At 67.2% G+C, this 106,827-nt stretch carries 122 protein-coding genes, 3 tRNA genes and 5 pseudogenes; 56 read left to right on the plus strand and 74 right to left on the minus strand.

Translation table 11 applies throughout. The features are described 5' to 3' along the window. Positions 1-7 precede the first annotated feature (7 nt). Positions 8-81, minus strand: a tRNA-Ile gene (locus ACP99_RS01695). Positions 82-198: 117 nt separating this feature from the next. Beyond that, positions 199-684, minus strand: coding sequence for an FxsA family protein (locus tag ACP99_RS01700; RefSeq protein WP_049984941.1), 486 nt, complete (start codon positions 682-684; stop codon positions 199-201). A gap of 301 nt (positions 685-985) precedes the next feature. Here ACP99_RS01700 and ACP99_RS01705 point away from each other — a divergent pair, with 301 nt between their 5' ends. Then, complete coding sequence (locus ACP99_RS01705) at positions 986-2,683, plus strand: DUF255 domain-containing protein (protein ID WP_049984942.1); 1,698 nt, start codon at positions 986-988, stop codon at positions 2,681-2,683. A 76-nt stretch (positions 2,684-2,759) separates the two neighbouring features. Next, positions 2,760-3,584 carry a TrmB family transcriptional regulator gene (locus ACP99_RS01710; RefSeq protein ID WP_049984943.1) on the plus strand — a complete coding sequence of 275 codons (825 nt, stop codon included), beginning with the start codon at positions 2,760-2,762 and terminating at the stop codon, positions 3,582-3,584. Positions 3,585-3,595: 11 nt separating this feature from the next. Here ACP99_RS01710 and mptA read toward each other — a convergent pair whose 3' ends face one another. The 5 genes from mptA to ACP99_RS01735 form a co-directional block, all read right to left on the minus strand. Then, positions 3,596-4,528, minus strand: coding sequence for a GTP cyclohydrolase MptA (gene mptA / locus ACP99_RS01715; RefSeq protein ID WP_049984944.1), 933 nt, complete (start codon positions 4,526-4,528; stop codon positions 3,596-3,598). 123 nt (positions 4,529-4,651) lie between these two features. Then, positions 4,652-5,044 carry a DUF7124 domain-containing protein gene (locus ACP99_RS01720; protein WP_049985179.1) on the minus strand — a complete coding sequence of 131 codons (393 nt, stop codon included), beginning with the start codon at positions 5,042-5,044 and terminating at the stop codon, positions 4,652-4,654. Between the two features lie 137 nt (positions 5,045-5,181). After that, positions 5,182-5,412 carry a hypothetical protein gene (locus ACP99_RS01725; RefSeq protein WP_231554196.1) on the minus strand — a complete coding sequence of 77 codons (231 nt, stop codon included), beginning with the start codon at positions 5,410-5,412 and terminating at the stop codon, positions 5,182-5,184. Between the two features lie 153 nt (positions 5,413-5,565). Continuing rightward, positions 5,566-6,810 (minus strand): NAD(P)/FAD-dependent oxidoreductase, encoded by a 1,245-nt coding sequence (locus tag ACP99_RS01730; RefSeq protein ID WP_049984946.1) that lies wholly within the window; start codon positions 6,808-6,810, stop codon positions 5,566-5,568. A gap of 142 nt (positions 6,811-6,952) precedes the next feature. Then, positions 6,953-7,777: an NAD(+)/NADH kinase gene (locus ACP99_RS01735; protein ID WP_049985180.1), complete on the minus strand. Its 825-nt coding sequence runs from the start codon at positions 7,775-7,777 to the stop codon at positions 6,953-6,955. A gap of 172 nt (positions 7,778-7,949) precedes the next feature. Between ACP99_RS01735 and ACP99_RS01740 the strand changes: the two genes are divergently transcribed. Continuing rightward, the gene (locus ACP99_RS01740) at positions 7,950-9,095 is read left to right on the plus strand and encodes a KaiC domain-containing protein (protein ID WP_049984947.1); all 1,146 of its coding nucleotides are present in this window, start codon (positions 7,950-7,952) and stop codon (positions 9,093-9,095) included. 42 nt (positions 9,096-9,137) lie between these two features. Here the strand turns inward: ACP99_RS01740 and phoU are convergent, their stop codons facing one another. The 5 genes from phoU to ACP99_RS01765 form a co-directional block, all read right to left on the minus strand. Then, positions 9,138-9,815, minus strand: a complete 678-nt coding sequence (gene phoU / locus ACP99_RS01745) for a phosphate signaling complex protein PhoU (protein WP_049984948.1) — start codon at positions 9,813-9,815, stop codon at positions 9,138-9,140. Between the two features lie 105 nt (positions 9,816-9,920). After that, complete coding sequence (pstB, locus tag ACP99_RS01750) at positions 9,921-10,814, minus strand: phosphate ABC transporter ATP-binding protein PstB (protein WP_345775632.1); 894 nt, start codon at positions 10,812-10,814, stop codon at positions 9,921-9,923. After that, positions 10,811-12,466 carry a phosphate ABC transporter permease PstA gene (gene pstA / locus ACP99_RS01755; RefSeq protein WP_049984950.1) on the minus strand — a complete coding sequence of 552 codons (1,656 nt, stop codon included), beginning with the start codon at positions 12,464-12,466 and terminating at the stop codon, positions 10,811-10,813. The genes pstB and pstA overlap by 4 nt, the downstream gene beginning before the upstream one ends. Position 12,467: 1 nt before the next feature. Then, positions 12,468-13,427 carry a phosphate ABC transporter permease subunit PstC gene (gene pstC, locus ACP99_RS01760; RefSeq protein WP_049984951.1) on the minus strand — a complete coding sequence of 320 codons (960 nt, stop codon included), beginning with the start codon at positions 13,425-13,427 and terminating at the stop codon, positions 12,468-12,470. A gap of 57 nt (positions 13,428-13,484) precedes the next feature. After that, positions 13,485-14,546, minus strand: coding sequence for a PstS family phosphate ABC transporter substrate-binding protein (locus ACP99_RS01765; protein ID WP_049984952.1), 1,062 nt, complete (start codon positions 14,544-14,546; stop codon positions 13,485-13,487). A gap of 353 nt (positions 14,547-14,899) precedes the next feature. Between ACP99_RS01765 and ACP99_RS01770 the strand changes: the two genes are divergently transcribed. Next, positions 14,900-15,901 carry a phosphate signaling complex PhoU family protein gene (locus tag ACP99_RS01770; RefSeq protein WP_049984953.1) on the plus strand — a complete coding sequence of 334 codons (1,002 nt, stop codon included), beginning with the start codon at positions 14,900-14,902 and terminating at the stop codon, positions 15,899-15,901. 22 nt (positions 15,902-15,923) lie between these two features. Here ACP99_RS01770 and ACP99_RS01775 read toward each other — a convergent pair whose 3' ends face one another. After that, a complete protein-coding gene (locus tag ACP99_RS01775) occupies positions 15,924-16,298 on the minus strand; it encodes a 30S ribosomal protein S8e (RefSeq protein ID WP_049985181.1) in 375 nt (124 codons plus the stop codon). Positions 16,299-16,669: 371 nt separating this feature from the next. On the opposite strand from ACP99_RS01775, the gene ACP99_RS01780 reads away from it, so the two are divergent. Beyond that, on the plus strand, positions 16,670-17,182 hold the full coding sequence (locus ACP99_RS01780) for a DUF5813 family protein (protein WP_049984954.1): 513 nt from the start codon (positions 16,670-16,672) through the stop codon (positions 17,180-17,182). A gap of 14 nt (positions 17,183-17,196) precedes the next feature. Here ACP99_RS01780 and ACP99_RS01785 read toward each other — a convergent pair whose 3' ends face one another. After that, complete coding sequence (locus ACP99_RS01785; RefSeq protein WP_049984955.1) at positions 17,197-17,427, minus strand: Lrp/AsnC ligand binding domain-containing protein; 231 nt, start codon at positions 17,425-17,427, stop codon at positions 17,197-17,199. Next, positions 17,427-18,110 carry a potassium channel family protein gene (locus ACP99_RS01790; protein ID WP_049984956.1) on the minus strand — a complete coding sequence of 228 codons (684 nt, stop codon included), beginning with the start codon at positions 18,108-18,110 and terminating at the stop codon, positions 17,427-17,429. Before ACP99_RS01790 ends, ACP99_RS01785 begins: the two co-directional genes overlap by 1 nt. Positions 18,111-18,244: 134 nt before the next feature. Between ACP99_RS01790 and ACP99_RS01795 the strand changes: the two genes are divergently transcribed. Both ACP99_RS01795 and ACP99_RS01800 read left to right on the plus strand, forming a co-directional pair. After that, positions 18,245-18,475: an Lrp/AsnC family transcriptional regulator gene (locus tag ACP99_RS01795; RefSeq protein WP_049984957.1), complete on the plus strand. Its 231-nt coding sequence runs from the start codon at positions 18,245-18,247 to the stop codon at positions 18,473-18,475. A 95-nt stretch (positions 18,476-18,570) separates the two neighbouring features. Next, a complete protein-coding gene (locus ACP99_RS01800) occupies positions 18,571-18,891 on the plus strand; it encodes a hypothetical protein (RefSeq protein ID WP_049984958.1) in 321 nt (106 codons plus the stop codon). Positions 18,892-18,947: 56 nt separating this feature from the next. Here ACP99_RS01800 and tmk read toward each other — a convergent pair whose 3' ends face one another. The 4 genes from tmk to ACP99_RS01820 are packed head-to-tail and all read right to left on the minus strand — an operon-like array spanning position 18,948 to position 22,419. Beyond that, on the minus strand, positions 18,948-19,547 hold the full coding sequence (gene tmk / locus ACP99_RS01805; RefSeq protein WP_049984959.1) for a dTMP kinase: 600 nt from the start codon (positions 19,545-19,547) through the stop codon (positions 18,948-18,950). A 46-nt stretch (positions 19,548-19,593) separates the two neighbouring features. After that, positions 19,594-20,574: a metal ABC transporter permease gene (locus ACP99_RS01810; protein WP_081927040.1), complete on the minus strand. Its 981-nt coding sequence runs from the start codon at positions 20,572-20,574 to the stop codon at positions 19,594-19,596. Between the two features lie 49 nt (positions 20,575-20,623). Further along, positions 20,624-21,361, minus strand: coding sequence for a metal ABC transporter ATP-binding protein (locus ACP99_RS01815; protein WP_049984960.1), 738 nt, complete (start codon positions 21,359-21,361; stop codon positions 20,624-20,626). Continuing rightward, the gene (locus tag ACP99_RS01820; protein ID WP_049984961.1) at positions 21,358-22,419 is read right to left on the minus strand and encodes a metal ABC transporter substrate-binding protein; all 1,062 of its coding nucleotides are present in this window, start codon (positions 22,417-22,419) and stop codon (positions 21,358-21,360) included. The genes ACP99_RS01815 and ACP99_RS01820 overlap by 4 nt, the downstream gene beginning before the upstream one ends. Before the next feature lie 133 nt (positions 22,420-22,552). Here ACP99_RS01820 and ACP99_RS01825 point away from each other — a divergent pair. The 5 genes and pseudogenes from ACP99_RS01825 (at position 22,553) to cofG (ending at position 27,741) form a co-directional block, all read left to right on the plus strand. Next, positions 22,553-23,478, plus strand: a pseudogene (locus tag ACP99_RS01825) (complex I NDUFA9 subunit family protein). A gap of 230 nt (positions 23,479-23,708) precedes the next feature. Then, a complete protein-coding gene (locus tag ACP99_RS01830) occupies positions 23,709-24,890 on the plus strand; it encodes a tubulin/FtsZ family protein (RefSeq protein WP_081927042.1) in 1,182 nt (393 codons plus the stop codon). Next, a complete protein-coding gene (locus ACP99_RS01835) occupies positions 24,859-25,644 on the plus strand; it encodes a hypothetical protein (RefSeq protein WP_049984963.1) in 786 nt (261 codons plus the stop codon). Before ACP99_RS01830 ends, ACP99_RS01835 begins: the two co-directional genes overlap by 32 nt. A 21-nt stretch (positions 25,645-25,665) precedes the next feature. Beyond that, positions 25,666-26,349 (plus strand): 2-phospho-L-lactate guanylyltransferase, encoded by a 684-nt coding sequence (cofC, locus tag ACP99_RS01840; protein WP_049984964.1) that lies wholly within the window; start codon positions 25,666-25,668, stop codon positions 26,347-26,349. A gap of 225 nt (positions 26,350-26,574) precedes the next feature. Then, on the plus strand, positions 26,575-27,741 hold the full coding sequence (cofG, locus tag ACP99_RS01845; RefSeq protein ID WP_049984965.1) for a 7,8-didemethyl-8-hydroxy-5-deazariboflavin synthase subunit CofG: 1,167 nt from the start codon (positions 26,575-26,577) through the stop codon (positions 27,739-27,741). Between the two features lie 27 nt (positions 27,742-27,768). Here the strand turns inward: cofG and ACP99_RS01850 are convergent, their stop codons facing one another. Continuing rightward, positions 27,769-28,317 (minus strand): hypothetical protein, encoded by a 549-nt coding sequence (locus tag ACP99_RS01850; protein WP_049984966.1) that lies wholly within the window; start codon positions 28,315-28,317, stop codon positions 27,769-27,771. A 79-nt stretch (positions 28,318-28,396) separates the two neighbouring features. Further along, positions 28,397-29,794 (minus strand): 7,8-didemethyl-8-hydroxy-5-deazariboflavin synthase subunit CofH, encoded by a 1,398-nt coding sequence (cofH, locus tag ACP99_RS01855; RefSeq protein ID WP_049984967.1) that lies wholly within the window; start codon positions 29,792-29,794, stop codon positions 28,397-28,399. 180 nt (positions 29,795-29,974) lie between these two features. Between cofH and ACP99_RS01860 the strand changes: the two genes are divergently transcribed. The 4 genes from ACP99_RS01860 (at position 29,975) to ACP99_RS01875 (ending at position 32,636) form a co-directional block, all read left to right on the plus strand. Further along, entirely contained in the window at positions 29,975-31,024 is a 1,050-nt protein-coding gene (locus tag ACP99_RS01860) for a phosphoribosylaminoimidazolesuccinocarboxamide synthase (RefSeq protein WP_049984968.1), read from the plus strand. Positions 31,025-31,108: 84 nt separating this feature from the next. Further along, positions 31,109-31,360: a phosphoribosylformylglycinamidine synthase subunit PurS gene (gene purS / locus ACP99_RS01865; RefSeq protein WP_049984969.1), complete on the plus strand. Its 252-nt coding sequence runs from the start codon at positions 31,109-31,111 to the stop codon at positions 31,358-31,360. Then, complete coding sequence (gene purQ, locus ACP99_RS01870) at positions 31,360-32,037, plus strand: phosphoribosylformylglycinamidine synthase I (RefSeq protein WP_049984970.1); 678 nt, start codon at positions 31,360-31,362, stop codon at positions 32,035-32,037. Before purS ends, purQ begins: the two co-directional genes overlap by 1 nt. Before the next feature lie 86 nt (positions 32,038-32,123). Then, entirely contained in the window at positions 32,124-32,636 is a 513-nt protein-coding gene (locus tag ACP99_RS01875) for a TspO/MBR family protein (protein WP_049984971.1), read from the plus strand. 9 nt (positions 32,637-32,645) lie between these two features. On the opposite strand, the pseudogene ACP99_RS01880 reads toward ACP99_RS01875, so the two are convergent. Next, positions 32,646-33,742 (minus strand): annotated as a pseudogene (locus tag ACP99_RS01880) (archaeosine biosynthesis radical SAM protein RaSEA). Positions 33,743-33,912: 170 nt separating this feature from the next. Here ACP99_RS01880 and ACP99_RS01885 point away from each other — a divergent pair. Beyond that, on the plus strand, positions 33,913-35,850 hold the full coding sequence (locus ACP99_RS01885) for an aldehyde ferredoxin oxidoreductase family protein (RefSeq protein WP_049984972.1): 1,938 nt from the start codon (positions 33,913-33,915) through the stop codon (positions 35,848-35,850). Between the two features lie 68 nt (positions 35,851-35,918). Here ACP99_RS01885 and ACP99_RS01890 read toward each other — a convergent pair whose 3' ends face one another. After that, positions 35,919-36,827 carry an MBL fold metallo-hydrolase gene (locus ACP99_RS01890; protein ID WP_049984973.1) on the minus strand — a complete coding sequence of 303 codons (909 nt, stop codon included), beginning with the start codon at positions 36,825-36,827 and terminating at the stop codon, positions 35,919-35,921. A gap of 79 nt (positions 36,828-36,906) precedes the next feature. Here ACP99_RS01890 and ACP99_RS01895 point away from each other — a divergent pair, with 79 nt between their 5' ends. From ACP99_RS01895 to ACP99_RS01930, 8 genes are all read left to right on the plus strand, one after another. After that, entirely contained in the window at positions 36,907-37,305 is a 399-nt protein-coding gene (locus tag ACP99_RS01895) for a DUF5778 family protein (RefSeq protein ID WP_049984974.1), read from the plus strand. Positions 37,306-37,418: 113 nt separating this feature from the next. Beyond that, complete coding sequence (locus ACP99_RS01900; protein ID WP_049984975.1) at positions 37,419-38,342, plus strand: methyl-accepting chemotaxis protein; 924 nt, start codon at positions 37,419-37,421, stop codon at positions 38,340-38,342. A gap of 47 nt (positions 38,343-38,389) precedes the next feature. After that, positions 38,390-39,460 (plus strand): siroheme decarboxylase subunit beta, encoded by a 1,071-nt coding sequence (gene ahbB / locus ACP99_RS01905; protein WP_049984976.1) that lies wholly within the window; start codon positions 38,390-38,392, stop codon positions 39,458-39,460. A gap of 28 nt (positions 39,461-39,488) precedes the next feature. After that, the gene (locus tag ACP99_RS01910; RefSeq protein ID WP_049984977.1) at positions 39,489-40,253 is read left to right on the plus strand and encodes a precorrin-2 dehydrogenase/sirohydrochlorin ferrochelatase family protein; all 765 of its coding nucleotides are present in this window, start codon (positions 39,489-39,491) and stop codon (positions 40,251-40,253) included. Next, positions 40,238-41,611: a glutamyl-tRNA reductase gene (hemA, locus tag ACP99_RS01915; RefSeq protein ID WP_049984978.1), complete on the plus strand. Its 1,374-nt coding sequence runs from the start codon at positions 40,238-40,240 to the stop codon at positions 41,609-41,611. The genes ACP99_RS01910 and hemA overlap by 16 nt, the downstream gene beginning before the upstream one ends. A gap of 80 nt (positions 41,612-41,691) precedes the next feature. Next, the gene (locus tag ACP99_RS01920) at positions 41,692-41,967 is read left to right on the plus strand and encodes a 4a-hydroxytetrahydrobiopterin dehydratase (RefSeq protein WP_049984979.1); all 276 of its coding nucleotides are present in this window, start codon (positions 41,692-41,694) and stop codon (positions 41,965-41,967) included. A gap of 11 nt (positions 41,968-41,978) precedes the next feature. Then, positions 41,979-42,350 carry an LWR-salt protein gene (gene lwrS / locus ACP99_RS01925; protein WP_049984980.1) on the plus strand — a complete coding sequence of 124 codons (372 nt, stop codon included), beginning with the start codon at positions 41,979-41,981 and terminating at the stop codon, positions 42,348-42,350. A 75-nt stretch (positions 42,351-42,425) separates the two neighbouring features. Next, entirely contained in the window at positions 42,426-43,133 is a 708-nt protein-coding gene (locus ACP99_RS01930) for an HAD family hydrolase (RefSeq protein WP_049984981.1), read from the plus strand. Between the two features lie 50 nt (positions 43,134-43,183). Here ACP99_RS01930 and ACP99_RS01935 read toward each other — a convergent pair whose 3' ends face one another. Both ACP99_RS01935 and ACP99_RS01940 read right to left on the minus strand, forming a co-directional pair. Then, on the minus strand, positions 43,184-45,106 hold the full coding sequence (locus tag ACP99_RS01935) for a molybdopterin biosynthesis protein (RefSeq protein WP_197052329.1): 1,923 nt from the start codon (positions 45,104-45,106) through the stop codon (positions 43,184-43,186). Further along, positions 45,103-46,407 carry a molybdopterin molybdotransferase MoeA gene (locus tag ACP99_RS01940; RefSeq protein ID WP_049984983.1) on the minus strand — a complete coding sequence of 435 codons (1,305 nt, stop codon included), beginning with the start codon at positions 46,405-46,407 and terminating at the stop codon, positions 45,103-45,105. Before ACP99_RS01940 ends, ACP99_RS01935 begins: the two co-directional genes overlap by 4 nt. Before the next feature lie 282 nt (positions 46,408-46,689). Here ACP99_RS01940 and ACP99_RS01945 point away from each other — a divergent pair, with 282 nt between their 5' ends. The 9 genes from ACP99_RS01945 (at position 46,690) to ACP99_RS01985 (ending at position 53,764) form a co-directional block, all read left to right on the plus strand. Continuing rightward, positions 46,690-47,058: an Hsp20/alpha crystallin family protein gene (locus ACP99_RS01945; RefSeq protein ID WP_049984984.1), complete on the plus strand. Its 369-nt coding sequence runs from the start codon at positions 46,690-46,692 to the stop codon at positions 47,056-47,058. Positions 47,059-47,065: 7 nt separating this feature from the next. Then, entirely contained in the window at positions 47,066-48,748 is a 1,683-nt protein-coding gene (locus tag ACP99_RS01950) for an ABC1 kinase family protein (protein WP_049984985.1), read from the plus strand. Positions 48,749-48,880: 132 nt separating this feature from the next. Continuing rightward, positions 48,881-49,348: a DUF5518 domain-containing protein gene (locus ACP99_RS20340; protein WP_197052330.1), complete on the plus strand. Its 468-nt coding sequence runs from the start codon at positions 48,881-48,883 to the stop codon at positions 49,346-49,348. A gap of 129 nt (positions 49,349-49,477) precedes the next feature. Beyond that, the gene (locus ACP99_RS01960; RefSeq protein WP_049984986.1) at positions 49,478-49,852 is read left to right on the plus strand and encodes a translation initiation factor IF-5A; all 375 of its coding nucleotides are present in this window, start codon (positions 49,478-49,480) and stop codon (positions 49,850-49,852) included. 6 nt (positions 49,853-49,858) lie between these two features. After that, positions 49,859-50,686, plus strand: a complete 828-nt coding sequence (gene speB, locus ACP99_RS01965) for an agmatinase (protein WP_049984987.1) — start codon at positions 49,859-49,861, stop codon at positions 50,684-50,686. A 36-nt stretch (positions 50,687-50,722) separates the two neighbouring features. Next, on the plus strand, positions 50,723-51,493 hold the full coding sequence (locus tag ACP99_RS01970; protein WP_049984988.1) for a Nif3-like dinuclear metal center hexameric protein: 771 nt from the start codon (positions 50,723-50,725) through the stop codon (positions 51,491-51,493). 80 nt (positions 51,494-51,573) lie between these two features. Further along, positions 51,574-52,692 carry a deoxyhypusine synthase gene (locus ACP99_RS01975; protein ID WP_081927044.1) on the plus strand — a complete coding sequence of 373 codons (1,119 nt, stop codon included), beginning with the start codon at positions 51,574-51,576 and terminating at the stop codon, positions 52,690-52,692. 122 nt (positions 52,693-52,814) lie between these two features. Beyond that, entirely contained in the window at positions 52,815-53,054 is a 240-nt protein-coding gene (locus tag ACP99_RS01980) for a hypothetical protein (RefSeq protein WP_049984989.1), read from the plus strand. A gap of 101 nt (positions 53,055-53,155) precedes the next feature. Next, complete coding sequence (locus tag ACP99_RS01985) at positions 53,156-53,764, plus strand: translation initiation factor IF-2 subunit beta (protein WP_049984990.1); 609 nt, start codon at positions 53,156-53,158, stop codon at positions 53,762-53,764. Between the two features lie 15 nt (positions 53,765-53,779). Here the strand turns inward: ACP99_RS01985 and ACP99_RS01990 are convergent, their stop codons facing one another. Next, on the minus strand, positions 53,780-54,082 hold the full coding sequence (locus tag ACP99_RS01990; protein ID WP_049984991.1) for a hypothetical protein: 303 nt from the start codon (positions 54,080-54,082) through the stop codon (positions 53,780-53,782). 450 nt (positions 54,083-54,532) lie between these two features. On the opposite strand from ACP99_RS01990, the gene ACP99_RS01995 reads away from it, so the two are divergent. After that, positions 54,533-54,745, plus strand: coding sequence for a hypothetical protein (locus tag ACP99_RS01995; protein WP_049984992.1), 213 nt, complete (start codon positions 54,533-54,535; stop codon positions 54,743-54,745). Here ACP99_RS01995 and ACP99_RS02000 read toward each other — a convergent pair. From ACP99_RS02000 to ACP99_RS02020, 5 genes are all read right to left on the minus strand, one after another. Then, entirely contained in the window at positions 54,742-55,119 is a 378-nt protein-coding gene (locus ACP99_RS02000; protein WP_049984993.1) for a hypothetical protein, read from the minus strand. The two genes, ACP99_RS01995 and ACP99_RS02000, sit on opposite strands and share 4 nt — an antisense overlap. After that, positions 55,112-55,333 (minus strand): hypothetical protein, encoded by a 222-nt coding sequence (locus ACP99_RS02005; RefSeq protein ID WP_049984994.1) that lies wholly within the window; start codon positions 55,331-55,333, stop codon positions 55,112-55,114. Before ACP99_RS02005 ends, ACP99_RS02000 begins: the two co-directional genes overlap by 8 nt. 234 nt (positions 55,334-55,567) lie before the next feature. Next, a complete protein-coding gene (locus ACP99_RS02010; RefSeq protein WP_197052337.1) occupies positions 55,568-56,380 on the minus strand; it encodes a bacteriorhodopsin in 813 nt (270 codons plus the stop codon). A gap of 537 nt (positions 56,381-56,917) precedes the next feature. Further along, on the minus strand, positions 56,918-57,151 hold the full coding sequence (locus ACP99_RS02015) for a DUF1328 domain-containing protein (protein WP_049984996.1): 234 nt from the start codon (positions 57,149-57,151) through the stop codon (positions 56,918-56,920). 218 nt (positions 57,152-57,369) lie between these two features. Further along, positions 57,370-58,653, minus strand: a complete 1,284-nt coding sequence (locus ACP99_RS02020; protein ID WP_049984997.1) for a DUF389 domain-containing protein — start codon at positions 58,651-58,653, stop codon at positions 57,370-57,372. Positions 58,654-58,891: 238 nt separating this feature from the next. Between ACP99_RS02020 and ACP99_RS02025 the strand changes: the two genes are divergently transcribed. Beyond that, positions 58,892-60,250 (plus strand): hemolysin family protein, encoded by a 1,359-nt coding sequence (locus tag ACP99_RS02025; RefSeq protein WP_049984998.1) that lies wholly within the window; start codon positions 58,892-58,894, stop codon positions 60,248-60,250. A gap of 45 nt (positions 60,251-60,295) precedes the next feature. Further along, positions 60,296-61,686 (plus strand): annotated as a pseudogene (locus ACP99_RS21475) (FAD-binding oxidoreductase). Positions 61,687-61,759: 73 nt separating this feature from the next. Here ACP99_RS21475 and ACP99_RS02035 read toward each other — a convergent pair. Beyond that, positions 61,760-62,932, minus strand: a complete 1,173-nt coding sequence (locus ACP99_RS02035) for an inorganic phosphate transporter (protein WP_049984999.1) — start codon at positions 62,930-62,932, stop codon at positions 61,760-61,762. Between the two features lie 249 nt (positions 62,933-63,181). Between ACP99_RS02035 and ACP99_RS02040 the strand changes: the two genes are divergently transcribed. Together ACP99_RS02040 and ACP99_RS02045 are read left to right on the plus strand one after the other, a co-directional pair. After that, positions 63,182-63,745 carry a hypothetical protein gene (locus ACP99_RS02040; RefSeq protein WP_049985000.1) on the plus strand — a complete coding sequence of 188 codons (564 nt, stop codon included), beginning with the start codon at positions 63,182-63,184 and terminating at the stop codon, positions 63,743-63,745. Between the two features lie 136 nt (positions 63,746-63,881). After that, on the plus strand, positions 63,882-65,027 hold the full coding sequence (locus ACP99_RS02045; RefSeq protein WP_049985001.1) for a cobalamin-independent methionine synthase II family protein: 1,146 nt from the start codon (positions 63,882-63,884) through the stop codon (positions 65,025-65,027). 109 nt (positions 65,028-65,136) lie between these two features. On the opposite strand, the gene ACP99_RS02050 is transcribed toward ACP99_RS02045, so the two are convergent. Both ACP99_RS02050 and ACP99_RS02055 read right to left on the minus strand, forming a co-directional pair. Beyond that, complete coding sequence (locus tag ACP99_RS02050; RefSeq protein WP_049985002.1) at positions 65,137-65,499, minus strand: hypothetical protein; 363 nt, start codon at positions 65,497-65,499, stop codon at positions 65,137-65,139. A gap of 128 nt (positions 65,500-65,627) precedes the next feature. Beyond that, complete coding sequence (locus ACP99_RS02055; RefSeq protein ID WP_049985003.1) at positions 65,628-66,263, minus strand: DUF7509 family protein; 636 nt, start codon at positions 66,261-66,263, stop codon at positions 65,628-65,630. Positions 66,264-66,361: 98 nt separating this feature from the next. Here ACP99_RS02055 and ACP99_RS02060 point away from each other — a divergent pair, with 98 nt between their 5' ends. Then, a complete protein-coding gene (locus tag ACP99_RS02060) occupies positions 66,362-66,775 on the plus strand; it encodes an ArsR/SmtB family transcription factor (protein ID WP_049985004.1) in 414 nt (137 codons plus the stop codon). Between the two features lie 410 nt (positions 66,776-67,185). Here the strand turns inward: ACP99_RS02060 and ACP99_RS02070 are convergent. The 3 genes from ACP99_RS02070 to ACP99_RS02080 all read right to left on the minus strand — a co-directional run bounded on the left by ACP99_RS02070 (position 67,186) and on the right by ACP99_RS02080 (position 68,133). Further along, a tRNA-Val gene (locus tag ACP99_RS02070) sits at positions 67,186-67,260 on the minus strand. Positions 67,261-67,357: 97 nt separating this feature from the next. Next, on the minus strand, positions 67,358-67,891 hold the full coding sequence (locus ACP99_RS02075; RefSeq protein WP_049985006.1) for a cob(I)yrinic acid a,c-diamide adenosyltransferase: 534 nt from the start codon (positions 67,889-67,891) through the stop codon (positions 67,358-67,360). Continuing rightward, positions 67,888-68,133, minus strand: a complete 246-nt coding sequence (locus tag ACP99_RS02080; RefSeq protein WP_049985007.1) for a glutaredoxin family protein — start codon at positions 68,131-68,133, stop codon at positions 67,888-67,890. The genes ACP99_RS02075 and ACP99_RS02080 overlap by 4 nt, the downstream gene beginning before the upstream one ends. A 105-nt stretch (positions 68,134-68,238) precedes the next feature. On the opposite strand from ACP99_RS02080, the gene ACP99_RS02085 reads away from it, so the two are divergent. Beyond that, complete coding sequence (locus ACP99_RS02085) at positions 68,239-68,424, plus strand: zinc finger HIT domain-containing protein (RefSeq protein ID WP_049985008.1); 186 nt, start codon at positions 68,239-68,241, stop codon at positions 68,422-68,424. A gap of 36 nt (positions 68,425-68,460) precedes the next feature. Here the strand turns inward: ACP99_RS02085 and pyrF are convergent, their stop codons facing one another. Next, positions 68,461-69,267 (minus strand): orotidine-5'-phosphate decarboxylase, encoded by an 807-nt coding sequence (gene pyrF / locus ACP99_RS02090; RefSeq protein WP_049985009.1) that lies wholly within the window; start codon positions 69,265-69,267, stop codon positions 68,461-68,463. A 113-nt stretch (positions 69,268-69,380) separates the two neighbouring features. Between pyrF and hmgA the strand changes: the two genes are divergently transcribed. Next, on the plus strand, positions 69,381-70,592 hold the full coding sequence (hmgA, locus tag ACP99_RS02095; RefSeq protein WP_049985010.1) for a hydroxymethylglutaryl-CoA reductase (NADPH): 1,212 nt from the start codon (positions 69,381-69,383) through the stop codon (positions 70,590-70,592). A 9-nt stretch (positions 70,593-70,601) separates the two neighbouring features. On the opposite strand, the gene ACP99_RS02100 is transcribed toward hmgA, so the two are convergent. Together ACP99_RS02100 and ACP99_RS02105 are read right to left on the minus strand one after the other, a co-directional pair. Then, the gene (locus ACP99_RS02100; protein WP_049985011.1) at positions 70,602-70,988 is read right to left on the minus strand and encodes a hypothetical protein; all 387 of its coding nucleotides are present in this window, start codon (positions 70,986-70,988) and stop codon (positions 70,602-70,604) included. A gap of 6 nt (positions 70,989-70,994) precedes the next feature. Then, positions 70,995-71,534: a DUF5817 domain-containing protein gene (locus tag ACP99_RS02105; RefSeq protein ID WP_049985012.1), complete on the minus strand. Its 540-nt coding sequence runs from the start codon at positions 71,532-71,534 to the stop codon at positions 70,995-70,997. A 129-nt stretch (positions 71,535-71,663) separates the two neighbouring features. On the opposite strand from ACP99_RS02105, the gene ACP99_RS02110 reads away from it, so the two are divergent. Beyond that, the gene (locus ACP99_RS02110; protein ID WP_049985013.1) at positions 71,664-73,394 is read left to right on the plus strand and encodes a hypothetical protein; all 1,731 of its coding nucleotides are present in this window, start codon (positions 71,664-71,666) and stop codon (positions 73,392-73,394) included. A 145-nt stretch (positions 73,395-73,539) separates the two neighbouring features. Then, entirely contained in the window at positions 73,540-74,646 is a 1,107-nt protein-coding gene (locus ACP99_RS02115; protein WP_049985014.1) for a thiamine ABC transporter substrate-binding protein, read from the plus strand. Positions 74,647-74,657: 11 nt separating this feature from the next. Here ACP99_RS02115 and ACP99_RS02120 read toward each other — a convergent pair whose 3' ends face one another. The 3 genes from ACP99_RS02120 to ACP99_RS02130 all read right to left on the minus strand — a co-directional run bounded on the left by ACP99_RS02120 (position 74,658) and on the right by ACP99_RS02130 (position 77,433). Continuing rightward, a complete protein-coding gene (locus ACP99_RS02120; protein ID WP_049985015.1) occupies positions 74,658-74,972 on the minus strand; it encodes a thiamine-binding protein in 315 nt (104 codons plus the stop codon). A gap of 162 nt (positions 74,973-75,134) precedes the next feature. Then, a complete protein-coding gene (gene icd / locus ACP99_RS02125; RefSeq protein ID WP_049985016.1) occupies positions 75,135-76,397 on the minus strand; it encodes an isocitrate dehydrogenase (NADP(+)) in 1,263 nt (420 codons plus the stop codon). Positions 76,398-76,572: 175 nt separating this feature from the next. Further along, positions 76,573-77,433, minus strand: coding sequence for a hypothetical protein (locus ACP99_RS02130; protein WP_049985017.1), 861 nt, complete (start codon positions 77,431-77,433; stop codon positions 76,573-76,575). A gap of 140 nt (positions 77,434-77,573) precedes the next feature. Between ACP99_RS02130 and ACP99_RS02135 the strand changes: the two genes are divergently transcribed. Further along, entirely contained in the window at positions 77,574-78,230 is a 657-nt protein-coding gene (locus ACP99_RS02135; protein WP_049985018.1) for a DsbA family protein, read from the plus strand. Between the two features lie 12 nt (positions 78,231-78,242). On the opposite strand, the gene ACP99_RS02140 is transcribed toward ACP99_RS02135, so the two are convergent. Further along, positions 78,243-78,698, minus strand: coding sequence for a winged helix-turn-helix transcriptional regulator (locus ACP99_RS02140; RefSeq protein ID WP_049985019.1), 456 nt, complete (start codon positions 78,696-78,698; stop codon positions 78,243-78,245). Positions 78,699-78,746: 48 nt separating this feature from the next. Here ACP99_RS02140 and ACP99_RS02145 point away from each other — a divergent pair, with 48 nt between their 5' ends. From ACP99_RS02145 to ACP99_RS02165, 5 genes and pseudogenes are all read left to right on the plus strand, one after another. Continuing rightward, a complete protein-coding gene (locus ACP99_RS02145; protein WP_049985183.1) occupies positions 78,747-79,748 on the plus strand; it encodes a ring-cleaving dioxygenase in 1,002 nt (333 codons plus the stop codon). Then, positions 79,745-80,392, plus strand: a complete 648-nt coding sequence (locus ACP99_RS02150) for an alpha/beta hydrolase (RefSeq protein WP_049985020.1) — start codon at positions 79,745-79,747, stop codon at positions 80,390-80,392. The genes ACP99_RS02145 and ACP99_RS02150 overlap by 4 nt, the downstream gene beginning before the upstream one ends. 66 nt (positions 80,393-80,458) lie before the next feature. Next, a complete protein-coding gene (map, locus tag ACP99_RS02155; RefSeq protein ID WP_049985021.1) occupies positions 80,459-81,349 on the plus strand; it encodes a type II methionyl aminopeptidase in 891 nt (296 codons plus the stop codon). Between the two features lie 11 nt (positions 81,350-81,360). Beyond that, positions 81,361-81,951 carry an HIT family protein gene (locus ACP99_RS02160; RefSeq protein WP_049985022.1) on the plus strand — a complete coding sequence of 197 codons (591 nt, stop codon included), beginning with the start codon at positions 81,361-81,363 and terminating at the stop codon, positions 81,949-81,951. 461 nt (positions 81,952-82,412) lie between these two features. Beyond that, positions 82,413-83,431 (plus strand): annotated as a pseudogene (locus tag ACP99_RS02165) (cation diffusion facilitator family transporter). Between the two features lie 27 nt (positions 83,432-83,458). Here the strand turns inward: ACP99_RS02165 and ACP99_RS02170 are convergent. Beyond that, positions 83,459-84,712: a tRNA (N(6)-L-threonylcarbamoyladenosine(37)-C(2))-methylthiotransferase gene (locus ACP99_RS02170; RefSeq protein ID WP_049985023.1), complete on the minus strand. Its 1,254-nt coding sequence runs from the start codon at positions 84,710-84,712 to the stop codon at positions 83,459-83,461. Between the two features lie 215 nt (positions 84,713-84,927). On the opposite strand from ACP99_RS02170, the gene ACP99_RS02175 reads away from it, so the two are divergent. Then, entirely contained in the window at positions 84,928-86,118 is a 1,191-nt protein-coding gene (locus ACP99_RS02175; protein ID WP_049985024.1) for an ABC transporter substrate-binding protein, read from the plus strand. A gap of 125 nt (positions 86,119-86,243) precedes the next feature. On the opposite strand, the gene ACP99_RS02180 is transcribed toward ACP99_RS02175, so the two are convergent. The 26 genes and pseudogenes from ACP99_RS02180 to ACP99_RS02305 form a co-directional block, all read right to left on the minus strand. Further along, a complete protein-coding gene (locus tag ACP99_RS02180) occupies positions 86,244-87,089 on the minus strand; it encodes a formate/nitrite transporter family protein (RefSeq protein WP_049985025.1) in 846 nt (281 codons plus the stop codon). A gap of 126 nt (positions 87,090-87,215) precedes the next feature. Beyond that, a complete protein-coding gene (secY, locus tag ACP99_RS02185; RefSeq protein ID WP_049985026.1) occupies positions 87,216-88,685 on the minus strand; it encodes a preprotein translocase subunit SecY in 1,470 nt (489 codons plus the stop codon). A gap of 3 nt (positions 88,686-88,688) precedes the next feature. Beyond that, positions 88,689-89,192, minus strand: coding sequence for an uL15m family ribosomal protein (locus ACP99_RS02190; RefSeq protein WP_049985027.1), 504 nt, complete (start codon positions 89,190-89,192; stop codon positions 88,689-88,691). Next, positions 89,189-89,653, minus strand: a complete 465-nt coding sequence (locus tag ACP99_RS02195; RefSeq protein ID WP_049985028.1) for a 50S ribosomal protein L30 — start codon at positions 89,651-89,653, stop codon at positions 89,189-89,191. The genes ACP99_RS02190 and ACP99_RS02195 overlap by 4 nt, the downstream gene beginning before the upstream one ends. After that, positions 89,653-90,306, minus strand: coding sequence for a 30S ribosomal protein S5 (locus ACP99_RS02200; RefSeq protein WP_049985029.1), 654 nt, complete (start codon positions 90,304-90,306; stop codon positions 89,653-89,655). The genes ACP99_RS02195 and ACP99_RS02200 overlap by 1 nt, the downstream gene beginning before the upstream one ends. Further along, positions 90,303-90,857, minus strand: a complete 555-nt coding sequence (locus ACP99_RS02205) for a 50S ribosomal protein L18 (protein ID WP_049985030.1) — start codon at positions 90,855-90,857, stop codon at positions 90,303-90,305. Before ACP99_RS02205 ends, ACP99_RS02200 begins: the two co-directional genes overlap by 4 nt. Continuing rightward, entirely contained in the window at positions 90,857-91,312 is a 456-nt protein-coding gene (locus ACP99_RS02210) for a 50S ribosomal protein L19e (protein ID WP_049985031.1), read from the minus strand. Before ACP99_RS02210 ends, ACP99_RS02205 begins: the two co-directional genes overlap by 1 nt. Continuing rightward, a complete protein-coding gene (locus ACP99_RS02215; protein ID WP_049985032.1) occupies positions 91,309-92,013 on the minus strand; it encodes a 50S ribosomal protein L32e in 705 nt (234 codons plus the stop codon). Before ACP99_RS02215 ends, ACP99_RS02210 begins: the two co-directional genes overlap by 4 nt. Position 92,014: 1 nt before the next feature. After that, positions 92,015-92,551 carry a 50S ribosomal protein L6 gene (locus ACP99_RS02220; protein ID WP_049985033.1) on the minus strand — a complete coding sequence of 179 codons (537 nt, stop codon included), beginning with the start codon at positions 92,549-92,551 and terminating at the stop codon, positions 92,015-92,017. A 4-nt stretch (positions 92,552-92,555) separates the two neighbouring features. Beyond that, positions 92,556-92,948, minus strand: coding sequence for a 30S ribosomal protein S8 (locus ACP99_RS02225; protein ID WP_049985034.1), 393 nt, complete (start codon positions 92,946-92,948; stop codon positions 92,556-92,558). A 2-nt stretch (positions 92,949-92,950) separates the two neighbouring features. Further along, positions 92,951-93,127: a 30S ribosomal protein S14 gene (locus ACP99_RS02230; RefSeq protein ID WP_049985035.1), complete on the minus strand. Its 177-nt coding sequence runs from the start codon at positions 93,125-93,127 to the stop codon at positions 92,951-92,953. After that, positions 93,124-93,642, minus strand: coding sequence for a 50S ribosomal protein L5 (locus ACP99_RS02235; RefSeq protein ID WP_049985036.1), 519 nt, complete (start codon positions 93,640-93,642; stop codon positions 93,124-93,126). The genes ACP99_RS02230 and ACP99_RS02235 overlap by 4 nt, the downstream gene beginning before the upstream one ends. Further along, entirely contained in the window at positions 93,639-94,400 is a 762-nt protein-coding gene (locus ACP99_RS02240; protein ID WP_049985037.1) for a 30S ribosomal protein S4e, read from the minus strand. The genes ACP99_RS02235 and ACP99_RS02240 overlap by 4 nt, the downstream gene beginning before the upstream one ends. Beyond that, positions 94,397-94,759 (minus strand): 50S ribosomal protein L24, encoded by a 363-nt coding sequence (rplX, locus tag ACP99_RS02245; protein ID WP_049985038.1) that lies wholly within the window; start codon positions 94,757-94,759, stop codon positions 94,397-94,399. Before rplX ends, ACP99_RS02240 begins: the two co-directional genes overlap by 4 nt. Positions 94,760-94,763: 4 nt before the next feature. Next, positions 94,764-95,162: a 50S ribosomal protein L14 gene (locus tag ACP99_RS02250; protein ID WP_049985039.1), complete on the minus strand. Its 399-nt coding sequence runs from the start codon at positions 95,160-95,162 to the stop codon at positions 94,764-94,766. Next, entirely contained in the window at positions 95,162-95,488 is a 327-nt protein-coding gene (locus tag ACP99_RS02255) for a 30S ribosomal protein S17 (protein ID WP_049985040.1), read from the minus strand. Before ACP99_RS02255 ends, ACP99_RS02250 begins: the two co-directional genes overlap by 1 nt. Continuing rightward, a complete protein-coding gene (locus ACP99_RS02260; RefSeq protein WP_049985041.1) occupies positions 95,479-95,988 on the minus strand; it encodes a ribonuclease P protein component 1 in 510 nt (169 codons plus the stop codon). Before ACP99_RS02260 ends, ACP99_RS02255 begins: the two co-directional genes overlap by 10 nt. A 7-nt stretch (positions 95,989-95,995) precedes the next feature. Next, a complete protein-coding gene (rpmC, locus tag ACP99_RS02265) occupies positions 95,996-96,205 on the minus strand; it encodes a 50S ribosomal protein L29 (protein WP_049985042.1) in 210 nt (69 codons plus the stop codon). Beyond that, positions 96,205-97,161, minus strand: coding sequence for a 30S ribosomal protein S3 (locus ACP99_RS02270; protein ID WP_049985043.1), 957 nt, complete (start codon positions 97,159-97,161; stop codon positions 96,205-96,207). The genes rpmC and ACP99_RS02270 overlap by 1 nt, the downstream gene beginning before the upstream one ends. Next, a complete protein-coding gene (locus ACP99_RS02275) occupies positions 97,161-97,631 on the minus strand; it encodes a 50S ribosomal protein L22 (protein WP_049985044.1) in 471 nt (156 codons plus the stop codon). Before ACP99_RS02275 ends, ACP99_RS02270 begins: the two co-directional genes overlap by 1 nt. Positions 97,632-97,634: 3 nt before the next feature. Further along, complete coding sequence (locus ACP99_RS02280; RefSeq protein WP_049985045.1) at positions 97,635-98,057, minus strand: 30S ribosomal protein S19; 423 nt, start codon at positions 98,055-98,057, stop codon at positions 97,635-97,637. Further along, positions 98,054-98,790 (minus strand): annotated as a pseudogene (locus ACP99_RS02285) (50S ribosomal protein L2). Before ACP99_RS02285 ends, ACP99_RS02280 begins: the two are co-directional and overlap by 4 nt. Before the next feature lie 2 nt (positions 98,791-98,792). Continuing rightward, positions 98,793-99,047, minus strand: a complete 255-nt coding sequence (locus ACP99_RS02290) for a 50S ribosomal protein L23 (RefSeq protein ID WP_049985046.1) — start codon at positions 99,045-99,047, stop codon at positions 98,793-98,795. Beyond that, on the minus strand, positions 99,044-99,790 hold the full coding sequence (rpl4p, locus tag ACP99_RS02295) for a 50S ribosomal protein L4 (protein WP_049985047.1): 747 nt from the start codon (positions 99,788-99,790) through the stop codon (positions 99,044-99,046). Before rpl4p ends, ACP99_RS02290 begins: the two co-directional genes overlap by 4 nt. Positions 99,791-99,793: 3 nt before the next feature. Beyond that, a complete protein-coding gene (locus ACP99_RS02300) occupies positions 99,794-100,810 on the minus strand; it encodes a 50S ribosomal protein L3 (RefSeq protein ID WP_049985048.1) in 1,017 nt (338 codons plus the stop codon). A gap of 4 nt (positions 100,811-100,814) precedes the next feature. Then, a complete protein-coding gene (locus ACP99_RS02305; RefSeq protein WP_049985049.1) occupies positions 100,815-101,648 on the minus strand; it encodes a putative RNA uridine N3 methyltransferase in 834 nt (277 codons plus the stop codon). 232 nt (positions 101,649-101,880) lie between these two features. Between ACP99_RS02305 and ACP99_RS02310 the strand changes: the two genes are divergently transcribed. Next, positions 101,881-101,951: transfer RNA gene (locus ACP99_RS02310), tRNA-Gly, on the plus strand. An 88-nt stretch (positions 101,952-102,039) separates the two neighbouring features. On the opposite strand, the gene ACP99_RS02315 is transcribed toward ACP99_RS02310, so the two are convergent. Both ACP99_RS02315 and ACP99_RS02320 read right to left on the minus strand, forming a co-directional pair. After that, positions 102,040-102,723 carry a DUF1405 domain-containing protein gene (locus tag ACP99_RS02315; protein WP_049985050.1) on the minus strand — a complete coding sequence of 228 codons (684 nt, stop codon included), beginning with the start codon at positions 102,721-102,723 and terminating at the stop codon, positions 102,040-102,042. 193 nt (positions 102,724-102,916) lie between these two features. Next, complete coding sequence (locus tag ACP99_RS02320; RefSeq protein WP_049985051.1) at positions 102,917-103,651, minus strand: YIP1 family protein; 735 nt, start codon at positions 103,649-103,651, stop codon at positions 102,917-102,919. A 167-nt stretch (positions 103,652-103,818) separates the two neighbouring features. On the opposite strand from ACP99_RS02320, the gene ACP99_RS02325 reads away from it, so the two are divergent. The 4 genes from ACP99_RS02325 to ACP99_RS02340 all read left to right on the plus strand — a co-directional run bounded on the left by ACP99_RS02325 (position 103,819) and on the right by ACP99_RS02340 (position 106,419). Then, complete coding sequence (locus ACP99_RS02325; RefSeq protein ID WP_081927051.1) at positions 103,819-104,997, plus strand: AI-2E family transporter; 1,179 nt, start codon at positions 103,819-103,821, stop codon at positions 104,995-104,997. A 33-nt stretch (positions 104,998-105,030) separates the two neighbouring features. Further along, a complete protein-coding gene (locus ACP99_RS02330; RefSeq protein ID WP_049985052.1) occupies positions 105,031-105,342 on the plus strand; it encodes an MTH1187 family thiamine-binding protein in 312 nt (103 codons plus the stop codon). Between the two features lie 201 nt (positions 105,343-105,543). Beyond that, entirely contained in the window at positions 105,544-105,978 is a 435-nt protein-coding gene (locus tag ACP99_RS02335) for a type IV pilin (RefSeq protein WP_049985053.1), read from the plus strand. A gap of 6 nt (positions 105,979-105,984) precedes the next feature. Further along, positions 105,985-106,419, plus strand: coding sequence for a type IV pilin (locus tag ACP99_RS02340; protein WP_049985054.1), 435 nt, complete (start codon positions 105,985-105,987; stop codon positions 106,417-106,419). A gap of 159 nt (positions 106,420-106,578) precedes the next feature. Here ACP99_RS02340 and ACP99_RS02345 read toward each other — a convergent pair whose 3' ends face one another. Further along, positions 106,579-106,767, minus strand: a complete 189-nt coding sequence (locus ACP99_RS02345) for a hypothetical protein (RefSeq protein WP_049985055.1) — start codon at positions 106,765-106,767, stop codon at positions 106,579-106,581. Positions 106,768-106,827 lie beyond the last annotated feature (60 nt).

A 106,827-nucleotide genomic window follows, 5' to 3' on the forward strand; every position in this document is an offset into this window, starting at 1 on the left:
TGGAAGGTGGGCCAACGCGGATTTGAACCGCGGACCTCCCGGTTATCAGCCGAGCGCTCAACCTGACTGAGCTATTGGCCCAGGTGAGCGCATCTATCCGTTGTTCGATGAGTAGTTTAAGGGTTTCCTTTCGGCCGCAGTTGGGTACGCAGTGCCGGGGTTCGACTCGGGAGACGGCGGCTCGGAGGCCGCATGCGCTCAGGAGTTATCGTCGCCGGAGCGGCCGTACTCCTCGGGGTCGAGGTTGATCACGTCGTCGTCGCCGGGGAAGCCGCCGACCCAGACGTTACCGGAGACGAAGCCGCCGGTCTGGCGGTCCAGATAGGGGCGGACCACGTAGCGCTTCAGCACCTCGCGGATCGGGTAGCGGGTCACCGGCAGCGCGAGAGCGAACCCGAGGACGTCGGTGACGATCCCGGGCGTGAGGAGGAACGCCCCGGCGGCGATCAGCAGACCGCCGTCGAGCAGTTCGTTCGTGGGTGCCTCGCCCGTCGCGGCCTTCCGCTGGAGCTTCGCCAGCGTGTGTCGTCCCTCCGCGCGGACGAGGAGCATCCCGAGCAGCCCGGTGAGGACCACCAGGAGGACCGTCGGCACGAAGCCGATCGCCTGCGCGACCGGGAGCAACAGCAGCGTGTCGGCCAGCGGGATCGCGAGCAGGATGGCGATGACCCAGCGCGTTCGCATATCCCCTCGTTTGGGACCGCCGTTCATAGCCCTTGTGTCGCAGCGATACCGTTTGCGATGTGCGCTGGTCCGAAGTGGCACCTTACTCGGAGCAATGAGCAACGTGGAAGCCCCCGGCCGCTTCCGTTCCCGATGGACGCGACGCGTCCATCGACGTCCCACTCGTTCCACTCGCAGGGTTCCCACCCACGGAGGTTGTGAAGTCGCAACCGCGTATCGAAAGCCGATCCGCCATCGACCGAAGTCGTCCGTGCTCGCCACGCCTCGAAGGGCTTACCCGCGGTCGCGTCCGAGCGCAGGTATGACCGACGATCGGACGCACGTCGAGTGGCGCGAGTGGGGCCCCGCGCCCTTCGAGGAGGCCCGCGCGGCCGACAGACCCGTGCTCCTCGCGCTCACCGCGACGTGGTGCGACAGCTGTCACGAGATGGACGCCGAGACGTACGCCGAGCCGCGGATCGCCGCCAACGTCAACGACGGATTCGTGCCGGTCCGCGTCGACGTCGACCGCCACCCGCGCGTCCGCGAACGCTACAATATGGGCGGGTTCCCCTCGACCGTCTTCTGCACGCCGTCGGGGAAGGTAATCACCGGCGCGACGTACCTCGCGCCGGAGGGGATGCGACAGGTGCTCAACTCCGTCCGCGACGTCTGGACCGACCGCGGCGAGGACGCCGGACGGATCCCGCGAGCGCTCGCGGGGAATCCGACGCCCGCGGGGCCCGTCGACGACCGGATCGAATCCCACCTGGCGGGGCAACTCGACGAGAAGTGGGACCCGCGTTTCGCCGGCTGGGGCACCGACGCGAAGTTCCCGCTGCCACGCACCATCGAGTTCGCGCTCAAGCGCGCCCGCGAGCAGGCGGTCGAGACGCTCGGCGTGATCGGCGAGTCTCTCTACGACGCCGAGGAGGGGGGATTCTACCGATACGCCGAAGGCCGCGACTGGACCGACCCGCACACCGAGAAGGTACTCGACGCCAACGCGGCACTCGTCCGCGCGTTCGCGAACGGCTATCTTTACACCGGCGACGAGTCGCTGCTCGATCCCGCGTTCGGGACGCAGGAGTTCCTGATCGACCGACTCTGGAACGGCGCGGCCTTCGGTGGCAGCGTCGCCCCCGCCGGAGACGAGACCGACGCCGAAGGCGACGTTCCCGACGGCGAATCGTCGTTCGGTCCCCGCCGCGATCTGACGGCCTACGCGGGCGGGAACGCGTTGGCCGCGGACGCGCTCTTGACGCTCGCGTCGTACACCGACGACGAGACCGCCCGAGAGTACGCGGCACGCGTCCTCGAGGCACTCGAAGCGAGCCACGTCGCCGAGGACGGGACGGTCGCGCACGTCGATTCCGGCGAACCGAAGCTTCTCCTCGAAGATCACGCGCGCGTCGTCGCCGCGTTCACGCGGGGGCGACAGGTCCTCGGCCCCGACGCGCTCGCCGCCGAACGGGGGCCGCTGGCGGTCGCGCGGGCCGTCGCCGACCGCGCGATCGACGCCCTGCAGGAACCCGACGGCGCGTTCCGCGACGGCCCCGAGGAGGGCGTCGGCCTCCTCGACGAACCGCTGCGGCCGCTCGACGGCGGGGTCGAGATGGCGGAGGCCCTGCTCGATCTCGCCGCCGTCTGCGACGCGGTGGGGACCGACGGTAGCGACGGGGACGCGTCATCGACGCCCGCCGACTACACCGACGCGGCGCACGCGGGGATCGCGGCGTTCGCGGGCGCGTGGGATCGGATCGGGATTCAGGTCGCCGGCTACGGCTCGGTGGCCGCGCGGCTGACCCGCCCGGATCTCGTCGTGGCAGTCGGCGAGTCGGCGGGGAGCGACCTCCACCGCGCGGCGCTCCGCGTCGCCGACCACGAGGCCGCCGTCGTGCCCGACGCGCCCGACGTCGACGACGGGTTCGCGGTCGCGTCCCGCGGCGACGAGCGGCGGGAGGCCACCACGCCCGACGAACTGCTGGACGCGGTCGCCGCGCTCACGAGCGGCGAGTGAGGGGAGAGGTTCGAAGAGAGCGTCGTCGCTCGTAAACCGTCGATTCGTTTTTATTTGTGGGGCTGCAGCGTGAGGTATGGCGAGCCTCAGGGATCTCGGGCTGTCGGAGTACGAAGCGCGTGCGTATCGGTCGCTGCTCAGAACCGGACCGACAACGGCGAAGGAGTTGTCCCGTGCGAGCGACGTCCCCATGGGTCGGATCTACGACGTGCTGAACAGCCTCGAACAGCACAGCCTCGTCAGGAGCCAGGCGGCGAGCCGTCCGAAGAAGTACGTCGCCGTCGAGCCGGACACGGCGCTCGATCGGCTGTTGGAGAGCAAGCGGCGGGAACTCGAAGAGAAAGTCGAGCAGTACGAGGGCGTCGTCGACGAGCTCACGGCCGAGTTAGAGACCGCAGAGCCGGTCCAGAGCCAGTTCTGGACCGCGGCCGTCGGCGCCGAGGAGTGGGTGGAGCTCCTCGTCGAACGCCTCGCGGCGGCGGAAGACTCGCTGGTCGTCGTTTCGGGGGACATCTCACCGCAGTTCGACCTCGGTGCGATCGGCGAGCGGGTGACCGAGGAACTCGCCGCCGCCTTAGACCGCGGCGTCGACGTCTCCGTGTTGATGTCGCCGGAGCTCGTGTCGTCGCTCCCCCCGACCGTCGGCGAGCGCTACTCCGACACGCTCGCGGATCACCCCTCCTTCTCGGTCCGGACCGCGTCGGACCTCTCGGGGACGTTCGAGCTCATCGACGACGTCGAAGTCTGCATCGAGGTGCCGAACCCCCTCGACCCGGGGCAGGCGTTCGCGATGATCGATCTGAAAGACCCCGAGTTCGCCGCCGACGTCAGAGAACTGTTCGACCCGCGCTGGGAGTCCGCGGAGCCGCTGTCGCTGTCGGCGCTCGCAGCCGAAAAGTAGACCTGCGAGAGTTACTCGTCGCCGTTCAACTCCGTGCGGAGCTGTTCGAGCGTGACCTCGCGCTCGGCGTGGGCGTTGTGCTGGTGGATCGACTCGTCGTTCGACTGCTTCATGTGGACGACGGTGTCGTCGCCGAGGTGACCGAACTCGTCGACGACCTGCTCGGCCATCGAGCGGACGCAGTCCTCGACGAACTTCGCGTCGGCGTGGGCGTGATACGTCATGTAGTCCTCGTCGGGGCGCTTCGCGAGGTTGTAGATCCGCGCGGACATCGAGTCGCGGGCGACTTCGACGATGTCCATCAGGTCGACGTCGGGCGAGCCTTCCGTCGTGATCGTCAGCGTCGCGTGGCCGCGCTGGGAGTGTCCGGGCTGGGGGACCTGCTGGAGGAACTCCTCGATGGTCTCGTCGTCGACCGCGAGATCCCGAAGGACGTCGCGTGCGCGGGAGGCCGACATCCCCTGCGAACACGGACAGACCGTCATTCCGACGACCTCCGCACCGATCTCTTCGCGGGTCCCCTCCTCGGTCGCCGTCGCGCTGGCGACGATCTTGATCGTGCTCTGGGTCGGGAGTTCGCTCGCGGGCGTGTCCTCGCGGACGACGAAGTCGGCGGTCATCCGGACCTCGGCCGTCGAGGTGTACTCGTGCTTCGCGAGCAGGCGCTCGGCGACGTCGCCGCAGAGGTCCTCGACTCGGTAAGCCGGCTCGGCGACCGCCGATTCGAGCGTCTCGTCGATGACCTGCATATTCCGGCTCATATCGATGCCCTTGCGGCCGCTGGGCAGGTCGACGAACACCTCGAACTCCGCGGTCAGAATCAGCGGGCGCTTGCCGTCGCGGGCGAGTTTGACGAGTTTGTCGACGCCTGTAACACCGACCTGACTCAACCCGACGGAGACGTCCGGCTCGCTCGCCTGCACGTCGGGAAGTTGGTGACTCATTGTCACTCGGGAAGGACGGAGTTCGATTAACGCTTTCGTTAGCCGAAGGCTGGGAAGGCGGCCGTTCGTGGGGTCCCGTGGTCGTTATCGACCGTGGGTCGGGGAAGCGACAGCGACCGCCGATCAGGGCCAGTCGTCGCGCCCGCTCGACGCGAAGTGATCCTCGGGATCCGTGTCGCCGGCGATCGTCCACCCCGCGGCCTCCGCGGCCTGTTCGAGCGGGAGGTACTCCCAGCCCGCCGCCTCGGCGATGTCCTCGTCCTCTTCGGTCGTGCCGACGAAGACGTGCCGGTCGGTGTCGAACTGCCGCTTGACGTTCTCCAAACTGTCCTGCACCCCGCGGGGGCCGGAGAAGAAGTCCTGCCGGATGCGGTGTTTCCGCGTGAAGTTCGTGACGACGTACGTGGGCTTGTCGCTCAGGACGCCGACGTACTCGGTCCACTGCCGGGCGTCGCTGAACACCGCGTTCGGGTCCGCGAGCGCCTGCAGCGCCGACAGCTCGAACGCCAGCGTCATATCGGCGTCGCCGCCCGGACCGCCTGAAGACGAGGGCTCCTCGCTCATACCCGACTCTATCGGCTAGCCGCCGAAAACTGCATCGGTCCGGAGAAGTCCCACGTCTCGGAGGTGCGCCCGCGCCCGAGGGCCGGTGCCTACACGACGCGGTAGTACTCGGTGAACTTGATCACGTCGCCGGGGGAAAGGTCGCTCGAGGCGATGCCGCGCGTCGAGCCGTCGACGGCGTCGAGGAACATTCGATGGGCCTCCGCCGAGAGCTGATCGAGGTCGCGGACGCGGTCGCCCGCGCTCAGTTCGGTCGGGTCACACTCCACGAGAGCTCGTGGCCCCCCGTGTCGACCCGAGTTGCTAACCGATCGTGACATACGATACCAAACAACACATTCGATCATAAAGATTGGGGCGAACGGCTGGAAATCGAGAGACCGTGAGAGCGAAGAAGGAGATCGAAACGCGACCGCGGGTCGAACTATAGCGGGCGAGGACGGAGCCACCGGTGTCGGAGTCGGCCTACGAAGCTACTCGGCGGGCGTCTCTTCGAGTTCGAGGTCGTCGATCTCGAAGCTCTGCTGCATCAGCACGTCCTTCTGATCGGAGACGACCCGCCGCTCGCGCATCAGCTGTTTGTACTTCGTCTGCGGGGACAGGTCGCCGATGAGGACGCCGCCGACGATGCGACCGTCCTTGAACGCCAGCCGCCGCCACTCTGTGTCGGAGTACTTCGCCTCGGCCTCGTCGTCACCGAGGGTCGGGTGGCCGAAGGAGAGGAACGGGAAGTCGAAGTGCGTGATCGAGTACGAGGAGACCCACTCGAAGGGCTCGGAGCCGTAGTCGACCATATTCTGCGCGGCGATCGAGCCCTGCTCCTTCGCGGAGCCCCACGCGCCGTTCTGGGCACGCTCGCCGAGGATGAGGTCGTCGAATTCGGTGATGTCGCCCGCCGCGAAGACGTCGTCGTGGTTCGTCCGCATGTACTCGTCGACGACGATCCCCGTGTCCGTCTCGATCGGGGTGTCCTGCAGGATCTCGGTGTTGAAGTTCAGGCCGATCGCGATGCCGACGAAGTCGGCGTCGTACTCGTCGCCGTTGGGATCGACCGCGGTCGTCACGCGGCCGTCGTCGTCGGTCACGAAGTGATCGACGCCGGAGTCGAACACCGGCTCGACGTCCCGCTCGCGGAGCGCGTCGTGGATGATCTCCGCGCCCTCCTTCGAGAGCGCGTAGCGCCACCAGCGGTTCCCGCGCATCAGGTACTTGCCCTCGACGTCCTGGGCGGCGGTGATCGCCGCGAGGTCGATGCCGAGCAGTCCCGCGCCGACGACGACGGAGCTGTCGGCCTCCTCGATGTGTGACTTGATCGACCGCGCGTCCTGGAACGTCCAGAAGTGGTGGACGCCCTCGGCGTCGGAGTTGTCGACGGGGAGCTGCGTCGGCGTCCCGCCCATCGAGAGCAGGAGCTTGTCCCACGCGATCTCCTCGCCCTCGTGCGTCTCGACGGTGTGTCCGTCGACGTCGACGTCGACGACGAGCGTGTTGAGTCGGAGGTCGATGTCCCGCTCGTCGTACCACGATTCGTCGTGGATCGAGATCGGGGCCTCCGGGAGTTTCCCCTTGGCGAACTCCTTGATCAGGATCCGGTTGTAGAGGGCCTCACCCTCGTCCGTGATGACGGTGATGTCGGCGTCGGGCTCCTCCTCGCGGAGGGTCTCGGCGGCGGAACTGCCGGCGACACCGTCGCCGATGATCACGTACGACTGAGTCATATGCAGGCGGTTCGGCTTCGGGGTTAATGTGGATTGCTATCCGCTCGGCGGGACGTTTGGCAACGTTTGCCGCGGTTTTCGCATAGAAGTGTGAAGGATGCCCACTTATCGACGGTTCCGGTGGACGGAGACGGACCGTTCGTCACTCGAGTTTCCCGAGTGCCTCGAAGAAATCCGAGGCGGGGCCCGCCATCAGGACCGGCTGATCGGCGGTTTCGACGGTCACCTCTGCGGGGGGGTCGATCCGCTCTCTGATCCGTCCGTCGACGACGACGACGGCCTCCTCGGTGTCGCTGACTGAGACCGAAACCGCGGCGTCGCGGTCGACGACCAGCGGCGGCATCCCGTCGCTGGCGGCCATCTCGGTGACGATCAGCCCGGAGACGCCCGGGTGGACCAGCGGCCCGTCCTCGCTGAGGTTGTACGCGGTGCTACCCGTCGGCGTCGCGATCAGGACGCCGTCGGCGTGCCCGCTCGCGTAGGGAGACCCGTCGACCGAGACGTCGACCGACGCGCCGCCGCCGTGGCCGCGGTGAGAGCCTTGCACCACGATTTCGTTGACCGCAGGTGGGAGCGTCCAGCCCTCGCCACGGGCTTCGAGCCGCGGCATCGACCGCGTCGGAAGCTCGGCGTCCTCGCGGAACCGCGTCACTTCGGCCATCACCGCGTCGACCGCGTCTTCGGGCTTGACGGCGTTGAGAAAGCCGACCTCCCCGAGGTTCACCCCGAGAATGGGCGTCGCTCCCGCACCGTGGGCGGCGAAGAGGAACGTGCCGTCCCCGCCGATGCTCACGACGAGGTCCGCGGCGTCGAACTCGTCGACGTCGCGCCCGGGAACGCCGAGTTCGGCGGCCGTCGCCGCGTCGATCCACACCGTGACACCCGCTTCGACCAACTGTTCGCGGATCTCGTCGGCCAGCGCGGCCGTCCGTTCGTTTCCCCACTGCGCGACGATGGCCACCTTCATCTCCACCGCTGCGTTCGACGCGACGTCAAAAAAGGGCTCCGTCACGGCGCGCTCGGGCAACATTGATAGCCGCGCCGGCCGACGTGCGAACGACCGCGATGCACCGGAGCCACGAACGCGTCGGACGACCGCACCGACCGAACGGCGTCACCGCGCCCGGAGGAGCGCCGCCGTGAGCGACGAGGACGACTGGTTCGAGCAGGCGATCCGCGAGGACGAGGAGGACGAGCAGCGGCCGAACGACGACGAGAGGGGCCCGGACGACGACAGTACAGATCCGGAGAGCATCCAGGGGAAGCCAGCGGGAGAGGAGTCCGAAGCGGAGGTGAGCCCGGACAGCGACGACGAATCCGGCGTCGAAGCCGGGGTCGAAGCCGGTGAGCCCGAACCGGACAGCGACGGGGACGGAGCGAGCCCGTTCGACCGGGACTTCGCGGACGCGTTCGAGAACGCGCCGTCGCCGGAGGGCGGCGGGGTTCCGGGAGCGAACGGCCCGTCACCGGCGAGCGGAACCGGTTTCGACGGCTCACAGCCCGGAGCCGGCGAGCCACAGGCGGAGTTCGACGCCCAGCAGGGCGGCTTCGAGGAGGCGACGTTCGACGAGGAGTCCTTCGAATCGGATCTCGAACGGCTCGACATCGGCGTCGAGGGCCTCGACAACATGATCCTCGGCGGCGTCCCCCGCCGATCGCTGATGGTCGCGATCGGATCCGCGGGGACCGGCAAGACCACCTTCGGCCTGCAGTTTCTGAACCACGGCCTCGAGAACGGGGAGGCGGCCGTCTACATCACGCTCGAGGAGAGCTACGACCGGATCCTCGCGACGGCGGCCGAGAAGGGATGGGACTTCGAGGGCTACGTCGACGACGACCGACTGGCCATCGTCGACATCGATCCCGTGGAGATGGCCAACAGCTTAGACAGCATCCAGAACGACCTCCCCGAGCTGATCGAGGAGTTCGGCGCGGACCGCCTGGTCTTGGACTCCGTCTCGCTGCTGGAGATGATGTACGAGCACACGCCGAAGCGACGCAGCCAGGTGTTCGGGTTCACCCGCGCGCTGAAACGGGCCGGGATCACGACGCTTCTGACCTCCGAGGCCAACGAGGAGAACGCCTTCGCCTCGCGGTTCGGGATCGTCGAGTACCTCGCCGACGCCGTGTTCGTCCTCCAGTACGTCCGCGGGACCGACTTCCGCGAGACCCGACTCGCCATCGAGATCCAGAAGATCCGCGATGCGAACCACTCGCGGGCGACGAAGCCCTACGAACTCACCGAGTCCGGAATCTCGGTGTACCGGCAGGCCAACCTCTTTTGACGGTCGGCGACGGAACGGCGTGAAAAGTGCGGCTCGCGGGCCTCAGTACAGCAGGCTCGCGTCGTCTTCGATCATGTACAGCGACCGCGCGGCGATGTTGACCGCGTGATCGCCGACGCGTTCGAGGTCCCGGACCGTGAGCAGGAGTCGGGAGATGTCCTGGAGGTACGCCTCCGCGTCGGCGTCGTCCTCGCCGAACGGGTCGTGTTCGATGAGGTCGCGAACGACGGTCGAACTCGCCGCCTCGCACATCGCGTCGAGGTCGTCGTCCCGCTCGGCGACCGCGTGGCACGCCTCCGGGTCCTCGTTCGCGTAGGCGGCCATCGCCGCTTCGAGCATATCGAGCGTCTCCGCGCCGATCTGCTGGACGTCGACCTCGGGGAAGACGTCGCGGTCGGCGTCCATCGCGTACTGCGCGAGGTTCACCGCGAGGTCGCCGATGCGTTCGAGGTCGGTGATGATCTTGAACGACGCCGCGATGAAGCGGAGGTCGGAGGCGACGGGCTGCTGGAGCGCGATGAGATCGACGCACTCGCCCTCTAAGTCGAGGTACATCTGGTTCACCTCGTCGTCGCCGGAGACGACTTCCTCGGCCGTCGATCGGTCCTTCTGTTCGAGCGCGTCGAGCCCCAGTCGAAGCCGCTCGGCGACGACCTCGCTCATGTAGAGGACGTCCTCGCGGAGGTTCGAGAGGGACTCTTGGTACTCTTGTCTGGGCATAGTTAGCGAATCACGTGAAGTCGGTTAATACTGTCGCGGCGGCGACCCCGCCGGAGCGATGCGGTCCGCGCTCCCCGACCGAACGGTGCGTCTCTCACCCACGGATCACCCGAACTTCCCGGTGATGTAGTCCTCGACGCGCTGGCTCTCGGGGTTCTCGAAGATCTTCTGGGTGTCGTCGAACTCGACGAGTTCCCCGCCGGTGAGGAACACCGCGGTCTGATCGGAGATGCGCGCGGCCTGCTGCATATTGTGCGTCACGATGACGACCGTGTACTCCTGGGCGAGTTCCTCGATGAGGTCCTCGATCTGGGAGGTCGCGACCGGGTCCAGCGCCGACGCCGGCTCGTCCATCAACAGGACCTCCGGATCGGGTGCGATCGCTCGGGCGATGCAGAGCCGCTGTTGCTGCCCGCCGGAGAGCTCCAAACCCGACTCGTCGAGTTGGTCTTTCACCTCCTCCCACAGCGCCGCGCGCTTGAGCGACTCCTCGACGATCTCGTCGTAGTCGCCGCCTTTGTCCTGGATCTTCAACCCGTACGTGACGTTCTCGCGGATCGATTTCGGGAACGGGTTCGGCTTCTGGAACACCATCCCGACCCGGCGGCGCAGCGCCACCGGGTCGACGTCGTCGTCGTAGACGTTCTTCCCGCGGAGGTAGAGGTCACCCTCGACGCGCGCGCTGTCGATCAGGTCGTTCATCCGGTTGATACACCGGAGGAACGTCGACTTCCCGCAGCCCGAGGGTCCCACCATCGCGGTGACGCTCTTCTCGGGGATGTCCATCGAGATGTTCTGCAGCGCCTGGTCGTCGCCGTACCAGACGTTGATGTCCCTCGCGCTGACGACGGTGTCGCGGTCGAAGGACGCCCCCGTCCGTTCGACGCTCTCGCTGACGTCCGTCTGGATCAGCATCTCGTCGTCGGTCGGATCCGGCGACCCCGCGTCGCCGGTTCGCTGTTCGTCTCGGTTCTGCTCGCTCATTGAGTTCTGACTCATCCTGTTCGTTCAAACTTGTTCCGGAGCACGATCGCGACCGAGTTCATCGCCAGTAGGACGGCGAGAAGCACTACGACACCCGCGGGGACCGCTTTCGTGTAGAAGTCCTCGCTCGCGAAGAGCCCGGACCACGCGTACACCTGCAGCGGCATCGCGCTCACCTTCGAGCCGAGCGTGTCCGGGAGGTTGAACACGACGTTCGGCGCGCCGATCATGATGAGCGGCGCGGTCTCGCCGATCGCGCGGCCGAGCGCGAGGATGGTTCCCGTGAGGATCCCCGGGAACGCCTCCGGGAGCACGACGTTCTTGACCGTCTGCCAGCGCGTCGCACCCATCCCGTAGGACGCCTGCCGCATGTCCGAGGGGACCGAACGGATCGCCTCCCGCGAGGAGATGATGACGATGGGGAGGATCAAGAGCGCGAGCGTCGCGCCGCCGACGAGGACCGTCCCCGCGGACTGCCCGAGGTACGTCACGAAGACGCCCAGCCCCAGCAGTCCGTAGACCACCGACGGAACGCCCGCCAGGTTCGAGATGTTGACGTCGACGAAACGGGTCAGCGCGTTGTCGGGGGCGTACTCCTCCAGGTACACGGCCGCGCCGACGCCGAGCGGGAACGACAGCGCCGCGACGGTCGCCATCAGGAGGATCGACCCGCCGATCGCCGGGTACAGCCCCGCGTTCTCGGCGGTCCCGCTGTGAGCGCTCGTCAGGAATCCCCAGTCGACCCACGACGCCGGCCCGGCGAACCCGAGTGCGTCGACCGCGAGCGCGCCGACGAGCGCGCCCCCGACGACCGTCGCCGCGAAGACCAGTCCGAGCGGCGAGCCCTCCTCCGCGAACCCGCCGCGCCAGGCGTACGCACCAGTCGGCACGAACGCGACCGCGGTGACGACGACCGCCGGGACGGCCCCGAGGCCGACAGCCGGACCGAGCGCCCCCGCGACGAGCGTCGCCGCGAAGGCCGCGGTCGCAGCGTAGAGGCCGGTCGTCCTGTCGCCGATACCCGCGGCGTACGCGCCGACCGCCGCCGCGGATCCCCCGCCGACGACGGCGGCGATCATCATCCAGTCGACGGGGATGACCGGAATCGACTGGATCGCTCCGACGAGGCTCGGGACGACCTGCGGGACGCCGAGGGCCCCGCCGACAGGCCCGGGGAGGCCGAACAGCGAGAGGTAAAACAGCGCCGTCGTCGCGGCCAGTCGCGGCGTGAACGAGATCCGGTGGGCCTGCCCGGTGAGCAGCACCGAGAGGCCGACGGGGACCGCGATCCCGATCGCGTACGCCAGCGCGACCAGCGGCGGGACGACGTCGATGACGAGGAGCGCGACGCCCCCGCTGAACATCAGCGAGACGACGAGCATCCCGACGAGCAGCGTGCCGAAGTTGAACGCCTCGCTGTCGCGCCGGCGGACCGTCCAGCCGACGGCGGCGCTCGGGACGACGAGCGCGAGGAGGAAGACGAGATACCAGCCCGGATCGGCCGTCAGCGGGCGGATCGCGTCGTTGGCGACGTACAGCAGGAGGACGCCCAGCATCACGATGCCGAACATCGTCGCCGCCAGCAGCAGGTACCGGAAGACGGTGCCGACCGTGCGGCTGACCTGTCCGAAGCCCTCGATCTCGCCGGAGTCGGATGTCGTCGCCATCTCAGTACTCCTCCCGGTACCGCTGCGCGACGAAGTCGCTGATGACGTTCATAATCAGAGTGATGACGAAGAGCACGAGCCCGATGGCGAACAGGCTGCGGTAGGCGAGCCCCCCGCCGGTGATGTCGCCGAGGAGCAACTGCACCATCGCGGCCGTCATCGGGAGCGATCCCTCGAGGAACGACGCGGGGTTGAGCGGGTTGAGGAACTGCGCGCGCGACCCCGCGGCGATCGTCACGGCCATCGTCTCACCGATCGCCCGCGAGAGCGCGAGGATGAACGAGGAGAAGATCCCCGACAGCGCCGCCGGGACGACGATGCCGGTCGCGACGTCGAACTTCGTCGCGCCCATCCCGTAGCCCGCCTGTCTGAGCTCGTCGGGCACCGCCGACATCGCGTCCTCGCTGATGGAGGCGACCATCGGGATGATCATCACGCCGACGACGACGCTCGCAGACAGCATATTGAACGTCCCGATGCTCGGGAAGACGACCGAGAGCGCGGGCGTGATGTAGATGAGCGCGAAGAACCCGTAGACGACCGTCGGGACGCCGGCGAGAATTTCGAGGGCCGGCTTCAGCACCGACCGCGCTCGCTTGCTCGCGTACTCGCTCAGGTAGATCGCCGTCGCGACGCCGAGCGGGATCGCGATGACCGCCGATCCGAGCGTGATCATCACCGTCGCCGACACGAGCGTGAGGACGCCGAACTCCCCGCTGTTGATCTGCCACGTCGTCCCCGTGAGGAAGTCGACCAGCGAGGCGGTCTCGCCGGTGACGCCCATCAGCGGTGCGGTGATCGTGAAGAACTTCGCGGCCTCGGTCACCAGGAGGACGACGATGCTGATCGTCGTCACGATGGAGAGGCCCGCACACAGGAAGAAGAACGTCCGCGTCAGCAACTCGCGCGGCGAGTTCTCCGTCTGTTTCGAGATGTCCGTCGCCAGATCGTCCGTGCTCATAACATAAATGGAATGTGAACGTGTGTGGTCCGAGAGCGGTGCTCCCGTCAGATCGGCTCAGTCGGAGCCGCCCGCGGCCTCGTCGATCCGGCCGAGCATCTCCTCGCGCTCGTCCTCGCTGAGCGGGACGTAGCCGACCTCGTCGGCGACGATCGCCTCGTCCGTCGAGTTCTCGATCCAGAAGCGGGCGAACTCACCTATGTGCTCTTCCTGGAGGGCAGCGACCTTCGGGTACGTGAAAAGCGGCCGCGAGAGCGGAGTGTACTCGCCCGAGAGCGCGGTGTCGAGCGACGGCTCGACGTACTCGTCGTCCCCGTCGCTGATCGACACGGCCTGTACCGTGTCCTGGTTCTGGCTGTAGTACGCGAAGCCCAGATAGCCCATCGCGAACTCCGAACCGCTCACGCCCTGGATGATCGTCCGGTCCTGCTCTGTCGGCGAGTAGTCCTGGCGGTGCTCGCCCTCCTCGCCGATGATCGTCTCGTTGAAGTAGTCGTACGTCCCCGACGCGTCGGAGGGACCGTACAGTTCCAGCGGCTCGTCGGGCCACTCGGAGTTCACGTCGGCCCACGTCTCCGGAGCCGACTCCGCCGACCAGATCGCCTCTAACTCCTCGACGGTGAGGCCCTCGCCGATGAAACTGTTGTCGTTGTTGACGATCACCGTCAGCGCGTCGGTGGCGACCTTGAGTTCGACGGGTTCGACGTCGTTGTCCGCGCACTGCTCTTCCTCCTCGGGCTGGATCGGCCGCGAGGCGTTGTTGAAATCGGTCTGTCCGGTGCAGAAGTAGTTCGCGAATCCGCCACCGGATCCCGTCGACTGGAGGCTGATGCTGACGCCGCTGTGCTGCTCCTCGAAGCGCTCGCCCATCGCCGTCGCGAGCGGAAACACCGTCGAGGAGCCGGCGATGTCGATGTCGCCCGAGAGCGTCTGCGAGCCGCCGTCTCCGGATCCGTCCGAACTATCACCGTCGGAATCGGCCGCCGTCGGTTCGGCGGTAGCGTCACCGCCCGTATTCTGCTGCGTGCAGCCAGCCAGACCAGCGGCCCCTAGGCCGCCGACGGCGGTGAGCAGTTTCCGGCGTGAAACACGACTATTGCGCTCGGGTTCGCGCGTCATCACTTCGCCGTAGCCGTAGATAAAATAAAACCGCTGCTAATATGACTATATAGAAAAAATAGTATTCCATACGCACCAGTAGACCGAGCGTCCGTGGGTCCGCATACGGCGTGAAACTTGGTTACAGCGGACGAGAACCCGATCCGAGATCGTGGTAGAACACACTACGCGCATCCGAGTACACTGTTATCGTCAGTTCGACGCCAACTCCGAACCCCGGGTCGGGGGGACCCCGACAGGGGACCGCTCCGTATTCGCTCCCGCGGCCCCCGTACCCAGTATCACACCCATCCACTACAGAGCAACTATATAGAAAAGAGTACTTTTATATTCGACTGATCGCTACGCACCCTATGGTCGAAACGCGGAAGGTGCAGGTCACGGGCGGGTCGACGTTCACGGTGTCGATTCCGAAAGACTGGGCGACGGAAAACGACGTTTCGGCGGGGAGCGTCGTGGAGTTCTACCCGGAGGGCGACTCGCTGTTCTTGGCCCCGACGAACGGCGAGGAGCGGACGGAGGGGACGCTGGACGTGACCGACCTCTCGGGCGACGAACTCACGCGCGCGGTCATGACGATGTACGTCAGCGGCTTCGACATCATCACCCTCGAGGGATCGCGGATCACGACCGACCAGCGGCGGACGATCAGGCAGGCCACGCAGAGTCTCGTCGGACTGGAAGTCCTAGAGGAGACGCGCGATACGGTCGTCATCCGGGACCTCCTCGACTCCGCGGAGCTGTCGATCCACACCGCCGTCCGTCGGATGCGGCTGATCTCGCTGTCGATGCTCGAAGACGCCGTCGACGCGCTCGCGGAACTCGACACCGACATGGCGCGGGACGTGATCCAGCGCGACGACGACGTCGACCGGCTGTGGATGGTGGTCTCCCGCATCTTCCGCGCGACGCTGCGAACCCCGAAGGCCGCCGAGGAACTCGGGCTGCCCCGGGAGGTCTGCTTCGATTACCAGTCGGCCGCGCGGCAGCTCGAACGCGTCGCCGACCACGCGACGAAGATCGCGCACCTGACGCTCGAGTTCGAGAAGCCGATCCCCGAGGACGTCGTCGACGCCCTCGACGAACTCCACGCGGAGGCCAGATCGATCATCGACGACGGGATGCAGGCGCTCTTGGCCGACGACAGCGACGAGGCGACCCGGCTGGCGAACGAGGCGCGCGAGTCCGTCCAGGTGATCGACGAGCGGGCCCGGAAGATCGACGAACTGCTCCGCGACCTCGATCCGGCCCGCGCACAGCTCCTGGGGCTGATCGTCGACTCGGTGTCGCGGAGCGCGGACTACGGCGGGAACATCGCCGAAACCGCACTGCAGAAAGCTGCGCCGACGCCGTAGGGCGTCCGCGCGAAGAGCGGCGTTACTCCTCGAGGAGAACGGCGTTGACCTGGCCGCTCTGGCCGGGTCGGGACGTCACGCGGGCGCGGCCCTCGCTCGTCTCGATGATGGCGCCCTTCGTGATGATGTTCCGGCGGACGTAGTTGACGTTCGCGGGGTTCTCGACGACGTTCTCGATCGTCGCCTCGGTGACCTCGCCGTCGGTGGCGACCTGCGCGGTGTTCGCCGAGAGCGCGCGGACCTTCTCGTTGTTGCCGCGGGAGTCGATGATCTGGAACCGGGGCTCGCCGACGGTGGTCTCGGCGGGCTGGCGACCCAGCTGGTGTCGGGTCTTCTTGTGCGAGCGCCGGCGTCGACCGCCGGTGCGCTTCCGCTTGGAACGTCCTTGGTCCTGCATACGGAACACCTGTCCGGGCGAGTACTTCAATGACTCGAATCGACGTTCGAGACCGCTCACGCCGACGAAGCACGGCACGCCTGCGGATCGACGCCGCCGACGCTCTCCGTCGTGGATCGCGGAAAAGGGAGCAGCCGTCCGGGAACGGCCCGGACGGCCGCTACCGCCCTGAATTGGTCCCCGCTGACGCTTCGGCCCTCCAGACGAAGCGTCACTTTGGCGATTGGCAGGGATCCACTTAAACGTGCCGCACTCGGAGCGAATTTCCGGTCCTCGCCGCCGTACCCGGCGGGTCGCCCGCGATCGCACCGTCCCCGCTGCGAGACGTTTTAGTCGCCCGAGCCCCTCCGTGCGACAATGAGTGAGTGCAGATGAGCGGATCCGACGCGGTCGAACGCGCCCGGCGCGCCGCCGACGCCGAAGAGGAACTCGAGGAGACGGCGGCGGGGGAGTACGCGATCACGACGACCGTCTTCGACGCGACGGTCTCGGTGGCGAGCGACGGGGCGGAATCGACCTTCGACGTCACCGTCCGCGTGCCGATGCTCGATTCGGTGACCGCCGACCGGGTCGCACCGGTCGTCGAGGACGGCTGGTTCGACACGTTCGCGCTCCGGATGGCGGACGTTGACGGCGCGCTCCGCGGCGGCGACGAGACCGACGTCGACGTCGAACGCGAGGGCGACGAGGCCGTCGTCCGCGTCGAACTCGCGGACCTCGACGCGACGCGCGGGGCCGCGGACGCGGTGGCCGTCGCCGAGTACGCCGAGGGGACGTACGTCGAGGGGATCATTCCCGGATACGAGTACACGGAACCGGTGACGCACCTGATCCAGCAGGCGACCGACGCCGCCGGCGGCAGTCAGGGCGGCACGCCGCTGTAGCCGTTCCGAAAGAATCAGTCCATCGCGATGTACGTCTGCGTGTTCTCGATGCCGGGCATCTCGTGGATCGCCGTGGCGATCTCCTTGACGTCCTCGGGGCCGTCGACGGTGACTTTCACGATGTAGTCGACGTCGCCGGCGACGACGCTGACGCTGTCGAGCCCGTCGTCGAGCGCGAGCATGTCCGACTTCAGGCGGTCGACGTCGCCGGTGGACGCCTTGACCATCACGTAGGCGGTGACCATCAGGCGACACCCCCCTCGGGAGCGAGCCGCTCGCCGACGATCAACTGCCTGACCTCCTCGAGGACCTCGAAGTCCGAGAGCACCGCGAGGCGGTCGCCGACCTCCAGCGAGTCGTCGGCGAGCGGCAGCCCCATCGGCTTATCGGCCTTGCCGAACGCGACGATCCGCGAGTTGGCGGGGAGGGCGACCTCTTCGATCGTGTACCCGCGCATCGGCGACTGTTCGGTGACGGTCATCAACACGACCTGGAGGTTCTGTGCGACGTCCGCGATGGCGCGGATCGACCCGCCGAGCAGCGCGTTCTTCGCGCCGATCGCGCCCAGCCGTTCGGGGTAGACGACCTCGTCGACCTCGTCGGCGTACTTCTCGTAGACCTCCTCTCGATAGTCCTCGTCGACGCGGAGAACCGTCCACGTCCGGTAGTGCTTGGCGATCGAACACCCCGCGAAGTTGGTGTTCAGGTCGCTCGTGAGCGCGCCGAACCCGTCGGCCGCCTCGATACCGGCGTCCAACAGCACGTCCTCCAGCGACCCGTCGCCCTCGACGACCTCGAAGCCGTCGTCGCGGGCGTGCTCGGCCCGATCCCGGTCCCGTTCGACGAGCGTGATCTGGTGTCCCTCCTCTCTGAGAACGCGGGCGGTCCGGAGTCCGACCCGCCCGGCACCAATGATAACAAACCGCATACGGTTCCCTACGCCGTCTCCCGTCAATAATGTTTCTCCGAGCGCCCCACTCCGCCCGGCGTCGTTCGACGACCGTCGTCGCCGCACGCGCGGCGGCACAAACGCTTTGAGACGGTACCACGTACCGTGGTAGTATGGTACACGCGTTCATTATGGTGAAGACCGGCCCGGGGACGTCCGAGCAGATCGTCGAATCGATCCGCGGGCTCGCGAACGTCGCGGAGGCCCACATCGTCGCGGGCGCGTACGACATCATCGTCGAGGCGGACGCGGAGGCGGTCTACGAGATTCTGAACGCCGCCTCGAACGAGATTCAGGGCCTGACCGGCGTTACCGAGACGAAGACGTACATCGCGATGGAGTGAGGCCGGTCGTCCGCCTCCGCGGGGGGCCGCGTCCGACGAGCGTCGGCGTCTCCCGAAGCCGAATCCGTAAAGTCGGCCGCGCACCTACCGCCTGTATGGTGTCCGTCGTCGGGCTCGTCCTGTTCGCAGCAGTACTCGCGGCCCACACGCTGTTCGCGGCGGTGTTGACCCGCTTCTTCCGCCTGCGGTTGAACACGCAGTGGGGGTACGTGATCTACTCGTTCACCGTCACCCCGGTCGTCCTGCTCGTGACGACGCTCGTCTTCTTCGGCATCTTCCCCATCGGCGCGGGGTTGAACCTCGGTGCGACTGCCCTGCTCGGCGCGGCTGTCGGCCTCCCGCTCGCGCTCGGGTTCACCATCGATACGCTGTACGTCCCGTCGCCCGAAGAGATGGACCTCCCCCAGCAGCGCTGAAAGGGGATCGGTGTCGAAGCGAGTAGGGAGCAGGGTTACCGGCCCCGCGAGCGGCGTTACTGACGCTCCAGCAGGTCCTCGAAACCGGATCGCACGTCGTCGAGAACGTCCTCGAGCGGCTGCCCCGCGTCGACGCGGACGAACCGCTCGGGATCGGCGTCGATGAGTCGCTCGTAGTTCTCGCGGACCCGTTCGAGGTATGCCGCGCGCTCGAACTTGTTGGTCGCGCCCGCGCGTTCGGCTGCCGTCTCGGGGTCGACGTCGAGGTAAATCGTCCCGTCGGGCGGGTGCGTGAACGCCTCGTGGACCTCTTGGATGTACGTCAGCGGATCTCGCCCGCCGGCGAGGTACGACTCCGAGAGCGACGCGGCCTGGTAGGCGTACCGGGAGTCGGTGTACCGGTCGGTCACGACGAGAGAGCCCTCCGACAGCGCCGGTCGGACGACCCGCGAGAGGTGGTCGGCGTGATCGGCCGTGAACAAGAAGAGTTCGGCGAGGGGGTCGGCGTCGTCGTCGCCCATCGACCGGGCGACGGCGTCGCCGTACCACGAGTCGGTCGGCTCGCGGGTGAACACCGCGTCCGGGTACTCCGCTCGCAACGCCTCCCACGCGGTGCTTTTGCCGCTGCCGTCCAGTCCCTCCAGCGTGAGCAGCATACGTCGAGGTGGCGGCGAGCAGCGTTAAAACTCCTCGGAGTCGGAATCAGTCGTCGCGAGTCGCTCGGTCAACCCGCCGGTGAGCCGCCCACGATCCGGTTCGCGACAGCGCGTACACCCCGATCGCGACGAGGACGATCGTTCCGCCCGCGGCGACGTCGAACCAGTACGAAAGGGTCACGCCGAGGACCGTCGCGAGCAGTCCCGCCGCGACCGCGGCGACGATCGATCGCGGGAAGCCGCGGACGGGGGCCGCAGCCGCGACCGGGATCACGAGCATCGCGGCGACGAGGATGACGCCCATAATCTGCATCGCCGCGACGACGACGACGGCCGTCAGCACCGCGATCAGCTGCGAGTAGCGCGTCACGTCGAGACCGACGGCGCGCGCGCCCACCTCGTCGAACGTGACGTAGACGAGCGGGCGGTACGCGACCGCGACGACCGCGCTCACGACGACGCTCATCGCCAGCAAGACGGCGGCGTTGGCCCGTGTGACCGTCGCGAGCGACCCGAAGAGGTACGCGTTGATGCCGACGGCGATCCCCCCGTCGGTCGCGGTCACGAGCACGCTCCCGACGGCGAACGAGCCGGTCAGGACGATCGCGAGCGACGTGTCGCGGTACGCCCCGGCGTAGTCGATGAGCGCCTGCACCGCCAGCGCGGCGGCGGCGGCCACGACGAGGGCGGTGAGAAGCGGGGAGACCGTCACGGGGAGTACGGCGTTCACGAACAGCCCGGCCGCCACCCCCGCGAACGCCGAGTGCGCCAGCGTGTCGCCGATCATCGCCATCTCGCGGTGGACCAAGAAGCTCCCGACGAGCGGCCCGATGATCGCGACGCAGACCGCCGCAAGGTACGCGCGCTGCATGAACGGGAGCGCGAGGATCTCGAACCCGGTCAGCGCCGCGAGCAGGTCGAACGCCGTTCCCCAGAGGTCGTCGAGGATCACGTCGGTCGCGGCGTCGACGAGGCCGATCCCGGAACTGGCGAACCCGACGGCAGCGGGCGTCTGTGTCGCGATCATACGGAACTCCGCCTGTCTCTCGTCATCGGTGGTCGTGGCTGGTGATTCATCAGTGGTCGTGCTGAACGACGTGCTGTCTCTCCCCGTAGGCTGCCGCGAGGGCGTCGGTCTCGACGAACGCCTCCGGGCTGCCGTGGAAGTACAACTCCCGGTTGAGGCAGGCGACCTCGGTCGCGTGGGTCGTGACGACGCCGATGTCGTGCTCGATGAGGACGACGGTCAGGCCCTCGTCGTTCAGTTCGTGCAGGAGGTCGTAGAACGACTCCCGGGACTCGGCGTCGACGCCGGTCGTCGGCTCGTCGAGCGCCAGCAGATCGGCCTCGCCGGCCAGCGCACGCGCGATGAACACCCGTTGTCGCTGTCCGCCAGAGAGGCGGCCGACGCGGCGGTCCGCGAGGTCAGCGATCCCGACGCGCTCCATCGCGTTCGCGACCGCCCGGCGGTCGTCCTCGGAGAACCGGCCGAGGAGTCGGTGCGGATAGCGCCCCATCCGAACGACCTCGGCAACCGTGATCGGCATCTCCCCGTTGGCACTCCCGACGTCCTGCGGGACGTAGCCGATCCGCTCGCCGTGCGGGAAGTCGGTCGCCGGCTCGCCGAACAGCGAGACCGAGCCGCTATCGGGGCGTCGGAGCCCGATCAACAGCTCCAGAAGCGTCGTCTTCCCCGACCCGTTGGGCCCGACGAGCCCCAGGAACGCGCCCTCCTCGACCGTGAGTGAGACGTTCTCTAAGACCGGCTCGTCGCCGTAGGCGAACGTGACGTCCCGGGCTTCGATGGCGTTCATTCGTCCGTCAACGCCCGTTCGATCGTGGGGAGGTTCACGTTTCGCATCACGTCCACGTACCCCCACCCCTCCGCCTCCCACTCGTCGGTCAGCCCCGGCATCGACGTGAGGGGGAGGACCCCCTCGGCGTCGGTCTCCTCGACGAGTTGCTCGGCCGCGCGCTGTGACTCCAACGGGTCCGCACAGATGTACCGCAGGCCGTGCCGGTCGATCACCGCCTGCGCCCGCTCGATGTCCCGCGCCGTCGGCTGGTCGTCCGGCGAAACGTCGGTGAGCGCCTCGATCCCGACGCCGTACCGGTCGCCGAAGTACCGCAGCGAGTTGTGTCCGGCGACCAACAGCACGTCGCGTTCGGCGTCTGAAACCGCTGACTCGACGCGTCCGTGGAGGTCGTCCAGTTCGGCTCGGAACGACGCCGCGTTCGACTCGTACGCGTCGGCGTGGTCGGCGTCGAACTCGGTCAACGCGTCGCGAACGACGCGCACCGAGTCGGCGAGGCGGAGCGGGTCCATCCAGAAGTGCGGATCCATCGCAGCGCCATCTTCGCCCTCGTGGTCGTCCGCGTGGCCGTCGTCGGGGTCGTCATCCGCGTGCGTTTCCTCGTGGTCGTGATCTTCGGCGTGGGCTTCGTCCTCGTGATCGTCCGCGCCGTGATCGTGACCGCCGTCCGCAGCGAGCAGGTCGACTCCGGAACTGGCGTCGACTGTCCGTACGCCCGCGTCGTCGGCTTCGAGGTCGACGAGGATGTCGTCGACCCACGGCTGGAAGCCCTCCATCCCGTGGACGAGAAGCGACGCCTCGGAGATGGCTTCGCGGACGCGCGGGCCGGGTTCCCAGCCGTGACCGTGCTGTCCGATCGGAACGAGCAGGTCGGTACTCGCGGCGTCGCCCGCGACCGTGCGAGCGACGTCACCGAACACGAAGAACGACGACTGGACGGTCGGTTCGTCGGCGGTGTTCGATCCGGTACCGGAGGTCCCGCCGACGCAACCGGCGACTGTTCCGAGCGTTGCCATCCCCGCCGCCGATGCGAGCAGTCGGCGTCTGGTCGTCTTCATCTGTTTAATAATATGGTGCCTAGATATAATAAATTTACCATCGTAGATGCGAGTATGATAATAATTCGCACCGGCCGGTCGTGTGACGGAATCGGCAGTTACCTTTACGGCAAAACGGAGAGATATCACGGGTATGAAAGTACTCGTGGTCGGCGGCAGCGGATTCATCGGAAGCACGCTCTGCCGAGAGCTGAAGAGTCGGGGACACGAGGTGACAGCCCTCTCACGGAGTCCGAGCAGCGAGGACCTCCCGAAAGGCGTGAACAAGGTGATGGGCAACGTCACCGACTACGACTCCATCCGCGGTGCGTTCGAGGGGATGGACGCCGTCTACAACCTCGTGGCGCTCTCGCCGCTGTTCAAACCGAGCGGCGGCGACAAGATGCACGACCAGATCCACAGAAAGGGGACCGAACACGTCGTCCGCGCGGCCGAGAAGCACGAGGTCGGCCGCCTCGTCCAGATGAGCGCGCTCGGTGCCGACCCCGACGGACAGACAGCGTACATCCGATCGAAGGGCGAAGCGAGGAGATCGTCACCGAGTCCGTCCTCGATTACACGATCTTCCGACCGTCGGTCGTCTTCGGCGACGGCGGCGAGTTCGTCTCGTTCACGAAACTGCTCGCGCCGCCGTACGTCAGCGCCCTCCCCGGCGGCGGGAAGACGCGCTTCCAGCCGATCTGGGTTGGCGACCTCGTGCCGATACTCGCCGACGCGATAGAGGACGAGAAACACGTCGGCCAGATCTACGAGATCGGCGGTCCCGACAAGCTCACGCTCGCGGAGATCGCGCGGCTGATCCACGAGTCCGACGGGCGGTCTACGACCGTGGTCCCGGTCCCGATGGGCCTCGCGAAGATCGGCCTCAGTATCGGCGATCTGGTCCCGGGGTTCCCGATGGGCAAAGACCAGTACCGATCGCTGCAGTTCGACAACGTCACCGACGACAACGACGTCGGTGCGTTCGGCGTGAGCGTCGGAGAACTCACCACGCTGAAGGCGTACCTGAACGGTCGCTCCGGTGAACCCAGCGAACCGGCTACGGCGACCGCCGAGTGAGGAGCCCCTCCGCTCTCTGTATACCGAGCGGCGGAACCGGGCGCGCCTAAATATAAATCCTGAGAAATAGGTGCTTAGGTCACACTGACGGAGTTGTAACGACCGATTAACATCCCGTCGCAGTCTGCCGATTTCCGGGATATTGCGATCCTACCGCGGATTTCACACCATCACAAGGTTTATGTCCGCGTTTGCACTGGGTTACACGCAATGGCGAGGGGACCGGACAAATGAAGCTTGCAATGATCGGTTTCGGGCAGGCCGGGGGAAAGATCGTCGACAAGTTCGTCGAATACGACAAGCGCCACAACTCGGGGATCGTCCGCGCGGCGGTCGCCGTCAACACCGCGAAAGCCGACCTGATGGGACTGGAACACATCCCGAAGGACCAGCGGGTGCTCATCGGGCAGTCGCGGGTGAAGGGCCACGGTGTCGGCGCTGACAACGAACTCGGCGCAGAAGTCGCCGAGGAGGACATCGACGAAGTCCAGGGTGCGATCGACAGCATCCCGGTCCACGAGATCGACGCCTTCCTCGTCGTCGCCGGCCTCGGCGGCGGCACCGGCAGCGGCGGTTCGCCCGTGCTCGCGAAACACCTCCAGCGGATCTACACGGAACCGGTCTACGGCTTGGGGGTCCTGCCCGGCAGCGACGAGGGCGGAATCTACACCCTCAACGCCGCTCGATCGTTCCAGACGTTCGTCCGCGAGGTCGACAACCTGCTCGTCTTCGACAACGACGCCTGGCGGAAGACCGGCGAGTCCGTGCAGGGCGGCTACGACGAGATCAACGAGGAGATCGTCACCCGCTTCGGCGTCCTCTTCGGTGCCGGCGAGATCGGTCAGGGCGGCGAGGTCGCAGAGAGCGTCGTCGACTCCTCGGAGATCATCAACACGCTCGCCGGCGGCGGCGTCTCTACCGTCGGCTACGCGTCCGAAACCGTCGAGAACGACTCCTCCGGCGGCGGGCTGCTCTCGCGGATCACCGGCAGCAAAGAGGAGGACGAACTCGACACTGCCCACACCACCAACCGGATCACCTCGCTGGTTCGGAAGGCCGCGCTCGGTCGGCTCACGCTCCCCTGTGAGATCGAAGGGACCGAGCGCGCCCTGCTCGTGATGGCCGGTCCCTCCCAGCACCTCAACCGGAAGGGAATAGAGCGCGGTCGCAAGTGGATCGAAGAGCAGACCGGAAGTATGGAAGTCCGCGGCGGTGACTACCCGATTCGGGACTCCGGCAAAGTCGCGTCCGTCATTCTCCTCTCCGGCGTGACGAACGTCCCCCGGATCAAGGAGTTACAGCAGGTCGCGATCGAGGCGCAGGACAACATCGACGACATCCGAGAGGAGAGCGAAGACAATCTGGAGAACCTCATCAACGATGACGAAGACGAGCTGGAGTCGCTTTTCTAGACTCGCGCTGGCCTGTCTCTTCGTCCTCTCCGTCGCAACGGTCCCGGTCGCCGCCGTCTCGGTCGGCGACTCGGCCGTCCCCAGCGACGAGGAGGTCGGCACGGAGGTCACCGCAACAGCCACGCTGACCGAGTTGTATCAGAACCCCTCGCTGGAGTCGTGGACGCTCGCGGGGAGCACCGAACTGACCGAAGTGACGTGGACCGTCGAGTACTACGACCAGACCGGTGCGAAGGTCGATCAGCAGTCCTTCGACGGGCAGTCGTTCTCCGGCGCGCAGGTGAACGCTGACGACGGCACGAGCCGGGTCGAAGTCCGGGTCACCGGGACGGTCCCCGAGGTCGGCGATTACACGTACGATCCCGCCCAGTCGTTCACCGTGATGGGGCTCGAACAGACCCGTGAGGGCGGTTCGACGAACGAGATCGAGACGTGGACGGCGACCCACTACACCGAGGAGAGCCGCGAGGCTCGCGACGCGATCGACGAGGCGTCCACCGCCGTCGAGGAAGTCGACGACGACGAGGCCGAACGCCGGCTTCAGAACGCGATCGAGGCCTACGACGGCGAGGAGTTCAACCTCGCGGCCGACCTCGCCGGACAGGCGCAAGAGCGCGCCGAGCAGACACGGCAGTCGAACCAGCGGATGCAGCTCGCGCTCTACGGCGTGGGCGGACTCGTCGTGATCGGCCTGCTCGTCGGTGGGTTCCTCTACTGGCGCTCCCAGCAGTCGGGCCACGACAAGCTCGGCTGATCGCCGACGACCCGTTTTCCGATGCGCGTTCTCGTTCCGTACGCGACCCGCGATCCGAAGAGCCGACTCTCCCCGGTGCTCACCGACCGCGAGCGGCGGGAGTTCGCGCTGGCGATGCTCTGTGACGTCGTCGACGCCGTTCGAGCCGTCGGCTACGAGGCCGAACTGCTCGTGCCCGAACGAGTAGACCCCGCGAGCGACGTCAACGGGGAAACGCAGTCGACGGCGGCCGCCGTCGAGGACGCCGCCGACGTCCTCGGTGCGCTCCCGCAGGTAGTCGACGATCGGCCGCTGAGCGTCGCGGTGAACGCCGCGCTTGACGGCGGAGACGCGCCCGAACAGGCGGTCGTGATGGCAGACCTCGCGCTCGCGACGCCGACGGCTCTCCGGCGACTGTTCGGCGTCGGCGGCGACGTCGCGGTCGCCCCCGGCCGCGGCGGCGGGACCAACGCGCTCGTCGTCCGCGACCCCGATTTCTCGGTCGACTACCACGGCGCGTCCTACCGCGACCACCGCCGGATCGCGGCGGCGGCGGGGCTCTCGGTGGGCGTCGTCGACTCGATGCGGCTGGCGACGGACGTCGACGACCCCGCGGACCTCGCGGAGGTGCTACTCCACGGCGACGGGCGGGCGGCGGCGTGGCTCGTCGACGCCGGCTTCTCGATCGACGCCGACGACGGGCGGGTCGGCGTCGAACGCGTCTGAGCGTGCGGACGGCGGGCGGCTCGCTCGGACCGATGGCGAACAGCTGGCACTCGCGCGCGACGGAGTTCCGTCGCACCGTCCCGCGCCGACGTGCCAGACAACCGCGGCCCGACGCGGGGTTTCGTCTACCTCACAGCGCGGGTGGCCGCGCGTTCGGATATAAACGCTCGGCGAAGTGGCCGGAAGCCGACTGTTTTTGTGCGTCGGTTTCGAAGTCCGGCCAGGATGGTCCTCGCCGACGGCGTCGACGTCGACATCGACGAAGCCGACGTCGAGCGGTTGCGTTCAGTGACGCCCGCGGACGTCTCCGCGGCGGACGAACTCACCTTCTCGCGGAACGTGTTCGTCCCGCTGACGACCGCCTGCCGGTACACCTGCACGTACTGCACCTACTACGACGCGCCCGGCGAGGCGACGCTCCTCTCGCCGGAGGAGGTCCGCGAGCGACTCCGCGTCGGTGCCGACGCCGGCTGCACCGAGGCCCTGTTCACGTTCGGGGACGAGCCCGACGAGCGCTACGCGGAGATCCACGAACGGCTGGCGGAGTGGGGCTACGACGACATCCTCGCGTACCTCCGGGAGTGCTGTGAGATCGCGCTAGAGGAGGGACTGCTCCCGCACTCGAACCCGGGTGATTTGACCGAGAGCGAGTTCGAGCGGCTCGCGCCGGTCAACGCCAGTATGGGCGTGATGCTGGAGACGACCGCGGACGTGCGGGCGCACTCGGGGGCGCGGCGGAAGACGCCCGCCCAGCGGATCGAGACGATCCGGGCGGCCGGGCGAGTCGGCGTGCCGTTCACGACCGGAATCCTGGTCGGCATCGGCGAGACGTGGCGCGACCGCGCCGAGAGCCTGCTCGCGATCGCCGCGCTCCACGAGCGCTACGACCACGTCCAGGAGGTGATCGTCCAGAACGTCGTGCCGAACGACCGCTCGGACTTCGAGCGCCCCTCGGTCGCGACGATGCGCCGAGTCGTCGCGATGGCGCGCGCTGCGCTCCCGGAGAGCGTGTCCGTGCAGGTGCCGCCGAACCTCTCGCCGACCCGGGAGCTGTTGGACTGCGGCGTCGACGACCTCGGCGGCGTCTCGCCGGTCACGGACGACTACATCAACCCGGCGTACGAGTGGCCGGCGCTCGGGGAGTTGACGGAACTGGCTGACGACGCCGAGGTGCCGCTGTACGAGCGCCTCCCGGTGTACGATCGATACCTCCCGAAATGTCTGCGCCGGGACGACTTCGCGGGGCGTCCGGCGGCGGGGACGTGGCTCGGGCGGCCGGTCAGGCGGGCGCTCGACGATCCGGGCGTCCACGGGCGTCGGTACCGCGGCGTCGCGCAGCGAGACGGGCCGCTCGACGTCGAATCGCCGCGAACAGCCGAGGCCGACGACTGACTCCGTCGACGGACGCACCGACAGCGGTCAGATGCCGAGCCAGTCCGGGACGCGTTTTCTGAAGAGCGTGTAGGCGGCCGCGATGACGACACCGCCGACTACGAGTCCGCGGAGCCAGCCGTCGAAAGTCGCGGCTGCGGGGACCGCAAGAACGACCGTGAGCAGGAGGTCCTCGGGCGCGCCGTCGTAGCGGACGAGGTAGCGCGGCCGCAGCCAGCGGCGACGAGGGTGCAGGTAGACCGCCCGATCGGACGTCCGCTCCCACGGCCTGAGTTCCTCTCCCGCACCGAACCAGTCCGAGATCGAGTGAAGCCCGGCCGCGAGGAAGCCGAGGGCGATAGCGACCGTCAGCGGACCCGGTGCGGCGACGGCGAAGACGCCGGTGAAGACGCCGAGCACGGAGTAGTAGACCGGAAAGTGCAGCGTCTTGCGGTGGACGCCAATAAAGAGGTCGACGTCGGGGAGGATCCCGCCGAGGACCGCCCCGACCGCGGCGGGGAGCGCGAGCGCGGGCGCGGCCGCCGCCACCGGGACGGCGAGCAGGAGTCCCGAGGCGACGTGCGTGGTGACCATCATCGGTGGAAGGAACGAACGCGACGGACTTGAGGCTGCGGGCGCACCGCGTGGAAGCCCGCGGTGTCGAGGTCCGAAGACGCTAGTCGTCGGCGTAGGCTGGACCCGTCCGCTCGCCTCCTGGGCGGTCGAGCAGCGGCGACCCGTCCGCACGCGGGCCGAGCCGCGGCCCGTGAACCGCGGCGTCGACGTCGATCGGCCGCCGCGTCCGGTAGTCCGTCGAGCGCTCGACGGGGCGTCGACCGATCGCCGAGACCATCTCGACGTACTCGGAAAACGAGCGGAACTCGCCGTAGGAGCCGCCCGCCCGCGTCGTGATCTCCTCGGAGAGGATCGTCCCCATAAAGTCGTTCGCGCCGCAGTTGAGCAGTTTCAGGCCCTTCGCGTTGCCGTACTTCACCCACGAAGACTGGACGTTCTCGACGTTGTCGAGAAAGAGCCGGGCGACGGCGACGAGCAGTTCATCCTCGGCGTCCGTCGCGCCGCCGGCGACGACGCCGCGCTCGAACAGCGGCGTGTTCTCGTGGACGAACGACAGCGGGACGAACTCGGTGATCGCCCCGGTCCGGTCCTGGAGGTCGCGGAGCACCTTCAGGTGGTGCACGCGGTGGGCCTCGTTCTCGACGTGGCCGTACATCATCGTCGAGGTGACGTCGAGGCCGGCGTCGACCGCGCCCTCGATCGCCGCGACCCACTCGTCGGTGGAGATCTTCCCCGGACAGATGACCTCTCGGACCTCCTCGACGAGAATCTCCGCGGCGGTGCCGGGCGCGGAGTCGAGCCCCGCCGACCGGAGCGTCCGGTACACGTCCTCGTAAGACCACTCCGTCCCGCGGCGGGCGTGCTGGGCCTCCTCCGGCGTCATCGAGTGCAGGTGGACGCCGCCGACAGACATCGCGCGCAGCTGCTCGACGTACGTTCCCGGATCGGTCTCGTACGCCTCCGGCGGTTTGTAATCGACCGTGCTTGCGGGATCCTCGTGGGCCGCGAGGATCTCGCGGTGCTCCGCGTCCAGCGCGAACGCCGGGTGCAGTCCCGACACCGACGTCACCTCGTAGATCCCCATATCGAGCGCGTCCTCGACGATCGCGCGCGACTCCGCCGGGGTCTTGGTGAAACCGGCGTGTTCGCCGTCGTAGTCGGCCTCGAACTGGTGGGCGGTGTCCTTGAAGTTGCAGAACAGACAGCCGGTGTTGCACGCGGTCGTGACGTTGTTGTTCAGGTTCGCGACGAACGTCACGTCCTCGCCGACGACCGCCGCGCGCCGCCTGTCGGCCGCTTCGAGGACCTGCTCCTTGCGGACCGGGTCGATCTCCGCCCGCTCGGTGCCCGTGGTGATGAGTTCGACCCCGTCGTCGACCGAGAGGCGCTCGCCCGACCGGGCCTTCGCCAGCGCGTTCTCGAACGACTGGTCCGTCTCCGGGACGATCTCGAAGTCGAAGCCGGACGAGTCGTTCCCCGTTGGCGCTGGCTCGCGCATACTCGGTAGGGGAGGGCGGTGCCCAAAAAACTGGGCCCCTCGGCGACGCTGGTCGGCCGCGGGCGGGATCGATCGGCGGCCGCAGAGATATCCGAGAACGTGAATAGGTCGTGTCGATCTCGTTCGGAAGTGCGCACGAGAGTGGAAGGATTCTTGTGCGCTCCCGCGCCAGTTCGGCGTATGACGAGCGTCAAGGAGTTCCGCGTCGAGTCGGAGCCGACCGCGACGGACCTCGGCCGCGGCCGGTTCGTCTTCACCGACCAGTACTCCGTCTTCGACTGGGGGGAGATGCCCGATCACGTCCCGAAGAAGGGTGCCTCGCTCTGTACGATGGGCGCGTACAACTTCGAGTTGCTGGCCGAGCACGGCGTCCCGACGCACTACGCGGGCGTGTACGACGCGGCTGGGAACGGCCCCGTCGCGCTTGGCGAGTGCGAGGAACCGCCGACCGAGATGGCGATCGAACTCACGCAGGTCCCGGACCTGCCGTTCCTCGGCGACGGCGAGTACGACTACGACGCCTACCACGACGCCGCGGGCGAGAACTACCTGATCCCGCTGGAGGTCGTCTTTCGGAACACGGTCCCGATCGGGTCGAGCCTCCGCTCTCGCGCGTCGCCGGCCGACTACGGCGTCGACGTCGACGGGGCCGACCTCGACGCCCACGGGTGGCCCGACGAGGTCGTCGACCTCCCCGAACCCGTCGTCGAGTTCTCCACGAAGTACGAGGAGCAGGACCGGTATCTCTCCCGCGCGGAGGCCGACCGCATCGCGGGGGTCGCCGAACTCGACGCCCTGGAGTCGGTCGCGCTCGCGGTGAACGACGTGCTCAACCGCCGCGCCGAGGAGCGGGGCTTCGTCCACGAGGACGGCAAGATCGAGTGTCTCTACCACGGCGGCGAGATCAGCGTCGCCGACGTCGTCGGCACGTTCGACGAGAACCGCTTCTCCTACGAGGGCCAGGAGCTCTCGAAGGAGGTCGTCCGCCAGTACTACAAGCGGACCGACCCCGAGTGGGTCGCGGCCGTCTCCGAGGCGAAATCGAGCGCCCGCGAGGAAGGCATCGCCGACTGGAAGACGCTCTGTGAGCACTCGCCGGAGCCGCTCCCGGCGGACGTCCTCGAGGGCGTCTCGAACCTCTACGCGTCGGGGACGAACGCCTACACGGGGAGGGAGTGGTTCGACGCCCCGGCGATCGAGGACGCGGTCGACGCCGTTCGGGACCTGTAGCGTCCCGCCTCCCCGACCACCACGTTCGTGTATATCCGAATCACTCCAAAACGTCTTTTACACACGACCGCGCACTACCAAGCGATGACGACGTACACCGCGACGGTGACGGTTCGCCTCAAGCGGGGCGTGTTGGACCCCGAAGCCGAGACGACGAAGCGCGCGCTCGAACGCCTCGGCTTCGAGCTGTCGGCCCTCCGCTCGGCCGACCAGTTCGAGATCGACCTCGACGCCGACTCCGCCTCGGCGGCGGCAGACCGCGCCGACGAGATGGCCGAGCGCCTGCTCGCGAACCCGACGATCCACGACTACGACGTCGAGGTGGACGAAGCCTGATGACGGTCGCAGTGGTCCAATTCGGCGGCTCGAACTGCGACCGCGACGCCGTCCGCGCGCTCGGACACGTCGGGGTCGACGCCGAGCGCGTCTGGCACGAGGACGGCCTGCCCGCCGACGTCGACGGCGTCGTCCTCCCCGGCGGCTTCTCCTACGGCGACTACCTCCGGGCGGGCGCGATGGCCGCGCACTCCCCGATTATGAACGAGGTTCGCGACGCCGCCGAGGATGGGACTCCGGTACTCGGCGTCTGCAACGGCGCGCAGATCGGCTGCGAATCGAAGCTGACGCCCGGCGCGTTCACGACGAACGCCAGCGCGCGCTTCCAGTGTGAGTCGGTCCACCTCCGCGTCGAGAACGCGGACACGCCCTGGACCGCCGCCTACGACGCCGGCGACGTGATAGAGATCCCGATCGCCCACGGCGAGGGCCGCTTCGAGATCGGCGAGGAGCGCTACGAGGAACTCGTCGCCGACGATCGGATCGTCTTCCGCTACTGCGACGCCGCCGGGAACATAACTGAAAAGGCGAACCCCAACGGCTCCCGCGGCAACGTCGCCGGCATCCTCGGCGAGTGCGAAACCGTCGCCGTGATGATGCCGCACCCCGAGCGCGCGACGCTCCCGGATCTCGGCCGGAGCGTCGACGGGCAGGGGGTCCTGTCGGCGTTCGTCTGAGCGGGCCGGCAGTCGTCGCTCCGGTGGCGACGCGGGGGGCGAGTCGTCGCCGGACCAATTATGTCGGCGGCGACGGACATTCCACTATGGCGTCCCTCCAGACGAAACTCCGCCGACTGCCCGGAGAGCGACCGCTCCTCGCGCTCGCGCTCTCGATTCTGGTCGTCGAGGTCGTCGGCGCGTCGGGGTCGATCTTCACCGTCCAGGGGCTCGGCGAGTGGTACGACTCGCTCGTCCGGCCCGCCGTCGCGCCGCCGAACTGGGTGTTCGGGCCCGTCTGGACCACGCTGTTCGCGCTGATGGGCACGGGGCTGTGGCTCGTCTGGAAGCGCGCGGGCGACGCGCCGAGAGCGGTCCGCCTCGCCGTCGCCGTCTTCGCCGTCCACTTCCTCTTCAATCTGGGCTGGTCGGCCGCGTTCTTCGGGCTGCGCGAGATCGGTCTGGGTCTCGCGGTCATCGCCGTCCTCTGGGTACTGATCGTCGCGACGATGTGGGTGTTCGCCCGCGTGGACCGGCGCGCGGCGCTGTTGCTGGTGCCGTATCTCCTGTGGGTAACCTTCGCGGCCTACCTCAACTACCGCTTTTGGGTGCTGAACTGAGAGACCGGGTTACCGGACCAGCGGCATCCCGTAGCTCGTCTCCGCCTCGACGACGTACTCCCAAGTGTCCTCGCAGTCGCAGGAGACCTGCGAGAACACCGAGGGGTCCTGCCGCTTGTCGAATCCTTGATCGCCTTCTGCACTCTGTCGTCGCACTCGCCACAGTTGTGCGGGCCGCGGTCGGAGCCGTGGCCGACGGGGTCGGAGACGACGATGGCGTCGACGTCGGCCGTCTGTTCGAGCACCTCGGCGACCGACCAGAGCCACGGCGGGCGGTAGCCGCCGCGGAAGAACAGTTCGTCGACCATCGTGTACCGCTGGACGTTCGTCGGGTTCATCGAGACGGTGTGACAGCCGTCGACCGCGGCGCACTTCCGAACTGAGGAGATCATGTCCTCGATCGCCTCCGACTCCGAGAGGAACGGCGGCTTCATCAGGAGGTACGCCTTCACGCCCGCCGAGACCCCGTCGGCGTCGATGTCGGCGTCGCGGGCCTCCGCGCAGGCGGCCTCGAAGTCGGCGAAGTCGAAGTACTTGTTCACGCAGTCGTGACGGACGCGGTCGGTCGCGGTTTCGAGGCCGATCGCGACGTCGGTGGAGAGGCCGACGTCGGTGAACTCGGCGATCTTCTCGCGGTCGACGAAGTCCGGCAGCGACTCGACGACGATCCGCTCGCGGTCGGCGAACGTCTCCGCGATGGCGCGTCTCGTCTCCGCGCCGACCTCGCGCTCGTCGAGGAACGACCCGGAGGTGTAGATCTTGATCAGGTCTGCGGGTTCCTCGGCGTTCTCCGCCTCGTGTTCCAGACAGACGTCGATCTGGTCCATCAGGGCGTCGTGGGCGACGCTGCCGCCCTCGACGCTCTCGGCGACGTAGCCGCACATCGTGCACCCGCCGGCCCGCGCCCACCGGCAGCCGCCCGTGTTGAGGATGATCGTCAGCGACGTGACGACGCCGTCGGGCGTGTTGTCCTCGTCGAGCCAGACCCGCGTCGGCTCGTGCGGATCGTAGTGTTTTTCCTTTTCGCTACGGATCTCCCGCATCACCTGGTTGTGGGCGTCCATCCCCTTCCCGCGCTCGTAGACCTCGGGGCTCGATTGACTCATTGGAGTCCGGTACTCGGCGGGCCGGTAAATCTCCGTCGTCTGTGCGACATCGCCAGTGGTGTCCGACCGCAGGCGACACGAAGTCCGAACGGTGGAGTAACCGGTTTCGATTACTCGGGAGCGGTAACGACTAACAGATTACGGGCCCTACTAATTAATGGACATTAACTATGAGTAATTTGGGAGGATTCAACGACCACGTCGCCCGCATCGACCTCACGAGCGGCGACGTCGGCTACGAGGGAATCGACGAAGAGGACGCGCGCAAGTACATCGGCGGGCGCGGCCTCGGCGTGAAGTACGTGTTCGATCAGGGCCCCGACGTGGACCCGGAGGGGCCCGAGAACCTGCTCGCGCTGATGACCGGCCCGCTCACGGGGACGCAAGCGCCGATGAGCGGTCGGATCGCCGTCTGTACGAAATCGCCGCTTACCGGCACCGTGACCGACTCTCACCACGGCGGGTGGTCCGGCGCTCGACTCAAGTGGTCGGGCTTCGACGGCCTGCTCTTCGAGGGGCAGGCCGACGAACCGGTCTACGCCTACATCGAAGACGGCGAGGTGGAACTCCGTGACGCCTCGGAGATGTGGGGTCTGGGCGTCCACGACACGATGGAGAAGATCGAGGCCGACCACGACGGCCAGTTCGGCAAGAACCTCTCGGCGATGGCGATCGGGCCGGGCGGCGAGAACGGGACGAAGTTCGCCTGCATCATGAACGAGGACGACCGCGCCTCGGGCCGGGGCGGCACCGGCTGCGTGATGGGGTCGAAGAACCTGAAGGCCGTCGTTATCAAGTCTGGCACGAAGATGCCCAAGCCCGAGAAGCCGGAGACGTTCACCGAGGGCTACCAGCAGGCGATGCAGCTCATCACCGAGTCCGACGTCACCGCGCCGAACGAGGGCGGGCTGTCGATGTACGGCACGAACGTCCTGATGAACCTCACCGAGGAGCTAGACGGGCTGCCGACCAGAAACGGGCGGTACACCTCGACGCACTCGGAGGCCGAGGCGGACCCCAGCGAACCGAACATCGACTCGGAGAACGTCTCCGGGGAGAACGTCCGCGAGAACATCCTCGTCGACGAGCCGACGTGTCACTCCTGCCCGGTCGCCTGCAAGAAGGAGACCGAGGTCACCTACGAGCGGAAGGGCGAGGAGCTGAACGTCCGCGGCGAGTCCTACGAGTACGAGTCCGCGTACGCGCTGGGTCCGAACTCGATGAACGACGACCGCGACAGCATCGCCGTGATGATCAACATGTGCAACGACCTCGGGATCGACACCATCGAGGCCGGAAACATGCTCGCGATGGGGATGGAGATGACCGAGCAGGGCAAGCTCGACGACCTCGGCGACGGGGTCGAGTGGGGCGACGTCGAACACATGATGGACCTCCTCGAGGAGATGGCCCACCACTCCTCGGACCTCGGGAAGCTCCTCGCGAAGGGCCCCCGCCGCGTCGCCGACGAGCGCGACGCCCACGACAACTCGCTGGCCGTCAAGGGCCAGACGATCGCCGCCTACGACCCCCGCGCGATGAAGGGGATGGGCATCGGCTACGCGACCTCGAACCGCGGCGCGTGTCACCTCCGCGGGTACACGCCGTCGGCGGAGATCCTCGGCATCCCCGAGAAGGTCGACCCGACCGAGTGGGAGGGTAAGGGCGAGCTCTGTGCGCTCTTCCAGGACCTCCACGCCATCTCGGACTCCTTCGACATCTGCAAGTTCAACGCCTTCGCGGAGGGCATCGACGAGTACGTCGCCCAGTACAACGGGATGACCGGCCGCGACGTCACCGAGGACGAGCTGATGGAGGCGGGCGACCGCATCTACACGCTCGAGCGCTACTACAACAACCTCGTCGGCTTCGACGGCGACGACGACTCGCTGCCGGGCCGGTTCGTCGAGGGCGAGGAGGCGATCCCCGGCCAGGGCGCGGCCGAGGGCGAACTCTGTGAGCTCGACAAGATGAAAGAGGAGTACTACGAGCGCCGCCAGTGGGTCGACGGCGTCGTCCCCGACGAGCGCCTCGAAGAACTGGAGATCGACGTCGGACCCGGCACGGGCGTCTCCCGCGGCGACAGCCCGGCACCGGCCGACGACTGATCGCGGTTTCGGCGGACTGACGAGCGACCAACGGGCGGGATCGAACCACGCGAACCCGTTTTTTCCGGCTACTCCGACCGCTTGTCGAGCGCCGCGAGCACCCCGCGAACGTTCAACTCCTCCTCGGCGCGGGCCTTCCGCTCGCCCCACACGGGCACCATCTCGGTGTGTTCCCGGAAGTGCTCGATGACGGCCTCGTCGTCCTCGAGTTCGTCGCGCTTCTGTCGCACGGACTCGAACCACTCGACGAGCGTCCGTTTGTAGTCCGCCATCAGTTCCGGCTCGTACTCTCGCGGGCCGAAGTGACCGAAGCAGAGCGTCGCGGGGGCGAGTTCGTCGATCCGCCGAACGTCCTGGAGGCACTGTTCCAGATCGAACTGCGGCGGCGGCGTCGTCGGGTTCACCACGTCGCGGTCCGGGACGTAGATCCCCGCGGCGTCCCCGGTGAAGCACAGGTCGGCCGTGGCGTCGTGGAAGACCATCTGGTGGGGCGCGTGTCCCGGTGCTTCGACGGTCGAAAGCCGCCGGTCGCCGAGGTCGATCTCGTCGCCGTCTGTGAGCTCCTGAATCCGGTCTTCGGGTACGGGCTTCGGGTCGGCGTAGAACTCCCACATGTCGCCGACCGCCTCCTTGGTCCCCGCGACGAGGCGCTCGGGGTCGACCAGGTGAGGCGCGCCGATCTCGTGGGTCCACACGGTCGCGTTCGGACACGCTTCGGCGAGGTAGCCCGCGCCCCCCGCGTGATCCAAGTGCACGTGCGTCACAAGAACGTGCCCGACCGCCGCTCGGTCGATATCGAGTTCGTCGAGCGCCTCCAAGAGGTACTCGCGGTTGCGGCCGAGCCCGGTGTCGACGAACGTGGGCTCGTCCGCGTCGATGAGATAGACCGAGCCGTACTGCGGGACCCCGTGCGCGCCGACGTCGACGTAGTAGACGTCGTCGGCGTCGTCGACGGAGAACAGGTCGCCGATTGCCATAGTGGATCGGCGATCCGCGACGAAAAAAGCGTTCCGTCGGAATCGCCACCCGTTTATTCCGCGCCGCCGACTCACGGGTATGAGCGAGACGATCGACGACGACCTCTATCAGCGCACCCTCGCACTCATCGAACCCGGCGAGATCGAACTCGTCGGGGCGATCGTGCACACCGACCTCGGCGGGCAGGAGGACTTAGAGATGCACGAACTCACCGTCGAGATCAACGACGTCCTCACCGCCCACGCCGAGAAGGGCGAGACGTACATCTACGCCGGCAACGACACCGACGAGTTCGCCTCGAACCAGTTCCAGGGGCTCACACTGGAGGACGAGTCGTTCGTCTGGGAGTGCCAGCAACTGCTGCGCGAGGGGACGTTCGACCTCGTCTTCTACTACGAGGCCGGCCCCGAGCAGGCGGCGCTCGTCGACGAACTGGAGGCCCTCGACCACATCGATCGCGTGACGCCCGTCCCCTGACCAGCGTCCCGACTCTCGGCTCCGAAACGGCGGCTACCGACCGGTATCCCGCGTATCAAACCTAATACTCGCGGGGTCGCACTTATTTCGGTGGCCAGCCAGCGTGTTCGTAGATGTCAACACAGCACACACGAGAGGCGGCCCGGGATACGCAGGACACGGTCGACGTCGCGCAATCGCAGGGGGACGACGACATCGAAGAGGCGGCGCACGCGCTCGTCGAACTCCACAGCGCGTCCGACGACATCGCCACGCGGACGGAGGGCATCGCGACGCTCGCGCGCGAACAGGCCGAGGGGATGGACGAGGTCCAGAGCGAGGTGGCCGACATGAGCGCGGCCGTCGAGGAGATCGCCTCCTCCGCCGAGGAGGTCGCGAGCGAGAGCGAACAGGTGAACCAACTCGCCTCCGAGGGGCGCGCCTCCGCCCGCGACACCCGGAACGCGATGCAACGGATCGACGCCGCCTCCACCGAGGTCGGCGGACGCGTCCGCCGCATCGACGACAGCGTCTCGGAGATCGACGAGATGGTCGCGGTGATCAACAACATCGCCGACCAGACCAACCTGCTCGCGCTGAACGCCTCCATCGAGGCCGCGCGGGCGGGCGAGGCCGGGGCGGGGTTCGCCGTCGTCGCCGAGGAGATCAAGGCGCTGGCGGAGAAGTCCCAGCGACAGGCGACCGAGATCGAGGAGTTGGTCGATCGGGTGCAGGCCAACACCGAACAGGCCGTCGACGGGCTGGCGGACAACGAGGAGGCCGTCGAAGACGGCATCGACGAGGTGGAGTCGACCCTGTCGCGGCTGGAAGACATCGACGACTCCATCGAGGAGTTAAACGGCGGCGTCGAGGAAGTCGCGTACGCGACCGACGAGCAGGCCGCCAGCACCGAGGAGATCGCCTCAATGGTTGATCAGACCGCCGCCAACGCCGAGAGCATCAGCGACGACACCGACGCGATCAGCGCCGCCGTCGAGGAGCAGGCCGCGATGGTCTCGGAGGTCAATGACGGCTTCCAAGCATTCCTCGAGGAGTGAGACTCCCGTTCGAGACGCTTATCCTTCCGGCACCCTCACGATAGCGTATGAGCGAGGCAGACGCTGCGGGACCGGAGCTTTCGGCCCTGGACCGGGCCGTCATCAACGCCTTCCAGGGGGGATTTCCCGTCGTCGAACGGCCGTTCGAACCGGCCGCGGCCGCGCTGCGCGAGCGCGGCGTCGACGTGACCGCCGGGGAACTGCTCGAACGGGTCCGCGAACTCGACGAGTCGGGGACGCTGAGTCGGTTCGGCGCGCTGGTGAACGCCGAGGAGATCGGCGGCACGGCGACGCTGGTCGCGATCCACGCCCCCGAGGACCGGTTCGAGGAGGTCGCCGAGGCGGTCAACGGTCACCGGGAGGTCGCGCACAACTACGAGCGCGAACACCCCTACCTGAATATGTGGTTCGTCGTCAGCGTCGCCGACGAGGACCGCGTCGCGGAGGTGCTCGCCGAGATCGAAGCCGAGACCGGCGAGGAGACGTACAACATGCCCAAACGGCGGGAGTTCCGCGTCGAGGCGAAGTTCCTCGTCGACGGCCCCATCCCCGAGGGCGACGTCGACCTCTCGGATCTCGGTCCCGACGTGACGCCGACGGACCGGCGTGCGCTGACGCCCGAGGAACGTGACCTCGTCGTCGAGATCCAGGGCGGGCTTCCGATCAGCGAGACCCCATACGCGGACGTCGCCGACGCGATCGACGCCGACACCGCGTGGGTCGTCGAGACGATCAAGCGCTTCGAGCGCGAGGGGAAGGTCCGACGGGTCGGCGTCGTCCCGAACCACTACGCGCTCGGGTACACGGAGAACGGGATGACCGTCTGGAACGTCCCCGACGAGGTCGTCGAGGAGGTCGGTCCCGCGGTCGCGTCACTTCCCTTCGTTACACACTGCTATCGGCGACCGCGCCACGGAGACGTGTGGCCGTACAACTTCTTCGCGATGACGCACGGGCGCTCGGAGGCGGAGAGCGACCGCCGGATCGAGCAGGTGCGCGAGACGATGGCCGAGTACTGGGACGTCGCCGACGACGACTGGGACTCGCTGTTCTCGACGCAGATCCTGAAGAAGACCGGAATCAGACTGGAAGAGCGCGCCGCGGCGAACACCGAGTGACCCGAGCGAATCCGGGAGCCAGAGCACGATGATCCCGCTGTACCACGACTTCACCGACCGGACCGTGCTGATCTTCGGCGGCGGCCCCGTCGGCGCGCGGAAGGCCCGCCGATTCGCCGCGGAGGCGCGCGTCGTCGTCGTCAGCCCCGACTTCGGCGAGCGCGACTTCGGCGGTGAGAGATCCGACGCCGACGTCGAACTGGTGCGTGCGCGACCGAGGCCGGAAGACGTCGCCGCCTGGCTCGACCGGACCGACCCGGCGCTCGTCGTGGCCGCGACCGACGACGGCGATGTGAACGAGGCGGTCGCGGTCGCGGGTCGCGACCGCGGAGTGCTCGTGAACCGGGCGGATCGGAGCGCCGCGTCCGGTGGTTCCGACGAGGGCGAATCGACCGACGGCGATGGGGCGGCTGACGACGGTAGATCGACAGACAGCGATGACCGATCGGACGACCGAGCGGCGGACGTCGTCGTCCCGGCGACCGTCGCCGACGGGGACGTTCGGGTCGCCATCTCGACCGGCGGGCGGAGCCCCGCGCTGGCGAAGTACCTGCGCGAGCGGATCGAATCCGAGATCGAGGGGGCCGAGGAGATGGCGGCGTTGACCGCGGAGCTTCGGGCCGAACTGCGGGACGCAGAGGTCGATCCGTCGGCGCGTCGTGATGCGATACGGGCGGTCGTTCGAGACCCGCTGGTTTGGAAGACTTTACGTACGGGGGCGTCCAATCCCCGTCGAGAGGCGACACGCGTGATACGGAACACGATCGGGGGTGACCGATGGACGCGGGAGTGATCTGTGGGTCCCGTGTGTCGCACGAGCGAGCCTGCGTCGAGGACATCGAAGACGCCGCTGGCGAGGACGTCCGCGCCGTCATCGAGACGCTGCTCGACGCCGACGGCGTCAGCGAGGCGTTCGCAATCCAGACGTGCAACCGCGCGGAGGCGTACGTCGTCGCCGACGGCGTCGACCTCGGGAAGCGGGCGCTCGAACGCGTCCACGGGTCCGCACGCGAGGAGGCACGCGTCGAGATGGGACACGAGGAGAGCCTCCGGCACCTGATCAGAGTCGCCGCGGGGCTCGAGTCGCTCGTCCTCGGCGAGGACCAGATCCTCGGGCAGTTCAAGCGCGCGATCGACGTCGCGCGGAACGCCGGCGCGCTCGGTCCGACGTTCGAGACCGGTCTCACGAAGGCCGTCCACGTCGGCGAGCGCGCGCGGACGGAGACGGCGATCAACGAGGGCGCGACGTCGATCGGCTCGGCCGCCGCGCGCCTCGCGGAGACGGAAGTGGACCTCGACGGCGAGACGGCGCTCGTCGTCGGGGCCGGCGAGATGGGCAAACTCGCCGCGGAGGCGTTGGCCGACGCGGGGGTCGCCGAACTCGTCGTCGCGAACCGGACGATTCCGCACGCCGAGCACGTCGCGAAGAGCGTCGACGTGCCCGCGCGGGCGGTGGGTCTCGACGCGGTGACCGAGGCCGTCTCGGACGCCGGCGTCGTCGTCACCGCGACGAGCACCTCGGAGTACCTGCTGGGGTCCGACGACGTCGACGACGCCGGCGAGACGCTCGTGATCGACCTCGCGCAGCCGCGCGACGTCCACCCGGAGGCGGCGACCGTCGACGAGGTCGTCGTCCACGACATCGACGCCCTCGAGTCGGTCACAGAGCAGACGAGGGCCGCCCGCGAGAGCGCCGCCGAGGAGGTCGAAGCGATGATCGACGCGGAGTTCGACCGGTTGCTCGACGCCTACAAGCGGCGGCAGGCGGACGCGGCGATCAGCACGATGTACGAGGCCGCAGAGCAGGTGAAAGCCCGCGAGGTCGACACCGCGCTCACCCGGCTGGAATCCCAGGGCGAGCTGACCGACGAGCAGCGCGAGACCGTCGAGGCGATGGCGGACGCGCTCGTCGGCCAGTTGCTCTCGGTGCCGACGAAGAGCCTCCGGGACGCCGCGATCGAGGACGACTGGTCGACGATCCAGACCGCGATGGCGCTTTTCGACCCCGACTTCGGCTCGTCGCGCTCGTCGGTCTCGGGCCAGCGCGAATCCGCCCCGGCGAACGCGGAGGCGGGCTCCGAGGCGGACGCGCCGGAACGCTCCGAGGGGGACGTGCCGCAGTACGTGCTCGAAAGCGTCTCCGACGACTGAGCGCCGCCCGGCCCTCGGTGGGCGGTCTGCGGCCCCGAGTCGGGAGAAACGTTATCCGCCCAGCGGGAGACGTAGTCGGTATGGCCGAACTACTCGACGACGAGGACATCGAAACGCAGCTCCCCGACGGCTGGGAGCGCGACGGCGACGAGATCGCGCGGACGTACGCGTTCGACGACTACCTCGCCGGGATCGCCTTCGTGACGCAGGTGGGCGAAGTCGCCGAAGAGGAGTTCCACCACCCCGAGATCCGCGTGGGATACGAGGAGGTCGAAGTGCGGCTCACCAGCCACGAGGAGGGCGGCATCACCGAGAAGGACATCCGGCTGGCGAACCTCTTCGATGCCGAGTACTGACGCGTCCGACGATGGACGCCGCCTACGTCTTCCGCGTGACCGTCCGCTTCGGCCCCGCCCCGGGCGTCACGGTCTCGCCGGAGACGGTCGAGACGGTCGTCGAGGTCGCCGCCGACCCGCCGGGCGAGGGCGAGTGGCTGTTCTTCCGCGACGCGCTCTGGCGCGGGAACGTCGCCGACGAGCGCCACGCCCGCGAACTCGCGGAGTCGTGGCTGTCTGTGCCCGTCGACGACGTACAGTTCAGCGAACTGCGACTCGATCCGGCCTACCGCGAGGCGCTGGCGGAGGCGATCGAGTCGACGCCGGCGGCGTTCGACGGCGACGACCCGCGCGACGTCCTGCACCGACATCTCGGGTCCAGCATCCGGGTCGTCGAGGAGTGAGGTGACGGGTCGGCGAGGGCGGGGAGAGTCGAACCGACGAAATGCACTTACGGCGGAGCGACGTAGTCACCGCCGATGACCGCCGACGCCGACCCACTCGATTACGACTTCTGGCTGTTCGACCTCGACGGGACGCTCGTCGACGCCGAGTGGTCCTACACCCGCGAGGTGTTCGACCGCGTCGGCGACCGGCTGGGCCGGGAGTTCACCGACCGGGAGGCCGAAGTCCTCTGGCACGGACTCGGCGGCGCGCGGGACCCGCAACTCCGCGCGTGGGGGATCGACCCCGACACGTTCTGGCCGGTCTTCCACGACGTCGAGGACCCGGCCGCCCGCGCGGAGGCGACGTACCTCCACGACGACGCCGCGGCGCTCGTCGCCGACCTCCTCGCCGCGGACGTGCCGATCGGCGTCGTGACCCACTGTCAGGAGTTCCTCGCGGAGCCGGTCGTCGAGCACCTCGACGTCGGCGACTGGTTCGACTCGTTCGTCTCCTGCACCACGGACCTCGGCTGGAAACCCGACCCCGCGCCCGTCTATCACGCGATCGAGCGGCTCGGGCGGGACCCCGACAGCCCCGGTCGCGGCGTCCTCGCCGGAGACGGCGCGAGCGACGTCGGCGCGGCGTGGAACGCCGGGCTCGACGGGATCCACGTCGAGCGACACCCGCCGGAGCGCCGCGGGCGCTGCGTCCTCGCGGACCACCGCGTCGGCTCGTTCGACGAGCTCTCGGTGACCGCTCGCGGTCGCGACGTCGCCGCCGACGGCGGCTACGAGCGGTAGTCGGGGCGAACGGGCGGCTGTGAACGCGTGAAAAACAGGCGACAGAGCCCTCAGTCGGACTCGTATCCCGCTAGCGACGCGAAGACGTCGTCGGCGGCCGCCAGCCGCGACCGAAGCTCCTCGACGCCCGGTTTCTCGGTTCGGGCCGGATTGGCGCGGACGCGAACCGACTCGGTCCCGAGCGGGACGAACCCGAGGCCGAGCCGGTCAGCCGTCGCGCGGAGCCCGAGTCCGGCGTCGGCGTCGCCGCGGGCGACGGCGCGTGCGGGGCTCTCGACGCCCTTCGTGCTGACCTCGTAGCCGCGGATCGACTCGGTGACCTCCCGTCGGGAGCCGTCGCTCTCGCCGCGCGCGTCGACGAGGTCGTCGACGGCGGCGTCGAGGCTCGCGCGGAGGCCGGCGTCGCGGTTGCGGTTGACGAACGCGAGGTCGCGGTCGACGAGGTCCGCGAGTCCCTCGATCTCTGCGGGATTGTCGTCCGCCACGACGAGCCCCCACTCGCGCGTCCAGCCGCCGAGGTCGACGCTCTCGACGTCGCGCTCGACCGGGCCGGCGACGACCGCGACGTCGGGGACGCCGCCGCCGAGGCGTCGGAGCCCCTCGCGGCTCCCGACCGGGAGGAAGCGCGGCCGTTCGAGCCGGTCGAGCAGCCGCGAGAGCGCCGGGTCCGCCTCGCCGACGGCGAACAGCGTGGGCGCGAGCACGTCCGGCGAGAACAGTTGCACGTCGACGGTCTCGCCCGCGGCGAGGTACTCCGTGTCGGGGTCGACCGCGACGACCCCGTCGGCCTCGACGAGCGACGTCGTCGCGCCCGATCCCTTGTCGACGGGGTAGACGAGCGTCTCGCCCGCCTCGTCGGTGACGAGCCCGACCGGCATCAGTCGGAGCCGCCCCTCCGCGTAGCGCTCGCGGAGGGCCATCTTCCCGCGGACGGTCGCGGTCTGCGGTTCCGGGAGCCCCGCGGCGTCGCGGATGACGGGCGCGACGAACGTCTGGAAGATCGTGAGCGCCGAGACCGGGTAGCCCGGGAGGCCGACGTAGGCGCTCTCGCCGACTTCGCCGACGAGCATCGGCTTGCCGGGCTTGACCGCGACGCCGTGAAGTAAGAGGTCGCCGCGCTCCTCGATGACGTCGTAGATGACGTCGACCGCCGAGGCCGACGTCGACCCCGAGGAGAGCACGAGATCGCACTCGGCGGCCGCCTCGACGAGCAGCCGCTCCATCTCGTCGTAGTCGTCGCCCGCGTGGGGGTAGAGCGTCGCCTCCCCGCCGGCCTCCTCGACGCCCGCGGCGATCGTGTAGCTGTTGACGTCGTAGATCTGGCCGCGCTCGCTGTGGAGTTCCTCGCCCGGACGGACGAGTTCGTCGCCCGTCGAGACGATGCCGACCGTGGGCTTCCCGCGGACGGGGACCTCGTCGACGCCGAGCGCCGAGAGGAGGCCGACGTCGCGCGCCGTCAGCCGCGTGCCGGGGCCGAGCGCCCGCGCGCCGGCGGCGATGTCGGAGCCGGCCACCATCACGTTGTCGCCGGGGGCGACGGCCTTCCGGACGGCCACAGCCGACGGCTCCCCGTCGGGATCGCCGTCGGAGCGTCGCTCCGCGGTCTGCTCGACCATCACGACGGCGTCCGCGCCGTCGGGCATCACCGCGCCGGTGGAGATCTCGGCGGCCTCTCCCTCGCCGACGACGACGTCGGGTTCGACACCCGCGTGGACGGCACCGACGAGATCGAGTTCGACTGGGTCGGCCTCGTCCGCCCCGAAGGTGTCGCGGCCGCGGACGGCGTACCCGTCCATCGTCGCGCGGTCGAACCCCGGCACGTCGAGGCCGGCGTCGAGTCGCTCGGCGAGCACGCGACCGCGGGCCTCGTCGAGCGGGACGGATTCGGGCTCGGGGTCGAGGTTCAGCGACTCGATCGTCTCGTGGGCGACCGCGGGGTCGACGAGGTCGTGGAACTCTCTGCGGTCGCTCACGGCGACCACTCCCAGTGTTCCACAGTCACGGTCTCGCCCTCGTCGTAGCCCTCTCGGCCCTCAGGCACGGCGACCCAGCCGTCCGCCAGCGCCACGGAGGAGAGGACGCCCGAGCCGGACGCGCGCGTCGGCGTCGCGGTCGCGGCGTCTCCATCGTCGGCGTCCTCTCCCGCGTCGTCCTCCAGCCGAACCCGCGCGAACGTCCGCACGCCGGGTTCGCTCGGGATCTTGCGCGCCAGGGTCGCTCGCGTGGTCGGCGGCTTCGCGTCCGGCAGGTGTCCGACGTGCTTGAGCAACGGGCGCAGGAACTGCACGGCGTTGATGATCGCGGCCACGGGGTACCCCGGAAGCATAATCACGGGCGTGTCCTCGACGATCCCGAGTGCGACGGGGTGGCCCGGCTTGAGCGCGACGCCGTGGACGAGCACCTCGCCGAGGTCGTCGACGACTTCGGGAATGAGGTCGCGCTCGCCGACGGAGGAGCCGCCGGTCGTCACGACGATATCCTTCGTGAGGTCGCGCTGGATCGCCGCCCGCAGCGCGGCCTCGTCGTCGGTGACGACGTTCCGGTACGTGGGGTCGCCGCCCCAGCGCTCGACCAGCCGCGAGACGGTGAGGCCGTTCGTCTCGATGACCTCTCCGGGGCCGGGGTCCTCCTGAACGAGTTCCTCGCCCGTCGGGATCACGCCGACGGTCGGCCGCTCGTATACGCGCACGGTGTCGACGCCGACGGACTTCAACAGGCCCAGATCCGACGGGCGGAGGCGGTGGCCGGGCTCGAACAGTTGTTGGCCCTCGGCGACGTCCTCGCCGACGGGCGCGACGTTCTCCCCCTCGGTGACCGCGTCGAACACTTCGAGGTCGTCGCCGACGCGGTCGGCGTGTTCGATCATCACCACGGCGTCCGCGCCGTCGGGGAGTTCGCTGCCCGTGTGGACGCGAACGGCCGACTCGGGGGCGACCTCGCGTTCGGGGACCGAGTGGGGTTCCCCGTCGGCCACGCGGAGGACGCCCGGCGAGCGGTCGGAGGCCCCGAAGGTGTCTCTGGCGCGGACCGCCCAGCCGTCCATCGCCGCGCGTTCGTAGTCGGGGACCGCCCGCGGCGAGGAGACGGGTTCGGCGAGCGCCCGGTCGTCGGCGGGGACGAGCGCGAGCCGTTCGGTTCTCTCGTGCGGCGTCGCCGCTTCGAGCAGCGTGCGGCGGGCCTCGTCGATCCGAGTTCGGTGTTTGAACCCGGCCGAGCGCCGCTCGGGCGGCGCGTCGTCGCCGCCGGAGGTCTCGTCGGAATCCGCAGAATCCATACCCGCCGTAGGGCCGGGAGTACAAAAAGAGCCGCGGCACGCGCTCGGATGCCGGACCGAGGCGAAGTACCGTCGCGTCTGCACGTCCCCACGCACTCGGATGTACGTCGTCGTGCGATCGGGCGAGGGACGCCGTCGTGCGATCGGGCGAGCAACCTGCTGCACCCGCTGCGTTCGTCGCGTTCCGGAAAGAGTCGCGCTCGCAGCCGTTGATAGCTCTTGTGGCCGATTTCGCGAAACCCAACCGCGGCCTTTTTCGACCCGCCATCCCTAGATGGTGGTATGACTGCACTGCGGGACGCGCTCCGAGAACTGCCGGAGTCGGTGTTCGCCGATCTGTTGGAGTCCGACGACGCCTACCGGATCGTGCTCGACCTCCCCGGAGTGACGGCCGAGACGGCTGAACTGCGCGTGGAACGCGGCCGACTCGTGGTGGAGGCGAGACGAGAGAAGGCCGTCCCCGCGGAGTTCAGCTACCTCGAGGAGGAGCGGTCGCTGTTCGTCGACGCCGAACTGCCGCTGCCGCCGGACGCGACCGGCGCGGGGGCGTCCGCCGAAGCCGACCGCGGCGTCTTCACGGTCACGCTGCCGAAGCGGGACGCCGCCCCGGAGCGAACGATTCCGATCACGTCGACCGGAGACGACGCGTAACCGCCGGGTGGTCACGCTGGTGAACCTCCGCGCGTACTGGCGGTTTCTCGTCGTCGTCAGGCAGTTCTTCCCGCTGATCGTCGCCTACACCAGAGACCGGCGGCGGTACGTACTCTTCGGCGGGCGTCGGGCGGTCGACGAGGAGACGCGGGTCCGGCGGGCCGAGATCCTGCTCGACTCGCTGCTGACGCTCGGGCCCACGTTCATCAAGCTCGGACAGCTCCTGTCGACGCGGCCGGACATCCTCCCGAAGGAGTACATCGACGTGCTGTCGAGCCTCCAAGACGACGTCCCGCCCGCACCGTGGGCGGAGTCCAAACAGGTTCTCGAAGCGGAACTCGGCCCCGTCGACGACGCGTTCGACGACTTCGACCGCGACCCGATCAGCGGGGCGAGCCTCGGGCAGGTCTACACCGCCCGGTACGACGGCGACCCCGTCGCGGTGAAGGTCCGGCGGCCGGGGATCGAGGAACTCGTCGAGGCCGACCTCCGGGTGCTGCGGTGGTCGATCCCGATCATCCGTCGGTTCATCGGACAGGGGCGAGCGTTCTCGCTGGAGAACCTCACCGACGAGTTCGCGAAGACGATCCGACAGGAGATGGACTACAGTCGGGAAAAGCGGATCCTCGAAGAGATCAAGGGCAACTTCGCCGAGAACCCGACGGTCAGGATCCCACAGCCGATCGAAGCGCGGTCGGGGCCGCGGGTGCTGACGATGGAGTACCTCCCGGGGACGAAGATCAACGACGTCGACGCGCTGGACGAGAAGGGGATCGACCGGACGGAACTGGCGACGACCCTCCAGCGCGTCTACCTGCAGATGATCGTCGACGACGGCGTCTTCCACGCCGACCCGCACCCGGGGAACCTGGCCGTCACCGACGGCGGGGAGATCATCTTCTACGACTTCGGGATGTCGGGGACGGTGGAGCCGTTCATCCAGGAGAAGATCATCGACTTCTACGTCGCCGTCGCCAACCAGGACATCGACGCCATCCTCGACACGCTCATCGAGATGGGGACGCTCTCGCCGGAGGCCGACCGGCAGGTGATGGGCGACGTGATGGAACTGGCCATCGCGGACGCCCGCGGGGAGGACATCGAACAGTACCGCGTCCAGCAGATCATCGAACAGGTGGAGTCGACGATCTACGAGTTCCCGCTGCGACTCCCGCGCGATCTCGCCTTGGTGCTCCGCGTCGCGACGGTCGTCGAGGGCGTCTGCGTGACGCTCGATCCGGACTTCGACTTCATCTCGGTGGCGACCGACTACCTCCAAGAGGAGGGCTACTACGAGGAGACCGCCCGACAGCTGATCGAAGAGGGCGGAAAGCAGATCCAAGAGACCTCGCGGGCGCTCTTCGAGGTCCCGCCGAAGCTGAACCGCGCGCTCGACCGCGTCGAGAACGAGAACCTCGCCGTCAACGTGCGGCTCGAGGACGAGAACGACGTGCTCGACCGCCTCGCCCGGCGGATCGTCTACGGCCTGTTCGTCGCCGTCGGCGCGCTCTCGACGTCGATCCTCTACGCGTTCGAGCCAGCGAGCGCTCTTCCGGCGGCGGTCGCGGCGGTGTTGACGGTACCCCCGCTCGTCGCCCTGTACCGATCGTTCCGGGCGAAGAAAGGGATTCGGGCGAAGCCGCAATTCACCCGACAGAGTATGCGCCAGCGACGCGATCGGGAGCGGTAGGCGAGGACGTCGCAGTCGCTGGGGCCGACCACGGCCGCGACGCCGGACCCACGCTCGGGGGGCCGCCCCCCACGTTATCAGTGGTGAGTATTTGACACGTAGGTTTATCCGCGGGTACCTGAATCTCCACGCATGACGCGGTGGCGCGCCGTTGCCGGCGGATTCGCACTCGCGGCCTGTAGCGAGGCACTCGTCTTCGCGGTGACGGGGCGCGTGACGCTCGTCGGCGGGTTGGCGGGGAGCGCGCTGGCGGGCTACCTCGCCGGCGAGGAGCTGTCCGACGGCGCGTGGCACGGCCTCCTGACCGCGATGGCGTGGGGGATCGTCCTCATCCCGGGGCTGGTCGCGCTGTCGGTCGTCACCGACGCGCCGCTTCCCTTCCCGATCGAGTTCCTCCTCCCGCTGCTCGATACGCCCGGAGAGGCGACCACCACGATCCTCCTGAGCGCGAGTCTGCCGAACGTCGCCGCGGGGGTACTCGGGAGCCTCACCAGGCGGCAGGACGACGGCTCGACGGGCCAGTCGAGCGACCGATCGGGCGAGCAATCGACCGCGCGGCCGACGGCCCGACCGGTCGAGACCGAGACCGACGAGGGCTGACTGTCCGGCGACTGAGAGCGCGGGCGGGGGCCGGAGCGAACTCCCCGGTCGATCGCGTGGGATCGGCGTCTCACCGACCCTCGCGGCGTTTCCAAACCGTTTATACCGACCACACGTCAATCCCGACGTATGCCGAAAGAGCAGAAGCAGGTCCGCGAACTGCAGGAAGGCAGCTACGTGATGATGGACGACTCGCCGTGTAAGATCAACGCCTACAGCACCGCGAAGCCCGGAAAACACGGGAGCGCGAAGGCACGGATCGAGGGTCGCGGCGTCTTCGACGGCAAGAAGCGCTCGCTGAGCCAGCCCGTCGACGCGAAGGTGTGGGTCCCGATCATCGAGCGAAAGCAGGGCCAGGTCGTCTCCGTCACCGACGGCGACGCCCAGATCATGGACCTCGAGACCTACCAGACGTTCACGATGCGCATCCCCGAGGACGAGGACCTCAACCCCGACGACGAGATCGAATACCTCGACTACGAGGGCCAGCGGAAGATCATCTGATCGGAGATGTTCCCAGGGGCGACCGCATCACGGACCGACGCCGCGTACGTCGTCGTGGGCGCGCCGCTGGATGTCTCGACTTCGTTTCGACCCGGGACCCGCTTCGGTCCCGAGAGAATCCGGCGGTTCGCCCGGCCGTTCGACGACTACGACCGGCGAACCGACCTGCGTTTTTCGGACTGTTCCGTCCACGACCACGGCGACGTCCGCGCGTGGGACGACGCCCCCGAGTACCTCGCGTGGCTCGCGGGCGAACTCCGCGACGTCGTCGCCGACGACGCCGTCCCGCTCGTCCTCGGCGGGGAACACACCGTGACCGCCGCCGGCGTCGAGGCCGTCGACCCCGACGTGTTCGTCTGCCTCGACGCGCACCTCGACCTCCGGGAGGCCTACGACGGCAACGAGTACAGCCACGCGACCGTCACCCGACGGGTCCTAGAAGCTCACGCCGACGTCGACGTCGAGGAGGCGATTATCCTCGGCGCGCGAACCGGCTCGCCGGAGGAGTGGGAACGGGCGGAGGAGGGGGACGTGACTGCCGTCGCGCCCGAAGACGTCTCCGACTTCGACCTCGAATCGCACCTCGACGGCCGGAGCGCGTACCTGAGCGTCGACGTCGACGCCGCCGATCCCGGGTTCGCGCCGGGGACCGGCACGCCGGAGCCGTTCGGTCTCGACCCGCGGGAGATGCGCGACGTCGTCCGGACGGTCGCGCCCCAAGCCGCGGGCTTCGACGTCGTAGAGGTCAACGACCGTGACGACGGGCAGGCGGCGTCGCTGGCGGCGAAGATCGCCCGGGAGTTCGTGTTCTCGCACGCCGGCGCGGCAGAGTGATACAGATACAAGCGGCCGGGGGCCCTCCGCCGACGTATGCAACTCTCAGCGCTCGCCGATCGACTCGACGAGAGACTCGAGATCGACGCGTACGCCGACGTCGACGCCAGCCCGAACGGCCTGCAGATCGGCCCCGACGAGGGGGCGATCGAACGCGTCGCGTTCGCGGTCGACGCCGCCGCCGCGACGATTGAGGACGCCGCGGCGGCCGGCGCTGACGTCCTCGTCGTCCACCACGGCCTCGTCTGGGGGGGCTTGGATCGGGTGACCGGGCGAGAGTACGAGAACATCTCGGCGCTCGTCGAGAACGACCTCGCGCTCTACGTGTCGCACCTGCCGCTCGACGGCCACCAAGAGTTGGGCAACGCCGCGGGACTCGCCGACCACCTCGGACTCGACGCCGACTCGAGAGCCCCGTTCGGAGAACTAGGGCCCGTGACGATCGGCCAACGAGGGGCGTTCTCGACGCCCCGGTCGGTCGACGAGATCGGCGACCGCCTCGCGGAACTCGACACCGGCGGGCGAGCGCCGCAGGTGCTCGACTTCGGTCCCGACGAGGTCGAGGACGTCGCCGTCGTCACCGGGTCCGGTGTCGACTGGCTCGCGGAGGCCGTCGACGCCGGTGCGGACGCGTTGGTCACGGGCGAGGGGAAACAGCAGGTGTACCACGAGGCCCGCGAGGCGGGCGTCAACGTCTTCCTCGCCGGCCACTACGCGACCGAGACCTTCGGCGTCGAGGCCCTCGCCGACCTCGTTTCCGAGTGGGGACTGGAGACGACCGTGCTCGAACACCCGACGGGGCTGTGAGGTTGGGGCGGCCCGTCGGATCGGCGCTCTGAGACCGGAGAACCGCGACACATAACCGATCGCATCGCACAGGACGCAGTATGAGCGACGACGCGGAGCACGACGCCGAGGACGAACACGGAGCCGACAACGCGGACGAACACGGAGCCGACAACGCGGACGAGGGACACGCGCCGCACCGCGAGGAGTTCCACGAGGCCCCGATCGGCCACGCGCGGGTCCGCGGCGGAATGACCGTCGGCGAACTGGCCGAGGAGTACGGCAAGGCGGGGATCGGCGCGGCGAGCGTCGACCGCGCCGTCGACGTGTACGCGGAGATGCTCGCCGACGAGGACGTGCGAAACTTCTTCGGTCTCGCGGGCGCGATGGTGCCGACCGGGATGCGGCAGATCGTCGTCGACCTCATCCGCGACGGCCACATCGACGGCCTCGTGACGACCGGCGCGAACCTGACGCACGACGCCATCGAGGCGATCGGCGGCAAGCACCACCACGGCCGCGCGGAGCCGCACGACCCCCACCCGGCCGCGCCGGACGCCGAGCCGACCGGCGAGACGGCCCGCGAGCACGACGAGTCGCTCCGCGACGAGGGGGTCGACCGGATCTACAACGTCTACCTCCCCCAGGAGCACTTCGCGCTCTTCGAGTCGCACCTCCGGGAGAACGTCTTTCCGAACGTCGAGCGACGGGTGTCGATCCAGGAGTTCACCGCCGAGTTGGGACGAGCGAACGCCGAGCAGAACCGCGAGCGCGACGTCGACGAGGACGCCGGCATCGCCGCGGCGGCGTACGAGAACGACGTACCGATCTACTGCCCGGCGATTCAGGACTCGGTGTTGGGAATCCAAGCGTGGGTGTACTCTCAGACGTCCGACTTCGGACTGGACGCGCTGGGCGATATGACGCACCTCTCGGATCTCGCCTTCGACGCCGAGAAGGCGGGCGCGATGGTCGTCGGCGGTGGCGTCCCGAAGAACTACGTGCTGCAGACGATGCTGACGATCCCCGACGCCTACGACTACGCGGTCCAGCTGACGATGGACCCCGACCACACCGGCGGGCTCTCCGGAGCGACGCTCGACGAGGCGCGCTCGTGGGGGAAGCTCGAAAAGTCAGCGCGGAACGTCACCGTCGTCGGCGACGCGACCGTCACCCTGCCGCTGGTCGTCGCCGCGGCGAGGGAGCGCGCGGGCGAGTAACAACACTAACTTTTATTATAGATACGCGCGACCGTCTCGGTATGTCGCTCGTACGCGTACGCTGTTGACCCGTTTTCCGCCGACGCGTACCGCCGTACGACCACCACGCGACTTCGACACCAGTGAGCACGAACGTCAGACACGCACGCCCGACACGCACCGACCCGCAGACCGACGATGGTCCGGACGAGAGCGGCTCCCGACAGACGACCGAGTCGACGCCGGAGCGCCCCGACCGTCGTGAGACCGCCGACGCCTGGATCGACTGCTGCCAGCGGCAGTTCGATCCCGCGGCGTCCGACCGCCTGCGGAACCTCGTCGACGAGGCGAACCTCGTGGTGATCTCGCCCGGTTCGGAGTGAACGCTTCGAGAGCCGGGCCCCCGCGACAGCGCCGGTAGTGCCCGTTCGCGCGACAACGCGACACACGGAACGGCTTTACCGTCCCGTCCATTCTTGGAGGTATGAACTACGCAGACTCACTCGACAGGGCACTCGATGCCCTCCCGGAGCGAAACGAGGAGCAGTCCCGACTCAGCATTCCCGACCCGCAGGGGGAGACCGACGGCGCGTTCACCCGACTGACCAACCTCGGGGACATCGCCGACGCGCTCGGTCGCGACGTCGAGCACGTCCACCGGAACATCCAGCGCGAACTCGGGACGAACGGCCAGCTTGAGGACGACCGCGCCCGCTACAACGGCTCGTTCACCGTCGCGGACTTCGAGGACGCCATCGACGAGTACGTCGCCGAGTACGTCACCTGTACGGAGTGTGGCCTCCCCGACACCCGCCTCGTCACAGAGGACGGCGTGGACATGCTCCGCTGTGAGGCCTGCGGGGCCTTCCGCCCGGTCGCGAAGCGCGCGGCGAAGACACAGACCCAGTCGGGCCCGGCCGTCGAGGAGGGCCAGACCTACGAACTGGAGATCACCGGCACGGGTCGGAAGGGCGACGGCGTCGCAGAGAAGGGCAAGTTCACCATCTTCGTCTCCGGCGCGCAGGAGGGCCAGACCGTTCGCGCGATCATCGAGCGCACGAGCGGGACGCTCGCGTTCGCCCGCGTCGTCTAAGCGACTTTCGCGTCTTTATCGACCGTCGACGATCGTTTCCGGAGCGACGGCGATAGCGACGAGCAGCGAGAGCAACACGAGGACCGCGGCGATGCGGAGGGCACCCGCCGCCCGCCGCCGATCCGGCGGAAGCGACTCCGCGACCCCGGAGAGCGCGGAGCCGAGCATCAGAGCGAGTCCGCCGACGAAGGCGGACCTGCCGACGACCCAGTTGTAGGCGTACAGCGCCGCGAAAGCGAGCGACCCGGCGAACATCACCGCCGCGGCGCGTCGGCCGGACGGCTCACTGAACAGCGCGTCGCGGATTCTGGAGGGCATCGGCGGAACGATTCTTTCGACAACTCAAATAGGTGACCGTCCGATCGGTCGTCGCCGCCGCCTCGCAACGCTCTTTGAACTCCCCTCGCTACAGTCGATCGGCCGATGACGACGGCACCGTTCCGAGCCGGGGTGGCGCTCGGCGACGACGAACCCTATGAGTGCCGAGGCCAGTTCTCTATCCACACACTTTCGAGGAGGAGTGCACGAACGTCATCCTTCGAACTCGAAGATGTCGCGCAGCTCGTGCTGAATGGGGCCGGCACACGCGTCGAGACGGCGTCGAACGTCGCCCCGTCGCTGGGCAGGTCCCATTCGCGTTCCGCCACGTCGTCGGGTACAACACGACGCACGACTCACCGAGAAAGCAGGCGCTCCGGAACGGCGTTTCGTCGACGGTCGCCATCTTTGGGAGAGCGAAACGTACGCCGTCTCCAGTTCCGCGGAGTAGTGGACGAACTTCTCCTCGAACTTCGCGGAGTCGAACTAGATGATGGAGCGTTCGAGCGCGGGAAGTGGGAGAAGGGCTCTTATGGCCGCCCGTCGCCAGCGCTCGACGACGAAGGCATCGTACACAGGTGCGACTCTGACAGCGGCTCGGAGGGAGTGCCGACGCATACCGTCGACGACAGGCCCGCCAGATTGGTCGAATGCACGCTCTAGCGGAGGCGATCCACCGTGGCGACGGCCCCGGCCCAGAGCGCCGAGAGGACCCCGGTGGGTCTGAGTTCGACCGGGTCGATACCCAACTGTCGTGCGAGCGGGCCGCTTCTGGTTCCGGCGCCGAGCGCGACGAGGGTGCGGTTTCGGGCCCGAATCTCCAGTGTGAGATCCGCCGTCGTCAGCATCGAATGCAGACGCCTGTGCTCGGTCGGCGGCAGACTGCGGAGCGCCTGCACCGCCGAGACGACTGACGGGAACTCGATGAACAGTCGCTCCCCAGTCGAGCGGAGCGCCGCGTCCGTCCCATCGACCGTCAGAGTGAGGTCGGTCGTGACCGTGAGTGGAACCGACTCGGGGTCGCTGCCGTCAGTCACGCTTTCGGGTCGTGATCCGAACCGTACCGTCGAGTCGCCAGTGGGCGTGGTCGGCGTCGTCACCGACTTTGCTGGGAACCTCGACCGCCATATCCTCGAACTCGTAGATTATCTCGGCATCACGGCCGGTCAACCTGTCGTAGAGACCGATAGCCAACTCGGGCCACGTTGCCGTTTCGTCGATTCGTTCCTCCGCGACTGGTGATTCAGCCATACAGTATCATCCGGGAGACAGCTGAAAAACAGTGTTTTCCAGGTACATACAGGTCGATGCGCGTTGCGTACCGATAGTCGTCGTTTGGTACTCAGTCGGTTACCGCTGCGTTCGCGTTTCGTGAATCGGCATCAAGTGAGCGATGGAGCCCTCGTCTTGTCCTCGGACGGGACGGCCGCTACGGGCCTCTAAAACGGAGGACCTCGGCTCCGTGCGCGTTACCGGAACCCGAGATCAGTCCTGTGTTGCCGAGACGTCACCGCGTGCCGCACCGAGCGCGCCGCCCACCACCGTCTCCTCGTTGCTGGCCACCCAGCCGAGGAGCAGGTACGCGAAGACGTACTTCGATCCGATGTCGAGTACCGAGTAGCCCCAGGAGGTAAGCGCCGTCGAGTCGACGAGCGCGAGGCCCTCGACGCCCAGCGCCCAGACGACCGGGTAGCCGATCCACAGCACCACGGTCAAGGTCCGCAGCGTGTCGAATATCTCGTCCGTGCCGGCGGCCACCGCCGAGCCGGGCCACCGGGCCAGGAGCGCGTACAGCACCACGAGGAAGAACGCCGAACTGACGCCGTAGAACGCCCACCGAAAGGCGTACGACGAGACAGTCAGGGCTGCGGCGAGGCCGGTCACGCACATCGCGACGTCGGCCGCGATCACGGCAGCCAGGTCCACCGGGTCGGCATCTGCCAGCAGTCCCAGCGCGAGCAGGATGAGCGGCGTCGAGAGCGTCCAAGTGAGGTAGCGGCCCCACTGGACGAGCACCTGTTCGCCGGCGAGTGTGTGCCCGGCCGGCATCTGGAGGAGACCGGCCGTCAGCCCCGACACCAGGCCGAGATAGCTCGACAGCGACACCAGCGGGATGAAGATCGTCGCCGCGAAGATGAGGCGAGCACGCTGGCTTCGCACGTCGCGGGCCATATAGAGGAACAGCAGTACCGAGAGTCCGGCCAGTGCAACGTTGGTCCACAGTGACGCGCTCAACAGGAGGTCGTCACGGATGCGGGCCAGCACCGCACGCTGTCCTAGTTGCAGTGGGAGCAGCATTGCCCCCGATAACGGTGAGACCATACTGACCGGAGCGATCGGACGAGGAAAGTAAGCGGCACGCTACCGACGGCCGGTGCGCGGTGGTCGGGCCGGTCACCGGCGACCGTCCGGCTGTGGAAGATGACAGGTGTGTGGAGACTGTCCCGAATCGTTTCTCGAGTGCGACCGGGGTTCGCTCCATACACTCGCAGAGATGTGGTGAACGGCAGTGACGGGTTGAGCGATCCCGACAGAGCCGCTAAACACATTCTCTGTGGGTGGATTGTGAGTGCCGAGGCCGTTCCAGTTGCATAGAGGGTCTCTCTGAGCGAAGTTACGTCACTCCAGATGAACAGACCACTCCGGGTCCCGCGAGAGGGACAGACGCGGGTGTATGAACGTCGCCGGGCGCTCTGTGCGGTGTCGTCCTCGCGCAGTCCTCGACGGAGAGCGCAACACGAAGCGCATCGAGCGGGCAGACGAAAGTCCAGCGAGCGGAACGAGAGCGTGAAATCGTCGAAGAGGAGACCGACTAGGCCCAGTCGTCGTGGACGGTCACAGGAGTATCGAAACCAAAGCCAAGACCAGGAAGATGATGACGAACCACTTCGCGACGGTCATCGTGACTCCGGCGACCCCGCGTGCGCCGACGACTGCTGCGACGATCGCGATGATGAAAAAGATCACCGCCCACTCGAGGAACTCGCCCGAGAACTGTAGCGGTAGGGAGTTTCCAACCCCGGACGACGCCTGGTGACCGACCGCCGTTGCGATTGCACTGCTGTCCATACGGGTAGTGGCAACGGCGCTCCATTAGTTATGGAGTACCAAAACTTGCCTCCGCTGGGGGCGCCGGTTACCCAGATCAGACACCGGTAGATTACCGCTCAGAAAGCAGCGATAATCCGGCCTTTCGTCGCCTTCGGATAGCTGTTGGGGTCTCGTGTCCCGTCGGTAGCGTAGTCGTCGACGAGCGTCGCTGCCGCGGTCTCGGAGTCGCGAACTGATCACTCGTCGGCATCGTACCGCTGCGTCTCGACGAACTCGACTCTGACGTTCACCTCCCTACCAGTGGCGTCCGCGATCGCGGCACCCAGATCTGCTGCGAGTCGCGGAGAGGGTTGGTCGACCGGGCGTTGAACCACGACTCGGACGTCCGGTGGGGCCGATCCGGGGACGACGACGAACCCGGCGCTGGTCTGAACCAGTTCGAGGTCGTCGTAGGCGTCGTCCTCGAGGACGTCGCCGACGGCCGAGTTGACGTCGTTCTCGAAGGAGGACTGCGCGGTGAACAGCGCGCCCGAGCCGAGCACCGCGACGACGAGTGCGAGCGCGACGAGCGCGGGGCCGAGCGTCGACTCCGACGAGGTGTCCGCGTCCGTCGGTCGGTACCCGAACGCGCGGAGCGTCGCGAACCCGGCGACGTTGACCGAGACGAGGTTCGCGACGAGCAGGACGGCCGCGCCGATAGCGACGCCCGGTTCGCTCCACGCGAGGCCGATGCCGACCGCGGCCGCCGCCGGGATGAGCGCGGCGGCGATCATCACGCCGACGATCGAGACGGGGAGCGCGGTGGCGAGACCCACAGCGCCGGCGACTCCCGCCGCGAGGCCGACAGCCAGCGTGAGCAGTCCCGGGGCGGTCCGCTCGCCGACCTGTGCGATGGTCTCTACGTCGACCGTCGGGGAGACGAACCCCGAAAGCTGCAGCGCGATTCCGAACGCCGCGGCACCGAGAATGGCCAGCGAGAGGCTGAGTACCTGCGCGCGGACGCCGCTTTCGAGCATCTCCCACTCGCCGATCGTCGCACCGACGCTCGCGGTGAGCGCGGAGCCGACCTGCGGCGCGATGACCATCGCGCCCACGACGAGCGCCGCCGAATCGACCAGCAGGCCCGCGACGGCGACGAGCGCGCTGACGACGGTCATCGAGTAGTACGGAACCGGATCGGGATGGAGGCTTAACGCCGTCGTTCGGAGCTCCTCCGGCGAGATACTGTCGCCCGCCTCCGTCCCGGTGATGAAGCGATCTTCGAGTTCCGCGAACCGGGTTGTCCGTGCGGATTCCGCCGTGAGCGTGACCACGTAGCGCTGTTCGATCCCCGCCTCGTCGAGTCGCTCTTCGACGTACTCGACGGCCTGGTCGGGGAGCGGAAACTCGACGAGCACGTCGCGGGCCCCGGAGCCGACGCCGGCGGTCTCGAAGGCGAGGTAGTCGATCTCTTCCTCGTCGAGCATCGACAGAATCGGCTCGCGCTCGTCGGCGGCCAAGAGCAACTGGACCAGTCGCATAACCCCGCTGAGACGCGGCGACGTATTGCTATGCGGCGTGTAACCGGGGGTAACTCCCGGATTCGGTTCAACCGCACGGACGCGCGATTCAGACGACCCGAACCGGGGGCGATTCCCCGAGAGCCAGCCGGCGCGAGTTCCATCGGATCGGGGTACTGTCCACGTTTTTAGTAGGTGGGCCGTGAGGGTGAGATATGACTGTACCACGACCGAAAAGCGGCATCTCTCGGCGCTACCGATGGTGAACGTCGCGCTCTCCGTCGGGCAAATTCTGGTGGCGCTGTTTCTCGTCGTTCTGAACGGGTTCTTCGTCGCCGCGGAGTTCGCCTTCGTCCGCGTCCGCGGGACGTCGGTCGAACAGCTCGTCGACGAGGGGCGCGCCGGCTCGAAGTCGCTGCAGGGCGTGATGACGGACCTGGACAACTACCTCGCGGTGACGCAACTGGGGATCACACTGGCCTCGCTGGGGCTCGGGTGGGTCGGCGAACCCGCCGTGGCGTCGCTCATCGAACCGGTGCTGGAGCCGATCCTTCCGGCCGGCCTCATCCACCTCGTCGCGTTCGCGATCGGGTTCAGCATCATCACGTTCCTCCACGTCGTCTTCGGAGAGCTCGCGCCGAAGACGCTCGCGATCGCCCAGACGGAGAAGCTCTCGCTGTTTCTCGCCCCGCCGATGAGGCTCTTCTATTACCTCTTTTACCCGGGGATCGTCGTCTTCAACGGCACGGCCAACGCGTTCACGAAGCTGATCGGCGTGCCGCCCGCTTCGGAGTCCGACGAGACGCTCGGCGAGCAGGAGATCCGCCGGGTGCTCGCCCAGTCCGGCGAAGAGGGCGCCATCGACGTTCGGGAGGTCGCGATGATCGAGCGGGTGTTCGACCTCGACGACACCCTCGTGCGGGAGGTGATGGTGCCGCGGCCGGACGTGGTGAGCGTCCCCGCCGACGCCACGCTGGCGGAGATCCGATCGCTCGTCTTCGAGACGGGCCACACGCGGTATCCGGTGCTCGACGCCGACGACAGCGATCAGGTCGTCGGGTTCATCGACGTGAAGGACGTGCTCCGCGCGAGCGAGGAAGAGAACGCGGAGGCGGCCGCGCCCTCCGGGGGGGAGGCGGTGACCGCCGGCGACATCGCCCGGGAGGTGCTCGTGGTACCGGAGACGACGGCAGCCAGCGACCTCTTGGTGCAGTTCGGTGAGGAGAACCGACAGATGGCGGCCGTCATCGACGAGTGGGGCTCCTTCGAGGGGCTCGCGACCGTCGAAGACGTCGTCGAGGCCGTCGTCGGCAACCTCCGAGACCGGTTCGACGTCGAGCGGGCGGAGGCGTCGATCCGGGAGCGCGGCGACGGTGGATACGACGTCGACGGCGGAGTGTCGATCTCGGAGATCAACGACGCGCTGGCGACGAACTTCGAGAGCGACGAGGTCGGGACGATCGGCGGCCTGGTACTCAGCCGCCTCGACCGCGCGCCAGAAGTCGGCGACGCCATCGCGGTCGGTGGCCACGCGATCGAGGTGACGGGGGTCGAGGGGACGCGGATCTCGACGGTGTGGATCCACGAGAGCGAGAGCGACGACGCCGGGACGGACTAACCGACCCCCCGACAGACCTTTACACGGAGTCGGCAACCGTCGAGTATGCCCGAGGACTGCGACTTTCTCACGGATCTTCACCTCTCGGCGGATCAGTTCTCTTTCGATCCCGAAACGCGCGAGGAGTTCGACGCCGACTTCGGCACGCCACCCGGCGCCGAGCGTGCACCGGACGCCGTCGTCTGGCCGGAGGGGACCGACGACGTCGCGGCGGTGTTGCGTGCCGCCGACGAACGCGGCGTGCCGGTCACGCCGTACGCCGCGGGGAGCGGAATGCAGCGGGCGGCAGTCCCCGTCAGCGGCGGAATCACGCTCGCGACGACTCGGATGAACGAGATCCGCGACGTCCGGCCTCGGATATGCAAGTCGACGTCGAACCCGGGGTCGTCGGCGACGACCTGAACGAGGAACTCGCCGACCGTGGGCTTCACTTCCCGTCGTTCCCCCAGTCGGCGGCGTTCTCGACGATCGGCGGGATGCTCGCCACCGACGCCAGCGGGACGAAGACGGTCAAGTACGGCGAAGTCGGCGATTGGGTGCTGGGACTCGAAGTCGTCCGCGCCGACGGGTCAGTCGTCGAAACCGGAACGAGAGCGCGGAAGAGCTCCGCTGGCTACAACCTCACGGAACTGTTCGTCGGCAGCGAGGGGACGCTGGGCGTGATCACGCGGGCGACGCTCGATCTCACGGCGCTACCCGCCGAGACCGTGGGCGGCCGCGCGACCTTCGCGACGCTGGACGCCGCGACCGACGCGATCACCGACGTCGTGCGGTCGGGCATCGACGTGGCGACCCTCGAACTGATCGACCCGCTAACCGCGGAGATGGCCAACGCGTACACCGGCTCGGACCTCCCGGCGACGCCGGCGGTCTTCTTCGAGATCCACGGGCGAGGCGCGGCGGCCGAACTCGACGCGGTGACGGAGCGGTTCGAGGCCCACGACGCCACTCGAATCGAGAGCACGGCCAACGAGGAGGAGATGGCCGAACTGTGGCGCGCCCGCCGGGAGATCGGCCACGCGCTCAAGGAGTGGGACCCGGATCGAGCGCTGGAAGTCGTCGGGGACGTCACCGTCCCCATCGGATCCTACCCGTCGATCGTCGCCTTCATCGGCGAGGTAAGCGAGGAGTACGGGCTCCCGATCCCGGCGTTCGGCCACGCGGGGGACGGCAACGCCCACTACGCACTCCTCTGTGATCCCGGTGATCCCGAGGAGCGAACGCGCGCCCACGCGGCCTCCGAGCGGATCATCGAGCGGGCGATCGATCTCGGCGGCACCTGTACCGGCGAGCACGGAATCGGTGCCGACAAGCGATCACAACTGCGCGCGGAGGCCGGTGACGAAGCGGTTCGGACGATGCGGGACGTCAAGGAGGCGCTCGACCCCAACGGTATCCTCAACCCCGGAACGGTCCTCGACGACGTCGACGGGTAGGGAGACGAACGGGCCGGCGGCCGTGCTCACGGACTCCCGTGGGAGACGGCCGTCACGGCGGACGGGGTAACCGTCACCAGACGCGGAACAGCACCGAGAACGCGACGTAGGCACCGACGGTCGAGATGATCGGGACGACGTTTTGCATCACGATCACGCGACCGGTCGTCGTCGGGTCGAAGAGGTCCGACGCCGCCGGGATCGTATCCTCGTCTTCCTCGCCGATCGGCGGGACCTCCTCGCCGGGTTCTTCGGCCGCGAGCGCGCCGACGGAGACGTTCGGCGACCGCTCGCCGCTGACGACCTCGCTCAGGGTTGCCGTCCGGGTCGCCCGCCCCCACCCGAGACCGACGATCGAGGTCGTCGCGATGATGACGAACGAGGCGGGGATCCCGATCGCGGACAGTCCCACGACGATCACCGAGGAGACGATCGCGACGATGATCGCGGCCGTGAGCGGGAGTTCCGTGATGTCGTTTCCGAGCGTGTCGAGCGTTCGGCGCGCGATGGTGAACGCGCCGACGGCGACCGCGGTACAGCCGAGCAGGATCAGGAGGTCGATGTCGACGCCGACGCCGACGAGCGGCGCGATGGCGTTCGCGATGTTCGAGGTCCCCGAGGAGAACGCCATCAGGCAGCCGATCGCGACGACGACGACCGCGCCGCCGAACTCCCGGCGCGTGGTGTTCGGCCCCAGTCTGGGGCGGGGGATCGTTCCGGATCGGTCCAGTTCAGTCAGCGGGCCGGGCGTACTGACGATCGCGACCCAGCGGTTGATCCGCGGGTAGAGGTATCGGCCGATCATCCCGGAGGTCCAGAACCCGACGATGGGGGCGACGATCCACCAGATCGCGATCTCTCCCATCACGGCCCAGTCGAGTTCGCCGCTCGCGACGCCCAGTCCGGCGATGGCGCCGACGGCCGTCATCGACGTCGACGCCGGGACGCCGTAGTAGTTGCCGACGAACAGCGCGCCGCCGATGAAGAAGAGCACGACGATGCTCGATTCGATGCTGAACACGCCCGGGTCGGTGACGAGTTCCGTCCCCAGCGTGTCCACGACTCGCCGACCGATAGTCCACGCGCCGACGAAAAAGAACAGGGACATCAACGCCGCCGCACCCGTCTTCGAGATCGCGTCGGAGCCGACTGCCGGTCCGAACGCCGGCCCCGTCGTCGCACCGCCGATGTTGAACCCGACGAACAGCGCGACGGCCAACCCCACGAGAAGAAGTAGTTCCACGATACCGGGTGGACGAGCCCCAGTCGGTTAAGCGGTCGGAACCTCGAACGGACCCGACTCCTCGGACGTGGCGGGATCGATAGAGCGGTTGTAACTGAGTACGCACCTGACCGCACGCTCGTCCGATCGCGTAAGTGAGGACAGACAACTGCTACGATACAGCGGTCTCCGACAGTGTATTGCCTCTCGGTCCCCGATTACGGGTGTGAACACACAGAACGGACGAGCGAACGCGGTCGAGGGCCGGAGCCGATGAAGCCGGCCCGCATCGATTTCGTCACCGATCTCGCCTACGGCGTAACGATCTTCGTCGCGATCGGGATCATCCTCCTCATCGGAACGGGGATCGGAATCGCGTTCGGACTGGGTGTGCTGCTCTCCTACGTGATCCACATCGGGTGGAAGATGTCCCGGTTCGATCCCGATTGGATGACCCGGGAGGTGGCAGACCGACTCGAAGACACCGTCAGCGAAGAAGTCGAGAAGACTGTCGGCGATACGGTGAGCAAGGAAGTCGAGAAGACCGTTGGCGATACGGTGAGCAAGGAGGTAGAGAAGACTGTCGGGGATACAGTGAGCAAAGAAGTCGAGAAGACCGTCGAAGAAGTGGAAAAAACCGTCGAAGACACGGTGAGTAAGAAGGTCGAGAAGACCGTCGAGGAGACAGTGAGTAAAGAGGTCGACGAAGTCGCCGAAAAGGTCGGCGAGACGGTCACCGAGGAAGTGACCGAGAAAGTCGAACAGACGGTCAGTGAGGAAATCGAGGGGGCGATAGACGAGGACGGGAAGAACGCGGAGCCGACTGAGGAGTCCTGACCTCGAACTCGCCCGAGCCTGTCGTGGACCGGCGGCAGAGTGGACTCCGTTCCCTAATATAACTAAAGAGAATATTTGAAGTCCAGATAGTAACCAGAAATCATATTAATGGCGGCGTGGATGCTACGAGTACCGAATGACTCGCGATCACATCTCCACGACACACATCGGAAGCCTCCCGCGGACGCCGGAACTGCTCGACCTTCTGACGCGCAAGCAGGACGGCGACGACGTCGACGAGGACGAGTGGCACGACGCCGTCGTCGACGCCACGGAGACGGTCATCCAGCGGCAGGCCGACATCGGCCTCGACATCATCAACAACGGCGAGCAGCCACGGGTCTCGTTCAACTGGTACGTCGCGAACCGCCTCTCCGGCATCGGCGACACGCGCGACGCCCCGCTCTGGGACGACCTCGCCGACTTCCCCGAGTACGCCGAGGACGCCTTCCACGCCGAGGGGATCGACCTCACGAAGCAGCCCTCGGTCACCGGCCCCGTCGAGTACATCGGCGAGGACGCCGCCCGAGAGGAGATCGACACGTTCTTCGAGTTGCTGGAGGCCAGCGGCCTCGACTTCGAGGGCACGTTCATCACCGCCGCCTCCCCCGGCATCGCCGCCGCGACGCTCGTCAACGACTACTACGACTCCCACGAGGAGTTCCTCTCGGTCGTCGGCGAGGCGCTGAAGGAGGAGTACGAACTCATCGCGGAGACGGGTGCGACGCTCCAGCTCGACGCCCCCGACCTGCTGACGACCGGCCACCGCGGATTCGGCGACCGCCCGATCGAGAAGCTCAAGCCGGTCGTCCAGATGCACGTCGACGCGCTCAACGAGGCGACCAAGGACATCCCCGACGAGCAGATCCGCGTGCACACCTGCTGGGGGAGCTACGAGGGGCCGCACCACCGCGACAAGCCGCTCGAAGAGATCATCCCGATCCTCTACGACCTCGACATAGGCGGGCTCTCCATCGAGGAGGCGAACCCGCGGCACCAACACGAGTACCGCGTCTTCCGCGAGCACCCGCTGCCGGAGGACTGGACGCTCATCCCGGGCGTCGTCGACGTGAAGACGAACGTCGTCGAACACCCCGAGGTCGTCGCCGACCGCCTCGAACGCGTCGCCGACGCCGTCGGCGACCCCGGCCGGATCGTCGCCGCGCCCGACTGCGGCTTCGACACGCAGGCCGGCCTCGCGATGGTCCACCCCGAGATCGCCTGGAAGAAGCTCGAAGCGCTCGTCGACGGCGCGGAAGTCGCCACCGAGCGACTGTTCTAACCGGCCACAGCGCTGGTCCGTCCGAGCGTTCGAGAAACGTTCCGCTGCTGTTGCCGCATCGCGCTGACGGGGATCGACGACGGTCGCCGTAGGCAGTAGCGAACCCGGACTACGCGTTCTCTCCCGTCCACGATTTCGGCAGCGGCGTGACGCTGAACACGTACTCGTCGTAGACGCCGTCGAGATTCGCCGGGCTCTCTTCTCGGGTGTGCGCCCGACAGAGGGCGGCCCTCGCCTCGACGGCACCCTGTCCGGTCTCCTCTTGATACCGTTCGAGCACGAGGAACTCCGCGGGTTCCTCGCAGTTCCGACGGTGGCACGTGAGCGGGAAGTCCGGCGGCTCACCGTCCTCCCCGAGGATAGCCGGTTCCGCTTCGTCGGCCCGGGCCAGCGCCTCGGTGATCTCTCGCCGCCGTTGTCGGCGATCCTCGTCGGCGGCTTGCTTCTCTCGTCCCTCTTTCGTGTCGGCCATACCTGTCAGTTGGGCGTCACGGTGATAAAGGCGGACGATGGGCTGAGAAATTGGACATACAGAGCAGCGGTGCTGATTTTCGAACCCCCGCCGAACTGCCGCGCGTTGGCGTGCGGTCGGGTGCGTACTCAGTTGCAAACGGGACTATCGTCCAGCCGTTCGAGGTCACCGCGGCGCTCCCGTTGCATAACGCCGCCGGCGAACATTCGGAGTTTGGAGACGAGTTCGGATTCGGTTTCGTACGTGTCGACGCGCAGATCCCAGCGGACTCGGGCCGAGCGGATCATCGCGCTCGTGACGTCGTCTTCGTGGAGGAAAATCAGCCGATCGCTGTGCGTCTCCGAGAGGGCTTCTAAGATGCTACCCGCTTCTTCGCCGACACCGAAGTTGTGGCCGAGAAACGGCAGCACGAACGCAGTGGCGTTACTGCATCGCGTATACTCGATGCTCTGGGTCGCCGCGTCGATATCGTCGGTGTCCACGTCGACGTCGAGCGCGAGAAACGCGTTCACCCCGGGATCGACGCGGAGTTCGCCTTGGACCCGTCGCAAGAGCGCCTGTGCGTCGTCGATCTCCTCGGTGTTCTGAAAGAGCCGACGGAGTGGGCCGGGGAGATCGTCGACGTCGATGTCACGGCGTTCCTCCTCGCTGAGGACGTAGTTGAGATTGAACGACTTGTACGGCCCCATCAGATAGAACAGGAACCGGTCGTACGTCACGTCGCCCAATCGATCAGCGATCAGGTCGCGCGTGATCGCGGTCATACTCCGCTATACTCGGCAATAATATAAAAAAGACCGTGTTTTCAGCGATCTTCGGCTTGAGAACTGATAAGAGTCCGAAGTCCGTACGGTGAGACACGATGGCGACGAACCACTCGCGGGCACTCGGAGATGGATTGCCCGAGGATCCGTCGGATCTGCTGCCGGAGGAGAGCGTACTCTCCCTGGAGGAGTACCTCGCGATGCACGCCGCAGTCGGGCACCGGACGCGCTATGAGATTCTCTATCGGCTCGTTCACGGCGGGGATATGAGCCCGAAAGAGCTCGAAGACGCGATCGGGGTCGACGACAGCACGCTGCACTATCACCTGAACAAACTCGTCGACGTCGGGCTCGTCGAGAAACGGCAGCGGACCGAGCGGGGACAAGACGGCCTCTATACGTACTACCGGGCGACCGTGTTCGGGGAGGTGACGCTGACCGACGGCGTCGACGAACTGATCCGCGGCGAGCAGGCGTTCACGTCGATGTACGACAGTTCCGCCGAGGACTGACGCTCGCCTCGCGTCCTCACCGCTCGGAGTCCGTCTCGGATTCTTGGGAGGGCCCGTCGCTCGGAGAAGTAGCACAGGATCGCGATGAAGCCGATCGTTGCGACGACGACGAGCCAGTACTGCTCGGCTGCGGTCCCATCCTGTGGATCCGTATACCGACGTAGTGGGTCGGGGCGGATTCGAACCGCGCGAGACTCACTTGCGTTCGTCTCGCTGGGCCCGAACCGCCCGCTCGAAAATCGAAATCCTGCTCGCTGTCGCTCGCAGATTTCTATGGGTCGGGGCGGATTCGAACCGCGGTCGGACGTGCTCGCTCCGCTGCGCGCGACCTCCCTGGTTCGAATCCGTCAGGAACGCCAGTTCTGCCGCGCGGCTCGTCACTCCGTTCCTCGCGATGTGCCGCAGAAACATGGGTCGGGGCGGATTCGAACCGCCGGCCTGCTCCGTGTGAAGGAGCCGTCATAACCGGACTAGACCACCGACCCGCGCATCCGATTTTCCGCGTGGCCGGACTTAAGCGTTCTTCTTCGGGGCGTGAGCGAAGCCAGCGACGACCGACTGCGTCGGCGACCGAGAGGACGCTCAGTACGACGGCGACTCCTCGGGGACGCCGTCGCGGGCGTTGACGAGTCGCCCGAGCACGAACAGCGCGTCCGAGAGTCGGTTGAGATACCGGATCGCCTCCGCGTTCGCGGGCTCGTCCGCGGCGAAGTCGACCGCGCGCCGCTCCGCTCGCCGGACGACCGCGCGGGCGTGATGCAGCGTCGCGCCGGCCTCGCTGCCGCCGGGCAGAATAAAGGAGGTCAGCGGGTCGAGTTCCTCCTCGGCCTCGTCGATGGCGTCCTCCAGTTCTTCGACGTGCGCGGCGGTGACGACGGGGTCGCCCTCGTCGGGATCTGGGTTCGCGAAGTCCGCTTGGACGATGTGGAGGTGGTTCTGAATCCGTCCGAGCGTCTCGTCGACGTCGTCGTGGCCCGTCGGTCGGGCTGTGCCGACGAGCGCGTTCGCCTCGTCGACGGAGCCGTACGCCTCGATCCGCGGGCTCGTCTTCGAGACGCGCGACATGTCGCGCAGGTCGGTCATCCCCTCGTCGCCGCGGCCGGTGTAGATCTTCATCGCTCGGCGAGAGTGCGTTCGACGTACGTCAGGATGTTCTCGCTCTCGTTCATCGTCACGCCGCGCTCGTCGTCGACGAGAACGGGGACGGCGCGCTGGCCGCTGACGCGCTTGACCTCGTCGCGCTCGGAGTGCAGCCCGTCGACCCAGACGGTCTCGTAGTCGACGCCGTCCTCCTGTAGCGCGTCGTGGACCGCCTCGCAGTACGGACAGCCGTCGAGCGCGTACAACGTGATGCTCATACCTGCCCGTGCGGACGCCGCAGCAAAGAGGTTTGCCCGTTCGCGGACTCGAAGGGGGACCGATCGCCCCCGTGACTGAAGTGAACGCGCGGCGTACACTCTCGTATGAGCGTCACGGGGCTCTGTCAGATCTGCGAGCGCCGGGAGGCCGAGTACGCCTGTCACCGCTGCGGCGCGGCCGTCTGCTCGATTCACTTCGAGACCGAACAGGGCGTCTGCGTAAACTGCGCGTCCGCCGAGGGTACCGAGGACGTCGCGGGCGGCGCTGGCGACGTTCCCGAGTTCCGGTAGCGCCGACGCAGCGCGGAGCGTCGGCCGCGAGGAGGGTCACTCACGGTACTGATTCAACCGCCGCTTGAGCCGGCGCGCGGCGTCGCCGGCGGCTTTCGCGAACGCCTCGCCCTGGTCCTCGCCGGCGAAGATGATCCCGCGCGAGGAGTTGACGAGCCCGACGCCTCCTGCCAGCCCGTGTTCGACGGCCGCCTCGGCGTCGCCGCCCTGCGCGCCGATGCCGGGGACCAAGAACGGGAGGTCCGGGACCTGCTCGCGGATCGATTCGAGTTCATCGGGAGCGGTCGCGCCGACGACGAGGCCCACGTTGCCGTGCTCGTTCCACAGGTCCGCGAGCGCGGCGACACGTTCGTAGAGGTGCTCGCCACTCGCCAACTCCAGATCCTGCAGGTCGGCGCCGCCGGGGTTCGAGGTCCGACAGAGCACGAAGATTCCCTTGTCTTCGCGGTCCAGAAACGGTTGCAGGGAGTCTCGACCCATATACGGGTTGACGGTGATCGCGTCGACGTCGTCGAGCAGTTTCGCGTACTGCCGCGTCGTGTTTCCGATGTCCGCGCGCTTGGCGTCGAGGAGGACCGGGACGTCCTTGCCATCGGCGTAGGCGATCGTCTCCCGGAGGGCCCGCCAGCCCTCCGCGTCCTCGTAGAACGCCGCGTTCGGCTTGTAGCAGGCGGCGTGCTCGTGGGTCGCGTCGATGATCCGCCGGTTGAACGCCCACTGCGGCAGGTCCTTCTCGAGCAGGTGTTCGGGGAGTCGGGAGCGGTCGGCGTCGAGACCGACGGAGACGACGCTGTCGACCCGATCGATCCGCTCGCCGAGTCGCTGGAAGAACGGCGCGGTCATAGTCGATGCTCCCCGCCAGGGACCGAGTAGGTTTCCCTTCACGTGCGCTTGGGGGGCCGTCATCGGTCGCAGAAACCGGAAACCGTTAGGGCGACCCCGGGGAATGAGCCGGTATGACAGACGCCGCCGACCTCGCCGCGCGCGTCCGCGAGGGCGACCTCCGGCTTCACGAACTGGACGACCACGCCGACGCCGACACCGCCGCCGCGGCGCGTCGGCTGCTCGTCGAGCGCGAGACCGGCGCGACGCTCGACGCCGTCGGCGACTACGGCTTCCCGGCCGAGCGCGCAGAGTCGAACATCGAGAACATGCTCGGGGCGGTCCAGGTCCCGATGGGCGTCGCCGGCCCCGTCGCGATCGACGGCGGGGCGGCCTCCGGAGAGACGTACCTCCCGATGGCGACGACGGAGGGCGCGCTGCTCGCCAGCGTCAACCGCGGCTGCTCGGTGCTCTCGGACGCCGGCGGCGCGAACGCGCGGGTGCTCAAGACGGGGATGACCCGCGCGCCGGTGTTCCGCGTCGAAGACGTCGTCGAGGCCGAGGCGCTGGTCTCGTGGGTCCGCGACAACGTCGGGGACCTCGTCGACGCCGCGGAGTCGACGACGAGTCACGGGGAACTGCTCGACGTGACGCCGTACGTCGTCGGCAACTCCGTCTACCTCCGGTTCCGCTACGACACGAAGGACGCGATGGGGATGAACATGGCCACGATCGCCACCGAGGCCGCCTGCGACGTCGTCGAGGCCGAGACAGACGCGGAGCTCGTCGCGCTGTCCGGAAACCTCTGTACGGACAAGAAGCCCGCCGCGATCAACGCCGTCGAGGGGCGCGGTCGCTCGGTCACCGCGGACGTGACGATCCCCCGCGAGGTCGTCGAGGACCGACTGCACACGACGCCCGGTGCCGTCGCGGAGCTGAACACCCGGAAGAACCTCGTCGGATCGGCGAAAGCGGGCAGCCTCGGGTTCAACGCCCACGTCGCGAACGTCGTCGCCGCGATGTTCCTCGCGACCGGGCAGGACGAGGCGCAGGTCGTCGAGGGCGCGAACGCGATCACGACCGCCGAGGAGCGCGACGGCGACCTCTACCTCTCGGTGTCGCTGGCGTCGCTCGAAGTCGGCACCGTCGGCGGCGGGACGAAGCTCCCCACGCAGGCCGAGGCGCTCGACGTGCTGGGCGTCCGCGGCGGCGGCGATCCCGCTGGCTCGAACGCCGACGCGCTCGCCGAGTACATCGCCGTCGGCGCGCTGGCGGGGGAGCTGTCGCTGCTGTCGGCGCTCGCCTCGCGGCACCTCTCCAGCGCTCACGCCGAACTGGGTCGCTGAGTCGGTCGACTACTCTTCGGACGACGGGGCCGCGTCCGGCTCGCTCGCAGTCGCCCCGAAGGCGACGACGACGAGCAGCGTTCCGGCGGTCACGAGCGCGAACCCGCCGACGATCAGCGGCGTCGTCGGGAGGGACGCGCCGCTCTCTGCGCCGCTCGCACCGAGGCCCACCGCGAGCGCGACCCACCCGACGCCCGACAGCGACAGCCCGAGACCGCGGCGTCGCTGTCCCTGAATCACCGCCGCGCCCGCGAGCAGCGTGTGCCCGACGAGGAAGCCCACGCCCGCGACGACGAGCCGTCCCGAGACGGCCGCGACCGCGCCGCCGACGAAGCAGGCGGCGACGAAGATCCGAACGATCCAACCGGCGATGCCGGGAAGCGAAGTGCTCGACATCGGTGGTCAGAGGAGTCGGTAGGTGCCACCGGATTCGGTCGCCTCCCCGCGGCGGGTCAGTTTAGCGAGGAGATCCCGAGCCTTCTCGTCGGGGACGCCGCGCTCGGTCGCGTACGCGACGACGTCGTCCTCGGTGGGCGCATCGCACGCTTCCAGCGCGTCGCGGACGACGTCGATCCGGCTCCCCGCGCCGGTTTTCGCGCCCGTTTCGGCCCGCTCGCCCGCGGCTTCGACCGCGTCGGCGTCGAGGCCCGATCCGGCCAGGTACTCGTCGTCGTCGACCACCGAGCCGCGGTCGTCGATCTCGCGTTCCATCTCCGCGACGTGGGCGGTCTCGGCGAACGCCTCGCTGTTGCCGCCCTGCTTCGCGAGCAGCGCCGACCGCGCCTGCCGCGCGGCGTCTTGGCTCTCCTCCTCGACGAACCGCCGGAGCTTCTTCGTTTGATGCGTCCGCCCGCACCGCGGACAGGTGGCGGTCTCCGCGGCCCTCGCGTCCTCCAAGAGCCACAGGTTCTCGCAGTCGGTGCAACCGACGACGGCGTACATACGGCCCCGTTGTGCGGGATCCGATTTGAACGTTCGGCTCAGAACCCGATCCGCGATCCTCACGTTGTCACTCCATCGCTCGCCGATCGACCGAAGCTTTGTTCGTCGGGTCGATAATCTCTCTCGGGTATGGTCGAAGTCCGTCTCGCCTCGAACGCGTGGACGCGCGTCGGGAACGCCACGGCCCGGGGACTGGCGTTCGACGCCGACGACCGCGCCGTCGACCCCGCCGAGGCGTTCGACGGGTGTGACTCTCCCGAAGCCGTGGCGGAGGTGGCCGACCGGCTGTCCGGCTTCTTCGCCGCCGTCGTCCGTGGATCTGACGCGGATATGCTCGTCTGTGACGTCGCGCGGAGTATCCCGCTCTACTTCACGACCGGGAGGCCGACCGCGATCGGGGACGTGGCGCTCGAACTCGAACCGGAGCGTCCCAGCGCCTACGATCCGACGGCGGCGAGCGAGTTCGCGTTGACTCGGTACGTCACGTGCGGGGAGACGCTCAGAGACGACATCGAGACGGTTCGAGCCGGCGAGGTCGTGACGGTTCCCCGCGGGCCGACGGCGGGGTTCGAGCGCTCCCGGTACGCGGAGTATCGACCGACGACCGCGGCCGACCGCGAACCGGCCGACTGTGAATCTGCTGACCCGGACTCGCCGACCCGAGCGGAGCTGCTCGACTCGTTGGCGTCGACGATGGCCCGTGTCTTCGACCGGGTCGTCCGCGTCGCCGACGGGCGTCCGGTGCTCGTGCCGCTCAGCGGTGGTTGGGATTCCCGCCTCGTCGCCGCAGAACTCGTCGCGCGGGACGTCGAAGTCGTCGGGTTCACGTTCGGCGCGCACGGACACGGTGACGTCGAAGTCAGCCGAGACATCGCCTCGGCGCTCGGGATCGACTGGGAGTGGGTCGAGTACACGACCGACCGCTGGTACGACTGGTATCACTCTCCCGCGCGTCGGCGCTACCACGAGTACGCGTTCAACCTCGATTCGCTGCCCTTCCTCGCCGAGTGGCCGGCGGTCGCCGAACTCCTCGAACGGGGCGACGTTCCGGAGGACGCGCTGGTCTGCCCGGGACACACCGTCGCCACGCCGAGCGAGCGCGTTCCCGACGCGTGGGTGGCGGCCGCCGAAGAAGGAACACGGGGAGACGCGCCGACGACAGCGGACGTCGTCGAACACGTCCTCGATACCCACTACTCCCTCTGGGAGTGGAGCGACGCCGGTCTTCGCGAACGGTTCGCCGACCGCATCGAGTCGGAGGCGGGACTCACGACCGTTCGCGACGCCACCGAGGCGGCGGCTGCCTACGAACGATGGGAGTGGGCGACGCGGATGACGACGTTCACGAACGGCGACTGCAGGCTCTACGAGTGGTTCGGGTTGGACTGGTGGCTGCCGCTCTGGGATCGAGACTACGTGGATTTCTGGGCGTCCGTGCCGCTCGCACATCGGCACGAGAAGGCGCTCCAGCGGGAGTACGCTCGAAAGCGCGTCGCCGAGGTGGGAGACGACGCGGCGGCCGTCGCGAATCGAACGGACCGCGACTGGACGCCCGTCGACCAAGTGCGGCGTACCTTCGAGACGCGACCCGAGAAAACCCACACGGAGCAGGGAGACCCCCAGAGAACGGGTTTCGAGGCGTGGCTCGGCACGCAGGACGTCGCCGAGGCGGCCGTCGAATCACGGGGGAACTATCCGCTTCGGTGGTACGGGGTCTTCCCCGCGGAGGCTGAATCCCGCTTCGACCCGGCGAAGAATCTCTACGCGCTGCGGACGCTCGCCGCGCTGGGGCTGCTCTCTTTCGATCCGCCCCGCTCCGACGTGCCGCTGACAGAGCCGCTCTCGCTGCCGCCCGTGTGACCGCGTTCTCTCGTGTCCGTTGCGACCTCGTGACCGTTTTCTCGCCCTAGCAGCCTGTGTGACTGCCCCCCGAGATGCGCCTGCGGGTGTCCGAACGAGAACCTTTATTTTCCGACGAATGATTACTTAGTAATACCACCAAATTATGGACCGGAGAACGTATCTCGCGACAGCCGTCGGCGGCGCGCTCGGTCTCGCCGGCTGCACCGGATCGGACAGCCCCGGGGAAACGTCGTCACCGACGTCGGCGGGGACAGCGACGTCTACGGCGACCGAGCCCTCTGGAACGCTCACCGTGGCCACCTACGGCTCGTTCGTTGACGCGCCGTCGAGCAGTCCGGGACCGTGGCTCAAGGAGGAGTTCGAGAGGCGGTACCCCGACGCGACCTTGGAGTGGGCGACGCCCGAGAGCGGGATCAACTACTACATCCAGCGGTTCAACGCCGACTCGGCGCTGGAGGCCGACGCCTACGTTGGCCTGAAAGTGCCGGAGCTGGTGCGGGTCGACCAGCGGACCGACGGGGAGCTATTCGAGCGGCCGGATCTAGACTCTCTCTCGAACTGGGAGCACGTCACGTCGAGGCAGTTCGACGAGCGAAACCGACTCCTCCCGGTGTTCACCGGCTACTGCAGTTTCGTCTACGACGGGACCGACGTCTCCGAGCCGTCGACGCTCCAAGAGCTGACGACGGAGACCTACGAGGGGAACGTGTTGGTCCAGAACCCCACGACCGACAACACAGGGCTGTACTTCCTGCTGTGGACGATCAAGGAGTTCGGCCCCGACGGGTATCGCGACTACTGGCGAGATCTGCTCGCGAACGACGTGTCGGTGCTGGATTCGTGGGGAAGCGTCTATCAGTCGTTCACCGAGGACGAAGTCGACGTCGTCACGTCCTACTCGAACGATCGGGTGTACGCCGAGCGGAGCGATCAGAACCTCGAGAAACATCGGGTCGCGTTCCCGGGCGGCCACGGCTACACGAACCTGAGCGGGATGGGGACGTTCGCGCCGTCCGATCAGAACCGACTCGCCGAGGCGTTTCTCGACTTTATGCTGAGTCCGCAAGCGCAGGGCAAACTCGCGGAGCTCAACGTGTCGTTCCCCGTGACGGATCACGCCTCAGTCCCGTCTGTCTTCGAGGAATACGCGAAAGAACCCCCGAATCCGCAGATGTACTCCTACGAAGAGCTCGCGGGCAACCTCGACGAGTGGCTGCGAGGCTGGGAGCGAACGGTCGCCGAGTCCTGATCGAAAGCCGGTTACTCGCGTTCGCCGCTCGCCTCTCGACCGAGCGCCGACTCGACTGCCGAGACCTTCTCACAGGCCTCGAGCTCGTCGGTTCGGTAGTCGTCGATCTGCAGCAACGTGCTCACGCGGTCGCCGGGAACCGCCCGATGGGCTGCGCCGACGGCCGCGAGGAGTTCGTCGACGTCCTCGGCCTCCACGACAGTCGACATCGGATTCGTCTCGTACGAGACGTCGTGCTCCTCCAACGCGTCGATGGCAGCCGCGATCTCTTCGGTGACGTCCTCGTCCGTGACGGGCGTTACTCGCAGCATTCCGAAGACCGTCATACCGGGTAATATCACCTAGTGATTGTTAGGTGTGGCTATCCCGGATACGGTGTCACCAGCGACGGTAACGGACGGAAAACGGGACGGGCATAGCTACGTCACGTTGACCGGCGTAGGTACCGAAATTCTGAAAAATCCGTTTCCGAGCGCTCGAAGAGCGGTCTACGACAGCTCTTCGATGTTCTCGACGACCGCGTCGGCGAACTCCGACGTCGCGAGCTTCGTGCCGCCCTCGATCTGTCGGTGGAGGTCGTAGGTGACGTTGCCCTCCGAGATGGTCTTCTCGACGGCGTCGCGAATGAGCTGTCCGGCGTCCTTCCAGCCCATGTACTCGAACATCTCGCGGCCCGAGAGGATCATCGCGGTCGGGTTGACCTTGTCCTCGCCGGCGTACTTCGGCGCGGAGCCGTGGACCGGTTCGGCCAGACAGAGGCCCTCACCGAAGTTCGCGCCCGGGGCGATGCCGAGGCCGCCGATCTGCGCGCCGGCGGCGTCGGACATATAGTCCCCGTTGAGGTTCATCGTCGCGATGACGCCGTACTCGCTGGTCCGGGTGAGCAGCTGCTGGAGCATGTTGTCGGCGATGCGGTCGTTGACGACCAGCACGTCGTCGGGGGCCTCGCCGTCGTAGTCCTCCCAGAGTTCGTCCTCGGTGATGACCGAGTCGTCGTACTCCTCCTCGGCGACCTCGTAGCCCCAGTCGCGGAACGCACCCTCGGTGAACTTCATGATGTTGCCCTTGTGGACGAGCGTGACCGAGTCGCGGTCGTTCTCGAGGGCGTAGTCGATGGCCTCGCGGACGAGGCGCTTCGTGCCGAACTCCGTGATGGGCTTGACGCCGATGCCGATGGGACCGTCGTGCATCACGTCGTCCGCGCCCATCTCGTCTTCGACGAAGGCCTTCATCTTCTGGACCTCGTCGGTGCCGGCCTCCCACTCGATGCCCGCGTAGACGTCCTCGGTGTTCTCCCGGAAGGTGATCATGTCCATCTCCTCGGGGTTCTTGACGGGCGAGGGGACGCCGTCGATGTGGTAGGTCGGGCGGACGTTGGCGTAGAGGTCGAGCTTCTGGCGGAGCGCGACGTTCAGCGAGCGGTAGCCCGCGCCGACGGGCGTCGTCAGCGGGCCCTTGATCGCGACGCGGTGCTCGCGGATCGCGTTCACGGTGTCGTCGGGCAGGTTCTCGCCGTACTTCTCGCGGGCGGACGCGCCGGCGTAGACGCGCATCCACGAGACGGACCGACCCGTCGCCTCCGCGGCGGCGTCGAGGACCTTCTGGGCCGCCGGGCCGACGTCGGTGCCGATCCCGTCGCCGTGAATGATCGGGATGATCGGCGTCTCCGGGACGTTCAGTTCTCCCGTCTCCTCGTCGGCGAGCGTGATCTTCTCCCCGGATTCGGGGACTTCGATCTGGTCGTAGCTCATAAACATCCGGCTCTTTCCGCACCGGGCGTAAATTACTGCCGTTATCGCTCCGGTCTGGGTCCGATTTCCCCGGAAAACCGGTCACAGAACGGCTACTGAAACGAAGGACGGCTGCGGTGGGAGACGAAACCGACAGACTTCGAGGGGAACCGACGGTGCTATCGACCGGAGAGAGTCATTCGACGACGAGCCACGGGACGTCCACCAGCGGCGGGATGTGCGTCTCGATGTGGTGCTCCCAGACGCCCTCCTCCCCGAAGGCCTCCCCGTGATCGGCGGTGACGACGACGGTGCCGTCGAGTTTCGGGATCAGCTCCGCGATCGATTCGAGCGCGATGCGGAGGTTCTCCTCGTGGAGTTCGAAGGCGGTCTCGCGCGTCCCGTTCTGCACCAGATCGACGGGGTCGAGTTCGAGCCACAGCCCCGCCTTCTGGGCGAGTTCGCTGCCTTCGAGCGCGCTCTCGATCCGCGGGCGGACGCTGTCGCCGAGCGAGGCTATCGGGCCGCTGCCGTCGGTCGCCGCCTGCTCGCGCGCTTCCTGTTTTCTGATGCCCTTCTGGATCTGTTTGAGTTTCTGGCCGGCGCCGCGAGAGAGATAGGGGGCGTGCGGCTGCATATAGTGGAGGACTGTCCGCTCGTTGCGCTCGACGAGTTCGGGGTGCTCCTCGAGCGACGCTTCGAGGCTCTCGGGGGGCACCGTCCCGAGGTCGTCGTCCCACCCGTGCTTCCAGACGTCGACGACGTCGGCGATGTGCTCGTTGGCGGTCCACTCGTAGTCGCAGCTGGCTCCCCACTTCAGCTCGTTCAGCGGGATCCCGAGGTCGTTGATGAAGGGATTACCGGAGAAGTACGCGATGTCGTGGTGACCGGTGAACGTCCGATAGGCCCACTCGGGCGTCGAGGAGCCGACGCTCCGGCGCTTCTCGACGGTCCCGTCGAGATACTCCTCGTAGACGTCGCAGAACACGTCGTATCGGCACGCATCGAGGACCAGACAGTAATCCCAATCTGAGGCCAGGAAATCCTGCGCTTTCATCACCGGCCGTCGCTTCTCACTCGGGGACCGTAGGTGTACTGCTTCTGGAAGCCGCGGACTGCGGGTTCGACGCTACCGTTCGTCCGCGTTCGCGCACAGACGGAACGGCTTCTTACGTGCGCGACCCTTTCGGGGAGTTGATGACCGACGCCACCAGCGAGCGCGGGGATCGAGAGGCCGATCGACTGACCGTCTACTCGGATTACGTCTGTCCGTTCTGCTATCTCGGGCGACGGTCCCTCTCGGCGTATCAGGCCGAGCGCGAGGAGGCGCTCGAGATCGACTGGCGACCCTTCGACCTCCGCTCGGGGAAACGCAACCCCGACGGCACGATCGATCACGACGCCGACGACGGGAAGGACGACGCCTACTACGAGCAGGCCAAAGAGAACGTGCGGAAGCTCCGAGAGAAGTACGGGGCCGACGAGATGGACGTCGAACTCGCCACCGACGTCGACTCCCTGCCCGCACAGCTCGTCTCGGTGGCGGTCCGAGAGGAGTGCGACTACGAGACGTGGCTCGCGTTCGACGAGGGCGTCTTCGCGGCGCTGTGGCACGACGGGCGCGACATCGGCGAGGAAGCGGTCCTCGTCGACGTCGCCGCCGACGCGGGTGTCGACGCCGACATCGTCCACGACGCGCTGACCGACGACGAGGCGCGAGCGACCCTCCGCGACCAGTTCCGCGCGGCCCAACAGCGCGGAATCACCGGCGTTCCGACGTTCGTCTACGAGGGTCACGCCGCCCGCGGGGCCGTGCCGCCCGAACAGCTCGAACGACTCGTCGAGAACGTCTGAACCGCCGAGGACCTACTCCGCTGGCTCGCTCTCGCGGGACGAATCCGAATCCGACGACCCGCCGTCGGCGGCGACCGCCGCCGGGTCCTCGCCCGTCGGCGTCGCGTGCAGCCACTCGTCGGCCCACGACTCGATCTCGTCGAACACCGGGCAGAGCGAGCGCCCCTTCGGCGTCAGCGAGTAGTACGTCGCCACTGGGGCGTCCTCCTCCAATCGCCGGTTGACGAACCCCAGTTCCTGGAGGTCGTCGAGGACGCGCGAGAGCGTCCGCGAGCTCGCGTCCGTCGACCGCTTGAGCTCGTTGAAGCGTTTCTCCCCGTCTTGGAGGTCGTGCAGGACGATGAGCCGCCACTGCGAGCCGATCTGTTCGAGCGAGTCGATCACCGAGCACGCCTCCTCGTCGTATTTGTCGTCGGATTTTGGGGACACGGACGTCACCTGGTGTCGTCTTGGTCCGGGAAGGTACATATGGTTTCGGTTCTTTAGTAGGTATCAGAGAGATACCTGATGCAATCGATGAGCACAACCGGGATTCACCACGTTTCGGCCGTCGCCGGCGACCCACGCGAGAACCTCCGCTTCTACACCGAGGTCCTCGGGCTTCGCCTCGTCAAGCGGACGGTCAACTTCGACGACACGACGACGTACCACCTCTACTACGGCGACGAGACGGGATCGCCGGGGACCGCGCTCACGTTCTTCCCCTTCGAGGGGACGCGAGCGGGCCGCCCCGGTCGGGGACAGGCGGTCGCGACCGCGTTCGCCGTCCCTGCGGGCAGCCTCGACTACTGGGAAGATCGACTCGGCGAGTCGGAGGCGACCGTCCACGAGCGGCGGACTCGCTTCGACGCGGCCGTGCTTCCCTTCGAGGACCCGGACGGACAGCCGCTCGAACTCGTCGCGGCCGACGGCGACGACTCCCCGATCGAGCCGTGGACCGGCGGCCCCGTCCCCGCCGAGTACGGCATCCGCGGTTTCTTCGGCGTCACGCTGCACTCCGCCGAGCCCGACGCCACGGCGAACGTGCTCGACGTGCTCGGCTTCCAGCGGGTCGGCTCCGAGTCCGAACCCGACGACGGAGCCGAGCGCGTCCGCTACGCGGCGGCCGGAGACCACGCGACCGTCGTCGACGTCCTCCACCGCGGACCGCCGCGGGGTCGCCCCGGCGTCGGCACGGTCCACCACGTCGCGTTCCGCGCGGCCGACGAGGAGGAGCAACTGGCGTGGCGCGACCGCCTCTCCGACGCCGGGCAGTTCGTGACGCCGCAGAAGGACCGCCAGTACTTCCGCTCGATCTACTTCCGCGAACCCGGCGGGATCCTCTTCGAGATCGCGACCGACGGCCCCGGCTTCGACGTCGACGAGTCGGTCGACGAACTGGGTTCGGAGCTCAGGCTCCCCTCGTGGCTGGAGGACGACCGGGAGCGCATCGAGTCGGCGTTGCCGTCGCTGGACGGTGCAGTGGACGACTCGACGGACGCGAAGGCGACCGCGGCCGACGGGGGAACTGGCGAATGAGCCGATCGGATCCCCACGGCGACCAGCCGATCAGGACCGCGGGCGCGTCGCCGGAAGACGCCGACGCGGCGGTCGTCCTCGTCCACGGCCGGGGCGCACGCGCCGACGGAATGCTCCAGTTCGCGACCGAGTTCGGCCGCGACGGCGTCCACTACGTCGCCCCGCAGGCCCAGCGCGGTACGTGGTACCCGAACCGCTTCGTCGCGCCGATCGAGCGGAACCAGCCACACCTCGACTCGGCGCTCGCGCACGTCGGCCGCGCGGTCGAGGAGGCGCGCTCGGGCGGGCTTCCGACCGAGAAACTCCTCCTCGTCGGGTTCTCTCAGGGGGCGTGTCTCGTCAGCGAGTTCGTCGCGCGCGACCCGAAGCGCTACGGGGGGCTCGTGCTCCTCTCGGGCGGGCTGATCGGCGAGGAGGGGACCGAGTTCGATCACGCGGGGGACGTCGACGGAATGCCCTTCTTCCTCGGCGTCAGCGACGACGACCCGCACATTCCGGTGTCGCGCGCGGAGGAGACCGTCGAGGTCTTCGAGCGGCTGAACGCCGACGTGCGCTTCGACCGCTACAGCGGCCGGGGCCACGGGATCTTCGAGGAGGAGATCGCGTATCTCGACGAGTTGCTCGCGACGCTGGTCGACGCGTAGCCCGGCGCTATCTCCGCGAGGGTCGCCTTCGGAACCTCTTTGGGTCGCTCATCCGTTGGGACCGGTATGAGCGACGGACCACTCGACGAGGAGACCCTGGAGAAGTACCGGGAGGCCGGATCGGTGCTCCGGCAGGTGCTGGATGAAGCCGCAGAGAAGGTCGAACCCGGCGTCACGCAGTTGGAAGTCGCCGAGTTCGCCGAGTCCCGAATCCGCGAACTCGCCGACGGCTGCGCCTTCCCCGCGAACATCAGCGTCGACGAGGAAGCGTCGCACGCATCGCCCGGACGCGACGACGACACCGAGTTCGGCGAGGAGATGGTCTGTCTGGACTGCGGCGTCCACGTCGACGGCTACATCGCCGACGCCGCGGTGACCGTCGACCTCTCCGGGAACCCGGAACTCGTCGAGGCCGCCGAGGAGGCGCTCGACGCCGCGCTCGAAGCGGTCGGGCCGGGCGTCCAGAGCGGGACGGTCGGCGCGGAGATCGAGGACGTCATCCGCGGCTACGGCTACACGCCCGTCCTGAACCTCTCGGGGCACGGCGTCGCTCGGTGGGACGCCCACACCGGGCCGACGATCCCCAACCGCGGCACCGAGCGCGGCGTCGAACTCGAAGTCGGCGACGTCGTCGCCATCGAGCCGTTCGCGACGACCGGTAGCGGGAAGGTGACCGAGGGGTCGAAAGAGGAGATCTACAGCCTCGAACGCGACCGCTCGGTGCGGGACCGCTCGGCGCGGAAGGTGCTCGAACAGGTGAAAGACGAGTACCGGACACTGCCGTTCGCGACCCGCTGGCTCGACAGCCCGCGCGCGGAGATGGCCGTCACGCGGCTGAAACAGCAGGGCGTCCTCCACGGCTATCCGGTGTTGAAGGAGGACGACGGCGAACTGGTCAGCCAGGCGGAGCACACCGTCGTCGTCACCGAGGACGGCTGTGAGATCCTGACCGCGTGAGCGAGCCACCGATGGACCAAGTCTTCGCCCCGTGGCGGATCGAGTGGGTCGAGCGCGACCCCGAGGAGAAGAACGTCGACGGCTGTCCGTTCTGCGTCCTCCCCGAGCGCGAGGCGGACCGCGAAAACCGGATCGTCGCCCGCAGCGAGCACGCGTTCGTGATCCTGAACAACTACCCGTACAACCCGGGACACGTGATGATCATCCCCTACCGCCACACCGGCGAGTGGGGCGACCTCACGAGCGAGGAACTGCTCGATCACGCCCAACTGAAAGTCGCCGCGATCGACGCCCTCGACGCGGCGCTGAACCCCGACGGCGTCAACGCCGGCGAGAACCTCGGCGGCAGCGCCGCGGGCGGATCGATCGACGCGCACGTCCACACCCACCTCGTGCCGCGGTGGGGCGGCGACACGAACTTCATGCCCGTCATCGGCGACACGAAGGTCATCGTCGAAGCCCTCGACGACACCTACGACCGCCTGCACGAGGCGTTCGCGTCGCTGCCGGCGGCGACTGGCGACGGCCAAGCCGGCGACGAGCGCGACGATGTCGACTCCGACGGGCCGACGCGCGCCGTCAGGCTCGACCTCGACGACTGAGCCGGATTCGCTCCTGATTCTAACTCACCCGCGTGTTTATGTACGATCACGCGGCCAGACGGCCCGTGAGCTAAGCACAGCCCCGCACCGTTCCGCGGTTGTTCGGCACGTCGGCGCGGGCACAACAGCGGCGACGATAGGACGGGGACGTCGTCGACGGCGGGTGCCGACTGTTCGCCACTACTCAGCCTCGGCTCTACAACAACGGACGACTTTCGGCAAACGATGGCTGCCGACGAAGCGACAGGGTGGGAATGGAAGGGGCCGCGCTCTCGGCGAAGGCGCGCGACGAAAGCACCGCAGCGAACGGAGTGAGCGAGGAGCGCAGCGAGCGCACCGAGTCGAGAGCGCGGGGGCTTCCGAGGACTTCCCAGCCTCTATGTCAAGAGCGGTAGGTTCGTCAACGAACGATTCGCACAGCGACCGAAGCGACTTAGCGCCCCCGCGAGTACGCTTCGACGATGAGCGACGACCGGAGACGAACCGTCCGCCGCGTGGGGCTCGTGATCCTCGCGGTCAACCTCGCGCTCGCGCTCGCGAAGGGCGGCGTCTGGGGCGTCACCGGCAGCCTCGCGATCGGCTCCGAAGCGGTCAACAGCCTCGCCGACAGCGTCTACAGCCTCGTCGTCGTCGCCGGCCTGTACCTGACGACCCAGCCGCCGGACTTCGAGCACCCGCACGGCCACGAGCGGATCGAGCCGTTCGTCTCCCTGTTCGTCGCCCTCGGCGTCTTCGCCGCCGGAGCGGCGGTGCTGTGGAACGCCACGACGTCGGTCCTGAACGGCACCTACGGCGTCGAAGCCGGAGCCGCCGGCGTCGCCGTGCTGCTCGGAACCGCGGGCGCGAAGTACGGGCTGTATCGCTACTGCCTCCGCGTCGGCGAGGAGCGGCACTCGCCCGCCGTCGTCGCGGCCGCGCTCGACAACCGAAACGACATCCTCACCGCGGGCGCGGCGCTCGTCGGCGTCGTCGGGGCGTCGGCCGGCGCACCGGTACTCGACCCCATCGCCGCGGGCGTCGTCTCGCTCGGCATCTTCTACACCGGATACGAGATCGTCCGCGACAACGTGAACTACCTCTCGGGGCGGCCCCGCCGGAGGAACTCCGCCGCGAGATCCTCGAACGTGCGCTCGAACACCCGGAGGTCCGCGGCGCGCACGACGTCGTCGCCCACTACGTCGGGCCGGAGGTCGACGTGAGTCTCCACATCGAAGTCGAGGGCGATATGACGCTGTTCGAGGCCCACGACATCGAGTCGGCCGTGGTTCAATCCATCCGGTCGATGCCGGAGGTCGACGACGTGTTCGTCCACGTCGACCCGAAGGAACTCGGCGAGTGGAAGGAGAACGCCGAGGCCAAACGCCTCATCGGGACCGCCATCGCCCGGGAGCGCGGCGAGGGCTCGAGGGGCCGGCGACCGGGCGGTGAACGCCCCCGCGGCAACGACAGCGCGAGTGGCGACGACGGCGACGAGGGCTGAGGCGCCGGCGACGGAGAAGCGAAGCGATCAGACCGGTTCGCCGAACGCGTAGACCGTCTGGTGGCTCGTGATCTCGACGTCGAAGACGTCCCCGGGTTCGATACCACGCTCGTCCGCGTTCCGCACGATGACCTGTCGATAGGCCTCGTCGCGGCACTTCATCGAGTCGCCGGTCCCTTCGCGGACCGCCATCACCCGACGCGTCTCGCCGATCATCGACTCGTAGGCCTCGGCGACGACCTCGCGCTTCAGTTCCGACATCGCCTTCGAGCGCTCCTTCTTGACCGTCCCGCCGAGACCCTTCATCTCGGCGGCGTCGGTGCCGGGCCGCTTCGAGAAGCGGGTGACGTTCACCTTCTCGGGGCGCACCTCGCGGAACAGCGCCATGCTCTGGGCGTGGTCCGCCTCTGTCTCCGTCGGGAAGCCGACGATGAAGTCCGTCGAGAGCGTCCAGTAGTCCAACTTCTCGTCGAACGTCTCGACGATCTCGACGAACTGCTCGACGCGGTGCTGTCGCCGCATGTCTTCAAGCACCGTGTCGGATCCCGACTGGACCGGCAGGTGAATGAAGTTGTACAGTTCGTCGTGGCGGTCGAAGACGTCGGCGAGTTCCTCGCGAATCCCGTGGATCCCGCCGGGGTTCGCCATCCCCACGCGGACGCGGAAGTCGCCGTCGATCTCCGAACAGATCCGATCGAGGAGTTCCGGGAGCTCGCGCTCGCCGGTGTCCCAGCCGTAGACGCCGGTGTCCTGTCCGGTGATTCGGAGTTCCTTCGCGCCCGCGTGGACGAGCGCGCGTGCCTTCTCGACGTTCTCCTCGACGGGCGGGGAGTCGACGCGGCCGGTCGCGAACTTCGTGATGCAGTACGAGCAGTTCGACAGGCAGCCCCGAGCGATGGGGAGGATGCCGACGACGCCGTCGAGGACCGGTTCGGTCCCCGGACCGGGCGTCGGACACTCGCCGTTCGTGACCGCCGCGGGGACGTCGTCCCAGTGGAGGATCTGCGCGTCGACGCCCTCCTCGCGGAACTCCTCGCCCTGCGCGAGCGCCATACAACCCGTGATGATGAGGTCTGCCGTCTCCGACTCCAGTTCTTTGGCCCGACGGAGCATATTGCGCTCCGTCTTCTCGACCACCGTGCAGGTGTTCATGATGGCGACGTCGGCCGCCTCCGGACCGTCGACGGGGTAGTGGCCGGCATCGCGGAGCGCGCTCTCGATCTGCCGGCTCTCGCCGCGGTTGGAGGTGCAACCGTACGTCTCGATGTGGTATCGGGCCATTCAGTCGATACAGCATATCCGACCCGCGGGCAAAAGCGCGACGGTTCGGAGGGAGTACGAATGCCAACACGGGAGCGAGCGACCGATACGGTGCAACTCCCCCGCCAGAACCGTCCGTGACGCTTCCGCTTCGAGGTGCAGAGGTACTCATGTGCGAGCTATTAGGTACGCCTAAAAATGAGAAGTCATTTGTATTCTTAGGCTAGCCTAAAATTATGGGCGATAACCTGAAACGGAACGTGACCCCGACGCGGCGCGAGTACGTGAAATACGGCGGCGCAGTCGTCGGTGGGGGGCTCCTCACCGGCTGTATCGGTGGCTCGGGAACGGATACGGCGTCGACCGAAACCGACGCCCCCGCTGCGGAGACCGATCAACCGGAAACGGGCGACCAGTCCTACACCGTCTCGATGGAACCAGTCGGAGACGTGACCTTCGAGTCGGTACCAGAGCGGTGGATCGCGTACGATGGCGGCTACGCCGATATGGGCGTCGCGCTCGGAAAGGCCGACGGGATGACGGGCATCGGCGGAGCCGACCGCTACTACACGTACGTCTACGATGAACTGCCGGGAGTGAGCGTGGACCGGGAGCGGATCGAGGCGAATCCCGAGGTGCGAGCCAAAGAGCAGTTCTACGAACTCGACAACGACGTCCACCTGTATGACCCGAATATGCTCATCAACTGGTTCGATTGGGACCGATCCGACGTGGAGGCGATCACCGACAACGTCGCCCCGTTCGTGGGCAACCTGATCTTCCGCCGATCCGATGGATGGCACGACTACCGATACTACACCCTCTATGAGGCCTTCGAGAAAGTATCGGAGGTGTTCCAAGAGCGGGAGCGCTACGAGGCGTTCAAGCGACTCCACGACGATTTCATCGCAGAAATCCAGCGACAACTCCCACCGGCCGATGAGCGACCGAACGTGTTCCTCACCTACGAGGGAACCACCGAACCAGAGACGTTCTCACCGTACCGACTCAACGACAAGGGCACGAGCAAGAAGCAGTGGCGCGACCTCGGCGTCACCGACGCACTGGCGGGGACGGACATCGAGAACCTCAGTACCACGAACCGTGGCGAACTCGACTACGAGAACCTGCTGGAAGTCGATCCGGACGTGATTCTCGTTCGCGGACACGAGCGGAAGTCCGCGGCCGAGTTCCGCGAGACGGTGCTCGCGTATATGCGGGACCACCCGGTCGGCGGCGAACTGACCGCCGTGAACGACGGGCGCGTCTACCGCGGTGGCTACCTTAATCAGGGACCGATTCACAACCTGTTCCTGACCGAACGGGCGGCGAAGCAGCTCTATCCCGACGTGTTCGGTCCGGTGACCGGCGATGCTGAGCTGTTCGACCGCCAGCAGGTCGCAGATATCGTCGCCGGAGGTGTTTGAGGACTACTACAGTATCTCGCTCACGCGACAGGCGAGTCGGACGATACAGGCACGGTTTACGACGGTTTGATCGGAGCGTCGCGTTCCCGATGGACGCGAACGACGGTATTTCCATTCGCTGCGGATCAGCCGTTTTGATCTTCGGCCTCGAAGTCGACGTCCTGTTTCTCCCCTGCCAACGCAACGTGGCCGTAGTTGAGCAACCCGACGAAGACTCCCCCACCGACGATGTTGCCGGTCGTGGTCCAGAGAAGAAAGTGACCAAACTCCCCGAGAGCGACACCTTGTCCCAGAAACATCGCCGAGAGGACCTCCGTCGTCCCGAGGATGCTGTGATGGAATGGTCCGAACCCGATTACGGCCGTGACGATCAGCACGAAGAGAATACGGCTGACAGTGTCTCGGCTGGCCGCGGAGAGCCACGTGACTAGCCCCATCAGCCAGCCGGCGATCACGCCACTCAGGAAGATCACCCACCACGGGTGCGGGAGCAGCGCGGAGGCCAACGTTCCGAACGCGTCCGCATCGAGAATTCCGAGTGCTGGCCCGAGAGAGGTGATCAAGCCAGCGAATAGCGCGCACCCCACGAGGTTCGACGTGTACGTTACGCCCCACACACGACCGAGCCCTCTCAGCGAGGCTCGGCCGTCGAGTACCGGCAGAATCGCCATCGTCGAATGGGCGGTGAACAGTTCCGTCTGACCGATGACGACGAACAGGAACGCGATCGAGGAGACGCCCCCGAGAGTGAGCTGTTGAACGAGTATCGACTCGAAGCCGCCGGAGAACGTCAGGGCCATCCCCATTAGTAGCGCGCCGAAGCTCAGATTGAGTCCCGCAGAGAGTCCGGAGAGAAACACGCCTGCCGGGGGGCGGTTGATCTCCTTGAGCGCGTTTTCCATCTCGCGCTCCAAGATGTTTCGATACGAGAGTGAGGCACCAGAGGGCTCTGTATCAGGTCTCGAAGTCATACACTGGAGATAGTGCTACAACGGCGGGCATAGTAAACCGTTCACCGAATACGGTCTCTGTCCACAGAGCCGAGCAGTTCGGATCGTCGACAAAAGAGGATGTCCGTCGTTCGAGAACCGGCGCTTTCAGTTCCCGAACATCTGGCGCATCATCGGGTGCATCTCCATCAGCTGCTCCTCTGCGATCTCCTCGTACAGCTTGTACGTGATAGAGACCGTAAGCAGCAGCCCCGTTCCGGAGACGCCGCCGATGGTGCCGAGCATGTTCGCACCCACAGCGAGAAGGCCGACGAGCGCGCCGCCGATGACGGTCACCTGCGGGATGTAGCGCTCCATCACCTTCTCGATCACCTGCGGGTTCCGGCGGAAGCCGGGGATCTGCATCCCCGAGTTCTGGATCTGCCGGGCCGTCGCTTCGGGGCCCATCCCCGTCGTCTCGACCCAGAAGATCGCGAAGATCGCGCCGCCGATGATCATGAACGTCAGGTCGATCGCGACGCGGACGGCGATCGCGGCCGGCTCCTGGGAGGTGAACCCGAGGAACCACATCCAGTCCTGCCGTGACTGAATCGGCGCGACGTACCAGAACAGGCCGCCGGTGACCTGCCCTTGGCTGTACTGTCCGAGCCACGCCGGCATCCCCGCCCACCAGTTGTTCAGGATCTGCCCGAGGAACTGGAGGTTCGCCTGCAGCGCGCGAACGAGGATCATCGGCAGGACACTCGCGTAGATGAGCTTCACGGGGAAGCGACCGCGAGCGCCCTTCACGTTGGCGTGCGACAGCGGGATCTCGACGCGGACGCTCTCGGCGTAGACGACGATCGCGAAGATGAGGACCGTCGTGATGAGCGCGAGGATCTGCCCCTGTCCGAGGAACAGATCCGAGAGCCCACCGGGCGTCAGCGGCGAGCCGATCTCGACCGCGCCGGTGATGATGCCGATCCACGTCGGGAAGAAGCCGCTCTGTCCGCCGAGGGCCTGCCAGCTGAAGAGGCCGGCGACGAGCTGCTGGCTCACGCCGGCGATGATGAACAGACCGACACCGGAGCCGACGCCCCACTTGCTGACGATCTCGTCCATGAACAGGATGAGGACGCCGCCGACGAAGATCTGCGCGAAGATGATCCCGCGGACGCCCCCGAGACCGACGCCGAGCGACTGCCCGAGCGCCTCGCTCGGCGGCAGGAAGTTGCCGGCGAACACCATCGGCAGCCCCGTCAGGCAGATCATCACGACCACCAGAAGCTTCTGGAGGCCCTGATAGAGGATCTGATCGCGGGGGTCGTTGGTGTCCAAACCGAGCAGGTCCGCACCGCCGAGCAACTGTAGCACGATGCTCGCCGTGACGATCGGACCGATACCGAGCTGCATGATCGATCCCTGTCCGCCGGCGAGGATGCTACGGAACTGCCCGTAGAAGTCGCTGCCCGCGCCGCCGGTCTGCAGCCCGAACAGCGGGACGTTCGTCAGGAAGAAATACAGCACGAGGATCCCGGCAGTCCAACCGAGCTTCCGGCGGAACGGGACGTGTCCCTCCGGACGCGCGACTGACGGCATCCGCGTCAGCACCGGTTCGGCGGCCTCCTTCCATCCCATAGGTTACTCCTCTGTGTCTTCGTCGTCGGCGTCGTCTGCTTCTTCTTCCTCGGCGGCGAGCTCCTCGCCGCGCTCGGTGAGCTCGACGCTGCCACCGGCCGCCTCGATGAGTTCGGCGGCGTCCGCGGAGAAGGCGTCGGCGACGACGTGCAGTTCCTGTCGGACCTGCCCGCCGCCGAGCACCTTCACGGCGTCGACGCTCTCGGCGTCGTCCGCGACGTCGCGCGCGTCGATGTGGTAGGCGTCGCCGTCGGCCTCCGCGAGCCCGTCGTCAACCAGCAGCGCCGCGTCCTCGTCCAGCGTCTGGACGTTGACCTCGGCGACCGTCAGCTGCGAATCCTCGGGGCGCTTGAAGCCGTGTTTGCCGATCGGCTCGTAGTTGTGGAACTCGTGTTTGTCGCGGCCCGCTCGACCGCGGCCGCCGCGGTGACCGGCACCGCGCCGGTTCTTGTGCGTGCCGCCGCCGTGCGTCCGGGAGCCGCGCTGGCGTCGCTTCTTCGACGTCATCGCATTGCCTCCAGGAGTTCGTCGATCTGCTCGGTGTTGTGCTTACCGATCTGTCCACCCTCGGTCGTCGGGTGCTTCTGACCGCGGTGGCCGCCTCGCGGCGGGTGCAGTCGAAGCGCCGGGGAGAGACCCTGCTCTCGCAGCGTCGTCTCCTCGTCGACGAGCGCTTCCGCGAGCGCACCGAAGTCGTCGTAGTCGGTGTGCTCGGCGAGCCACTCCTCGTCGACGTCGGCGTCGCCCTCCTCGGGCTCCGCGCGCGTTCGCAGGACGGTCTCGACGGCGTCGGCGCTCGGTTCCCCGTGCGCGACGAAGTCGTTGACCTTCGTGATCATCCCGCGGTACGTCTCCGTCTCCGGGACGAACGCGCAGTGGTTCACGTGGTGGATGTTGAGCATCTTGAGCGTGTCGTGGACGGCCGAGCTCATATTGACGTCGCCGCGAAGCTGAACGACCGCCTGCATTATTCGCTCACCTCCTGCTCTCGCTGCTTGGCCGCGGCGCGCTGGGGCGTCCGCGACTGCGAGGCGTTACGCAGGGCGTTGTACGTCGCCTTCGCGAGGTTGACCGTCGTCCGCGTGTTCCCGTTCGAGCGGGTCCAGGCGTCCTGGACGCCCGCCAGTTCGAGGATGTTGCGGACGGTCGGGGCGGCCGCGAGGCCGAGCCCCTGCGGTGCGGGCATAACCTCGACGGTCACCGAGCCGGCCTTCCCCTCGGCCTTGCGGGTGAGGGAGTTGAGTCCGCCTGCGGAGTCCTCCCACGAACCCGAGCCGCGGTCGACCGAGATGATGTTGAGCTTCGCGACGTCGATGGCCTTCTGGATCGCGGAGCCGACTTGGTCGTCCCGCGCCTCGGCGTAGCCGAGGAAGCCGTCGCGGTTACCGATCGCGACGACGCAGCGGAACTTGACCCGGCGGCCCGAGTCGGTCATCCGCTGCACCATGTTGATGTCGAGCACCTCGTCGTCCAGCCCCGGCAGGAGCTGATCGACGAGTTCCGGCTCCTTCAGGGGCAGGCCCGTGTCGAGGGCCTGCTCCATCGAGGTGACGTCGCCGTCCTGTACCATTCGGCCGAGCCGCGTGCGCGGCGTCCAGCCGTTGTCGTTGCGTTGGCTCATGCGTCCTCCTGTAGTCGTTCGAGCACGTCGTCGAAGTGCTCAGGGAGCTTCGTGGCGTCGAAATCGCCGCTGTAGAGCGGCTCGTCGAGCTGCTCTGCGTACTCGGCGATGTGCTCGCCGCGGTTACGCGACCAGTCCGCGAGCACCGACTCGTTGTGCGGGATCTCGAGGCCAGCGTCTATTGCTCCTTCCTGCACCGCGAACACCTTGTTACCGGGCGTCGCGGTGTTCAGTCCGATGTCGAGGACGGCCTCTTCGAGACCGGCCTCGACGGCTCGCAGGCCCGCGAGGTAGCCCGTCAGGTACGCGCTCGGCAGGTTCCCAGTGGGAGCCTCCCAGCCGTACTCGGCGAGATCCTCGGAGCTTGCGGCCGCGTGCGTTTCGTCTCCGTTAGGTCCGGGGGTGATCAGCTGCGCCCTGACGTGCTTGTTGCTCGTGCGAGCAACGAGGCGGGGCTTGCCCGATTTCAGCAGGCGCAACCTCTGGTGGTAGTCCGTCCGGACCTCGCGCCGACGTCGCATCGGCACTTTGTAGCGTGGTCCTGTTGCCATTATTCTATCTCCACGTCGTAGTTGTTTCTCACGTATGCTTCGAGCCGTGCCACGTCGTCGAACTCGCCACCCGACGCCTTGTTGTACACTTCGCGGTACTGCGTCGAGTCGAGCGGGCCGTCGTCGCGCAGTTCCTTCAGGCGACGACGCTGAGCGCGGATCCGGCTGACCCATTCTTCCTTCGAGTTCTTCCGGCCGCCGGATTTCCCTTTGCGGGAACCGGGGCCTTTGCGGTGGCCGTAGGCGCGCTTCTCGGCGCGCTCGCGGGCGCGACCCTTCGAGTTGCCCTTCGCGTCTTTCGCGCGAATGAGGCCCTGATCGACCAGGTCACGGATGTCCTCGCGGGTGATGGCCTCCGCGATCTCGGACTGTTCGTCGGGATCGAACCAGACGCGGCTCTTGCCGACGTCGAGGACGTCGGCCGCCATACGCTTCTGTGCTTTCAGATCCGTCATTCTTCGACCTCCACTTCGACGTAGGTCGGGTTGAGGACGCGGATCTCGCGGTCCTCAGCCACTTCCTCGATGCGCTCGCGCTTGCGAGCGCCGACTTTCGAGGCGATGCGAACGGCCTGCGTGTCGCCGTCGACGCCTTCGAGGTCGTCCACGTTGTGCACGCGGACCTCCTCGAAGCCGGAGGGGTGCAGGCCGCGGGCGGCCTTCGGCGAGCGGAAGCCCGCCTCGACCATGTCGCCCTTGCCCTTGATGCCGCGGCGCTGCTTCGAGAGGTTGCCGCGAGGCTTGCGCCAGGATTCGGGCACGCGCTTTTTCGCGTGGTACTTCTGCCGACGGAACGCCGGCTTGCCCTCGCGGTGCTTCTGGCCGAGCGCACGCGCCGTCTCGTCGTCGAGTTCGGGCGTCTTGTCGGCGTGGCCGCGGGGACGAAGCTCCGTTTCGACGTCCTCGTCCGCTTGCTCTTCGTCTTCGGTCTCCTCTTCGACTTCGGCCTCGGTCTCCTCTGAGACCTCGAGTCCGCCGACGTCGGCCTTGATACGGGCCGCGAGGGCGTTGCCGATGCCGTCGACCTCGGCGAGCTCCGACTGGCTGGCGGCCTTGACGTCGTCGACCGACTCGTAGCCCGCCTCGCGGAGCGCGTCGGCCTTCGAGGGACCGACACCGCTGATGTCTTCGAGTGTTTCGATATCGTCTTCGGCCATCTCAGGCACCTCCAGTCTGCGGCTTCTGCGTGATGTAGACGCCGTCTTGGAAGACGCGCGTGTCCTTGTCCGTCACGCGAGTGAGCTGTTCGATGTCGGCGGCGGTCTGCCCGACGTCCTCTTTCGAGGGGCCCGTCAGGGTGACCGATTCGCCGTCGATCTGTACCTCCGTGTCTCCGCGGATCGGCGTCCGTCGCGAGGACTTCTCTCCGAGGAAGTTCGTGATGACGACTTCGTCGCCCTCGACGTCGACCTGCATCGGGAAGTGAGCGTAGTAGACTTCCATCTCGTACGTCCAGCCTTCGGTGACCCCGTGGATCATGTTCGACACGTGGCTCTCGAAGGTCCCGACGGTCGCGTTCGTCTTGGCGTCCTCCTCGTCGGAGGCGATGACGACGGCGTCGTCCTCGACGCTGACGCTGACGGAGGGGAACCACAGCGTCCGCGTGACGCTGCCGTTCGGCCCTTCGACGGTCAGATCGAGGTTGGAAACCTCGGCAGAGACCTCGTCCGGAATCTCGATTTCTACTCTGGTCATTGTCTCAGTACACGTAGGCGATGATTTGGCCACCGATGCCCTGTTCGCGGGCCTCGTAGTGGCTCATGACGCCGTGGCTCGTCGTGACGATGAGCGTCCCGTAGTCACGGGCGGGGAGGTATCGCTTCTCCCACTTCTCGAAGTCGTCCGCGCCCGCGGAGTAGCGGGGCTTGACTGCGCCACATTCGTTGATAGCGCCGCTCAGTTCGACCTCGAAACGTCCGGCTTTGCCGTCGTCGACGAACTCGAAGCCGTCGACGTACCCGCGGTCGTAGAAGACCTCGAGGACGGAGCCGATGACGTTGGAGGCGGGCTGTATCTCGTGGGACAGGTGCCCGACGCTCTCGGCGTTGTTCACGCCTGCGAGCGCGTTGGCGAGTGGATCATTTCCTGCCATAGTTATCGGTACTTCTTGAATCCCATCTCGCGGGCGACCTCGCGGAAGCACTGTCGGCACAGGTAGATCTCGTACTTACCGACGAGTCCCTGGTTGCGACCGCAACGCCGGCACTCGTGGCTCTGACCCGTGCGACGGCTCGCGTGCTCGCCCGTCTGTTCTGTCTCTGATTCACTCATTCTGTGACCTCCACGTCGAAGGCGTCTTCGACGAAGACGATCGCGTCCTCGGGAGTCAGCCGATGCCGGTTCGGAATCGACTGCGAGGCCTTGTCGCGCTTCTTCACTCGGTAACCGGGGCGGACGAGGTTGACCGTCACGTCCAGCCCGTAGATCCCGATCTGCGGGTCGTACTCCTGCGAGGGGAACGCCGTGTGTTCCTCGACGCCGAAGCTGAAGTTGCCCGTGTCGTCGAACTGCCGCTCGGAGAGGTCCGTGATCGGCAGCGCCTTCTCCAGGAAGGCTTCGGCGGCCTCGCCGCGAAGGGTGACCTTCGCGCCGACGGGATCGCCGACGCGCGAGCCGAACTGCGTCGCCGCGCGGGTGGCCGTCGTGCGGACGGCCTCCTGCCCGGCGATCTCCTCGAGGATCTCCTCGGCGTTCGCGAGCTCGCGACCGCCCTCGCCGACGCCCATGTGGACGACGACCTTCTCGACGCGCGGCTGGCGCATCGAGTGGAACTCGGCTTCGCTCATTCGTCGTCACCTCCGTCGTCGGACGCCTCGTCGGCGTCCGCGTCGGCCTCGTCGGCCGCATCGTCGTCGCCGACGAACTTCTCGTCGATCACGACGACGTACGCTTCGATCGTCTCGAAGCTGCCGTCGTCGGTGTCGACGGAGACGGTGTTGTCGCCGCTGCCGGCCGTCACGGTGATCTCGTCGATCGTGCCGATCTCGCCGGAGTGGGATCCGTCGACCGCGGTGACGAGCGCGCCCTCCTCGTAGGGGAAGTGCGCGACGATCTCCTTCGTCTCGTTGTCGACGACGAGGGAGTCCTTGGTGCTGTAGTCGCTTCCGTCCTCGACGCGAACGTTCGCGCCGTCGTGGAGCGTCAGCTGCGTGTCGCCGCCGCTGACGTCCTGTTTGCGGACGATCTTACCGAGTCGGCTGTCGGCGGCGTCGCCGTCGATCGGCGTCAGCGCCAGCCGGCCGCCCTCCTCGGGGAAGACGCGGTAGTACTCTTCGCGCTCGGTGAACGCGAGGATGTCGAACATCCCCACCGGGCGCTGCTCGTCGGAGACGGCGTCGCCGTTGACGAGGACCGAGCCCTCGTTCAGCGCGTAGCGCGCCTCCTTCTTCGAGTCGACGTAGCCGAGCACGTCCCGCAGGAGCACGAGCAGGGGAACCCCCGCCTCTCCGTGCGGACCCGCGCCGGCCTTCACCGTGAACGTCTCCGTCTTCCGCTCGACGGGCCAGGCGTTCGGTGCCGAAAGTCGCTTCTGGTGTCGGGTCATTCTTCGTCCTCCGTCGCTTGCAGTCGCGCCTCGCGGCGGTCGTCTTCGAGGTCCAGTGCCGTCACGCGGAGGTTCGAGGCGTCGAGCGGGCGAGGCACTTCCTCGCCGTCGGCCTTCTCGACCGTCACGTCTTCGACGAAGACGACGGTGTCGGTGAGGTCCACCTCGACGACCTCGGCTTCCGTGCCGGCGTGGTCGCCGCGGAGCACCTCGACGGTGTCGCCCGCGTTGACGCGAACGTTCCGCTGTCCGTACTCCTCGCGGAGCTCCTCGGACAGCGTCGCGCGGACCTGGCTCTGCCGCTCGTGCAGCGGCGCGTTCTGCGTCCGTGTTCGCTGTTTGCGTGGTTGTTTCGTCATAGCTCTATACGATCATCGTCGCCGTCGAGGCGATGCTCCCGAAGCGCTCGGCCACTTCGCGCGCGATGGGGCCCTTGATCTCGGTCCCGCGAGGCTCGTCCATCTCGTCGATGATGACGGCGGCGTTGTCCTCGAACTTCACGCGCGTCCCGTCCGGCCGGCGGATCGGTTTCCGCTGGCGGACGATGACGGCCTGCAGCACCTGGCGGCGCATCTCCGGCGTCCCTTTCGTCACCGAGACGGTGACCTGGTCGCCGATGCCCGCCTTGGGGTGTCGGTTCTTGGTTCCTGAGTAGCCCTTCACGCTGATGACCTTCAGCTCGCGCGCGCCGGTGTTGTCGGCGCACGTGATGAGCGAGCCTCGTTCGAGGCCTTTGGTGACGTCGGCTTTCAGCGCCTCCATCACTCCTCACCTCCGAGGGTCTCGACCACGACGTGAGCCTTGGTCTTCGACAGCGGTCGGGTCTCTGCGATGCGCACCGTGTCGCCTTCCTCGAGCTCGACGCACGGGGGTGCGTGAGCCGGAATGCGACTACGCCGCTTCATGTAGCGGTCGTACTTGGGAACGTGAACGTCGTATTCACGCTCCACGATGACGGTTTTCTCCATGTCGGTGGAGGCGACCGTGCCCTCGAGCGTCTGTCCGCGCACGGAAAGCGTTCCGTGGAACGGACAGTTCTCGTCGGAGCAGGCCTCCTCCGGTTCTTCTACGTTCAGTCCTATCGCCATAATGTGTCACCTGCCTTCTCGGTTCGCAAGGCGGGTCGTGAGAGCAGACGTGTGCCATCCACCGTAACGTAGGCCGCGCCCTCGCAATTCCCGGTTGAACGCCGAGAAGCTGCTGCGGAGTCCGCAGCGGGCCGACCAGACTGACCGGCATCGAATCCGCCGGCAGTATCCGATCGAAGTTTGGACGCGGTCCCCGACGCCTTCGCGGCGTCGGCGGCTTCATCTGTGCGTCCGGGTGTACCCTCCCGGGCGGGGAGCTCGAACTCGAACGTCGAGCCCTGCTTCGGCACCTGTTTCACCCGCGTGCGACGCGCGGTGTCGGCGTCGCCGGCCGCGACCGCGCGGTCGTCGCACTCGCTGACGTCGACGTGCAGCGTCCGCATCGTCTCGACGACGACGCGCCCGCAGATCCCGACGAGGTCGGGGTTGGGCGCGTCGACGACGGCCACGCGGAGGCCGTTGAGTTCGTGTCGCGTCAGCGTTTCGGGTGTCAGTGCCATCGTCGGATTACTCGTCGTTGTCGCCTTCTTCCGCTTGGATCGTCTTGATCCGCGCGATGGTTCGCTTGAGCTCGCCGACGCGGCCCGGGTTCTCCGGGGCCCCACCGGCGGCCTGCACGGCCTTCGTGTTCAGCAGCTCGGTCTCGAGCTCTTCGAGCTCGGCCTCGCGCTCTGCGGCCGTCATGTCGCGGATCTCTTCGGGGTAGAGGATCGCCATTACTCTTCGACCTCCTCGTCGGCGTCGTCAGCGTCCGTCTCGTCGTCGGACGCGTCCTCGTCGGCTTCCTCCATCTCGTCGAGGAGCTCCTCGGCTTCCGCCTCGACCTCCTCGTCGAGTTCGTCGAGTTCCTCCTCGACTGCCTCGTCGTCGGCCTCGGCGTCGCCGGTTTCGACCGGCTCCTCGTCGGTCTCCTCGATGACTTCCTCGACGACGTCCTCGTCGATGACGTCCTCGGGTTCCTCGTCGGGGACTTCGACTTCCTCGTCCTCGCCGACGTCCGGAACCTCTTCGGGTTCCTCTTCGAGGAGCGACTCGACGCCTTCGCTCTCTGCGACCTGTTCGACGGGTTCGACCTCGACGTCCTCGTGGATCTCGAAGTCGTCGGGGAGCTCCGCACCCGGCGGGATGATCTTGACGGTCACGCCGATGGTACCGAGCTTCATCACGGCGACGCCCTGACCCTCGTCGACGATCTCCTGGGCGGGTTCGCCGTTGTGCTTGATGTAGCCGCGGTTGAACTTCTCGACGCGCGAACGCGCGCCGGTGACCTTCCCGCTCAGGACGATCTCGGCGCCCAGCGCGCCGGACTCCATGATGCGGTCGATCGTCGTGTGACCCGCCTTGCGGAAGTACCAGCCGCGCTCGAGTGCGTTGGCCAGTCGGTCCGCGACGATGCGGGCGTTCAGGTCGGGCTCGTCGACCTCCTGCACGTCGATCTGGGGGTCGTCGAGGTTGAACCGCTCTTCGAGTTCGCGGGTGACCTTCCGGATGTTCTTCCCGCCCTTGCCGATGACCATCCCGGGCTTCTCCGCCTTGAGGACGATCTGCGTGCCCATCGGGGTCTTCGCGACGTCCATCCCGCCGTAGCCGGCGCGACCGAGCTCGTCGGCGAAGAACTCGTCGATCTGGGAGCGCTGCAGCCCGTCTTCGATGAACTGGTGTTCGTCTGCCATTAGGCTTCGACCTCCTCGGGTTCTTCGACGATGAGTTCGACGTCGCAGATCGGCGTGTTCCACGGGTCGGCGCTGCCGAACGCTCGGGGTTTGCGGCCCTGGCGCTCACCGACCTTGTGGGCGGCGACGTGCTTGATCGTCATCTCGTCGCCGTCGAATCCCTGTTCGTCGGCGTTCGAGGAGACGTTCTCGAGGAGTTCGAGGAACGCCTTCGAGGCCTTCTCGGGGTAACGTCCCGCGTCCCAGCCGTCGACGTCGGAGCGGTGTCCGACGCCGGTGTTGTGCTGCTTGAACGGAACGGACTGTTTCTCGTCGATGACGTCGTGGAGATACTCCTCGGCGTCCGCGACGGTCATCCCCTTGATCTCTCGGGAGATGGCCTTGCTGTGCTTCAGGCTGATGGGCCGATCGCGGAGCATCCCCTTGGCGGTGGTCTCCGGGTCGGCCTCGACGCTGTAGTTGATACCCATGGTTTATTTGAGCGGCACGAACTTCGAGGACCGGGTCGCGCCGATACCGGCCTGACCGTGTTCGACCGAATTCCGAGTCAGCTGGAACTCGCCCAGGTAGTGGCCGATCATCTCGGGCTCGACGCGGACGCGCTCGAAGGACTGCCCGTTGTAGACCTCGAACGTCTTCTCGACGAACTCGGGGAGGACGGGCATGTCTCGGAGGTGCGTCCGGATCGGATCGTTGGCGGTCTCTTGGACGTCGGCCTCGCGGGCCGTCTCCAGGAGCTTCTCCTGCTGGACCGTGAGTCCTCGTTCGATGGTTCGCCGCTGTCGAGCGGGGAGCAGTTCCGCGACCTCGTCGAGCGACATATCCTGCAGCTCGTCGAGCGTGTGACCGCGGTAGGTGAACTCACCCTCGCGGCCGGTACGGTATTCCGAACTCATGAGTTATCCTTGCCTCCTTTGCCACCGCGACCGGTGCGCTTCGAGGCGATGTCACCGACCTTCCGTCCCGGCGGGGCGTCCCGCGAGACGGACTTCGGCTGTCCGGGGTGCTGGCGGCCGCCGCCACCGAACGGGTGGTCGACGGCGTTCATCGCGACCCCGCGGACGCGCGGCCACTTGATGCCGCGCGCTTTCATCTTGTGGTGCTTCTTCCCGGCCTCACGAAGGGCTTCTCCGTGCGGCCGCCGCCTGCGACGACGCCGATCGTGGCGCGACACTGCGGGTTCAGCCGCTTGACCTCCCCGGAAGGGAGCTTCACGACCGCGACGCGGCGGTCGTGGGTGAGAAGCTGCGCGCTCGTCCCGGAGGCGCGGGCGAACTTCCCGCCGTCGCCGGGCTGGCGCTCGACGTTACACACCGGAACCCCCTCGGGGATCTCCCCGAGCGGGAGCGTGTTGCCGGGCTTGATCTCCGCGCTGACGCCCGTCTGGATCGTGTCGCCGACGGCGACGCCCTCGGGCGCGAGGACGAGGCGCTGCTCGCCGTCCTCGTACTCGACGGCGACGACCGGCGCGCTGCGCGCGGGGTCGTGTTCGATGTCGACGACCGTCCCGGAGACGGTGTCGTCCGATTCTGCCTTCTTGTGCGAGAGTTCGGCCTTGTAGCGGTGCGACGGCGCCCGGAAGGTGGACGTGCCGCGCCCGCGACGCTGGCCCTGAATTCGTCGTCCCATGTTCAGAACACCCCGATTCGGGAGGCGACTTCCTGCGCGTCGTCCTCGTCGTCGAGTCGGACGGTCGCCTTCTTCTTGCCTTTCGGCGTTATCTGCGTGTTCACGTCAACGACGGCCACCTCGTAGCGCGATTCGACCTCGTCTACGACGTCGGCCTTCGTGGCGTCGATGTCGACGATGAACTGGAGCTTGTTGTCGAAGTCCATCTCGTCCATCGCCTTCTCCGTGACGAGCGGGTGCTCGATGAGGGAGCTCATCGGTCGGCCACCTCCTCGACCGCGCTCTCGGTGAAGAGCGTGAGTCGGCCCGCCTGCGTGCCGGGCGCGAGGTCCTCGGTTCCGACGTTGGCCGCGGTGACCACGTCAGCGCCGGGGAGGTTCCGCGCGGCCTTCGAGGGCTCCTCGCTCGTGACGAAGAGGATCGACTTCGGGCGCGTGTACTTGCGACCACGGGTCTTGCCGCGGCCGGCCTTCACCTTCTTGTTCTCGTCGGAGCGCTCGATGTCGGCGTGGACGCCGAGGGATTCGAGCAGATCGACGACCTCGCGGGTCTTGATCAGATCCTCGAAGTCGTCGGAGACGACGAGCGGGAGCTCGACGTCGTCGTCGAACTGATGCCCGCGCTCTGCGACGAGGTCCGCGTCCGTCGTGGCGGCGATCGCCGAGCGGACGGCGAGCTTTCGCTCCTTGTCGTTGATGTCTTTGCCCTGGTCTTTCTCAGCCTTCGGCGGGTGCGCCTTCCGGCCCTTGACCGCGTGCGGCACGCGTCGTGCGCGTCCGTTTTCGCGGGGGTCGTGCGACATCCCGCGGCCACTGCCGAACGATTCGGCCGGAGTTCGCAGCCCCGCGAAGGGGTCGGCACCGTACGCCTGTTTTCGGTTCGCCTGCGCGGCGACCACGGCGCGCTCGATGAGGTCCGGACGGTAGGCCGTCTCGAAGACCTCGGGCAGGTCGAGCGTGCCGGCGTCGTCGCCGTTCAGGTCGCGAATTGTTGCCTGCATAGGTTATCCTTGGTTCGATTGGGTCGACACGTAGCGCACCTCGGGATCGAGGCGCGGTTGGTCGCCTGGTCGGACGGCCGGACGGAACCGCAGGAGGCGCTTGTCCGGGCCCGGCAGGGAGCCCTTGACGAGCGCGTACGGGCCGTCGACTTCGCCGTAGCCGACGAAGCCGCCGTCGACGGTCGGTTCGCTTCCCTCACCGATGTCGATGAGGCGCTTGTTCAGTTCGGTCCGCTGGTGGTAGCCCGTCTGCCCCTGCTGGGGGACGGTCGAGCGCACGCGCGAAGGGTTCCACGGACCGAGGTTGCCGATCCGGCGCCGCCATCCCTGGCGGGCGTGTTTGCCCTTCCGCTTCTGGACGCCCCACCGCTTGACGGGACCCTGCGTCCCCTTGCCTTTCGTGACGCCGGCGACGTCGAGGTACTCGCCGGCGCGGAAGACGTCGGAGAGTTCGTGTTCGCCGCCCTCGCCGACGAGGTCGAGCGCGAAGTCGACGCGTTCCTCGACGGAACCGCCGCCGACGCGCGTCTCCATGACGTCGGGCTTCTTCTTGGGGACGTTCTGCATCTCGCTGGGGACGGTGTGGGTGATGAGTCGGACGTCGTCGACTTCGCCGGCCTCGACGGCCTCTCGAAGGTCGTCGGCGTCGTCCTCGAAAGTATCCTCGTTGGGGAGGTCGAGGACGCGGTCGAGGTTCTCCTCGAACTCACCGGTCCACACTTCCGTCAGGGGCTTTGCACCGTACGGCGTATCTTCGTAGGCTCGCAGGGCGACAGCGCGCATCGGGGGCGTCTCGACGACGGTCACCGGCACGGCCTCCTCCATACCCTCGGTGGGGGAGTTGGCCTCGTCGTTGACCATCATCACCTGGGTCATTCCGGCCTTGTAGCCGGCGAACCCTTGGATGCCCGGGGACCCGTCGTCGTCGGGCCACGACCGGATGCGTGGGACCTCCTTGGCCGCACGCTTGCGCGGGCTGAAGCCCATCGAACCTTTTCGTGGTCTGCTTGGTTGTGGCATATGATCACTCCGTGAGTGTCAGGGTCGCGAGGGAGGCGAACATCGCTTCCTCGGTTCGCACCACCTCGCTGCCCTGTCGCGGAATCGTATTCAGCCAGAGATCGAACCCCGGACCGTCTGCGGGTTCGACCGCATCCTCGACGTCGACGCCGAGGATGGCCGGAAGCCCACGACCGGGCGACCCGAAGACGACTGTCGCGCCCTCGCGCTCGACGCGCGAGGCGAGCTGCGGCAGCCGACTCGTGGTCAGCGCCTCGCCGAAGCGGGACGTCGCAATCGCGACGCCCGCGTCGGCGTGGCCGAGTGCTTCCTCGAGGTCCATACGGGACACGTCGAAGCCCGGAACGGGCTCGTCGACGATCCGCGCACGGACCGGTTCTCGCGAAGAGATCCTGATGGCGACGCGCTCCCCCTGCTGGACCTCCACCGACGGAGGCGCGAGCAGAGAGACCGGGTGTTGCAGTCCGCAATTGACCCGAACGCGGCCGTCAGGTCCGACCTCGGTCACGATTCCCTGTGTTAACGACCCCGAACCGTCTGATTCGGAGCCGGTCATAGACGGGACGCGGAGGGGCGGTAAGACACCGACGTACTCGAGTTCGTCGCGTTTGCCCCACACCTCTTTTCGGAGGTGCGGCGGCGTGGCGGCGTATCGAAGCACCGTTTCGACGAACTCGCCCCCCCAGCGCCGCTCGCCTTCCCGATCGGGGAAGACGGCGAGCCGATCCGCCCGAAACACCGTCGCCGCGCGGGCGACGTAGCCGAGTTTGCGAGTTGCCTCGCGTTTGTCCTCGGCCTCTCGGACGAGAGAGGACGGAACGAGCACGGTCAGCGTCATACCGGTCCCTTCAGCGTCACGTCTAGACTGTACACCCGATACCAGAGCGCTCCGTAAAAGAGTAGCGAAAGCTCGCGGAGGTTGTGAGGGCGTCACACGGCCGCCAACGGCCGTTTCGTGGTTCGTCGCCCCGTGGTATTTCCCCCCACGCCATCGGGCGGTTTTTCTCGCGGATTCGCAAGCCTTATTTACGAATCCCGTCTTCTCCGAAATGCAGACGCAGACCACACACGCGCTGGTAGTGTAGTGGTATCACGTGACCTTGCCATGGTCACAACCTGGGTTCAAATCCCAGCCAGCGCACTTCTCTGTATCTACCCGGAAAGCGACCGCTTTGCGTGTCGTACAGGCTGAATCCACAGATCGGAGCGAACAGCGGGACCAACGACTCTCAGTCGACGTCGCCGGTAGACTGGTTCTCCAACCGACGGACGCGAATGGCGAGAGCTAGGAACGTCCCGAGGATCGTCAGCGCGACGGCCGCGGCGGCGGCGACGTCGTGTGCGGGGACGTCGTGATTGACCGCGTTGCCGAGTCGGGGGCCGAAGTACGTGTGGTGGTAGTCCCCGACGATCGGAACGAAGTAATCGACCGTGTCGTTGAACGTGAACCAGGCGGTGGCGACGGCGACCGACGGGATCGTGAACTCCGCGTAGCGGTAGATCACGAACGCCTGCAGACCCATCCCGAAGTGGCTGACGAGTAGGAACCAGTTGTAGGGGTCGCCGGTGGCGAGCACGTCGTTGATCGCGAGCTGGACGACGACCACCCAGAAGCCGTACTTCAGGTTCCCGAGGAAGGCCAGCGCGTGAATCCACCCGCGGTTCTTCCCGAGCTTCCACGAGAGGAGGCTCGCGACCATAAACAGCGTCGCCAGCGGGCTGTCGGGCACGACGGGCCAGATCACGAGGCGGCTGTCGAGGAGCTGAAACCGGTAGTGCCAGAATCCGAAAACAGTTCCTGCGAGGTTGACGGCGACCAGAACCCAAACGAGGCGGAGCGCCACCGTCTCCAGACGGGTGGGTAACGGGGCGAGATACGCCGGGAGGTCGTCCGCGGAGGGTAGCGAGGTCATCGTGTGGGACACGGTATCCGCGTGAACAGTCGCGAGACCACCGCGCCGTCCTCTCCGAGTGCGTGCTCGTCCGTCGCCGTGGTCGTTCGTGCCATCGCCTCTTCGTCCCCAGCGAGGGAACACCGAAGTAAGTCTCTATCGCTCGCGCACGACTCGTGCGGTGACGATCCCGTCCGATGCGTCGGCGGCCCAGCTACGACGCCCCGATGACAAAGAACACCAAGAGCGGGATGCCGACGGCGACGGCGGCGGCTCCCCGCGAGATGTCCGCGTCCTCGCTGAGCCCCGCGCTGAGGAGCGACCACTGCCAGAGCAGCGTGAGCACCGATGCGACGAGCAGCACGGGTTCGACGGAGGCCAACGCCGCCTCCAGAACCGCGGGCGCACCGTCGAGATTCGAGATCGTGAGATCGTCGAGGGCGTACCAGAGCCCGGCCAGTCCGACGATCACTCGCGCGAACTCCGGGAGTGCGGCCCAGCCGGCCAGTGCCGCCGACCCGGCGAACGACGGGTTGCCCGCCGCGAGGCGGCCACCGGCGAAGAGTGCGATCGTGCCGATGGCCCACAGCACGAACGGCGCGACCAATCCGATCCAGAGCTGGTCGTTGACGGCCTCTTGTATCAGTTTCCCCGCGTCGCACTCGATCGTTTTCGGCTCGTCGCAGCCTTCGCTAAACGCCGAGTCGGGATCGTCGGCGTGCTGTTCGCAGACGAAGTCCGGCGGGCGCTCGGGGTTGTCCATCGTGACTGTGGCGTCGACCGCGCCGGCGAGCATCGAACCGACGAGGAGCAACGCGAGGGTGAGCGCGACCGCGAACGCGATGACGACACCCCCGGCGATCGGCAGGGTCTCCGCCGGAGGATTCTCCTCGAAGAACTGTCTCGGGGATACGACGAGCTGTCGGAGAGGGCGGGCGAGGGGGACCATTCACGTTACGCTGATCGAATATACAGTAAATATCTTTCTGATCTGGTACTTTCTCTATCGGTTTGGGTCTCTCGACTCGAAGAAGCGGAGATCAGTGGGAATTCGGCTCACAATTCGACGCCTCAGAGCTTACGTTTTAGTATGAAACCGTGGAAACGTCAACGTATATGAATGGAAACCGCTTCGTCGTCGCCCTCTTCGGCCTCCTCGTTGGCCTCGTCACCGCCGTACTCGCCTACGAGTTCATCGCGCCCCTGACCGTCTCGGTGTTCCTCTACTACTCCACCCGTCGGTACCACCGCTTTCTCGGCCGGTTCCGACTGCCGGCGAGCGCGCGGGCGGTCGTCGTCCTCGCGTCGCTCGCGCTGCCGTTGATCATCCTAGTGACCTACGCGACGGTGCTTCTGATCGTCGAGGCCCGGCGGTTCATCGAGCAGTACGCGCTCGTCGAGGTCGCCAACGAGCGCTTCGAGTGGTTCGGCGGCGTCAACGAACTCCCGGAGTTCACCGTCCAGGGGCTGTACGACGCCTACCAGTCCGGCGACCTCGCGCCGTTCATCGACTTCGCGACCGAGCACGCGGAGTTCCTGACGGCGCTCGTCTCGGAGTTCTTCCTCAACCTGTTCATCGTCGTCATCGTCACCTACTACCTGCTCGTCGACGGCCACAAGGTCAGCCGCTGGCTGCTCAAGTTCGACGACGGCGCGATCATCCGCGAGTACCTCGAAGCCGTCGACGACGAACTCGAGGCGGTCCTGTTCGGAAACCTGCTGAACGTGCTCGCGATCTCGCTGATCGCGATCGGTTCGTTCAGCATCTACAACACGTTCGTTCCCCCGGCGGCGGAGATTCCCTACCCCGCGCTCGTCGGCGCGCTCACCGGGATTGCGAGCCTGATTCCCGTCGTGGGAATGAAGATCGTCTACGTGCCGGTGACGTTCGTCGCAGCGCTGCCGATCGCGCTCGGCGGCGACCCCGCCAACCTGGTGTACATCGGCGTCTTCACGGTCGTCGCGGTCGTCGTCGTCGACACCATCCCGGATCTGATCTTGCGCCCGATCCTCAGCGGCAAGGAGACGCACGTGGGGCTGTTGATGTTGGCCTACACGCTCGGCCCGGTCGTCCTCGGTTTCTACGGGCTCTTCTTCGCGCCGATTCTCCTCGTCGTCGGGCTCACGTTCGCCAACACCGCGCTGCCGAGGCTCCTAGGTGCGTCGAACGGCACCCACCAGACGAGCGTCGAGGACCACTCCGAGTTCGAACAGTGGGCTCGGGACCACCCGAGCGGTCCCGAGGCGGCCGCCGCCGACGAGCAGTCCGGCACGGACGAACAGCCCACGGAGTGAACACTTTAGCGCCCGAGCGACGAACGCCCGCGTATGACTGTCGTTGCCCTACTGAGCGTCGCACCCGTGATCGAGGGGAGTATGGCCGAGGAGGTCGCGAAAGCGGTCGAGGCGCTCGACGACTTCGACGTCGAGTACGAGACGAACCCGATGGGAACGGTGATCGAAGCCGACGACGTGGGGACGATCTTCGCGGCCGCGGAGGCCGCTCACCGCGCCGTCGACGGGGATCGGGTGAGCACAGTGTTGAAAATCGACGACAAGCGCACATCCGGTGATAGCGCCCGAGAGAAGGTGAGATCGGTCGAATCGGTGCTCGGTCGGCCCGCCCGCAGCGACGGGTAACGTGCGGTGAGTCATCGCCCGAGATTGCCCGCGAGGTGGCTTCTAGCTATCGAATTTGATATTTGAGGAAGTAGACTTAATTACCCCTAGTCGGAATCGGCATTCAGACCGCTCACGACGATCGCAAAACGCCGGAACAGACGCGGATCCGATCGGTGGCTACCGATCGGATCGAGTCGTGGGACGGTGCCAAAATCAACAATGAGAATCAAAGAGTTATTCACCGACGATTCGGCCGTTTCACCGGTCATCGGAGTTATTCTGATGGTCGCGATCACAGTCATCCTCGCCGCCGTCATCGGCGCGTTCGTGCTGAACCTCGGGCAGGGCGTCCAGCAGACTGCGCCGCAGGCGAGCTTCGGATTCGATTACGCAGACGACGTCAACAACGTCACTGTAACCCACGAAACAGGCGATTCAATCCCGTCCAGTGAACTGAACGTGACGTCAAGTGGTGGAATCGACTACGCGAACTCAACGACGTTCGAGGATCTAACCGGAGATGTTTCCGCGGGAGATGAAGCCACATACAACAGCTCAAACACGTGGGATGGCCAGACATTCCGTGTCGTCTGGGAATCCGAGAACGGTGAGAACTCCGCCACGCTGAGTGAATCTACCGCACCGACCGCCTAACCACTAATGAACTTCAAACAACTATTCACGGACGATTCGGCCGTTTCACCGGTCATCGGGGTCATCCTAATGGTCGCTATCACGGTCATCCTCGCCGCCGTCATCGGCGCGTTCGTGCTGAACCTCGGCCAAGGAATCCAGCAGACCGCGCCGCAGGCGAGTTTCGGATTCGATTACAACACGACGGCAGCAGATGACGATACGGGGTTAGTCGAGATCACCCACGAGAGCGGTGATTCGATCGAGAGCAACCAAGTCAACGTGAGTGGATTCGCCAATGGGACACAGACGTGGCCTAGCGGCGAAACGGTATCCGCTGGGTCCAGTCACGAATTTAACAACAGTGACGATTGGAACGGCGAAACTATCCGCGTCGTCTGGGAGTCCGAGAACGGCGAGAACTCCGCGACCCTGAGCCAGTCCACCGCACCGACCGAATAACCCGCTCGGTCGCGTCTCCTCCGGCGCGTTTTTCGCATCTCAGTCGCCGAGCAGCGGCTTGCATTTCGGAAGCCGGTACACGGCCTCAGTAACACCGTAGGCTGTCGAGAATCAGTTTCTTCGAATCGCAGCCCCGAGAAGACGCCCAGCTTGTTCCCTTCAGACCGTCGGCTTGCCTTCCGAGGTGCCGACGAGCCACGTGCCGTAGGTGATGAGCGCCGCGGCGGGAACCAGCGCGTAGGTGAAAATCTGCGCCGTGTTCGGGGCGACGCCCGGCAGCAGCAGCAGCGAGCCGACCACTATGAGCGCGACACCGGCGAGCACGCGAGTGCTATCGAACAGTCCCATAGCCGGAAGTAACCGCCCCGGAATATGGACTTTCCGCTTCTCGGCGTCGGTTCGATCCGG

The organism is Halobellus rufus, from assembly GCF_000739575.1.
Lineage (GTDB): Archaea > Halobacteriota > Halobacteria > Halobacteriales > Haloferacaceae > Haloquadratum > Haloquadratum rufum.

Bases quoted from the DNA above. Each gene is read 5' to 3' on its own strand.
- ACP99_RS01700 (WP_049984941.1), bottom strand. From the start codon at position 684: ATGCGAACGCGCTGGGTCATCGCCATCCTGCTCGCGATCCCGCTGGCC.
- ACP99_RS01705 (WP_049984942.1), top strand. From the start codon at position 986: ATGACCGACGATCGGACGCACGTCGAGTGGCGCGAGTGGGGCCCCGCG.
- ACP99_RS01710 (WP_049984943.1), top strand. From the start codon at position 2,760: ATGGCGAGCCTCAGGGATCTCGGGCTGTCGGAGTACGAAGCGCGTGCG.
- mptA (WP_049984944.1), bottom strand. From the start codon at position 4,528: ATGAGTCACCAACTTCCCGACGTGCAGGCGAGCGAGCCGGACGTCTCC.
- ACP99_RS01720 (WP_049985179.1), bottom strand. From the start codon at position 5,044: ATGACGCTGGCGTTCGAGCTGTCGGCGCTGCAGGCGCTCGCGGACCCG.
- ACP99_RS01725 (WP_231554196.1), bottom strand. From the start codon at position 5,412: ATGTCACGATCGGTTAGCAACTCGGGTCGACACGGGGGGCCACGAGCT.
- ACP99_RS01730 (WP_049984946.1), bottom strand. From the start codon at position 6,810: ATGACTCAGTCGTACGTGATCATCGGCGACGGTGTCGCCGGCAGTTCC.
- ACP99_RS01735 (WP_049985180.1), bottom strand. From the start codon at position 7,777: ATGAAGGTGGCCATCGTCGCGCAGTGGGGAAACGAACGGACGGCCGCG.
- phoU (WP_049984948.1), bottom strand. From the start codon at position 9,815: ATGCCCAGACAAGAGTACCAAGAGTCCCTCTCGAACCTCCGCGAGGAC.
- pstB (WP_345775632.1), bottom strand. From the start codon at position 10,814: ATGAGTCAGAACTCAATGAGCGAGCAGAACCGAGACGAACAGCGAACC.
- pstA (WP_049984950.1), bottom strand. From the start codon at position 12,466: ATGGCGACGACATCCGACTCCGGCGAGATCGAGGGCTTCGGACAGGTC.
- pstC (WP_049984951.1), bottom strand. From the start codon at position 13,427: ATGAGCACGGACGATCTGGCGACGGACATCTCGAAACAGACGGAGAAC.
- ACP99_RS01765 (WP_049984952.1), bottom strand. From the start codon at position 14,546: ATGACGCGCGAACCCGAGCGCAATAGTCGTGTTTCACGCCGGAAACTG.
- ACP99_RS01770 (WP_049984953.1), top strand. From the start codon at position 14,900: ATGGTCGAAACGCGGAAGGTGCAGGTCACGGGCGGGTCGACGTTCACG.
- ACP99_RS01775 (WP_049985181.1), bottom strand. From the start codon at position 16,298: ATGCAGGACCAAGGACGTTCCAAGCGGAAGCGCACCGGCGGTCGACGC.
- ACP99_RS01780 (WP_049984954.1), top strand. From the start codon at position 16,670: ATGAGCGGATCCGACGCGGTCGAACGCGCCCGGCGCGCCGCCGACGCC.
- ACP99_RS01785 (WP_049984955.1), bottom strand. From the start codon at position 17,427: ATGGTCACCGCCTACGTGATGGTCAAGGCGTCCACCGGCGACGTCGAC.
- ACP99_RS01790 (WP_049984956.1), bottom strand. From the start codon at position 18,110: ATGCGGTTTGTTATCATTGGTGCCGGGCGGGTCGGACTCCGGACCGCC.
- ACP99_RS01795 (WP_049984957.1), top strand. From the start codon at position 18,245: ATGGTACACGCGTTCATTATGGTGAAGACCGGCCCGGGGACGTCCGAG.
- ACP99_RS01800 (WP_049984958.1), top strand. From the start codon at position 18,571: ATGGTGTCCGTCGTCGGGCTCGTCCTGTTCGCAGCAGTACTCGCGGCC.
- tmk (WP_049984959.1), bottom strand. From the start codon at position 19,547: ATGCTGCTCACGCTGGAGGGACTGGACGGCAGCGGCAAAAGCACCGCG.
- ACP99_RS01810 (WP_081927040.1), bottom strand. From the start codon at position 20,574: ATGATCGCGACACAGACGCCCGCTGCCGTCGGGTTCGCCAGTTCCGGG.
- ACP99_RS01815 (WP_049984960.1), bottom strand. From the start codon at position 21,361: ATGAACGCCATCGAAGCCCGGGACGTCACGTTCGCCTACGGCGACGAG.
- ACP99_RS01820 (WP_049984961.1), bottom strand. From the start codon at position 22,419: ATGAAGACGACCAGACGCCGACTGCTCGCATCGGCGGCGGGGATGGCA.
- ACP99_RS01830 (WP_081927042.1), top strand. From the start codon at position 23,709: ATGAAGCTTGCAATGATCGGTTTCGGGCAGGCCGGGGGAAAGATCGTC.
- ACP99_RS01835 (WP_049984963.1), top strand. From the start codon at position 24,859: ATGACGAAGACGAGCTGGAGTCGCTTTTCTAGACTCGCGCTGGCCTGT.
- cofC (WP_049984964.1), top strand. From the start codon at position 25,666: ATGCGCGTTCTCGTTCCGTACGCGACCCGCGATCCGAAGAGCCGACTC.
- cofG (WP_049984965.1), top strand. From the start codon at position 26,575: ATGGTCCTCGCCGACGGCGTCGACGTCGACATCGACGAAGCCGACGTC.
- ACP99_RS01850 (WP_049984966.1), bottom strand. From the start codon at position 28,317: ATGATGGTCACCACGCACGTCGCCTCGGGACTCCTGCTCGCCGTCCCG.
- cofH (WP_049984967.1), bottom strand. From the start codon at position 29,794: ATGCGCGAGCCAGCGCCAACGGGGAACGACTCGTCCGGCTTCGACTTC.
- ACP99_RS01860 (WP_049984968.1), top strand. From the start codon at position 29,975: ATGACGAGCGTCAAGGAGTTCCGCGTCGAGTCGGAGCCGACCGCGACG.
- purS (WP_049984969.1), top strand. From the start codon at position 31,109: ATGACGACGTACACCGCGACGGTGACGGTTCGCCTCAAGCGGGGCGTG.
- purQ (WP_049984970.1), top strand. From the start codon at position 31,360: ATGACGGTCGCAGTGGTCCAATTCGGCGGCTCGAACTGCGACCGCGAC.
- ACP99_RS01875 (WP_049984971.1), top strand. From the start codon at position 32,124: ATGGCGTCCCTCCAGACGAAACTCCGCCGACTGCCCGGAGAGCGACCG.
- ACP99_RS01885 (WP_049984972.1), top strand. From the start codon at position 33,913: ATGAGTAATTTGGGAGGATTCAACGACCACGTCGCCCGCATCGACCTC.
- ACP99_RS01890 (WP_049984973.1), bottom strand. From the start codon at position 36,827: ATGGCAATCGGCGACCTGTTCTCCGTCGACGACGCCGACGACGTCTAC.
- ACP99_RS01895 (WP_049984974.1), top strand. From the start codon at position 36,907: ATGAGCGAGACGATCGACGACGACCTCTATCAGCGCACCCTCGCACTC.
- ACP99_RS01900 (WP_049984975.1), top strand. From the start codon at position 37,419: ATGTCAACACAGCACACACGAGAGGCGGCCCGGGATACGCAGGACACG.
- ahbB (WP_049984976.1), top strand. From the start codon at position 38,390: ATGAGCGAGGCAGACGCTGCGGGACCGGAGCTTTCGGCCCTGGACCGG.
- ACP99_RS01910 (WP_049984977.1), top strand. From the start codon at position 39,489: ATGATCCCGCTGTACCACGACTTCACCGACCGGACCGTGCTGATCTTC.
- hemA (WP_049984978.1), top strand. From the start codon at position 40,238: ATGGACGCGGGAGTGATCTGTGGGTCCCGTGTGTCGCACGAGCGAGCC.
- ACP99_RS01920 (WP_049984979.1), top strand. From the start codon at position 41,692: ATGGCCGAACTACTCGACGACGAGGACATCGAAACGCAGCTCCCCGAC.
- lwrS (WP_049984980.1), top strand. From the start codon at position 41,979: ATGGACGCCGCCTACGTCTTCCGCGTGACCGTCCGCTTCGGCCCCGCC.
- ACP99_RS01930 (WP_049984981.1), top strand. From the start codon at position 42,426: ATGACCGCCGACGCCGACCCACTCGATTACGACTTCTGGCTGTTCGAC.
- ACP99_RS01940 (WP_049984983.1), bottom strand. From the start codon at position 46,407: ATGGATTCTGCGGATTCCGACGAGACCTCCGGCGGCGACGACGCGCCG.
- ACP99_RS01945 (WP_049984984.1), top strand. From the start codon at position 46,690: ATGACTGCACTGCGGGACGCGCTCCGAGAACTGCCGGAGTCGGTGTTC.
- ACP99_RS20340 (WP_197052330.1), top strand. From the start codon at position 48,881: ATGACGCGGTGGCGCGCCGTTGCCGGCGGATTCGCACTCGCGGCCTGT.
- ACP99_RS01960 (WP_049984986.1), top strand. From the start codon at position 49,478: ATGCCGAAAGAGCAGAAGCAGGTCCGCGAACTGCAGGAAGGCAGCTAC.
- speB (WP_049984987.1), top strand. From the start codon at position 49,859: ATGTTCCCAGGGGCGACCGCATCACGGACCGACGCCGCGTACGTCGTC.
- ACP99_RS01970 (WP_049984988.1), top strand. From the start codon at position 50,723: ATGCAACTCTCAGCGCTCGCCGATCGACTCGACGAGAGACTCGAGATC.
- ACP99_RS01975 (WP_081927044.1), top strand. From the start codon at position 51,574: ATGAGCGACGACGCGGAGCACGACGCCGAGGACGAACACGGAGCCGAC.
- ACP99_RS01985 (WP_049984990.1), top strand. From the start codon at position 53,156: ATGAACTACGCAGACTCACTCGACAGGGCACTCGATGCCCTCCCGGAG.
- ACP99_RS01990 (WP_049984991.1), bottom strand. From the start codon at position 54,082: ATGCCCTCCAGAATCCGCGACGCGCTGTTCAGTGAGCCGTCCGGCCGA.
- ACP99_RS02005 (WP_049984994.1), bottom strand. From the start codon at position 55,333: ATGGCTGAATCACCAGTCGCGGAGGAACGAATCGACGAAACGGCAACG.
- ACP99_RS02010 (WP_197052337.1), bottom strand. From the start codon at position 56,380: ATGCTGCTCCCACTGCAACTAGGACAGCGTGCGGTGCTGGCCCGCATC.
- ACP99_RS02015 (WP_049984996.1), bottom strand. From the start codon at position 57,151: ATGGACAGCAGTGCAATCGCAACGGCGGTCGGTCACCAGGCGTCGTCC.
- ACP99_RS02020 (WP_049984997.1), bottom strand. From the start codon at position 58,653: ATGCGACTGGTCCAGTTGCTCTTGGCCGCCGACGAGCGCGAGCCGATT.
- ACP99_RS02025 (WP_049984998.1), top strand. From the start codon at position 58,892: ATGGTGAACGTCGCGCTCTCCGTCGGGCAAATTCTGGTGGCGCTGTTT.
- ACP99_RS02040 (WP_049985000.1), top strand. From the start codon at position 63,182: ATGAAGCCGGCCCGCATCGATTTCGTCACCGATCTCGCCTACGGCGTA.
- ACP99_RS02045 (WP_049985001.1), top strand. From the start codon at position 63,882: ATGACTCGCGATCACATCTCCACGACACACATCGGAAGCCTCCCGCGG.
- ACP99_RS02050 (WP_049985002.1), bottom strand. From the start codon at position 65,499: ATGGCCGACACGAAAGAGGGACGAGAGAAGCAAGCCGCCGACGAGGAT.
- ACP99_RS02055 (WP_049985003.1), bottom strand. From the start codon at position 66,263: ATGACCGCGATCACGCGCGACCTGATCGCTGATCGATTGGGCGACGTG.
- ACP99_RS02060 (WP_049985004.1), top strand. From the start codon at position 66,362: ATGGCGACGAACCACTCGCGGGCACTCGGAGATGGATTGCCCGAGGAT.
- ACP99_RS02075 (WP_049985006.1), bottom strand. From the start codon at position 67,891: ATGAAGATCTACACCGGCCGCGGCGACGAGGGGATGACCGACCTGCGC.
- ACP99_RS02080 (WP_049985007.1), bottom strand. From the start codon at position 68,133: ATGAGCATCACGTTGTACGCGCTCGACGGCTGTCCGTACTGCGAGGCG.
- ACP99_RS02085 (WP_049985008.1), top strand. From the start codon at position 68,239: ATGAGCGTCACGGGGCTCTGTCAGATCTGCGAGCGCCGGGAGGCCGAG.
- pyrF (WP_049985009.1), bottom strand. From the start codon at position 69,267: ATGACCGCGCCGTTCTTCCAGCGACTCGGCGAGCGGATCGATCGGGTC.
- hmgA (WP_049985010.1), top strand. From the start codon at position 69,381: ATGACAGACGCCGCCGACCTCGCCGCGCGCGTCCGCGAGGGCGACCTC.
- ACP99_RS02100 (WP_049985011.1), bottom strand. From the start codon at position 70,988: ATGTCGAGCACTTCGCTTCCCGGCATCGCCGGTTGGATCGTTCGGATC.
- ACP99_RS02105 (WP_049985012.1), bottom strand. From the start codon at position 71,534: ATGTACGCCGTCGTCGGTTGCACCGACTGCGAGAACCTGTGGCTCTTG.
- ACP99_RS02110 (WP_049985013.1), top strand. From the start codon at position 71,664: ATGGTCGAAGTCCGTCTCGCCTCGAACGCGTGGACGCGCGTCGGGAAC.
- ACP99_RS02115 (WP_049985014.1), top strand. From the start codon at position 73,540: ATGGACCGGAGAACGTATCTCGCGACAGCCGTCGGCGGCGCGCTCGGT.
- ACP99_RS02120 (WP_049985015.1), bottom strand. From the start codon at position 74,972: ATGACGGTCTTCGGAATGCTGCGAGTAACGCCCGTCACGGACGAGGAC.
- icd (WP_049985016.1), bottom strand. From the start codon at position 76,397: ATGAGCTACGACCAGATCGAAGTCCCCGAATCCGGGGAGAAGATCACG.
- ACP99_RS02130 (WP_049985017.1), bottom strand. From the start codon at position 77,433: ATGAAAGCGCAGGATTTCCTGGCCTCAGATTGGGATTACTGTCTGGTC.
- ACP99_RS02135 (WP_049985018.1), top strand. From the start codon at position 77,574: ATGACCGACGCCACCAGCGAGCGCGGGGATCGAGAGGCCGATCGACTG.
- ACP99_RS02140 (WP_049985019.1), bottom strand. From the start codon at position 78,698: ATGTACCTTCCCGGACCAAGACGACACCAGGTGACGTCCGTGTCCCCA.
- ACP99_RS02145 (WP_049985183.1), top strand. From the start codon at position 78,747: ATGAGCACAACCGGGATTCACCACGTTTCGGCCGTCGCCGGCGACCCA.
- ACP99_RS02150 (WP_049985020.1), top strand. From the start codon at position 79,745: ATGAGCCGATCGGATCCCCACGGCGACCAGCCGATCAGGACCGCGGGC.
- map (WP_049985021.1), top strand. From the start codon at position 80,459: ATGAGCGACGGACCACTCGACGAGGAGACCCTGGAGAAGTACCGGGAG.
- ACP99_RS02160 (WP_049985022.1), top strand. From the start codon at position 81,361: ATGGACCAAGTCTTCGCCCCGTGGCGGATCGAGTGGGTCGAGCGCGAC.
- ACP99_RS02170 (WP_049985023.1), bottom strand. From the start codon at position 84,712: ATGGCCCGATACCACATCGAGACGTACGGTTGCACCTCCAACCGCGGC.
- ACP99_RS02175 (WP_049985024.1), top strand. From the start codon at position 84,928: ATGGGCGATAACCTGAAACGGAACGTGACCCCGACGCGGCGCGAGTAC.
- ACP99_RS02180 (WP_049985025.1), bottom strand. From the start codon at position 87,089: ATGACTTCGAGACCTGATACAGAGCCCTCTGGTGCCTCACTCTCGTAT.
- secY (WP_049985026.1), bottom strand. From the start codon at position 88,685: ATGGGATGGAAGGAGGCCGCCGAACCGGTGCTGACGCGGATGCCGTCA.
- ACP99_RS02190 (WP_049985027.1), bottom strand. From the start codon at position 89,192: ATGACGTCGAAGAAGCGACGCCAGCGCGGCTCCCGGACGCACGGCGGC.
- ACP99_RS02195 (WP_049985028.1), bottom strand. From the start codon at position 89,653: ATGCAGGCGGTCGTTCAGCTTCGCGGCGACGTCAATATGAGCTCGGCC.
- ACP99_RS02200 (WP_049985029.1), bottom strand. From the start codon at position 90,306: ATGAGCCAACGCAACGACAACGGCTGGACGCCGCGCACGCGGCTCGGC.
- ACP99_RS02205 (WP_049985030.1), bottom strand. From the start codon at position 90,857: ATGGCAACAGGACCACGCTACAAAGTGCCGATGCGACGTCGGCGCGAG.
- ACP99_RS02210 (WP_049985031.1), bottom strand. From the start codon at position 91,312: ATGACGGATCTGAAAGCACAGAAGCGTATGGCGGCCGACGTCCTCGAC.
- ACP99_RS02215 (WP_049985032.1), bottom strand. From the start codon at position 92,013: ATGGCCGAAGACGATATCGAAACACTCGAAGACATCAGCGGTGTCGGT.
- ACP99_RS02220 (WP_049985033.1), bottom strand. From the start codon at position 92,551: ATGACCAGAGTAGAAATCGAGATTCCGGACGAGGTCTCTGCCGAGGTT.
- ACP99_RS02225 (WP_049985034.1), bottom strand. From the start codon at position 92,948: ATGGCAGGAAATGATCCACTCGCCAACGCGCTCGCAGGCGTGAACAAC.
- ACP99_RS02230 (WP_049985035.1), bottom strand. From the start codon at position 93,127: ATGAGTGAATCAGAGACAGAACAGACGGGCGAGCACGCGAGCCGTCGC.
- ACP99_RS02235 (WP_049985036.1), bottom strand. From the start codon at position 93,642: ATGAGCGAAGCCGAGTTCCACTCGATGCGCCAGCCGCGCGTCGAGAAG.
- ACP99_RS02240 (WP_049985037.1), bottom strand. From the start codon at position 94,400: ATGACCCGACACCAGAAGCGACTTTCGGCACCGAACGCCTGGCCCGTC.
- rplX (WP_049985038.1), bottom strand. From the start codon at position 94,759: ATGACGAAACAACCACGCAAACAGCGAACACGGACGCAGAACGCGCCG.
- ACP99_RS02250 (WP_049985039.1), bottom strand. From the start codon at position 95,162: ATGGAGGCGCTGAAAGCCGACGTCACCAAAGGCCTCGAACGAGGCTCG.
- ACP99_RS02255 (WP_049985040.1), bottom strand. From the start codon at position 95,488: ATGGCGATAGGACTGAACGTAGAAGAACCGGAGGAGGCCTGCTCCGAC.
- ACP99_RS02260 (WP_049985041.1), bottom strand. From the start codon at position 95,988: ATGGCACTGACACCCGAAACGCTGACGCGACACGAACTCAACGGCCTC.
- rpmC (WP_049985042.1), bottom strand. From the start codon at position 96,205: ATGGCGATCCTCTACCCCGAAGAGATCCGCGACATGACGGCCGCAGAG.
- ACP99_RS02270 (WP_049985043.1), bottom strand. From the start codon at position 97,161: ATGGCAGACGAACACCAGTTCATCGAAGACGGGCTGCAGCGCTCCCAG.
- ACP99_RS02275 (WP_049985044.1), bottom strand. From the start codon at position 97,631: ATGGGTATCAACTACAGCGTCGAGGCCGACCCGGAGACCACCGCCAAG.
- ACP99_RS02280 (WP_049985045.1), bottom strand. From the start codon at position 98,057: ATGAGTTCGGAATACCGTACCGGCCGCGAGGGTGAGTTCACCTACCGC.
- ACP99_RS02290 (WP_049985046.1), bottom strand. From the start codon at position 99,047: ATGAGCTCCCTCATCGAGCACCCGCTCGTCACGGAGAAGGCGATGGAC.
- rpl4p (WP_049985047.1), bottom strand. From the start codon at position 99,790: ATGCAGGCAACAATTCGCGACCTGAACGGCGACGACGCCGGCACGCTC.
- ACP99_RS02300 (WP_049985048.1), bottom strand. From the start codon at position 100,810: ATGCCACAACCAAGCAGACCACGAAAAGGTTCGATGGGCTTCAGCCCG.
- ACP99_RS02305 (WP_049985049.1), bottom strand. From the start codon at position 101,648: ATGACGCTGACCGTGCTCGTTCCGTCCTCTCTCGTCCGAGAGGCCGAG.
- ACP99_RS02315 (WP_049985050.1), bottom strand. From the start codon at position 102,723: ATGACCTCGCTACCCTCCGCGGACGACCTCCCGGCGTATCTCGCCCCG.
- ACP99_RS02320 (WP_049985051.1), bottom strand. From the start codon at position 103,651: ATGGTCCCCCTCGCCCGCCCTCTCCGACAGCTCGTCGTATCCCCGAGA.
- ACP99_RS02325 (WP_081927051.1), top strand. From the start codon at position 103,819: ATGAATGGAAACCGCTTCGTCGTCGCCCTCTTCGGCCTCCTCGTTGGC.
- ACP99_RS02330 (WP_049985052.1), top strand. From the start codon at position 105,031: ATGACTGTCGTTGCCCTACTGAGCGTCGCACCCGTGATCGAGGGGAGT.
- ACP99_RS02335 (WP_049985053.1), top strand. From the start codon at position 105,544: ATGAGAATCAAAGAGTTATTCACCGACGATTCGGCCGTTTCACCGGTC.
- ACP99_RS02340 (WP_049985054.1), top strand. From the start codon at position 105,985: ATGAACTTCAAACAACTATTCACGGACGATTCGGCCGTTTCACCGGTC.
- ACP99_RS02345 (WP_049985055.1), bottom strand. From the start codon at position 106,767: ATGGGACTGTTCGATAGCACTCGCGTGCTCGCCGGTGTCGCGCTCATA.